The sequence below is a fragment of the Nonomuraea sp. K271 genome (assembly GCF_009908215.1).
Classification (GTDB): domain Bacteria; phylum Actinomycetota; class Actinomycetes; order Streptosporangiales; family Streptosporangiaceae; genus Nonomuraea; species Nonomuraea longispora.
Genome location: NZ_JAAAHR010000008.1, coordinates 1 through 104,212 on the forward strand (window position 1 = coordinate 1; position 104,212 = coordinate 104,212).

The window sequence follows — 104,212 nt, forward strand, 5'->3', positions numbered from 1 at the left end:
GGCCTGGGCGGGGGCCAGGTGAGGGTGGAGCAGGGAACCTGGTAAGAGCACGATCGCGGTCAGACCGGCGTTGTGCGATCGCAGCTCCACCCGTACGCCGTGCCGCTGCGCCAGCCGGGCGACCACGAACAGCCCCATGCGGCGGGAGACCGACACGTCCACCGTGGGCGCGTGGGCGAGCCGGGCGTTTGCCTGTTCGAGCTCGTCCTGGGTCATGCCGATGCCGGTGTCGTCGACGGTGAGCACGAGCCCGCCGCTCTCCATCGTCCCGGTGGCGACGGTGACGCGGGTCTCGTACGGCGAGAAGGCCAGCGCGTTCTCGATCAGCTCGGCCAGCAGGTGGACGATGTCGTTGACGGCCTGCCCGGAGACGGCGACGCCCTCCGCGAGCTTGGCCACGACGCGCTCGTACCCTTCGACCTCGGACAGGGCGGCGCGCACCACGTCGGCCAGGCCGACCGGCTCGTTGTACCGGCGGGGGGCGTCCTGGCCGGCCAGGACCAGCAGGTTCTCGTTGTTGCGCCGCATGCGCGTGGCCAGGTGATCGAGGCTGAACAGGCCGGCCAGCCGCCGCTCGTCCTGTTCGCCCTGCTCCAGCCCGTCGATGATCTGGATCTGGCGTTGGACCATGGTCTGGCTGCGCCTGGACAGGTTGACGAACATGGCGTTGACGTTCGCGCGCAGCCGGGACTCCTCGCCGGCCAGCCGGATGGCCTCGCGGTGCACCTCGTCGAACGCACGGGCGACCTCGCCGATCTCGTCGCGGGAGTCGACCCCGATGGGCGGCGGGACGAGCCCCGCCTCGTCGCCGCGCTCGCGCAGCAGGCGGACCGTCTCCGGGAGGCGGGCTCCGGCGATGTGCAGGGCCTCGGTACGGAGCCTGCGCAGCGGGCTGACGAGTGACCTGGCCATGATGGCCGTGATGATCAGTACCGCGAGCAGCAGCAGGAGGCTGTAGGCGGCGGCCAGGAGCGCCTCCTGGCGGGCGGCGTCCTTGAGCGTCCTGCTCTGGACGTTGATCGCCTCGCCGATCCGGCGCTGCATGGTCCAGATGCCGTTCACGGAGCCGCTGCTCGCCTCGAACCAGTGGTCGGCGTCGTCCTGGCGCTCCGGCTCGATGTCGATGCGGTCGCCCTCGGCGGCCTGGGCCAGCGCGCGCAGCCGGATCACCTCGGCCCGGTCCACCAGGGTGCCGGTGACGGTGTCGTCGTAGAGCTGGCGCTGCTCCGGCGTGGCCACCGCCCTGAACACGGTGACCTCGCTCTCCTGGCGTGCGCGGGCGGCGATGAACCGGTCGAGCTCGCCGCTCTGGAACCGCCCGGCGGCGGCCGCTGCGGCGAGCAGGCCGCGCTGCTCGGAGGCGGCGTCGTACGCCTTGGACAGGGCGGAGAGCGCGGCCACGTCGCCGGCGAGCTCCTCCTGGTCGCCTCCCTTGCCGATCTGGTCGTGGAACTGGGCAAGCACGGCGATGATCTGGGAGTACTTGGTGACGGTGGGCAGGGCGAGCAGTTCGGAACCGAGCACGGTGTTGCGGGTGGCGGCGATCTCCGGCAGGCGGCTGAGCAACTGCCGGGTGAGGGCGGACGCGCTCTCGCCGTACGCGGGCGTGATGGCGGCGGCCTTGTCGCGGAAGTCCTCCGCGGCGGCGTCCACGGGGCCGAACTGCGTGCGCAGCGGCTCCTCGCGTTCGGGGGTGCGGCCGGCGGCCACGTAGTGCACGGCGAGGTCGCGTTCGAGGGCCAGCTGGTGGGTCAGCTCGGTGACGGAGGCGCTGAGCTCGGATTTGTCCATGACGCGCTGGTACTGGCTCGCCAGATTCCACGACGTGATGACCTGCTGCGCGCCGACCACGATGCTGACCCCGGTGGGGATCACGATGAGGGCGATGAGCCGCGACCGTACCCGCCAATCCCGGAACCGGAATTTGCGCCGTCCTTTTTCCCCGTTGCGGCCATGCGGCATCGACGGTGAAGGCGGGTGGGGACGGTGAACGTCCGCAGGCGATCGATTGCTCACTGGCTCCACTCTCTGGCCTACGTACACGCCGGCATCGGCGCCTGATGCGCACCCCGAGATGAATGGCAATTTCAACACACGCCAGGCAGGTAGCGCCAACCTTACAAACCACCTGACTGCCTGGAAAGGATGACTAACGTCAAATCGACCCCAGCAGAGCAGAGACGTCATGAAAGCCGGACAGTAACCGACAATCGGCGATGTTTCACTGCGTTCCGCCCGAGAGACTATTCATGGCTTTCGCGCCACTCCTGCTGTACGATCACCGCCTGCCGCCCATGACCCCGGAGCACGAAAACGCCTCGGCCAAGGAGAGAACCATGCGACCCGGGCCAGCCTTCCGCGCGTGCGTGGCACTCGCCGCCACGATCGTCCTGACCGCATGCTCCGGCGCCGGCGAAGGACCGTCCACGGGCGGCCTGGAGAAGACCGCGCTGACGATCGGCGTCAGCCCGACGCCCTCGTCGGCTCCGGTGTTCATCGCCGACCGCAAGGGCTTCTTCAAGGAGGAGGGCCTGACCGTCAGGACGGAGGTCATCCAGGCTCCCCAGACCGTCATGCCGAAGATCCTCAACGGCTCCATGGACATCTTCAAGGGCAGCTACGTGTCTCTGATCAACATCCAGGACAGTGGCGCGGCGAAGATCAAGATCCTGCACGACAGCCTGGCGGCCGCGCCCGGCATCGCCGGGGTCGTGGTCATGAACGACTCACCGCTGCAGGGCCCGAAGGACCTCAAGGACAAAACGATCGCCGTCAACTCGCTCGACAACCTGGGCACGATGTCGATGAGCGCCCACCTGAAGGCCTACGACCTGCCTCCCGAGCAGGTGAAGTTCGTCGTGGTCAACTTCGAGGCACAGCTGACCGCGCTCAAGCAGTCGCAGGTGGACGCCGCGTGGATGGTGGAGCCGTTCCTGTCGGCCGCCCAGCAGGCGGGCGCGCGGCTGCTGCTCGACACCAACACGGGTCCGACCGACGCGCTGCCGATCGACGGCTGGGCCGCGACGGAGGAGTGGACGGCCCGGAACCCGAAAACCGTCGCCGCCTTCCAGCGCGCCGTGTCCAAGGCCCAGCGCCTGGCCGCGACCGACCGCACGGTGCTGGCCGAGGTCGTCCCGCTCTACACCCAGACCCCGAAGGAGGCGGTGATGACCATGGCGATGGGGACGTTCCCCACATCGTTGAACGCCACGCGCATCCAGCGGGTGGCGGACCTGATGCACGAGTTCGGCTACCTGAAGGCGAAGGTCGATGTGGCCTCGATGGTCGTGCCCATCCCTGAGCAGTGACGCGAGCCCGCCCGCTCGCGGAAGGAGGGCTCAGCCGCCCCAGCCCGGCACGGCCATCCTGACCGAGAGGGCGTGTTCGACGAGGTTGATCAGCGCGCTCTTGACGGAGTCCTTCGACCTGGCGTCGAGGCGCACCATCGGGATGTGCGGGGCCAGGGTCAGAGCGTCGCGCACTTCGGCGTCGCTGTGCGGATATTGTCCGTCCCAGCCGTTGACGCCCACCACGAACGGCAGTTGCGCCTCCTCGAAGTAGTCGATGGCGGGGAAGCTGTCGGCCAGACGGCGGGTGTCGACCAGCACCACGGCGCCGATGGCCCCGCGTACGAGGTCGTCCCACATGAACCAGAACCGGTGCTGCCCGGGCGTGCCGAACAGATAGAGGATCAGGTCACGATCGAGGGAGACCCGGCCGAAGTCCATCGCCACGGTCGTGGTCGACTTCAACGGCGTCATGCCCAGATCGTCGATGCCCTTGGAGGCGTCCGTCATGACGGCCTCCGTGGTCAACGGCATGATCTCCGACACCGCGCCGACGAACGTCGTCTTGCCCACCCCGAAACCTCCAGCCACCACGATCTTGGTGGAGGTGAGGCCGGGACTAGAGCCTGCGAAGTCCACTGAGCACCCTTTCGAGCAGATTGACGTCCGGCCTACCCTCATCCAGCTGTGGCTGGTGCACGCGGACCAGACCTTCGGCGGCCATGTCAGCGATCAGGACCCGTACCACGCCGAGCGGGATCCGCAGCAGGGCCGACACCTCCGCCACCGACCGAACCTGCCGGCACAGTTGGCTGATCGCCTGGTACTCCGGCGTGATGTGCGAGAACTCCCGCTGCTCGGCGGTCGCCGAGGACACGAGGGCCTCCATCGCCAGCTTGACCCGCGGCGCCGTCCGTCCGCCTGTCACCGCGTACGGGCGGACGGGCGACGCCGGGTCAGGGTTCAGCTGCGACTGGGACTGGGGCTGAGGCGGAGGCACCCAGTCGCCGCTGTTCCATCGGGGGTCTGTCACCTACATCACCTGGTCTGGCTGGCGCGCAACTCCGCACGCACAGCCGGAGTCAGCACCTGACCGGCGCGATCAACCATCAGCGTCATCTGGTACGCCACCAACCCCATGTCACAATCCGGAGCCGCCAGCACAGCCAGACACGAACCATCACTGACCGACATGATCAGCATCAACCCACGCTGCATCTCCACGATCGTCTGATTGACCGCACCCCCCTCGAACACCCGCGCCGCACCCTGCGTCAAACTCACCAGGCCCGACGCGATGGCCGCCAGCTGATCCGCCCGATCAGCGGGAAACCCCGACGACGCCGCCAGCGGTAATCCGTCGGACGAGACGACCACCGCGTGCGCGACCCCGGGGACGGTGCTGACGAAGTCGGTGATCAACCAGTCGACTCCGCGTGCCGCGTGACTCAGGTCCCTCATGCGTCCTCCTCCCTGTTGTTGTCCGCCGGGCCAGAGGGGAACGCCCTGCCCTCGGTGATGTCATCACGTGCCGCCCGGAACCCCTGCTGGAAGCTGGAGAGCCGGCTGCGGATCCGGTCAGGTGACACCGACGGCATCGGCGTCACCCCCTTCGGCGACGACGAGGTGTCCGCCGAGCCGGGCACCAGGTTGGCCTTGGGCACCCGCTTGGGCAGCCCTGCGGCCGTCGATCCGTTACGCACTGGCTCCACCACCGCTTCCGCCGCGCTCCAGCCCTCGTCCGCCTTGGACGGGCCCCAGCTTGCGCCGCTCCCGTCGCGGCCGAACCAGGCGGATTCGACAGCGGCGAAGATCGGCAGGTAGTCGTCACCGCCGGAGGCGGGCGGGGCCGCCGGGATGGAACCCGCCGTACCCGGGTCCGGATCCTGGTGGTCGAACCCCGGCCGCTGCGGCGGCATCGTGTCGTTGCTCCAGCCGCCCGGCGGGGGCTCGGGCACTGGCCGCCTGGGCAGACCGCGGTCGCCGTTCAGCGCCGGGCCGCGGTGCGAGTTCCACACGTCGGCCCCGTCGTAGCCGAGCGGCGCCTGCGGCCAGCCGCCGGGCTCGGGCTGCCAGGGAGCCGACGGGGGCCAGGAACCGCCCGGGTCCGGGTTCGACGGGAAGGACGGGTGGCCCGGCCCCAGCTGGTACGGCGCCTGCGGCCAGTCCGTGGCCGGCGGCGCGGGGTGCGGGCCGGAGTACGGCTCGTCCCTGGGCCCGCCGCTCGCCGCGCCCGCGAGGGCGGGAGGCTGGTTGCCGGAGAACGCGGGAGGCTGGTTGCCGGAGAAGGACGGTGTGCCGGTGAGGGGCGGCGCCTGCGTGCCCAGCATGTTCTCCGGGATCAGCACCATCGCGGTCAGCCCGCCGGAGCTGTGCGGGCGCAGTTGCACCCGGATGCCGTGGCGGTGCGCCAGGCGGGCGACCACGAACAGGCCCATGCGCCGCGACACCGACACGTCCACGGTCGGCGCGTCGGTCAGGCGCTCGTTGGCCTGGATCAGCTCCTCCTGCGTCATCCCGATGCCGGAGTCGGTGATCGACAACATCACGCCGCCGCCGTCGATCCTGCTGCCCGACACCGTCACCCGCGTCTCACGCGGCGAGAACGACAGCGCGTTCTCCACCAGCTCCGCGATCAGGTGAATGACGTCGTTGACCGCCTGACCGGCCACCGACACACCATCGGGAACCTGCAGCACGACCCGCTCGTAGTTCTCCACCTCGGACAACGACGCGCGCGCCACGTCGACCAGCTTGACCGGCTGGCTCCAGCGGCGCGGCGGGTCCTGACCCGCCAGCACCAGCAGGTTCTCACTGTTACGCCGCATACGCGTGGCCAGGTGGTCCAGCTTGAACAGGTTCCCGAGCCGCTGCTCGTCCTGCTCACCCTGCTCCAGACCGTCGATCAACGTGATCTGCCGCTCCACCAGCGTCTGACTACGCCGCGACAGGTTCACGAACATCGCGTTCACATTGCTGCGCAGCCGCGCCTCCTCACCCGCCAGCCGCACCGCCTCACGATGCACCTCGTCGAACGCCCGCGCCACCTCGCCGATCTCGTCGTGGGTGTCCACGCCGATCGGGTCGACCGGCGGGACCGTTCCGTCCCCACTTTCGCGCAGCTCGCGCACGGTACCGGGCAGGCGGTTGCCCGCGATGTCGAGCGCCTCGCCGCGCAGCTTGCGCAGCGGCCTGATGAGCGAGCGGGCGATGAGCGAGATGATCGCGAGCACCACGAGCAGCAGCACCAGGATGAAGCCGCCGGAGATCAGCGCCGAGCGGTTGGCGCTCTCCTCCAGGGTCCTCGCGCGCAGGATGACGGAGGAGGACAACCCCTTCTCCACGGCGCGCAGCGCGTCGATCTTGCCGGTGCTGACCTCGACCCACGTGGCCGCGTCCTGGGCGGGCCGGCCGCCGATGCTCAGCTCCTTGCCCTCGGCCGCCTGTGCCATGGCGCGGAGCCTGAACAGGTCGGTCTGGTCGACGTCCCGGCCCACGACCGTGTTGCGGTAGAGCTCCAGCTGTTCGAGGTTGGCCAGCGTGGCGAACAGCGTCGTCTCGCTCTCCTCGCGCGACTTGGCGTCGGTCAGCGCGTCGAGCTCACCGCTGTCGAAGCCCTTCCTGTCCAGCGCGCTGGCCAGGATGCCGCGCTGCTTGGACGCCTGCTCCTTGGCCCTCGCGATGGCGGCCCGCGAGCCGGCGCTGCGTGACACCTCGTCGTCCACCGCGACCTGGCCGACCTGGTCGTGGAACTGCAGCAGGGTCGCGATGATCTGCGAGTACTTCTGGATCATCGGCAGGGGCTGGATCTTTCCGTTGACCGCCGTGTCGCGTACCGTCCTGATCTCGTCGAGGCGGCGCAGCACCGGTCGTACGGCGTCGGCGTGGGTGTCCGTTATCGCCGCCGCCCGCTCCTTGGCCTCCTCGATGTGTCCGTCCACCGCGCTGTAGGTGGTGCGCAGCTGGGCCTCGCGGTTGTCCGGCCGGCCCTGGGCGATGTAGAGCGCGGTCTCGTCACGTTCGAAGGACAGCTCGTGGGTGACGGCGCCGAGTTGCTGGCTGAACTCGGCGACCTCTCTGAGGGTCTGATAGGTGTTGGCGTCACTGAGCGAGGTGATCACGTTCAGTCCGCCCAGACCCACGGCCACGGCCGTGGGAACGACGATCAGCGCGACGAGCCGTGACCGTACGTGCCAGTTGCCCAATCCAAACCTTTTGGAACTCGGCTGGGACAACCGTCGCTTCTCATGCCCGTGCGGCTCGCGGTCGGCGGAAGCTTCAGCGCTCTGCGTTCTCACTTGCCTTCGCAACCTCTCGCCTGGAGGGGGAATTCTCGGTGGCCGTGCAGGTTATTGCAGGTGGGGAAATATGAACGTCCAGATAAGCGCCATTTGAGCACAGGGGTCGCCAAGGGCCAACCACCATCAGTGCCCAGATGGGGTGTTTATCCCCTAGTGTCCAGAAAATTGCACAGAATCGGTACAGGGCCTCTCATCAGGCGAAATAGGCAATAGAGGCCCGCCCGCGGGCCACCTCTTGACTCGCAGAAAGAATCGAATAGCATGCACCATGCGCTACTGAGGTCTCGCCTTCACCTCCAGTCCCAAAACGGACATTCTTTCGGACGCGTATCGGTCGCCAGAATTTCACGATAGAGCCGGAAACAGACATTGCAACCACAAGTGTTGTTCTCGCGATAATGACCGCTAATTTGGTGCTACCGTCGATCTCTGTTGTGCGTCAGGCACGCAGCCATCCGGGAGCAGAAGCCCCCGGTTCCCCCCTGGCTCCATCTGAAGGGAGTCCCTGACATGAGGCTTGGCCGTCCCGCCAGGACCGCCATCATCGGGATCGCTCTGATACTCGGTGTCGTGGCGTGCAGCACAGGCGGCTCAACGACCGCCAGCGCGCCATCGTCCGCACCCGCCAACGGCGGCCTGGAGAAGACGGAGATCAAGGTCGCCACCCTGCCCGCCATCGACAGCGCAGCCCTCTATGTGGCCATCGACCAGGGACTCTTCGAGAAAGAGGGCCTTGAGGTCACCCCGCAGGTCGTCCAGGCCTCCCCCGAGGCCATCCCCATGATGCTGAACGGCGAGATCGACGCCATGTTCGGCAACTACGTGTCGATGTTCGCCGCCCACGACAAGGGCTCGCTCAAGCTGCGGATCCTGGCCGAGGGTTCGCGCGCCTCCCCCGACTCGCTGAGCATCATGGCGCTGCCCGACTCGCCCATCAAGGCGCCGAAAGACCTCGAAGGCAAGACGATCAACGTGAACGTCCTGCACAACTTCCAGGAACTGGCGCTCACGCAGGTGCTCAAGGCCAACAACGTCGATCCGGCCACGATCAAATACGTCCAGGTGACGTTCCAGAACATCATGCCGTCCTGGAAGGGCGGCCAGATCGACGCCGCCTACCTCGGCGAGCCGATGGTCACCGCCGCCACGGCGTCCATGGGCGCCCGCAAGATTCTCGACCCCGCGTCCGGGCCGGCCGCGGAGTTCCCGATCTCCGGCTACGTCAGCACGCAGGAGTGGTACGACAAGAACCCGAAGGCCGCCGCGGCGTTCCAGCGGGCCATCCACAACGCGGGCAAGCTGATGGAGAACAACCGCGAGGTCGTGGCCAAGGTGCTGCCGACCTTCACCCAGATCAACGCGGCCACGGCCGCCACGGTCACGTTCCCCTACTTCTCCAGCAACGACAATCCGGTCCGCCTCCAGCGGGTGGCCGACTGGATGCTGGAGGCCAAATGGCTGTCCAAGGCGATCGACGTGAAGTCCCTCATGTCGCCCACCACGTCGGGGTGAGCGCCCAGACCCTGTCCCGTGCCCGCCCGGCGTCCACGACCACCCGCTGGTCGCGCCGGGCGGCCGGGGCGCTCGCCTTCGCCGCCCTGATCGAGCTCACCAGCCGGACGGGCCTGGCCGATCCGGAGTTCCTGCCGCCGGCCACGGAGATCGTCGGGCGGGCGGTCACGCTGCCGGCCGATCCGGCCTTCGCCGGGCACGCCCTGACCAGCCTGCTCGCCTGGGCGATGGGCCTCGGCATCGCGGCGGCCATCGCGGTGCCGCTCGGCCTGCTGCTCGGGAGCGTACCGATCATCGACGCCGCGATGCGCTCGGTCGTCGAGTTCCTGCGGCCGATCCCGTCGGTGGCGCTCATCCCGCTGGTGGCCCTCGTCATCGGCACCGGGCTCCAACTGCGCGTCACGCTGGTGGTCTACGCCTCGCTCTGGCCCATCCTCTACAACACGATGTACGGCCTGCGCGGCGTCGACCCGCTCGCCAAGGAGTCGCTCAGGTCGTACGGCTTCGGCCCCCTGGCGGTGCTGCTGCGCGTGTCGCTGCCGTCGTCGGCGCCGTTCATCACCACCGGGGTCAGGCTGGCCGCCGGGGTGGCTCTCATCCTGACCGTCAGCACCGAGATCGTGGCCGGGCGGGGCGAGGGCGTCGGCGTGTTCATCTTCTTCGCCGGGATCTCCGTGCCCGCGCGGATGATCGACATCATGGCGGGCGTGTTCTGGGTCGGCCTGTTCGGGGTCGTGGTCAACGCGCTGCTGGTGGCCGCCGAGCGGCGGGCGTTCCGCTGGCACCACGCGCAGTTGGGAGAGCGGCCATGAGGCGCAGCGGAGCGCGCACGGCCAGGCGCAGAGACGTGGGCACGACCATGAGGCTCAGAGGAGTCCGCACGGCGGCGTTCCGCTGGGTGGTGCTGCTTGTGCTCGTGCTCGTCTGGGAGGCGGTCACGCGGCTGGCGGGCAGCACGTTCTTCCCGCCGCCGAGCGCGATCGTGCTTCGCATGCACACCATGTGGTTCTCGGGCCCGATCGGCACGTTGTTCCTGACCGACGCGGCCGTGGAGAACATCCTGCCGAGCCTGGGCAGGATGGCGGCGGGGTTCGCGGGTGGCGCGCTGGCCGGGGTCGTGATCGGGCTCGCGGTGGGGCTGTCGGCCAGGGCGTACGACTATCTCGACGGGGTGCTGCAGTTCCTGCGGGCGATCCCGCCGCCCGCGCTGGTCACCGTCTTCCTGGTGCTGTTCGGGTTCGGGCTGCGCATGCAGCTGGCGTTCATCATGTTCAGCATCGTGTGGCCGGTGCTGCTCAACACCGCCGACGGCGCGCGTTCGGTCGAGCCGTTGCACCTGCAGACCTGCCAGGCCTTCCGGCTGTCGCGGGCCGAGCTGCTGCTGCGGGTGGTGGTGCCGTCCACGCTGCCCAAGATGTTCGCCGGGCTGCGGCTGGCGCTGTCGCTCTCGCTGATCGTCATGGTCTTCTCCGAGCTGCTGCCCGGCACCACGAACGGCATCGGCTTCCAGATCACCGACGCCTACTCCACCTTCGACCTGCCCGGCATCTGGGCCGGCATCGTCCTGCTGGGGGTGCTGGGCTACGTGCTCAACGAGCTGTTCCTGGTCGTGGAGCGCCGGATGCTCGGCTGGCACCACACCGCGCAACAACTGGCGGCCCCGTGAGCGTGTCTCCCCATGACGGTGGCGCCCGTGAAAGACTGAGATCGCGTTCTCAATAGGTTACCTAACCGACATGTCCGGCAATTTACCCTTCGATAATGTTGTCGTCCCGGCTCCGCAAGAGCCTCCCTGCACTGCGCGGCCTCGCCCCCAAGGACATCCATTGCTCGAGATAGACAACCTCTCCCACGTTTACGGCGGCGGAAGCCCGAACGAGCACCACGCCATCGACGGGCTCAACCTGAGCGTCGCGGCGGGAGAGCTGCTGTGCATCGTCGGCCCCTCAGGATGCGGGAAGTCGACGCTGCTGCGCTCGATCGCCGGCCTGATCACCCCGACCGGAGGCGAGATCAGGGTCGAGGGCGACGTCGTGCGCCAGACCCCCGACAACCTGGCCGTCGTCTTCCAGGACTACAGCCGCTCGTTGTTCCCGTGGATGTCGGTGGCCGACAACGTGGCGCTGCCCCTGCGCCGCAAGAACATGGACAAACGCCGGCGCCGCGAGGCCGCCCAGGAAGCCCTGGAGTCCGTCGGGCTACAGGACGCCGGGCGCAAATACCCGTTCCAGCTCTCCGGCGGCATGCAGCAGCGGGTGGCGATCGCGCGGGCGCTGGCGTACCGGCCGACCCTGATGCTCATGGACGAGCCGTTCGGCTCCGTCGACGCGCAGACCCGCGAGGACCTGGAGGACCTCGTGCTCAAGGTGCGCGGCCACCACCAGATGACGATCGTGCTCATCACCCACGACATCGACGAGAGCGTCTACGTCGGCGACCGCGTGGTGGTGCTCTCGAAGGCCCCGGCGCACGTCGTCGGCGACCTCAAGGTGGAGCTGCCCGCGCCGCGCGACCAGATCTCCACCCGCGAGCACCCCGACTTCGTGCATCTGCGCGCGGAGGTCGGCCGCCTGGTCCGAGGCCACGCGACCGTGTGAGTCCGCCGGGTCTCGTGTCGCTCGCCGCTTTGGTTGTTCGCCGCTCGAAAAACCCCCATACTTTACGGCTGCGCCAAGGTCACGCCAGGCGCCGCACGGGGCTGAGGGCCTCCAGGGAGACGCCCGCTGACCCGCACGTGGCCGGCCGCCGTCACGGCGCTCTGTCGACCGGTTACGTGGTTGTACTCCAGCCCGTCAGCGAATGTCGGCCTATTCTGGACTTCGTGGCGGATGTGCTGGCAGGTCGGGGCTGCTCGTGGGAGTTCGAATCCGAATTTCTCCGTATCAAGCCTGAAAACGGAAAAGCGCCCAAACTTCTCTCAGAACTCGGTGAGCGGGTGGTGCCTTACGAGGCGATCGCCAAGGTCACCCTCACCCCCGGCAAGCGGGGCACGGTGGTGCTGCGGGCCGAACCCCGGCATGGCGCCGATCCGCTGATGGCCGCCGCGGCCGGGCAGCTCAAGGAGTCGGCCGACCCCTACAGGCTGGTGCTGTCCGCCGACAAGGAGTCACTCGCCGATTACTACGCGGAAGAACTGCGTTCGGCCCTCACCGGCCGCGGCCCCGCCGCCGGTTTCCTGGTCGCCGGCCCGTTGCCCCCACGCGCCTTCAAGGGCTGGGACGGCTCGGCCGCCTTCGACGGCGAGACCATCACCCTCACCTGGTTCTGGTCGGGAGCGACGTCGGCCAAGTACGCGGCGGGCGACCAGCGTTACGTCCCCGCGGACCTGGAGGGTGTCGAATGGCACGCACCGGAAGGCGCGAGCGGATGCCTGCGGCTGTTGGTGCGCGGCCGACGGCCGCCGCCCGAGCCCGACAAGGACCCTGCCTCCATCGTCTTCGGGCTGGGCTGGGGCTCCACTCACAAGTCGCTGCCCTTCGCCGCCGCCGTCCTCGCCTCGATCCCCACCGCCGTCCCGGCCCAGGAGGCGAAGGAGCTTCCCTCGGCCGTGTCCGACGTGGCCGGGCTGATCGCCAAGCTCGGCGAGCTTCGTGACGCGGGGCTGCTGACGGAGAGGGAGTTCCAGGTCAAGAAGGCGGAGCTGCTCTCCCGCCTATGACCCCCGCCGTCCCCGTAACCACCTCACCACCTCACCGTCACCCGAAACCGGCCACCGGAACTCGCCACCGGCGTCGCTCGAAACCGGCCATCGCAACTCGCCACCGGCCTCACCCAGAACCAGCCGCCACAACTCGCCACCGGCCTCACCCGAAACCGGCCACCGCCACCGGGTTGCCGACATCGCCCGACAACCGGCCACCGCAACCGGCGTTGCCGGCATGACTCGGCGGTCGGCCATCCAGCCTCACCGCGTGCCGCCGGTGCGCGCCTGATGCTCACGTGAGGCTCCGGGTCACACCAGTTCCAGGCCGCCGTCGACGGTGAGGACCTGGCCGGTGATCCAGGTGGCGGCTGGGTCGGCGAGGTGCACGATCCAGGCGGCGACCTCGTCCGGCTCGCCACGGCGGCCGAGCGGGATGCGGGCCGCCTCGTCCCGCTTGATCTGCTCGACCGTCTCCTGAGGCAGCCCGGAGGCGGCCAGCGCCTCGCTCTCGGTGGGGCCGGGAGCCAGGGCGTTGACGCGGATGCCGTCGGGCGCGAGTTCCAGGGCCCAGCTGCGGGTCAGCTGCTCCAGGGCGGCCTTGGAGGCGGCGTAGTGGGCGGCGCCTGGCAGCGGGCGGTGCCCGTACGTGCTGGAGACGTTGACGATCGCTCCGCGGGCGGCCTTCAGATGGGGCAGCGCGGCACGCGCGAGCAGGCTGGGCGCGGTGACGTTGAGCGCGAACAGGTCCCCGATGCGCTTGGCGTCGGTCTCGGCCAGCGGCATCATGGCCGTGGCGCCGGCGCTGTTGACGAGCACGTCGAGGCGGCCCCACCGCTCGGTCGCCGCGCCGACGACCGTGCCGGGCGCGTCCGCGCCGCAGACGTCGGCGGCGAGGACGGCGATGCCGGGATGCTGGTCCGAGGTCTCCCGCAGCACGTCGGCGCGGCGGCCCACCCCAAGCACGTACGCCCCTGCGCGGGCGAGGGCGAGCGCGGCGGCGCGGCCGATCCCCGTCCCGGCCCCGGTCACGATCACTGCTTTGCCCTCCAGCGGCCCGCCAGGTCGATCGGTCACGACGTCCCCCTATGTTCGATGTTCGTGAAACGTCGAACAAGCTAGCATGGACGTATGCAGAAGGCACATCATCCCGAGTTGGGCGAGATCGCACTGACCGAGGTGATGGCCGCGCTGAGCGACCCGATCCGGGTCGGGCTGGTGCGCGTGCTGGCCGACGGCCGCGAGCGCGGCTGGGGCCAGCTACGCGCTCCGGTGGCCAAGTCGACGCTCAGCCATCACCTGCGCGTGCTGCGCGACGCCGGGCTGACCCGCACCCGCCAGGAAGGCACCCGCTGCTACGTGACCCTGCGCAGAGACGACTTACAGGCCCGCTTCCCCGGCCTGCTCCAGGCGGTGCTCTCAGCGATGGAGATCGACGACGTGGGTTCCCAGGTGGGCCTGCGCGACGGGGCGGATCCCTGATTGCCCGGCATGGCCGCCGCCCGCTGGCCTCTCGCGCATGAAGCTCTCCTTCACGGTGGGCGAGGCGGAGCAGCACCGCGTCGACTTCTCGTTCAACCAGTTCTGGGGCAACCTGTCGATCGCGGTCGACGGCGTCTCGGTCAAACGCGACTTACGGCTCGCCTCGCTGCAACTGGTCAAGGGATGTGAGCTCACGGTCGGTCACCGCGAGCGCCACGCGGCCACCATCGAGAAGAGACGCGAGCGTCTCTCCGCCGGCTTCAGGCCGCAGCACCACCGCGTGTTGGTGGACGGCCGGGTGATTCTGGAGCGGGGGGTTCTGACCGGCCCCCGCTCACGGCCAGGCCTCCGGCGGCAACGAGCGCGCCGGGCGCGCGACCGGACGCACGACGGCCGAGCGCGGGCCGGGTGCACGATGGGTGCGATGGGCATCGTGGGCATGGTGGGAGCGGGCGCCCGGCAGGTCGCCGCCCCGCATGGACGGCGGTGAGTGCAGGGGGCGGCCCGCCGCCCCGGTCAGGCAAGGGTGGCGGGCCGTTGGGGTCGTCTAGACCGGGCTGTGCATGTGGCGCGTCAGGGCGTGCTCGACCAGTGTGATCAAGGTGCCCTTGACGGATTCGCGCTGCCGGGCGTCCAGCCGCACGATCGGGATGTGGCCGCCGATCGAGAGCGCCTCGCGGATTTCCTCGTCCGCGTGCGCGAACTGCCCGTCCCATCCGCTGACGCCGATCACGAACGGCAGCTTGGCCTCTTCGAAATAGTCGATGGCCGGGAAGCTGTCGGCAAGACGGCGGGTGTCGATCAGCACCACGGCGCCGATGGCACCGCGCACGAGGTCGTCCCACATGAACCAGAACCGGTGCTGCCCGGGCGTGCCGAACAGATAGAGGATCAGATCACGATCGAGGGAGACCCGGCCGAAGTCCATCGCCACGGTCGTCGTCGTCTTGTTCGGCGTGAGCGAGACGTCGTCGACGTGCGCCGAGGCGTCCGTCATGACCGCTTCGGTGGTGAGCGGGAGGATCTCCGACACCGCACCCACGAACGTCGTCTTCCCCACGCCGAAGCCCCCGGCCACGACGATCTTCGTCGAGGTTAGGCCGGGGCTAGAGCCTGCGAAGTCCACTGAGCACCCTTTCGAGCAAGTTGAGGTCCGGCTTTCCCGCGTCCAGCGCAGGCTGGTGCACGCGGATCAGGCCCTCCGACGCCATGTCGGCGATCAGCACCCGGACCACGCCGAGAGGCTGGCGTAAAAGGGCGGAGATCTCGGCAACCGACCGGACGTTCCGGGTCAGCTGAATGATCGCCTGATACTCCGGACTAAGTAGGGAAATATCTTGATATTCCGACGTCACGGAGGACACCAGGGCCTCCATGGCGAACTTCATCCGCGGCGCGGTGCGCCCCCCGGTCACGGCATAGGGCCGTACCAGGGAACTAGGTTTCTGCGGACGGGGAGCCGCCGGATGCGGCGGCGTACTCTCGCCAGCCCAACCCTGACCTGACACCATGTTCTCCTGTCACCGCCCCCTAGCGGGGACGGGCCGCTTGCAGCTCCGCGCGCACGGCCGGAGTCAGCACCTGGCCCGCCCGCTCGACCAGCAGAGTCATCTGGTATGCCACCAAACCCATGTCACAGTCCGGTGCGGCCAGAACAGCCAGGCAGGAGCCATCACTGATGGACATGATCATCAGGAGCCCTCGCTGCATCTCGATGACGGTCTGGGTCACCATACCGCCCTCGAAGACCCGTGCCGCTCCCTGGGTCAAACTGATCACACCTGACGCGACCGCGGCGAGCTGGTCGGCCCGGTCCTTGGGGAAGCCCTCGGAAAAGGCCAGCGGCAGCCCGTCGGACGAGACCACGACCGTGTGAGCGACGCCGGGCACGTTGTTCACGAAGTCCGTGATCAGCCAGCTGATGCCGCGCGCTCCCTGGCTCATTTCTCTCATTTGTCCTCCTCATTTTCTTCTCCGCGGGTGAATGCTCGGCCTTGCCGGACACCCTGCTGGAAGCTGGAGAGCCTGCTGCGCAATCGCTCAGGTGAGATCTGCGGCGCCGGTGACGTGGCCTGAGGCTCGGCCAGGCTGGCCGTACCGGGCACCAGGTTCGCTTTGGGGACGCGACGGGGCAGCCCCGAAGCCGTCGTGCCGGACTGCGCAGGCTGCGCGGCGGCCTGCGCTGCCTGGAAGCCGGAGTCCGCGGGTGAGGACCACGACGCGCCCGCGCCCGACTGCCCCGGCTTACGCTGCGGCAGCTTGCCCGGCGTCTGCGCGGGCGGGGCGGGCGGCGGCGGGTCGGCGGGCACCGCCGGGTGCACGGCGGTGATCTCGTGCTCCGGCTCCTGTTCCGGCTCGGAACGAGGCCGCAGCTGCTCTGGCTCCGGCCTGCGGAACCAGTCGGAGCCGACGGACGAGAAGATCGGCAGAAACTCCTCGCCCTGCTCCTCCATGGGCGAGTTGCGCACCGCGGGCAGCGGCCCGGTCATGTCCTGCGAGGAGTAGTCGCCGGGCCCGAACGGGTTGTAGTCGGGGGGCCGGTTCTGCTCGAACTGGTCGGCGGGCTTGGGCTCCTCCGAGAACGGCGAGCGGTAGCCCGGGTCGAACTGCGGCCGCGGCCGGTCCTCCGCCTCGAACAACGACCTGCGCGGCAGCGGGTCGGCGAACGAGGACCACTGAGGCTCCTCCGAGGGCTGCTGTTGCTGCGGCGGCTCCGTCGCGAACGACGGCCAGCGCGGCTCGTCGTTCTGCAACGGCGGCGGCTGCTCGGCGAACGACGGCCAGCGGTTCTCCGCGAACGGCTTCGGCTCGGAGGCCGGCGGGGGCTCGTCGGAGAACGAGGGCCACTGCTGCTCGGCGAACGGCGACGGCGTGGGCGGCGGCTCCTGGGCGAAGGACGGCCAGGCCGGCGCGGCCGGCTCCTCATGCCCCTGGGGCTGCCCCGCGAACGGCGGCGACTGCTCGCCGAAGGCCGGCGGCTGCTCACCGAACGCGGCCGGCTGCTGGTCGGCCGGCTCGCCGAAGGTGGCGGGCTGCTGCTCGCCGAACGACGGCCAGTTGCCGGTGCCCGGCGCGGGCAGCGACCCCGGCCACTGCGTGTCCACGACGCGCTCGGCGCCCTCACCGATGCGCGAGCCGGATCCGTTCGCCGACGGCTGCGACTGCCCGAACGTGCTCGGGTCGAACGTCGTGAAGGCTTCGTACTGGCCACTCTGCTGCGGCGCGCCCGTGCCGTCGCTGATGAGCATGTCGGGCATCATGACGAGCGCGCTCAGGCCGCCCGTTTCCCGCATGCTGAGCTGCACCCGGATGCCGTGGCGCAGGGCCAGGCGGCCGACCACGAACAGGCCCATGCGCCGCGAGACGGACACGTCCACGACGGGCGGGTTCGCCAGCCGCCAGTTGGCCTCGGCCAGTTCGTCCTGGCTCATGCCGATGCCCAGGTCGTTGATCGAGACGAGCACGCCGCCCTCGACCGGCGAGCTGGTCACCTGGACCTTGCTCTCGCGAGGGGAAAACGAGATGGCGTTCTCGATGAGCTCGGCCAGCAGGTGGACGGCGTCGGTGACGGCGGGGCCGACGATGAGGGTGCCGGACGCGATCTGGATCTGTACGCGTTCGTAGTTCTCGACCTCGGAGAGCGAGGCGCGGGCGATGTCGACCAGCGGCACCGGCTCGCTCCACTTGCGCGCGGCCTCCTGGCCGGCGAGGACCAGGAGGTTCTCACTGTTGCGGCGCATGCGGGTGGCCAGGTGGTCGAGGCGGAACAGGTTGGCGAGCCGCTGCTCGTCCTCCTCGCCCTGCTCCAGGCCCTCGATGAGCTGCAGCTGCCGCTCGACGAGCGTCTGGCTGCGCCGGGAGAGGTTGACGAACATGGAATTGACGTTCGCGCGCAGCTTGGCCTCGTCACCGGCCAGCCGGATGGCCTCGCGGTGGACCTCGTCGAACGCCCGCGCCACTTCACCGATCTCGTCACGGGTGTTGACGCCGACCGACGGCATCTCGGGCACGTTGGCGCCCTCGCCGGACTCGCGCAGCAGGCGCACGGTCTCCGGCAGCCGGGTCGTGGCGACCTGCAGCGCCTCGGCGCGCAGCCGGCGCAGCGGGCGGACCAGCGAGCCCGCCACGCGGGTGGTGATGATGAGGACGAGGAGCAGCAGCACGAGGATCATCGCACCGGACATGATCGCGTTGCGCTGCTCGGTGTTGCTGAGGTCGCGGGTGCCGGCCACGATCTTGGTGGCCAGGCCGTCCTCCACCTCGCGCATGGAGTTGCCGGTCGCGGTCGTGCTCTCGACCCAGCGGCTGAGGTCGGCCCGCGTGGTGACGTCGAGGTCCCTGATCCGGTTCCTGGCGCGCACCTGGGCGAGCGCCCGCTGCCGCATGGCGTCGGCCTGGTCGACCTCCAGGCCCGTGACGGCCTGGTGGTACGCCTCCAGCTCCACGGGGTCGGCCTCCTGCTCGAAGGTGAGCTGCTCGGCCTGCTGCTTGTTCCAGGAGCCCAGGAACTCGGCCCAGTCGTCGCTGTCGAGCCGGCGCTGGACGAGCGTCACGAGGAGGATGATCTGCTGCCGCGAGACCTCTTCCTTGGCCCGCTGGAGCGCGCCGAGCGCGGCCACGTCGCCGAGGAGGGCGTCGTCGGTGACGCCGTCGCCCATGCCGCCCTGGACCGACGAGAAGACGTCGATCATGGTGGTGTAGGTGCCGATGACGGCGCGCGGCGGCACTTTGCCGGTCATGGAGGCGCGCAGGCTGTCGAGGCCGTTCAACCAGCGGTTCATGTCGGCGACGCCCTCGCGCACACGGGTCGAGTGGGCCGCGTCGATGGCCGAGGCCGTGCTGAGGACCTCCTGCTTGGCCTTGTCGGTCGCCTGCCGCTGGGTCTTGACCTGGACGAAGCGCTGGGCCTTGCTGCGGTCGGCGACGTACCACGCGGTGAGCGTGCGTTCCTTGCCCAGCTCGTGGTTGAGCGCGCCGATGCGCTGCACGAGCTCGGCGACCTGGGTGAGCCGGCGGTATTCGGCGCTGGTGCCGATGGCGTCGGCCAGCTGGATGCCGGCGAGCAGCACACCCACGACCGTGGGGATGAGGATCAGCGCGACCAGCCTTGAGCGCACACGCCAGTTCCCAAGCCGGAACCGTCCGCCTGTGTACTCCCCTGACCTCGTATGTCTGGGGTTATCCGTCCTCACTGACTCTCGCAACCTCTCGCCGGTACGTGCTCGAAAAAATCAGACACGCGTGTGGCGCATGGGATTCTGTCCGGCTGGGTAATTGGAACACAACCCGTACCAGATCGGCCAACCGAACATATCCCATCGAACACGCCCAAAGCAGCACTTCGGGGCGTCTATCGCCGTACACGTTTTCAGGCGGGCCGGAACGAATCCCGCTCGGCCGGTGCCGCGTGCTTCACCATCAGGTGCCGCGTCACCGAGTAGTCCTGCACCGCCTCCTGGCTCATGTCCTTGCCGAACCCGCTGCCCTTCACCCCACCGTGCGGCGCCTCGCTGGCGATGGGCAGATGGTCGTTGACCCAGGTCACGCCCACGTCGAGCCGATGCGACACGCGCATCGCCCGCGACACGTCGCGCGACCACACCGACGAGGCCAGGCCGTATCGGGTGTCGTTGGCCAGCCTGACGGCCTCGTCCTCGCCCTCGAACGGCAGGGCTACCAGAACAGGACCGAAAAGCTCACCCTGGACGATCTCGTTGTCTTGAGCGACCTCGCTCACAAGCGTAGGCGAATAGTAAAACCCCGGCCGGTCGATCGGCGAGCCCCCGTGCAGAACCCGCCCGCCGGACCTGCGGACGAACCCGTGGACACGGTCACGGTGCGCCGCCGAGATCAGGGGGCCGATGTCGGTCGCCGGGTCCCACGGGTCGCCGACGGTGATGTTGGCAAGAGTTGCCCGAATCGCCTCGACCGCGTCCGCGTAGACCTCGCGGGCGACGTACACGCGGGTGGCCGCCGTGCAGTCCTGCCCGCTGTTGTACGTCGCCCCCATCGCCACGCCGTGGGCCATCTCGGCCAGATCGGCGTCCTCGAAGACCAGGGCCGGGGCCTTGCCGCCGAGCTCCAGATGAACCCGTTTGAGCGTGCCCGCCGCCCCGGACATCACGGCACGGCCGGTCTCCGTCGAGCCCGTGACGCTGACCATGTCGACCCCGGGGTCGGTGACGAGCGCCTGACCGACCTGCGCGCCTCCTGTGACGGCCTGGACGAGCCCTTCCGGAGCGCCCGCCTTGGCGAACAGCTCCGCCAGCCGCAACGTCGTACGGGGCGTCTGAGGCGCGGGCTTGATCACCACCGCGTTGCCGGCGGCCACCGCCGGGCCGAGCTTCCACACGGCCATCACGAACGGGAAGTTCCACGGCGCGATCGACCCCACCACCCCGACGGGGCGGCGCGACATGACCGAGGTGTAGCCGGGGCTGAACACGCCGGCGCCCGTCCCTTCGAGCGAGCGGGCGGCGCCGGCGAAGAAGCGCAGGTTGTCGACGGCGAACGGCAGCTCGCCGTCCCTGAACACGGCGGCGGGTTTGCCGGTCTCCTCCACCTCCAGCCTGGTCAGCTCGTCGGCGTCGGCCTCCACCAGGTCGGCCAGCCGCAGCAGCAGGCGCTGGCGTTCGGCGGGGGTGGTCTGCGACCACTGCTCGAACGCCGCACGCGCCGACCGTACGGCCGTCGCCACGCCCTCCACCGGCGTGTCCGGAATTTCAGCACACGGGAGCCCGGTGGCGGGGTTGATCAGTTCACGCATCGGATGACTTCATCTCTCAGAGGTCGTGCTATTTGCCGAGCTGCTCGATCAGGTCGGCGGCCTTGCGCAGCCCGTCGCGGCGCCGGATCTCCTCGCCCGCGGCGGCCAGCTTCGCGCGCAGCCCGGTGTCGCCGAGCAGCCGCGCGACCGCACCCTTCAGCTCGTCGTCCGTGAAGGTGTAGGTCGAAAGCCTGACACCATAGCCCAACTCATCCATTCTCTGGGCATTGTCGTACTGGTCCCAGAAGAGCGGCAGCACGATCATCGGCTTGCCGAAGTGCAGCGCCTCGGTGGTCGTGTTGTTACCGCCGTGGGTGATGACAAGGTCACACAGTGGGATGATCCTAGTCTGTGGAAGGAACTCCGCGCCCCACATGTTGTCGGGAAGGTCGATCTCCCCGTGCAGCGGCCCCTTGGAGACGATGTACTGGTGCGGGGTGTCGGCCAGCACGCCGATCACCCTCCGCATCAGCTCCACGTCGGACGAGCCGAGCGACCCGAGCGAGAAGTAGATCAGCGACCCCTCGTTGCGCTCGAAGGGCAGCTCGAACGTCTCCTCCGTCTCCCGCACCGACGAGTCGAGCCGGTGCCAGGTGTCGCCCAGCGGCCGGTCGGCGGCGTAGTCGGCGATCTCGGGGTAGACGTAGAGGTTGAGGTCGCCCTCGTGGACGAAGTCGAGCTCGGGCAGCGGTTCGGTGCCCTGCGCGACGCACCACTCGTTCCAGGCCGTCCAGAGCTCCCGGTGCGTACGGTCGTACTCCGCGCGGAAGTCGTCCCACTCCGAGCGGTCGGCCGCGGGCAGCCCGGAGAAGACCGGCGCGACGTTCTCACCGCGCACCTCGAGCGGGTTGCACGAGACGATGCGGACGAATTTCTTGCCCGCCGTGACCAGCGCCGGGAACGTGAGCACGTTGTCCTCGACGATGATGTCCGGCTGCACCCGCTCGATGATGGCCTTGAGCTGCGGCTCGCAGTATTTGGCGCCGTCGATCAGCTCGGCCCAGATGGGCTTGACGACGGTCTCGAGCTGCTCGCGGGTGCTCTTGCGGTATTCGGGCGCGGTCTCGCGGATGAAGTCCGTCCAGAACTGCCCGGGGTCCTGCTCCTCGTCGCCTTCGGGCGGAGGCGCGAGGTCGACGAGGTCCTCCTCGAAGCCGAGCGCTTCGAGCTTGCCCTTCCACGACGCCTCGGCGGCGAAGACGACGCGGTGGCCGCGGCGGCGCAGGATGTCGCCGATGCCGATGCTGTTGTTGGTCGGACCGTAGGCGCTTTCTGGCATGAACAGGATGGTGAGAGACATCGTGACTCCGGAAGAGCTGAGCAATTTGAAGGGGAATTCAAAAACGCATCTAGCGTGAAGGTCAACTTAAGGGCACTATGGTCACGGCCAACTGAACAGCAGCCGAACGGGTGAAGGTGGTGGGGGTGGCTCAGCGTAAAAGCCGGAGTGACCGGCGCATCGACTTGATCGAGGCCGCGCGCAGGGCCATCATCCGCCATGGCATCGACGGAGTACAACTCTCCCACGTGGCCGAGGAGGCCGGCCTGACCTCCGGAGCCGTGCTCTACCACTACCCCGACCTCAGCGAACTGCTGGTCGAGGCGCAGCACGCCGGCATGGAACGCTTCTACGAGCTGCGGCTGCGCCGGCTCGCCGACTTCACCGATCCGGTGGAGAAGCTGGTCGTGACCATCAGGTCGGGGCTGCCGACCGGGCCGCTCGACCAGGACGTCCGCCTGCTCAACGAGCTCGGCGGAGCCGCGGGCCGCAACAGGGTCTACGGCGTGTTGCTCACCTCGCTCTATGACCGCCAGGTGTCGATGTACCAGGCGATCCTCGACACGGGGGCGGCGCTGGGGGTGTTCCGGCTGAGCGCCGGCTCGCTGACGATCGCGCGCAACCTGGTCGCGCTGGAGGACGCGTACGGCTACCGCATCACGGCCAGGCACCCGGTGATCGGCCCGGCGGAGGCTGCCGAGCTGATCCTGTCCTACGCCCGTGCGGCCACGGGCAACGACCTGTCTCACTGATCGACCGCCATGATCACGGCGTCCTCGGCGTTCCAGCGCACCCGGACCTTGGCCCCTGCCTCCACCGCGCTGGCGCCCTGGACGGCGACCAGCACCGGCTGGATCCGGCCCGGCACGTCCACGGAGATGTGCGAGACGCCGCCGTAGAAGCTGACGTCGAGGACGCTGCCGCGCAGGCCTCCCGCCTCCCTCTCGCCGACCAGCTCCACCCGCTCCGGGCGTACCGCGAGCAGGGCCTTGCCGCCCGCCGCGAGCTCGGTCATGGGCCTGCCCGCCAGCACGCCGAACTCCTCGCTCTTGAGCCCGTCGGCGTCGCCGGCGACACCCTCGAACAGGTTGTTCGCGCCGACGAAGCCCGCCACGAACGGCGATCTCGGCCGCTCGTACAGCGGGACGGGCTCGTCCACCTGGCACACGGTGCCGCTGTCGAAGACCGCGATGCGGTCGGCCAGCGACATCGCCTCCTCCTGATCGTGCGTGACGACCACGAACGTGATGCCGACGTCGTGCTGCAGCCGCTTGAGCTCCAGCTGCATGTCGGCGCGGACCTTCTTGTCCAGGGCGGACAGCGGCTCGTCGAGCAGCAGCAGGCGCGGCCGCTTGACGATGGACCGGGCCAGCGCCACCCGCTGCCGCTGGCCGCCGGAGAGCTGGGCGGGCTTGCGCGAGGCGTGCGCGGTCAGCCCGACCGTCTCCAGCACCTCGCCGACGCGCTGCTTGATCTCCTGGCGCGGCAGGCGCTCCCGCTCCAGTCCGTAGGCGACGTTCTTGGCCACGGTCATGTGCGGGAACAGCGCGTACGACTGGAACATCAGGCTGATCGGTCTCCGGTTCGGCGGCAGGGCCAGCAGGTCTTCCCCGTCGAGGGTGACCGTGCCCTGGTCGGGCGTCTCGAACCCGGCGATGATGCGCAGCAACGTGGTCTTGCCGCACCCCGACGGCCCGAGCAAGGCGAAGAACTCGCCCTGCCTGATCTCCAACGAGACGTCGTCGAGCGCGGTGACGTCGCCGAACCTGCGGGTGATTCCCTCAACCTTCAGCACTTCGTCCCTCTCCGATTCTCGTCAGACGCTGACCGATGATCACCGCTGCGAAGCTCACGAGGAGCAGGATCGCCGCCAGCGCGTTGATCTTCGGGGTCACCCCGAAACGGATCATCGAGTAGATGACGATCGGCAGCGTCGGCTCGGCGTTCCCGATCGTGAAGAAGGCGATCACGAACTCGTCCAGCGACAACGTGAACGCCAGCAGGGCCCCCGCCACGATGCCCGGCGCCAGCTGAGGCAACGTGATCTTCATGAACGTCACCACGTGCCCCGCGCCCAGGTCGCGCGAGGCCTCCTCCAGCGAGGTGTCGGCCCCGGACAGCCGGGTGCGCACCACCGCGGCCACGAACGCCATGGAGAACAGGCCGTGCGCGAGGATCACCGAGTAGTGGCCCAGCGTCAGGGCGATCACGCCGTAGAAGAGCAGCAGCCCGATCGCCAGCACCAGGTCGGGCAGCACCGCGGGCATCAGCGCGAGCGCGTCCAGAGTCTTGGACCTGGAGTGGCGCGCCAGGCCGACGGCCAGCATCGTGCCGAGCACGGTCGCGATCGCGGTCGACCCCACGGCCACGACCAGCGTGTTGATCAGGCCGTTCCTGACCCGCTCGTCCGCGGCCAGCTCGCCGTACCACTTGAGGCTGAAACCCTCGTAGGTGTACGCCGACTCGCCCGCGTTGAACGACATGACGACGAGCACGACGATCGGCAGGTAGAGGAAGACGTACGTGACCCAGAGCGGGACGAACCGCAGCGTGGGCCTACGCACGGCGGGCCATCCATGCCTGGGCCATCAGCAGCACCAGGAGCACGGCGATGAGCGCCAGCGCCAGCGTCGAGCCGAACGGCCAGTCGCGCGCCTTCAGGAACTGGTCGCGGATCAGGTTGCCGACCATGATGGACTTGTTGCCGCCGAGGATCTCGGGGATCACGAAGTTGCCGAAGCTCGGCACGAACACGAACAGGCAGCCGCTCAGCACGCCCGGGATCGTGAGCGGCAGCGTGACCTTGCGGAACGTGGTGAACGGCGAGGCGCCGAGGTTGGCCGAGGCCTCCCTGAGCTGCGGGTCGAGCCGCTCGATCGCGGCGTACAGCGGCAGCACCATGAGCGGCAGATACGAGTAGAGCAGCCCGGTGACGATCGCGCCCCGGTTGTAGAGCAGCTCATAGGGCCCGAGCCCGATCGCCGCCAGCCCGCTGTTGACCAGTCCGGGGCCGCTGAGCAGGATGATCCACGCGTAGACGCGGATGATGAAGTTGGTCCAGAACGGCAGCACGATCGCGACCAGGGCGATCGTCTTCCACTTCGGCGAGAGCCGCGCGATCGCGTACGCCGTCGGATAGCCGAGCAGCAGCGCGATGGCCGTCGTCAGGGCGGCGATGCGCAGCGAGCCGCCGACGACGCCCAGGTAGAGCGGGTCCATCAGGCGGGCGAAGTTCTCGGTGGTGAACTCGTACACCACGCCGCCGAAGCGCCCGCGCTGGAAGACGGTGTTGCTCAGCACCAGGGCCAGCGGCACCAGCAGCAGCACGACCAGATAGGTCAGCCCCGGCGACAGGAACACGAACGCCCCCAGCCGGCGTCCGCGCGACGGGGACGCCGGCCGGGCCTTGAGCTCAGATCTCACCGCTGTTACGACTGCGCCGTGACTTCCGTCGAAAGACGGGTGTACTTCGTGGACGCCTGCCCCAGGTCGACGATCGACTCGCCGTCGAGCAGCTCGTCCGGCTTGATGCCGAGCAGCGAGCCCTTCGCGACCTTCACGCGCTCCATGGCGGCCTTGTTGGGCACCTTGTAGTTGATGTTCTCGGCCGCCCAGCTGTGGTTCTCGGGGGCGAGGATGTAGTTGATGAGCGCGTGCGCGGCCTCCTTGTTCTTGGAGGACTTCATGATCACCATGGTGTCCACCCAGAGGTCGCTGCCCTCCTTCGGCACCTCGAACGCGATGTTGCCCTTCGGGTCGGTGGTCGGGCACCAGCCGTCCCACGCCTCGACCATGAGGGCCTCGCCGGACTTCAGCTTGTCGCCGAACGTCGTGTCGTCGTAGCCGAGCAGATGCGGCTTCTGGGCGAGGAGGAGCTCCTTGGCCTGCGCGATCTCCTCGTCCTTGTCGGTGTTGACCGAGTAGCCGAGCGCCTTGAGCGCGGGCAGGGCCAGCCAGCGCTCGGTGGTCATCATGGTGACCTTCTTGTCGGCCCAGGCCGGCGGCTTGAGCAGATCGTTCCAGCTGGTCGGCTTCTTCTTCACCAGGTCGGTCCGGTAACAGATGCCGGTCGTGCCCCAGGTGTAGGGCACGGAGATCTTGTTGCCCTTGTCGTAGGAGAGCTGCGTGGCCTCGGGGTAGAGGTTGGCCAGGTTGGGGATCAGCTCGGGGTGGATCGGCTCCAGCAGGCCCTGCTCGTTGAGCGCCTGGGCGTACTGGCCGGACACGAACGCCACGTCGATGCCGCTGTCGCCGGAGGCGGTCAGCTTGGCCATCGCGTCCTCATTGGTGGCGTGGAGAGCGATCTTGAGGTCCTTGACCTTCAGTTGCTCCTTGGCCTTCTTGGTGAACTCCTCGGGCAGGTAGCCGTCCCAGACCGTCACCTGGATCGACTGCTTGGTCAGGTCCGCGTTCGGCTTGAGGTCGTCGGCCGCCGCCGCGTTCGTGTCTTCTGGGCTTGTCGACGACTCACCGCCGCACGCCGCGACGGCAAGCGCGAGGCCGGCCGCCGCGAAGGCGGCCGGGAGACGACGGGTGAACCGGATACGGGACACGGCCGCTACTCCTTCTTGATTTTGCGGGGGAAGAGGGGTCGCGCGACCTTACCGGACACAGCGGACCAGATCAGGAGTGTTGCAGCAGATATCAACATGGGCAAGACTTTTTATGACATTGCTACCTGGAAGTTTGGCTATCGTGTTGAATTGGGATTCAATAGGGCCCCGGTTGATCTCTCTCGGTGAGAAGCCCTTCACCGGCCGAGATCATGGGCTCTCCACCGCGGTCGTACGGCTGCTGGACGAGGATCCGCCGCCGCCTTTCGCGGTGCGCCGTTTCCGGCCGTTGCCCAGCCTCTCGTACGAGACTGTGGATCTCCACACCGGGGTCCCAGGTGAGCGGGGTTTCGGCCCGCACGTTGACCAGACTAACTACTCCGTCGTCGTGGCCGAAAAGGTGGTAGTCAAGTGGCTGGCCCCGCCGGCGCCCCTGCCGCACCCCGCCCCGGAGATCCTCGCGCACCTCGCCCAGGCCGGCTTCAACGACACCGCTCCTCCCTACGCGGCGCTGACCGCGGTGCTGGACGGCCGCGACCATCTCCTCGCCCTGGTCACGGGCTATCTGCCCGGGGCACGGGACGGCTGGGAGTGGTGCGTCGACCAGGCCGCCGCGCCGGGCAGGGCGGACGCCACCGCCTTCGCCACCTCTCTCGGCCGCCTCGCCGCCGACCTGCACCTCGCGCTCGCCACATTGCCCCCGCCCACCGGCGGTGGCGGCCCTGACCTCGCGGCGCGGGCAGCGGGCGCGCTCGCGCAGGCCCTGGAGCTGACCGGCGGTGACGACGGTGCGTGGCTGGGCTCAAGGTCCGAGGCCATCCGGCGCGACCTGGCCCCGCTGGGCGCCCTCGCGGCGGGTCCGCGCATCAGGATCCACGGCGACCTCCACGTCGGCCAGGTCCTGCGGTGGGAGGGCGGCTACGCCGTGATCGACTTCGACGGCAACCCCACGGTCGCCGGCGCGGACCCGTACCAGCCGGCGGCGAGGGACGTCGCCCAGCTCACCACGAGCCTGGACCACGTGGCGCAGGTGGCGATCAAGCGCCGGTCCACGCCGCCCGCCGAGGCCGCCGCGTGGGCGGCCGCCGCCCGCGCCGCCCTCTTGTCGGCCTACCGGGCCCGCCTGGCCGAACGGGGCAGGCCCGACCTGCTCGACGACCGGCTGATCCGGCCGTTCGAGGTGGAGCAGGAGTGCCGGGAGCTCATCTACGCCGCCCGGCACCTGCCCCGCTGGCGCTACGCCCCCATGGGCGTTCTGCACACCTGGTATCCCGAGGAGAATGACGCGTGAATCCCGAGCTCTATCTGTCCGACCTGCGGGCCAAGCCGGAGGCGCTGCGGCGCCTCGCCGCCGCCCTGGCCGAGGACGACCCGTTCCGCGCCCTGCCCGAGGGCATCACGAGGGTGCTCTTCCTCGGCATGGGCAGTTCCCGGTACGCCGCCGGAGTGGCGGCCCTGCGCCTGCGCGCGGCCGGCGTCGACGCGTACGCCGACTACGCCTCCGCCGCCGCCACCTATCCGGCCGGGCGGGACACCTTGGTCGTGCCGATCTCCGCCACCGGCGCCAGCGGGGAGACCCTCGACGCCACGGCCAGGTACGCGGGCGGCCCCTCCCCTGTCGCCGCGCTCACCAACGCCACGGCCTCGCCGCTCGCCGAGGCGGCCGACCTGGTGATCCCCATGCACGCGGGCGAGGAGCGCGGCGGCGTCGCGTGCCGGACGTTCCAGCACACCCTGGCACTGCTGCTGCTCATGGAGGCCACGCTCACGGGGCGCGACCGCGACGTGCCCGCCCTCGTACGGCGGGCCGCCGAAGCCACCTCCGACCTGCTGGAACGCGCGGACGCCTGGCTCCCGCAGGCGCTGGAGCTGCTCGACGGCCCGCATGGGGTCTACACCGTCGCCCCCGTCGAGCGCCTGTCGTCGGCGGAGCAGTCGGCGCTGATGTTCCGCGAGGGCCCGCGCCGCCCGGCCGACGCCTGCGAGACGGGTGACTGGTCCCACGTGGACGTCTACCTCACCAAGACCCTCGACTACCGGGCCCTGCTCTACCCGGGTTCCCGCTATGACGACCAGGCCATGGACTGGGTGCGCCGGCGGGGTTCGACGGCGCTCACCGTCGGCGCGGAGGTGAAGGACGCCACGGCCGCCGTACGGTACCGGCACGACGGCGACCCCGAGGTGGCCCTGCTGACCGAGACCCTGGTGGCCGAGCTGGTGGCCGCCCACTGGTGGAGCGGCCGGTAGGTCAGCCGGCGCGCACGGTCATCGCATGCTCGACAAGCGTGATGAGGGTGCGCTTCACCGCCGGGCGCGCCCGCGCGTCCGTGCGCACGATCGGCACGTGCGGCGAGAGGGTGAGCGCCTCGCGTACCTCGCTCTCGCGGTGCGGGAACTCGCCGTTCCAGCCATTCAGGCCGACCACGAACGGGATCCGCGACTCCTCGAAGTAGTCGACGGCGGGGAAACTGTCGGCCAGACGGCGCGAGTCGACCAGCACCACGGCGCCGATGGCCCCGCGCACGAGGTCGTCCCACATGAACCAGAAGCGGTACTGGCCGGGCGTGCCGAACAGGTAGAGGATCAGGTCACCGGCCAGGGAGAGCCGCCCGAAGTCCATGGCGACGGTGGTGGTGGTCTTGCCCGGCGTGTGGCCGAGGTCGTCGATGCCCGCCGACGCGTCCGTCATGACCGCCTCGGTGGTCAGCGGCAGGATTTCGGACACGGAGCCCACGAAGGTGGTCTTGCCCACGCCGAACCCGCCCGCTACGACGATCTTCGTCGAGGTGAGCCGGTCAGAGCCTGCGAAGTCCACTCAACACCCTTTCAAGCAGTTTCTGGTCGGGGAGGCCGGCGTTCAGCTGCGGCTGGTACACCCTGACGAGCCCGTCCGCCTCCATGTCGGCGACCAGCACCCGCGCCACCCCGAGCGGGACGCCCAGCAGCGCCGAGATCTCCGCCACGGACCTCACCTGCCGGCACAGCTCGCTGATCGCCCGGTATTCGCGGGTGTAGGTCATGCCGAGCTGGGCCGAGGTCGCCGACGACACCAGGGCCTCCATGGCCAGCTGGGTGCGCGGAGCGGTCCTGCCGCCGGTGACGGCGTACATGCGGACGAGCGAGCTGCGCTCGGGCTCACCGTTATCCCACGATGCCACGATTGACTCCCATCACCACGGACGTGCGGCGGACAGCTCCGCCCGTACGGCGGGCGTGAGCACCTGGCCCGCGCGCTCCACCAGGATCGTCATCTGGTAGGCGACCAGCCCCATGTCGCAGTCGGGGGCGGCCAGCACAGCCAGGCAGGAACCGTCGCTGATCGACATCACGAGCAGCAGCCCGCGCTCCATCTCGACGAGGGTCTGGGTGACGCCTCCGCCCTCGAACACCCGCGCCGACCCGTGCGTCAGGCTCACCAGGCCCGCCGCGATGGCGGCGAGCTGGTCGGCGCGGTCCTTGGGGAAGCCCCGCGAATAGGCCATCGGCAGCCCGTCGGCGGAGACGACCACGGCGTGCGCGACGCCGGGCACCTCTTCGACGAAGCCGGTGACCAGCCAGTTGATGTCCCTGGCGGCCTGGCTAAGCTCCTTCATGAGTCCTCCTCGAGCTCGGCACGGCCCTTGCGCACGCCCTGCTGGTAACTGGCCAGCCTGGAACGCAGCCGATCAGGGGACAGCGGTGGAGCGGGAGCTGGAGCGGGCGCCGGATTTGCGGCACCCGGTACCAGATTCGCCTTCGGCGTCCTTTTCGGCAAGCCCGAGTTCGTGGTGCCGCCCTGGGCAGGCTCCGAGGTCGCGCCCGCGGCCTGCCATCCCTGGTCGGCGGGTGAGCTCCAGGAGTCCTCGCGGTGGTCGGCGGTGGGCGCCGCCTTGCTGAACCAGCTGCTCCCCTCGACGGCGGTGTAGATGGGCAGGAACTCCTCCTGCGACGGCCCCGGCAGGTCGGGCGGCGTCCCGGCCGCACGGGTGCGCGGCGCGTCCAGGCCGGCCGGCGGGCCGAACCACGACGACGGCTCGGCCGCCATGGGAGCGTCGTCGAACGAGGGATGCCCCGGCGGAGGTCCGGTCAGGAAGGCGGGCGACGGGGTGTGAACGGGCGCCGCGTACGACTCGGCGGTCCCGAAGGACGACGTGTGCACCTGCGCCTGCCTGGGCACCTGGACCCGGCCCGGCGCGGGCACGGCGCTCGGCACCTCGGTGAGCAACATCGGCGGGATCAGCACCATGGCGGTCAGGCCGCCGATGTCCTGCGCCCGCAGCTGCACCCTGACGGTGTGCCGCAACGCCAGCCGGCCCACCACGAACAGGCCCATGCGGCGCGACACCGACACGTCCACGACCGGCGGGTTGGCCAGTCGCCAGTTGGCCTCGGCCAGCTCGTCGGCGTTCATGCCGATCCCCCGGTCGGTGACCGACAACATCAGGCTGCCCTCGTCGATGCGGCTGCTGGAGATGATGACCTTGGTGTCCCTGGAGGAGAAGGAGACGGCGTTCTCGACCAGCTCCGCGAGCAGGTGCACCACGTCGGTGACGGCCTGGCCCGCGATCGCGACGTCCGACTCGACCTGGACGCCGACCCGGTCGTAGCTCTCCACCTCGCCCAGCGCCGCCCGTACGATGTCCATCAGCTCGACCGGCTCGCTCCACTTGCGCGCGGCCTCCTGACCGGCCAGGACGAGCAGGTTCTCGCTGTTGCGGCGCATGCGGGTGGCCAGGTGGTCGAGCTTGAACAGGTCGCCGAGCCGGGCGTCGTCGCGCTCGCCGCGCTCCAGCCGCTCGATCAGCGTGAGCTGCCGCTCGACCAGTGTCTGGCTGCGCCTGGACAGGTTGACGAACATGGCGTTGACGTTGGAGCGCAGCCGCGCCTCGTCGCCCGCCAGCCGTACGGCCTCGCGGTGCACCTCGTCGAACGCGCGCGCGACCTCGCCCACCTCGTCCTTGGAGAAGATGCCGATGGGCGGTACCTCGGCGTTGACCGCTCCGTCGCGCGACTCGCGCAGGTGCTGCACGAAGTCGGGCAGCCGCCGGCCCGCGATCTCCAGCGCCTCGCCGCGGAGGCGGCGCAGGGGGCGTACGAGCGACCTGGCCACGCCGGTGGTGATCAGCAGCACGGCGACCAGCAGCGCGAGCACCGCGCCCGCGGTCACGAACGCCTTGCTCCGCTCGTCCGCGCTGAGCGCCTCGCTGCGTGCCACGATCCCCTGGGCCTGGCGCCGCTCGACCGTGCGCATGGAGTCGACGACCACGGCGGCGCCGTCGTGCCACTCCTTGGCGTCGTCGCGCCTGGCCTGGTCGAGCCCGCGCAGTGGCAGCTCGTTGGTGGCCCTGATCAGCACCAGCTCGCGCAGGAACAGCATGCGGTCGGCGGATCTGCCGTTGACGGTCTCGTCGAAGAAGCGGCGTTCCTCGGCGGTGGCCTCCTCGGCGAAGCCCTTGCGCTCGTTGGCCTCCTTGGACTGCTCACCGAGGAATCTCTTGAGCTGGTCAGGGTCGAACGCGCCCTCCACCAGCACGATCGTGACCAGCGCCTGCTGGTAGGAGACGCTCTCCTTGGCCCTGGCGAGACCGTCGAGCATGCGGGTCTGGCGGAACAACTCGTCGTCGACGCTGCCCTTGATCAGCTCGTTGTGCACGGACAGCAGGTCGGCGATCACCGTCGTGTAGAGCTCGACGGCAGGGCCGGGCAGCAGGTTGGCGTCGAGGGCCTGCGCGCGCAGGGCGTTCAGGTCGTTCAGGCGGGTGAGCAGGGTCTCGATCTGGTCCGCGGTGCGGCCGGTCGCGTCGCCCAGCACGGACTGCGCGAGGCCGCGTACCTCTTTGACGGACTGGTCGACCTGGCCCATCTGGGTGCGTACGGCGTTCAGCTCGTCCGCGGGCCGGTCGCGCGCGATGTACCACGCCGTTCTGGCCCGTTCGGCGGACACCTGGTGGGTGAGCTCGCCGAGCTCCGCCGACATCCGGGCGAACAGGTTCGTACGGGCGTAGTCGGTGGCGGCGGAGGTCGAGGCGAGCACCTGGACACCGCCCAGCAGTACGGCGGCGGCCGTCGGGATGAGGATGAGCGCGACCAGACGCGCACGCACGCGCCAGTTGCGCAGCCGCCAGCCGCTCTTGCCGGCCTGCCTCTCGCCCAGCTCTGTACTCACCGAACGCACCTCGCCCGAATCGGCGTATATGAGGGGGCATGCACCCCGGGGGATATCAGCAAGTGCGGGTAATTGGAACACATCCCATACAGGACGGCCAATCGAACTTAACGCGACAAAAGTCGAGTCGTGTGACACATGAGGATAGAACTTTGGATCCCACGCGGGAAGCACCCTGGGCGGGAAAGTAACCCACATCTAGATAGATGTCCGCCAATGAGTGGTTAGTACGTTTCAGCACATAACACGGAAGCCGCACCGTGATCTCTGGAGTGTCACAGCGTTGAGAATGGCGCTAATCACCACATATGTTGAGCGACGTCAATACGAGGAGGCGAGTGTGGGCGATTCTCACAGCGCGGCCATCACCGTCGAAGGCCTTTGGAAGATCTTCGGGCCCAAGGCGCAGAAAGTGCTGGACAGCGAGGACAGACATCTCGACCCCGCCGCGCTGCGAGAGAAGACCGGCTGCACCGCCGCCGTCAGGGACGTCGGTTTCGAAGTGCGCCCCGGCGAGGTCTTCGTGGTCATGGGGCTGTCCGGCAGCGGCAAGTCGACACTCGTACGCTGCCTCACGCGGCTCATCGAACCCAGCGCGGGCGAGATCAGGATCGGCGGCGAGGACATCGGCCGCGCCTCGCCCGCCCGGCTCCGCGAGATCCGGCGGCACCAGGTCAGCATGGTCTTCCAGCACTTCGGCCTGCTGCCGCACCGCAAGGTGATCGACAACGTCGCGTACGGGCTGGAGATCCAGGGCACCCCCAGGGCCGCCAGGCACGAGCGGGCCGCGGAGATCCTCACCTTGGTCGGCCTCGACGGCCACGCCGACGCCTACCCCGACCAGCTCTCCGGCGGCATGCAGCAGCGGGTCGGGCTGGCCCGCGCACTGGCCGTGGACCCGCAGGTGATGTTGTTCGACGAGCCGTTCAGTGCGCTCGACCCGCTGATCAGGCGCGACATGCAGGCCGAGGTCATCCGCCTGCACCGGGAGGTCGGCAAGACGATGGTGTTCATCACGCACGACCTGTCGGAGGCGCTCAAGCTGGGCGAGCGGATCGCGATCATGCGTGCGGGCTCGATCGTGCAGCTCGGCACCGCGGAGGAGCTGGTGGGCGCGCCCGCCGACGACTACGTGGCCGACTTCGTGCGCGACGTGCCGAGAAGCCACGTGCTGACGCTGCGCTGGCTCTGCCGGCCGCCCGAGCCCGGCGAGTCGCTGGACGGGCCGGAGCTGCCGGTCTCCACGGTCATCAAGGACGCCATCGCCGCCTCCTCCGCCTCCGCCCGGCCGATCAGGGTCGTGGACGGCGGCGAGCTGGCGGGCGTCGTGGACCGGGTCGACCTGCTGTCGTTCCTGTCGGGTCTGGAGCGCCCCGTGCGAGCGGGCGCATGAGCAGCGCCACGGCCGTCGGCACGCCCTCCCGTCTCGGCCTGCCGAGATGGGCGGCGCCGGCGGGGGCGGCGGTGGTGTTCGCGGCGGCGTACCTGGTCTTCCGCGACACGGCGACGCTGCCGCACAGCAGGGAGGCGGCGCCGTTCCTGGCCGTCACCGAGCTGCGCGAGTGGATCGACGACAACAGGAACGACAACCCGCTCTTCCTGTACTTCCTCAACTACATCAGGCTCTTCGTCGGCGGGCTCTTCGACGCCTTCCACACCGTCCTGTACGCGCTCGGCTGGCCCGGCATCACCGGCGCCATGGGCGCGCTCGGCTGGCTGGCCGGCGGCCGGTGGATCGCGGCGCTGGCGGTGGGCGGCGTGAGCGCGTTCGGCCTGCTCGGCCTCTGGGAGTCGAGCGTCGACACGCTGGCCCTGGTCGCGGTCGCGGTGCTGCTGTCGCTGGCCGTCGGCATCCCGCTGGGCGTGTGGGCGGGACTCTCCGGCCGGGTGCGCAGGGCACTGACGCCGGTTCTCGACGTCATGCAGATCATGCCGACGTTCGCGTATCTGGCGCCGCTCGCACTGTTCTTCCACATCGGCGCGCCCGCCGGCGCCATCGCGACGATGATCTACGCGATCCCGCCCGCCATCCGCATCACCGCCCTGGCCGTCTCGGGGGTCTCCCCCACGGCGGTCGAGGCGTCCGCCTCGCTGGGCGCCACGGGCCGGCAGACGTTGTTCAAGGTCTACCTGCCGCTGGCCAGGTCCACGATGGCGCTGGCGGTCAACCAGACGATCATGATGGCGCTGTCCATGGTCGTCATCGCGAACCTGATCTCGGCCCCTGGGCTGGGCGGCGACATCATCCGCGGCCTGTCGCGGGCGCAGGTCGGCATCATGCTCCCGGCGGGCGTGGCCGTGGTGATCATGGCGGTGATGCTCGACCGGATGACGATGGCGCTCGCCCGCCGGGACGCGCACGCCACCACCTCCCGGCTCGACCTCGCCGGGGCGGGGCTGCTGGCGGTGGCCGGGCTCGCGCTCATCCCCGTGCTGCCGCGCGTCTGGCCGGAGAACCTGACCGTCAACGTCGTGGCGCAGGTGAACGACGCCGTCCGCTGGGCCGAGACGAACTGGTACCCGGTGACGACGTTCATCAAGGACGCCACCACCCGGGTGCTGCTCAACCCGCTGGAGTCACTGCTCACCTCGGCCCCCTGGTGGCTGGTGGCGCTCGCCGTGCTGGCGGCCGCCTGGCGGGTGAGCGGGCTGCGTCCCGCGCTGACGGCTCTGGCCTGCCTGCTCGCCATCGCGCTGCTCGGCCTGTGGGAGCACAGCATGATGACGATGAGCACCGTGGCCGTCGCGGTGCTCGCCACGCTGGCCATCGGCCTGCTGCTCGGGGTGGCCGCGGCCCGCTCGCCGCGCTTCTCGGCCGTGCAGCGACCCGTGCTCGACGCCGCGCAGACCATGCCCGCGTTCGTCTACCTGCTGCCGGCGCTGGCGCTCTTCGGCACCACCAGGTTCACCGCGATCTTCGCCTCCGTCATCTTCGCCGTCCCGCCGGTCGTACGCCTGGTCGAGGACGGCATCAGGGCCGTGCCCGCCACGGTCGTCGAGGCCGCCGCCTCGGCCGGCTCGACCCCGCGCCAGCTGCTGTGGAAGGTGCAGTTGCCGATGGCCAGGAGGGCCATCCTGCTCGCGGCCAACCAGGGCATCGTGATGACGCTGGCCATGGTCGTCATCGGCGGCCTGGTCGGGGCGGGCGCGCTCGGCTACGACGTGGTCCTCGGCTTCTCCCAGCGGACCGACTTCGGCATGGGCTTCGTGGCGGGCATCGCCACGGTGCTCCTCGGAGTCATGCTCGACCGCATCACGCAGGGCGCCGACAGGCGCTCTTCCCCCCGAAAAAGGAAGTTCACATGAAGATTCGCCTGCTCGCAGGCCTTCTCGCCCTAGGGCTCACCGCGATGGGCTGCGGCGGAGCCACGGTCGACACCTCGACCGGCTCGGCCGCTCCCGACGCCGGCGCCAGTGCCTCCGGCACCACCGCCGGCACGGTGAAGATCGCCATCAACCCGTGGGTCGGGTACGAGGCCAGCGCCAACGTCGTGGCGTACCTGTTGAAGAACGAGCTCGGCTACGAGGTCGAGCTGCCCGAGATCAAGGAGCAACTGGCCTGGGAGGGCTTCGAGACCGGCGACGTCGACGTCATCATCGAGAACTGGGGGCACCCCGATCTGAAGAAACAGTTCATCGAGGAGAAGAAGGTCGCCGTCGAGGCGGGCTCCACCGGTAACAAGGGCGTCATCGGCTGGTACATCCCCAAGTGGATGGCCGACGAGCACCCCGGCATCACCGACTGGAAGAACCTCAACAAGTACGCCGAGCTGTTCGAGACCTCCGAGTCGGGCGACAAGGGCCAGCTGCTGTTCGGCGACCCGTCGTACGTCAGCAACGAGGCCGCGTTGATCAAGAACCTCAAGCTCGACTACAAGATCGTCACCGGCGGCAGCGAGGCGGCCCTGATCAAGGGCGCCCAGCAGGCGCAGGCGCAGAAGAAGCCGCTGCTGTTCTACTTCTGGGACCCGCACTGGCTGTTCAGCCAGACCGAGCTGGTCCGGGTCAACCTGCCTCCCTACACCGAGGGTTGCGACGCCGACCCGAAGAAGGTGGCCTGCGACTACCCGGAGATGGACCTCGACAAGATCGTCAGCAAGAGGTTCGCCGACACCGGCGGCAAGGCGTACGAGCTGATCAAGAACTTCACCTGGACCAACGAGGACCAGAACGCCGTCGCCGACGACATGACCAACAACGGCATGACCGGCGAGGAGGCCGCCAAGAAGTGGATCGAGGCCAATCCCGCCAAGTGGCAGGCGTGGATCCCCAAGTAGCCCCTCGATGACCCGGGCCCCCGCACGCGGGGCCCGGGCACGGAGACCTCTCATGCGAATGAAGACGCTCGTCGGGCCGCTGGTCGCGGCCCTGCTCCTGGCGGCCTGCTCCAGCGAGGAGCCCGACTCGGCCACCGTGTCCAAGGGCACGGTCAACATCGACGTCCACGCCTGGGTGGGGTACGAGGCCCAGGCGGCCGTGCTGGCGTACCTGCTCGAACACGAGCTGGGATACACGGTGAAGACGCGCAAGGCGGCGGAGGAGCAATCCTGGCGCGACTTCGCATCCGGCAAGGTGGACGTGATCGTCGAGAACTGGGGACACAACGATCTGAAGAAAGAGTTCATCGAGGAGAAGAAGGTCGCCCTGTCGGCCGGGCTCACGGGGAACAAGGGAGTGATCGGCTGGTACGTCCCCGAATGGATGGCCAAAAAATACCCCGACATTACGGACTACCGAAACCTCAATAAGTACGCGCGCCTCTTCCGAACGGAGAAGACGGGAAATGCCGGACAGATCCTGGACGGTGATCCCTCGTTCGTCACCAACGACGAAGCACTCGTCAAGAACCTCAACCTCGATTACAAGGTCGTCTACTCGGGCAGCGAAGAGGAACTGATCAAGGCGGCCCAGTCCGCGACGAGGAATCGGACGCCCTTGCTCATGTATTTCTACGAACCGCAATGGCTGTTCACCAAGGTGAAACTCGTCAAGGTCGCGCTGCCCGCGTACGCGGTGGGCTGCGACGAGGTCCCGGCCAAGGTCGCCTGCGACTATCCGCCCTATCTGCTCGACAAGATCGTCAGCCGGCGGTTCGCGGAGACCGGCGGGCGGGCGTACGAGCTGGTCCGCAACTTCAACTGGACCAACGACGACCAGAACACCGTGGCCAGTGACATGATCAACGAGAGGCTGACCGCCGAGCAGGCGGCCGAGCGGTGGGTCGCCGAGAACAAGATCGTGTGGAAGGACTGGATACCCCGTTGAGGTACGACTACGTCATCGTGGGAGGCGGCAGCGCGGGCTGCGCCCTGGCCAACCGGCTCAGCGCCGACCCCTCGACGTCCGTGCTGGTGCTGGAGGCCGGCAGGCCCGACTACCTGTGGGACGTGTTCATCCACATGCCCGCCGCGCTGATGTTCCCGATCGGCAGCCGCTTCTACGACTGGAAGTACGAGTCCGAGCCCGAGCCGCACATGAACGGCCGCCGTGTCTACCACGCCCGCGGCAAGGTGCTGGGCGGCTCCAGCAGCATCAACGGCATGATCTTCCAGCGCGGCAACCCGCTCGACTACGAACGATGGGCAGCCGATCCCGGCATGGAGCGTTGGGACCACGCGCACTGCCTGCCCTACTTCAAACGCATGGAGACCTGCCTGGCCGAGCCCGACACCGACTTCCGCGGCGGCGACGGCCCCCTCAAGCTCGAACGCGGCCCGGCCCGAGGACCCCTCTTCGAGGCCTTCTTCGAGGCCGTGCAGCAGGCCGGCCATCCGCTCACCGACGACGTGAACGGCTACCGCCAGGAGGGCTTCGCCGCCTTCGACCGCAACGTGCACCGCGGCCGCCGGCTCAGCGCCGCCCGCGCCTACCTGCACCCCGTACGCCGCCGGCGCAATCTCACGGTCAGGACCCGCGCCTTCGTGGCGCGGGTGCTCTTCGACGGCACCAGGGCCGTCGGCGTGCGCTGCGACGGCGAACGCATCGAGGCGGGCGAGGTCATCCTGAGCTCCGGCGCCGTCAACACCCCGCAACTCCTGCAACTGTCAGGCGTCGGCCCGCGCGCCCTTCTGGAGCCCCTGGGCGTGCCGATGGTGCACGACCTGCCCGGCGTGGGCGAGAACCTGCAGGACCACCTGGAGGTGTACGTCCAGCACGGCTGCAGGCAGCCGGTCTCGCAGCAGCCGTCGCTTGCCAGGTGGCGCAGGCCCCTCATCGGCGCCGACTGGCTCTTCCGCAGGAGCGGCCCGGGGGCCACCAACCACTTCGAGGCCGGCGGCTTCATCCGCTCCAACGACGACGTGGCCTACCCCAACCTGATGTTCCACTTCCTGCCGATCGCGGTGCGCTACGACGGCTCCGCCCCGGCCGGCGGCCACGGCTACCAGGTGCACATCGGCCCGATGTACTCCGACGCCAGGGGCTCGGTGCGGATCACGTCGGCCGACCCCCGAGCCAAGCCCGCGCTGCGCTTCAACTACCTCTCCACCGACCAGGACCGCCGCGAGTGGGTGGAGGCCGTCAGGCACACCAGGACCATCCTGTCCCAGCCCGCCTGGGCCGACCTCGACGCCGGCGAACTGTCCCCCGGCCCCGCCGTGCAGAGCGACGAGGACATCCTCGACTGGGTGGCCAGGGACGCCGAGACCGCGCTCCACCCCTCCTGCACCTGCAAGATGGGCACTGACGAGACGGCGGTGGTGGACCCGGAAACGATGCGCGTGCACGGCCTCGACGGGCTGCGCGTGGTGGACGCCTCGGCGATGCCGTACGTCACCAACGGCAACATCTACGCCCCGGTCATGATGCTCGCCGAGAAGGCGGCCGACCTCATCCTCGGCAACACCCCGTTACCTCCGGATCCCGTGGAGTTCTACCGCCACCCGCGGCCGCCGGATTAGGGCTATCTGCCCCACAACGCACTGATCGGCAGCGCCGTCAGCCGATCGCCGAAAGAGAGCGACCGTCTTCCCGTGTACAGCACGAACCCGTGGACGAACTGCTCCCCCAGCGAGTCTCTGAGCTGGAGCAAGCCCTTGACCGACAACGACTGCCGTACGGTGTACCGTACGATGGTGACCGTCGAGTACTCGGGCAAGGGCGACCCGGCGCGCAGCCTGGCGCTGCTCTGGCGCACCGGCGAGCGGGCCAGCCGCAAGGGCAAGCCGGAGCTGAGCGTCGACCGCATCGTGCGCGCCGCCATCGAGGTGGCCGACGCGGAGGGCCTGCAGGCGCTGTCCATGCGCCGCGTGGCCGAGCGGCTGGGCGTCGGGACGATGTCGCTCTACACGTACGTGCCCGGCAAACCGGAACTGTTCGACGTCATACTGGACACCGTCTACGGCGAGACCTCCAGGCCGGAGGACGTGCCCGGCGGCTGGCGGGGCCGGCTGGAGCAGATCGCCAGGGAGAACTGGGCCCTCTACCTGCGCCACCCGTGGCTGCTGCAGGTGGCGACGAGCCGCCCGGTGCTCGGCCCGAACGTCACCGCGAAGTACGACTACGAACTGCGCGCGATCGACGGGATCGGGCTGACGGACGTGGAGATGGACTCGGTGATCACCCTGATCACCGGTTTCGTGCACGGCACGGCCCGCGGGGCGGTGGAGGCGGCGCAGGCCGAGACCCGGACGGGCATGACCGACGAACAGTGGTGGGCCGCGCACTCGCCCTTCCTCGGCAGGATCGCCGACGTCGACCGCTATCCCACGGCGACCCGGGTGGGGCAGGCGGTGGGTGAGGAGCTCAACGCCGCCTACAGCGCCGAGCACGCCTTCGAGTTCGGCCTCCAGCGTGTGCTCGACGGCATCGAGGCGCTGGTGAACAGCCGGGCCGCCGAGGGCGGTCAGGCGCCGGACAACGCCCGCTCGTAGGCCGGCAGCGTGCCTGCAGCGGCTTGGCCCGTCCCACCATCCGGGGCAGCAGCAGCAACGTCATGATCCCCGCGGCCTGGTCGCCGAGCTGGTCGAGGACCTGAGGACGGCCTCCGGAGCCGCCGCGCTCGACCGCTTCGCCGGCGAGCTCAAGTCGCACTTCGCCTACGAGGAGGAGCAGCTCGTGCCGGTGCTCGAACTCGCTCGTCGACGTGCCGTGGAGCCCGCGGGAGCGCTAGCGCACGGGCGCGGAGCGCAGCCGTACGACGTGCTCGACCAGCGAGATCAGCGTCGACTTGACCGACTCGCGGTTGCGGGCGTCGGTGCGTACGATCGGCACCTGCGGCGACAGCGCCAGCGCCTCCCTGACCTCCTGGTCGGAGTGCGGAAACTGGCCCTCCCAGCCGTTGATGCCGATCACGAACGGCAGCTTGGCCTCTTCGAAGTAGTCGATGGCCGGGAAGCTGTCGGCCAGGCGGCGGGTGTCGAGCAGCACCACGGCGCCGATCGCGCCACGCACCAGGTCGTCCCACATGAACCAGAACCGATGCTGCCCCGGCGTGCCGAACAGGTAGAGGATCAGGTCACGGTCCAGCGACAGACGGCCGAAGTCCATCGCCACGGTCGTGGTCTGCTTGTTGGGCGTCATACCGAGGTCGTCGATGCCGGCGGACGCGTCGGTCATCACCGCTTCCGTGGTGAGCGGGAGGATCTCGGACACCGCCCCCACGAACGTCGTCTTGCCGACGCCGAAGCCTCCCGCGACGACGATCTTGGTCGACGTGAGGCCGGGGCTAGAGCCTGCGTAGTCCACTGAGCACCCTTTCGAGCATGTTGAGGTCTGGCTGTCCCTCGGTGAGGTGTGGCTGGTGCAGGCGGACAAGCCCTTCATCGGACATGTCCGCCACGAGCACCCTGGCGACACCCAGGGGGACGCGGAGCAGGGCCGAGATCTCGGCGACCGACCGGAACGTCCTGCACAACTGCATGATGGCCTCCTGCTCCGGGGTGAGCAGGGCCATCTCGTCGTCCGCGATCGACATGGACGAGATCAACGTCTCCATCGCGAGGTGATAGCGGGGCTCGGATCGTCCGCCGGTCACCGCGTAAGGGCGGAACAGGGGCTCGTCGTCCCCGGCCCCGTCAACGCCGTACACGACCCTCTCCCATCAGTTCGTCACCGCGTCCTGGCCGCCTGAAGCTCCGCGCGCAGGGCCGGCGTGAGCGCCTGTCCCGCCCGGTCCACCAGCAGCGTCATCTGGTACGCCACGAGCCCCATGTCGCAGTCGGGCGCGGCCAGCACCGTGAGCACGGAACCGTCGCTGATCGCCATGACCAGGAGCAGTCCACGCTGCATCTCGACGACGGTCTGCGTCACAGACCCGCCCTCGAAGACCCTGGACGCGCCCACCGTCAGGCTCAGCAGGCCGGCGGAGACCGCGGCGAGCTGGTCGGCCCTGTCGGGTGGAAAGCCCTCCGACGCCGCCAGGCACAGGCCGTCGGCCGAGACGACGACAGCGTGCGCCACACCTGGCGTGTTGCGGACGAAGTCGGTGATCAGCCAGTCGAAGCGATGTGCCTCATGGCTCAGGGTTGTCACGCACCCTCCCCAGCGGGACGCTTACTCACTCTTGTTCCTCCTGTCCACGAACTTCCTGGCGGGCCCGTCGCATCCCCTGCTGAAAACCGGCCATCCGGCTGCGCATCCGGTCTGCGGAGACCGGGGGCGCGGGCGCCTGCCGTCGCGGCTGCTGTTGCTGCGGTGCCGCCGGGCCGGCCGCCGTGCCGGGAACCAGATTCGCCTTGGGAGTGCGTTTCGGAAGCCCGGCGGCGGTGATGCCACCGAGACTCGGCTCGCTCGCGGCGGCCGCCGCCTGCCAGCCGGCATCGGCGGCGGTTCGCCACGCTTCCTCACCAGAGCGTACGGCCTGCGCCGGCGTGGCATCGCCGCCGCCCTCCGCCTGCGCCGCCTGATCCTCCGGCGGTCTGCGGAACCACGCCGACTCCACCGACGCGAAGATCGGCAGGAAGTCCTCCTGCTCCGCAGGCGACACCCCGGCCGAGGGGGCCGGGTCGGGCCTGCGCACGTCGTTCGTGGGGTACGACTGGGACGGCGGCGTCTGGAACGCGCCATTTCCTGATCGCGCGGAGCCCTGGCTCGGGTACGACGGGAAGGTCCCGGAGTCGAACGAGGCCGGGTGCCTGCGGTAGGAACCGCCGTCGGTGTCGGCGGTGAAGCCGTTGACGCCCGCCCTGCCGGGGTCGGAAGGGTGCGAACCGAACGCCGGCCCGGGCGTCCCCGGCGCGCTGTCGTACGTGCCCGGGCCGCCGTGCCTGGGCGCTCCACCGAGCCGGCCGGCGGTGCCGGGGCGGGGGGCGCCCGGGTCGAAGGAGTCGAAGCTGCCGAACGACCGGAACGTCCCGTTCGAGGCGGGCTGACCGGCCTGGCCGGGCACACTTACCTGGCCCGGCACACCCACCTGGCCCGGCACACCCACCTGGCCCGGCACGCCCGCCTGACCCGGCACGGTCCCGCCGCCGAACGCCGGGCGCTGCGGCAGCGGCTGCTGCGCGCCGTCGGCGATCAGCGCGGGCGGCAGCAGCACCATGGCGATCAGCCCCGACCCCTCGCCCTTCCTGAGCTGCACCCTGATGCCGTGGCGCAGCGCCAGCCGGCCGACCACGAACAAGCCCATGCGCCGGGACACCGACACGTCCACGACCGGGGGCTCGGCCAGGCGGCGGTTGGCCTCGGCCAGCTCGTCCTCGGTCATGCTGATGCCGGTGTCGGTCACCGACACCAGCGCGCCGCCGCCCTCGATGAGGCTGCTGGTGACCGTGACCTGGGAGTTGTTCGGGCTGAACTGGATGGCGTTCTCGACCAGCTCGGCGACCAGGTGGACCAGGTCGTTGGCGGCGCTGCCGACCACCGAGGTGGCCCGGTGCACCTTGACCTGGACACGCTCGTAGCCTTCGACCTCCGACAGCGCGGCGCGTACGACGTCGACCAGCTTGGCCGGCTGGCTGCGCCGGCGGGTGGCCTCGTGGCCGGCGAGGACCAGCAGGTTCTCGGAGTTGCGGCGCATGCGGGTGGCCAGGTGGTCGAGCTTGAACAGGTCGGCCAGCCGGGCGCCGTCCTGCTCGCCCTTCTCCAGGCCGTCGATCAGCGAGATCTGCCGCTCGACCAGCGTCTGGGTGCGGCGCGAGAGGTTGACGAACATCGAGCTGATGTTGCTGCGCAGCTCGGCCTCCTCGCCCGCCAGCCGCACGGCCTGCCGGTGCACCTGGTCGAAGGCCCTGGCCACCTCGCCGATCTCGTCGTTGCCCTCGACCTCGATGGGGCGTACCTCGCCGGCGGAGCCCTCGCCGCTGACGCGCAGCCGCCGGACCACGTCGGGCAGCCGGAAGCCGGCGATCTCCAGCGCCTCGGTGCGCAGACGGCGCAGCGGGCCGACCATGGAGCGGGCGATGGCCACGGTGAGGAGCAGGACGAGCAGCAGCAGCGCCACGATGAGCACTCCCGCGATGACCGCGTTGCGGATCTCCGCGCTGCGCAGTTCCTGGCTGCGCAGGCCTACCTTGCCGGCCAGGTCCTCCTCGATGCCGTGGAGCACGTCGATGGTGGTCGTGTTCTGCTTGAACCACTGCTCGCGGTCGCCCGTGGCGGAGATCAGGTTCTCGGTGATCCGCGCCCCCGGCGACCGGCCGCTGACCAGTGTGATCGCGCGCGCCTTGGTGAGCTGGACGTTGACGTACTCCTCGGTGCCGGTCAGCCGCCTGGACAACGTGAGCCCGACGTCGGGGCCGGCCTCCGCGCCGACGGCGGCGATGTCGCTCTGCTGGCGGGCGTTGGAGGCGATGAACGCCTCGACCTCGTCGGCGCCCACCCGCTGGGTGTTGTAGGACGCCTGGAGCAGCTGGACGCGCTGCCGGGAGACCTCCTCCTTGGCCGAGGCGAGGGCGCTGAGCGCGCGGAACTGCCCGATGATCTGCGAGTCGTCCGAGAGCAGGCTCAGCTCGTCGTGCAGCCTGAGGAGGGTGTCGGTGAGGAAGTCGTAGCGTACGGTGTCGGTCCGGCCCTCCTCCCGGATCTGGGCCAGCCGGCTCAGGTCGTATTTCGCCTGGTCGGCGGCCTTGACGATGCGAGGGCCGTAAGACGCGTCCATCGTGGCGAGGTCGGAGCGCACGGTCTTGACCAGGGTGTCGACGGCGGCCTTGCGCTGCTCCAGCGGGGCGGCGAGCTTCTTGCGCACGGCGCGGCTCGCGCCCGCCCAGCCGGCGGTGTCACGCTCCAGCCCGATCGCCTGCACGAGGTCGCGAAGGCGCCCGGCCTGCTCGGCGCCGATGGCCGTGCGGTCGTAGACGCCGATGCTCTGCACCGACTCGACCACCCGCGCTCCCCCGAGCACGACGCCGGCGATGGTGGGCACCAGGATGAGCGCGGTGAGCCGCCACCGCACGCGCCAGTTACGCAAGCCGAAGCGTGGCAGTGACCGCCGTTCGCGGTCCCGCTGCGCGGCTGGGCCGCCGCCGGAGTTCCCCGTAGTCACTGCTTCCGCTACCCCTCAATCGTCCCCTCAGTCAACGAGCCCTCAAGTCGTCCACAAGGTATCCACAGCATCCGACTTACCAGGCATTTCGGACACCATTGTTACAAAGGTGTCCGCCAGTCGTGTGCTGTTGGTTATCTCAGTGCGGCAAGCACCTGATCGCGGACTTGGACCCTCTGCGCGTCGTCGCGGAGGGGGCGACCGGCGCGATCCACAACGTAGAAAACGTCCACCGCCTCCGCGCCGAGAGTCTCCACGCGAGCGGCCCTCACGTCAAGACCGCACTCACCGAACGCCCGTCCGATGCGCCACAGCAGCCCCGGCCTGTCATGAGCCCTGACTTCCACCACGGTGGCGGTCGCCGAGGCGTCGTCCACCAACGTCACGCGGGGTGGAGCGACGGGCACACGAGGCGGCCTCATCGACCGCGTACGGCGGGCCAGCCGCTGCTCGATGTCAAGACGCCCAGCAAGGACGAGACGGAGATCCGCCTCCAGCGTCGCGGGGTCGGGCGGCGAGCCGTACTCGGGGATGACGGAGAACTCGATCACGGCCGTGGACCCCGCGGAGGCGGCCGAGGCGGAGCGTACGACGAGCCGGTGCGCCGCCAGCACGCCCGCGGCGCTCCACAGCAACCCCATCCGGTCGGGGGCGACGACCGTGACCGCTCCCCCGTGGACGCGGACGGCCCCGCCGCCGTGCCGGGCGAGCGACGCCTGCTCGGACGAGAGCACGGGCGGCCTCGGCGGAGGCGAACCGGCCAGCACCGACCTGACACGGCGTACGAGGTCGGCGACGAGCCCCGCCTTCCAGGCGTTCCACGCGGCCGGGCCGGTCGCGTGACCGTCGGCCACCGCCAGGGCGGCCAGCAGGTCGAGCACCTCCCGCGTGCCGACCGTCGCCGCGACCTTCTCGATCGTGACGGGATCGTCGAGGTCCCTGCGGGTGGCGGTCTCCGGCAGCAGCAGGTGGTGGCGGACGACGGTCGCGAGGATCTCCACGTCGGCCGGGGGCAGGCCGATGCGCGTGGCGATGTCGCGGACCACGACCTCGCCCGTCGCCGAGTGGTCGCCGGGCCAGCCCTTGCCGATGTCGTGCAGCAGCGCCCCGATCAGCAGCAGGTCGGGGCGGGCGACCTCGCGGGTGTGGCCGGCGGCGTTCGCGGCGGCTTCGATCAGGTGCCGGTCGACCGTGAACCGGTGGATCGGATTGCGCTGGGGACGGTGGCGTACGCGCTCCCAGTCAGGAAGCAGCTTGACAAGGATGCCCGCCTGGTCGAGCTCCTCCCACACGGGCACGGCGGCGCGGCCCGCGCCGAGGATCGACACCAGCGCGTCGCGCGCCTCCTCGGGCCACGGCACCGGCATCGGCGGCGACTGAGCAGCCAGAACGGAGACCGTGGCGGGCGCGAGGGGCAGCCCCGAGTCGGCCGCCGCGGCGGCGGCCCGCAGCACCAGCACGGGATCCCGGCGCGGGTCGACCCCCCTGGCGAGCACGACCTCGCCGCCGTGTTCGACCACGCCGTCCGCCAGCGGGCGGCGGCCCCGGGGAGCGGGGCCTGACAGGACCCTGTCAACGGTGCGCCAGGTGGTGTCGAACGCGTGGGAGACCGTACGGCCCGCCTCGGCGAGCCTGCGCATCAGCGCCTCGGCGTCGAGCAGCCCGAGCAGCCCCGCCACCGCGTCCTGCTCCTGCAGCACCAGCCGGTCGGTGCCGCGGCCGGTGACGACGTGCAGCGCGTGCCGCACGTCGAGGATGAGCTCGTACGCCTCCCGCGCCCTGGGGCCGGGCGCCGAGGCGACCCAGGCGGCGGCCACCGCCTGCATGGCCTGGACGTCGCGGAGCCCGCCGCGGCCGTCCCTCAGGTCGGGTTCGAGCAGGAAGGCCAGCTCGCCGCTGGCGCGGGCCCGCTGGTCCGCGGCGGCGCGCAACTCGCCGAGCCGGCGCCGGGAGTCGGCCCGCCACTCGGCGAGCACCGCCTCCCTGGCCTTGCGGGTCAGCTCGGGATCGCCCGCCACGTGCCTGGCCTGGATGAGGCCGAGCACGGCCTTCAGGTCCTGCCGCGCGACGGCCACCGCTTCCTCGACCGTGCGCACGGAATGGTCGAGGTTGACCGCCGAGTCCCAGATCGGATACCAGATCCGGTCGGCGATCCTGGCGACGTCGGCCCGCCCGTTGTGCAGCAGGACGAGGTCGAGGTCGCTGCCGGGGGCCAGCTCGCCCCTGCCCAGGCTCCCGACGGCGACCAGAGAGGCGTGCTCGCCGCCGCCGGCCGTACGGAAGAGATCCTTGAGCCAGCGGTCGGTGTCCGCGGCCCGCTCCTTGCGCGCCGCGGCGTACGAACGGGCCTCGCCCCTCACTCCTGTGCCCCCTTGCCGAGCTCCGCCCGGACCCCGTCGTCCGGGCGTCGCCTGGGTTCCATCACAGGGCCTCCGGGCCCCTCTCTCCCGTGCGGACGCGGACGACGGTGTCCACGGGCACGGACCAGACCTTGCCGTCGCCGATCTTGCCGGTGTGCGCGGCCTTGACGATGACGTCGATCACGTCCTCGGTGTCGTCCTCTTCGGCGAGGACCTCGATCCTGACCTTCGGCACCAGGTCGACCTGGTACTCGGCGCCGCGGTAGACCTCGGTGTGGCCGCGCTGCCGGCCGTAGCCGCTCGCCTCGCTGACCGTCATGCCCTTGATGCCGAACTGCTCGAGCGCCGCCTTGACGTCATCCAGCTTGAAGGGCTTGACGATCGCCGTGATGAGCCTCATGCGTCCACCTTCTTCGTGACAGGAGCGGTGACGGGGCCGTTGGACGAGCTCACGCCGGAGGCGTGAACGGTGCCGAGGTCGTAGCCCGTCTCGGCGTGGGTGGTGATGTCGACGCCGGTGACCTCGTCCTCGGAGGAGATGCGGAAGCCGAGGGTCTTGTGGATGATCGTGCCGATGATCCACGTGATGACGAAGGAGTAGGCGCCGACCGCGACCGGGCCGAGCACCTGCAGGCCGAGCTGCCCGAAGCCGCCTCCGTAGAACAGGCCCTCGCTCTGCTGGTCCGTGGCGGGGTAGGCGGCCAGGAAGCCGAGGGCGACGGCGCCGACCACGCCGCCCACCAGGTGCACGCCGACCACGTCGAGCGAGTCGTCGTAGCCGAGCCGGTACTTCAGGCCGACGGCGTAGGCGCAGGCCGCGCCGGCCAGCAGGCCGATCACCATCGCGGCCCAGGGGTCGACGAAACCACAGGCCGGGGTGATGGCGACCAGACCGGCGACCGCGCCGGAGGCGGCGCCCAGGCTGGTGGCGTGCCCGTCGCGCAGCTTCTCCACGAGGAGCCAGGCGCCTACGGCGACCGCGGTGGCGACCTGCGTGTTGATGAAGGCCAGACCGGTGATGCCGTCCACGGCGAGCTCGGAGCCGGCGTTGAAGCCGAACCAGCCGAACCACAGCAGGGCCGCGCCGAGCAGCACCAGCGTCAGGTTGTGCGGCCGCATCGGCTCCTTGCGCCAGCCCTGCCGCCTGCCGAGCACCAGGGCGAGCGCGAGCGCCGCCGCTCCTGCGTTGATGTGCACGACGGTGCCGCCGGCGAAGTCCTCGATGCCCATGGTGTTGAGCCAGCCGGTGCCCCACACCCAGTGCGCGACCGGGAAGTAGACGACCGTGGCCCAGATGACGGTGAAGAGCACCCACGCCCCGAACTTCGCCCGATCCGCGATCGCGCCGCTGATCAGCGCGACCGTGATGATCGCGAAGGTCATCTGGAACATGGAGAAGACGAGGCTCGGCATGCCGGTGCCGTCGTCCGCGGTGGCGGTGTCGACCAGACCCTGCAGGCCCAGGGCGTCGAAACCGCCGACGAAGGTGTTGAGGGCCGAGCTGGGGTTGTCGGTGAAGGCCAGCGAGTGCCCGAAGAGCATCCAGGTGATGGTGACGGTGACGATGGCGCCGAACGACATCATCATCATGTTCAGGACGCTCTTGGCCCTGGTCATGCCTCCGTAAAAGAACGCGAGGCCCGGAGTCATCAACAGCACCAGTGCGGCGGCCGTGAGCATCCAGGCAGTCGTGCCGCTATCGATCTCCACGACGCGACCCTCCTTACATGTGACGTGTGGCCACAGCGTGTTCGGCTGGGGTTTCGTGGCTCGACCAGGTGTGTTTCACATTCGTGAATCTCGCCGTACGGGTGTTTCGGGCGAGTTTCGGCCTTTTCACAGCAACGGTTACGGCACGGCACTAATGAGGCGTGGAATACTTAGGCTTGCCTTACCTAATCGATCAAGGAATGCCCATGCGTCTTCGCCTGGCCCTCGCCGCCACGCTCTCCTTCGCCCTCGTCGCCTGCGGTAGTTCCACCTCCTCCCAGGAGGCCGGTCCCACGCGGACCGTCAAGCACGCCATGGGCGAGACCGACGTGCCCATGAACCCCAAGCGGGTGGTGGTGCTCGACACCGACAAGCTCGACACCATGGTCTCGCTCGGCCTCACGCCCGTGGGGGCCGCGCAGGCCTCCCAGAACCAGACCTGGCCCGACTACCTCGGCCCCACGCTCAACACCACCAAGGCCGTGGGCACCCTCCAGGAGCTGAACCTCGAAGCCATCATGGCGCTCCGGCCCGACCTCATCCTCGGCTCCAAGTTCCGGCAGGCCCCCTTCTACGACAAGCTCAGCAAGATCGCACCCACCGTCTTCACCGAGCGCGTCGGCATCACCTGGAAGGACAACTTCCTGCTCGACGCCGAAGCGCTCGGCAAGAAGGAACAGGCCGCGCGACTGCTGTCGGACTACGAGAAGCGGGCCAAGGACGTCGGCGCCAAGTTCGCCAAGCTCGAGGTGAGCATCGTGCGCTTCATGCCCACCGAGATCCGCATGTACGGGCCCGAGTCCTTCAGCGGCATCGTGCTGGGCGACGCCGCCATCCCGCGGCCCGAGACGCAACTGCTGAAGGACCAGGACGACAAACGGTTCGGCAAGCTCAGCCAGGAGAACATCGCCAGGGCCGACGGCGACGCGATCTTCTACAGCGCGTACGGCGAGGCCGCCGCCAAGTCACAGGCCACGGTCACCGCCGGCCCTCTGTGGAATAACCTCAAGGCCGTCACCTCGGGCAACGCCCACAACGTGGACGACGAGATCTGGATGACCGGCATCGGCGTCACCGCCGCCGGCAAGATCCTCGACGACCTCGACGAACACCTCACCCCGCTGGTGTGACCCGATCGCCCTTCCTTGACCGGACCGGGCCGCAGCACCCGCGCGTCAACCCCGACCTCACGATCTGCTGGGTGCGCGGGTGTCTGCCGGCGTGCGGCGGTCCCTGAGAAAAGCCTTCCGGGAACCCCCTCGGGCTGAGCGCCGCACTGCGTGCCTACGGCCCGCTCGACCCGCCGTAGACCACGTGGCCTGTCCACGGTGGGGACATCAGGCGGCGGCGGTGGCCATCTTGCGGAGGCGGGCCAGGGCGTCGCGCTCGATGCGGCGGGCGCGGTCGCGGCCGATGCCGTAACGTTCGCCGACCTCCGTGAGCGTGTGCTCGCGCCCGTCGAGCAGACCGTAGCGCCAGCGCAGCATCTCGCTCGTGACGCCCTCCAGCCCGGTCAGCCATTCGTCCAGCCGCTCGCGCTCCAGGATGTCGATGGCCTGCTGCTCCGGGTCGGCCCAGGTCTCGTCGGCGATCATGTCACCCAGCTCGGTCTCGTCCTCGTCTCCCACCCCGAGCTGCAGCGAGACCGGGTCGGACGCCCACCGCCGCAGCTCACGCACCCGCTCGATCGGCAGGTCGAGAATCTCGGCCAGCTCGTCGTCGGTCGGCTCGGCGTCGAACTCCGCCAGGATGTCGCGCCGCACGCGCATCAACCGGGTCATCTGCTCGCCCGCGTGCGTGGGCAGCCGCACCGGCCGCGCCTGCTCGTGGATCGCCCGCCCCACCGACTGCCTGATCCACCACGTCGCGTAGGTGGAGAACTTGTAGCCCCGCCGGTAGTCGAACTTCTCCACGGCGCGGACCAGGCCGAGATTGCCCTCCTGCACCAGGTCGATGAGCGGCATCCCCCGGCCTGAGTATTTCCTGGCCACCGCCACCACCAGGCGCAGGTTGGCCTGGATGAACTCGTCTTTGGCCCGCTGGCCGGAAATGGCCAGGCGCTCCAGCTCCTCGTCCGCCGCGTCCCCGATGCGCGGCTCCGAGCCCCCGCTGTCGAGCAACTGCTCGGCGAAGAGACCCGCCTCTATCCGCTTGGCGAGCTCCACCTCTTCCTCCGCCGTGAGCAGGGGGACCCGGCCGATCTCGGCCAGATAGGTCCCCAGCAGGTCGCGATCGGCGACATGCTGCTCCTGCGTGCGACTCCCCGTAGGCCTTGCCATCCCCAGGCACCTCGTTCCCGCAGCTGCGTTCCCTACCGGGCCAACGTCCGGCCAGAAGCAAAGATTCCCTAAAGCACTACGTCGGAGGGAGGGTTCTGGATGTCCTCCTCAAGGAGGAGGCCACCGTGAAACACCTGGTGGACAAGGGGAACGCCAGGTCGGTAGGCCAGATGCACATAGGAGGGGGCGTCGAGGACGACGATGTCCGCGCGGGCTCCGCGCCGCAACCAACCTACGTCCGTACGCCGCAACGCGCGTGCCCCGCCGTACGTGGCCGCCCTGATGGCCTCCAGCGGCGTCATCCGCATCTCGCGTACGGCCAGCGCCACGCAGAACGCCATCGACGACGTGAACGACGACCCCGGGTTGCAGTCGGTCGCCAGCGCCACCGTCGCGCCCGCGTCGAGCAGCCGCCGCGCGTCCGGGTACGGCGAGCGCGTGGAGAACTCCGCCCCCGGCAGCAGCGTCGCCACGGTGCCCGAGGAGGCCAACGCGTCCACGTCGGCCGCCGTGAGGTGGGTGCAGTGGTCGGCGGAGGCGGCCCCGAGCTCGCAGGCGATCCGCACGCCCGGCCCCTCGGTCAGCTGGTTGGCGTGCACCCGCGCCCCGAGCCCCGCTTTCACCCCCGCCGTGAGGATCTCCCGGGTCTGGTCGCCGTCGAAGGCCCCGCGCTCGCAGAACACGTCCACCCACTTCGCGTAGGGGGCGCACGCCTCGAGCATCTCCCCGGCGACCAGCCGCACGTACGCGTCGGCGTCCACGCCGGAAGGCACCACGTGCGCCCCGAGGAAGGTGGTCTCGTCGGTCAGCACGGTGGCGATCTCCAGGCAGCGGCGCTCGTCCTCGACGGACAGCCCGTAGCCGCTCTTGATCTCCACGGTGGTCGTGCCCTGCGCGAGCATCTCGTTGACCAGGCCGAAGGCGTGGGTGGCCAGCTCGGCGTCCCCCGCGTCGCGCGTGGCGGCGACCGTGGTCCTGATGCCGCCTCCCGTGTAGGGCTCGCCGGACATGCGGGCCTGGAACTCCGCGGTCCTGTCACCGGCGAAGACCAGGTGGGCGTGGCTGTCGACGAAGCCGGGGATGACGGCCCTGCCCCCGGCGTCCACACGCGCGTCGGCGTCCTGCGCCCGGCTCGCGGGCCCGGCCCAGGCGACCAGGCCGTCCTCGATGACGAGCGCCGCGTCGGGAATCTCCTCGCGTTCCGGGTCGCCGGTGTACAGGAGCCCGATCCCGTCGATCAGCGTCGTGCCCGTCATGGGTTCCTCCTGAGTGTCGGTTGTCGCCGGCCCGAGCGGTCAGCGCAGGGCGGCGATCGCCTCGATGAGCATGGGACCGACGTCGCCGAGCACGTGGCGGCCCTCGGTGACCACGCGCCGGCCGCCGGAGACGACCGCGTGCACGTCGGCCGCCGTGGCCGCGTACACCACGGCCTCCAGCCCCCGCGCGCCCGCCGTGCGCACGGAGTCGAGGCGTACGGACACGAGGTCGGCCCACGCGCCCGGCACGAGCAGGCCCGCGCCGGGGAAGCCGAGCGAGGTGTGGCCCGTGACGGTGGCGGCGGTGAGCAGCTCGTCCGCGCGCCAGTGGCCGCGCGTGTGGGTGGCAAGCCGCTCGTCCAGCTCGACCGCCCTGGCCTCCTCGAACAGGTCGATCACGGCGTGGCTGTCCGAGCCGAGCGTGATCGAGGCTCCCCGGTCGGCCGCCGCCCTGGCCGGTCCGACGCCGTCGGCGAGGTCGCGTTCGGTGGTGGGGCACATGCAGACGTAGGAGCCCGACTGGCCGAGCAGCTCGATGTCCACGTCGGTCAGGTGGGTGGCGTGCACGGCGGTCGAGCGCGGCCCCAGCACGCCCCGCTCGTGCAGCACCTGGACGGGCGTGGCCGCGTACATCTCGATGCAGGCCGTGTTCTCCGCCTGCTGCTCGGAGACGTGCACGTGCAGCGGCGCCGCGTTGCGGTGGGAGAACTCCGCCACGACCGGCATCTGCTCGGGCGGCACCGCGCGCACCGAGTGGATGGCCGCGCCGATCTCCACGTCTGGCTGCCCGTCGTACGCCGCCACCAGCTCCTCCGCCCTGGTCTCCCAGCCTTCGGCGTCGCCGTCGGTGAAGCGCAGCTGCGTGTCCGTCAGCGGCGCGCCGATGCCTCCCGACAGGTAGCAGGTGTCGAGCAGCGCGATGCGCAGACCGGCGTCGCGGGCCGCCTGGATCAGGGCGTGGCCCATCGCGTTCGGGTCGTCGTAGGGCCGGCCGTCCTCGCCGTGGTGCAGGTAGTGGAACTCGCCCACGCACGTCACCCCGGCCAGCGCCATCTCCGCGTATACGGCCCTCGCCAGGCGCAGGTAGGAGCCGGGGTCCAGCTTGCCGGCCACCGCGTACATCCGCTCGCGCCAGGTCCAGAAGTCGCCCTGGCCCTCCTGGGCGCTGCCGCGCAGCGCGCGGTGGAAGGCGTGGGAGTGGGCGTTGGCCAGGCCGGGGACGGTGAGTCCTGCCAGCCGCTCCGCCGATCCCGGCGGGCCCTGGCTGATGCGCGCGATCCTCACACCCTCGATCTCGACGAGCACGCCGTCGGTGACGCCTTCGGGCAGCCAGGCCTGCTCACACCAGTACACGTGGGAGGCTCTGCCCCCCGCGACCCCCCTGAAAGCCTCCGCGGTCTCCCCGGAAGGCCCTCCGCTCCCCGCCCTCATCAGGACCTCGGCTTCGTCTCGGTCAGCGACACAGATCCTCCAGCACGTTCGCGAGTGCCTCGACTCCCGCCTCGCAGTCTGCCTGTTCGGCGTACTCGTCGGGCGAGTGGGACACGCCGGTGGGGTTCCTGACGAACACCATGGCGCTCGGGACGCCCGCCGTCGCGAGGATTCCCGCGTCGTGCCCGGCTCCTGTCGCCAGGATCGGCGCGGGCGTGTCGCCTCCGGCGGTCCTGGCCAGCCGGTCGCGCAGGGCCGCGTCGAAGTCGACGACCGGCGTCCACGACTCCTCCCGTACGCCGGCCGCCGCCTCGGCCGTCAGGTCCGCGACGAGGGCGCGTACGGCCCTCTCGTCGGCGCCGCGCGCGTCGAGCCAGGCCGAGACGAGACCGGGGATGGCATTGGCGTTGCCGGGCGAGACGCGGACCTTGCCCACCGTGGCCACCACGCCGTGCCGCGCCGCCAGCTCGCGCGCGGCCAGCACCATGCGGGCGAACGGCAGCATCGGATCGTCGCGGTCGGCCAGCCGGGTGGTGCCCGCGTGGTCGGCCCGGCCGCGGAAGTCGAAGCGCCAGCGGCCGTGCGGCCAGATCGCCCCGGCCACGCCCACGGAGCGGCCCTCGGTGACGAGAGCGCGGCCCTGCTCCACGTGGAGCTCGACGAACGTGCCGATCATGGCGAGCGTCTCGTCGTCACGCCCCGCGGCGTGGGGTTCGCGGCCGGCCCTGGTCATGACGTCGGCCAGCGTGTCGCCGTCGTCGTCCTTGAGCGAGAGCGCCCGCTCGGGGTCGAGCAGGCCGGTGAGCAGCCGCGACCCCATGCAGGGGACGCCGAACCTCGCGCCCTCCTCGTCGGTGAAGCAGGCGACCCCGACGGGCACGGCCGGGGTGAGGCCGCGCGCTCTCAGCAGGTCGAGCGCGGCGAAGGCCGAGACGACGCCGAGCGGCCCGTCGTACGCGCCGCCCTGGCGCACCGAGTCGAGGTGGCTGCCCGTGACCACGCCGGGCCGCCGCGGCGAGGGGTCGCCCCACCATCCCCACAGGTTGCCGTTGCGGTCCTCCCGCAGGGCGAGGCCCCTTCGCCGCGCCTCGCCCGCGAACCATTCGCGGAGTTCGAGGTCCGCGGACGACCACGCGTCCCTGACGTAGCCGCCGGTCGCCGGGTCGCGTCCTACGTGAGCGAGTGGTTCGAGCATGACCCCACTGTAGTGAATGGCTCCATTCAGTCCCGCGGGCGGATGGTCAGCTCGGTGAGGTGGGCGTCGGGACCAGCGGTGACGGCGGCCAGCACGGCCCGCGCCACGCTCTCCGGCGTCAGATATCGCTCCGGCTCGAACTCCCCGCCCTCGAACTCGCGCACGCCGCGCTGCATGTCGGTGGCCGTCCGGCCGGGATAGACCGTGGTGACCCGAAGCCCGGGCTCCTCCAGGCGCAGCGCGTCGGCGAGGGCCTTCAACGCGAACTTGCTGGCGGAGTAGGAGCCCCAGCTCGGGTTGACCCGCTGGCCGGAGCCCGAGTTGACACAGACGACGTGGCCGCCGGCCCGCCGGAGCGCGGGCAGGAGCAGCCTGGTCAGCTCGGCGACGGCGACGACGTTGACGTCCATCGTCCTGCGCCATACGTCGGCGGGCTGGTCGGCGATCCGGCCGAGCTCGCTGATCCCCGCGCTGTGCACGAGCACGTCGAGCCGCTCGACGTGCTCGACGTCGGCCTGCGTGACCCGGGTCAGCTCGACCGGCCACGGCCGCGCGCCGGGCAGCTCGGCCGCCATCGCGGCGAGCGCCGCCTCGTCACGGCCGCCCAGCATGACGTCGTGCGTCGGGGCCAGGGCTTCGGCGACGGCCGCGCCGACACCCCGGGAAGCGCCGGTGACCAGCGCCGTTGGTCGTTCACTCATGAGCCCAGCCTATTGACCTTGACGGATGCTCAAGTTTGTACTCAAACTTGAGTACATGTCCTCCACCCGCATCCTCATCCTCGGCGCGCTGCTCGACGAACCCATGAACGGTTACGGCGTGCGCCGGCGACTGGAAACCATGAACGTCGACCGCTGGGCCAACGTGGCCTTCGGCTCGATCTACCACGGGCTGGCCAAGATGGCCGACGAGGGCCTGCTGGAGGTCGTCGAGGCCGGCAAGGGCGGCAAGGGCGTCTACGCGATCACCGATGTCGGCCGCGCGGAGTTCCACCGCCTCTTGCTGCATGCCTGGCACGAGGTGCGACCGATCATCGACCCCTTCCAGGTCGCGCTGACATTCATGGACCGGCTGGAAAAGCAGGAGATTCTGGACGCCCTCTATGGCAGGATGCGTCAGCTCACAACGAGCGTGGAGACCTTCGGACACATCTTCGGCTCCAAACAGCGTTTCGGCACCCCCCGGCATGTGGACGAGAACCTCCGCCTGACCCAAGCCATGCTGCAGACCCAGCTCGACTGGGTGGAGCAGGCGATCGGGCGGGTTGAGGCGGACGAGTTGCCCTAGAAAGAGCGGGAATTCTTATGATCATCCAGGCAGACGGCCTGCGCAAAAGCTTCACCACCAAGAGCAGGAAGGGCACACAGACCGTCGAGGCCGTACGCGGCGTCGGTCTCGAGGTGAAGAAGGGCGAGATCTTCGGCGTGCTCGGCCCCAACGGCGCCGGCAAGACCACGACGATCCGCATGCTCTCCACGTTGATCGCCCCCGACGCGGGCACGGCCGTCATCGCGGGCCACGACCTGCTCAAGCACCCCGCCGCCGTACGCCGCAACCTCGGCTACGTGAGCCAGGCCGGCGGCGTGGAGGACACCACGAGCGCCAGGGCCCAGGTCGTGATGGCCGCCAGGATCCACGACGTGGCCGACCCGAAGCAGGCGGCCGCCGAGGTGCTGGAACGTTTCGACCTGACCGAGATGGCCGACCGCCCGGGCCGTACGCTCTCCGGCGGGCAGAAGCGGCGGGTGGCCATCGCGATCGGGCTGGTGCACAGCCCGCCGCTGCTCTTTCTCGACGAGCCCACCACCGGCCTCGACCCGCAGAACCGCGCCAACCTGTGGGAGCGCATCAGGCAACTGCGCGAGGCGGGCACGAGCGTGCTGCTCAGCACCCACTACCTCGACGAGGCCGACGCGCTGTGCGACCGGCTGATGATCGTCGACCACGGCGAGGTCGTGGCGGAGGGAACCCCCGGCGACCTCAAGCGGCAGGTGTCCGGCGACGTGATCACGCTCAGGGCCGACGACCTGGAGAAGGCCGCCGGCACACTCAAGCCGATGGCCCGCGAGATCCGTGTCGACGAGGACGTGCTGCGCGTCTACGTCGACGACGGCGAGCACACGCTGCCCGCGCTGCTGCGGGCGCTGGAGGGGCAGGGCGTCGGGCTGAGCTCGATCGCGCTCGACAGATCCACCCTCGACGACGTGTTCCTGGCCAAGACCGGCCGCACCCTTCGTGACGCCGGAGCCGAATCATGATCCGCCACACCGTCCTGTTCACCGGCTACGAGTTGAAGAAGTCGTTCAGCAACCCCATCTGGCCGCTGTTCGGCATGATCCAGCCGGTGCTCTACCTCCTGATGTTCGCGCCGCTGCTCAAAACCATGACGCCGGGCGGCACGACCACCGACGCGCTGCGCATGTTCACCCCGGCGGCGATGATGATGATCGCGGTGTTCGGGTCGTTGTTCTCCGGGTTCGGCCTGATCGCCGAACTGCGCAACGGCTCGCTCGAACGTTACGCCGTCAGCCCCGCGTGGCGGCCGGCCATCGTGCTCGGCCGGGTGGCCAAGGACATGGTCGTGCTGGTGTGCCAGGCGATCCTGGTGCTGGTCGTGGCGATGGCGATGGGCGTGCGCATCGGGGTCGTCGAGCTGGTGCTGGTGTTGCTGCTCATGGCGGCCACGGGGTTGTTCGCCTCGGGGTTGTCGCAGGGGCTGGCGCTGACCGTTCGCGACGAGAACGGCATGTCGCAGACGCTCAATCTGTTCATGTTGCCGATCATGCTGCTGGCCGGGTTGTTCGTGCCGATCTCTTTCGCGCCCGACTGGATGAAGACGCTGGCCCCGGTCAACCCGCTCTATCACGCGGTCGAGGCGGGGCGTGCGTTGTTCGCGGGCCGGCTGTCCGACTCGTCGATCCCGGTCGCGTTCGGGCTGTTCCTCGTGCTGGCGGTGCTCACCACGATCTGGTCGATGCGCTCGCTACGCAGGATCGCCGGTTAGGAACGTGCCGGTCTGGTCGGTCATCCGCTCATACTCCTCCAGCCGCGCCTGGGTGCGCAGCGGCGCCGCGTCGGCGATGGCCTCCACCAGGGCCATCGCCAGGGCGAGCGGCGCCGCGTGGGAGTCGAACACGAGGCGGTCGCCGACAGGGGCGTCCAGCACGACCTCCGCCGGGAAGGTGGCCCTGTCGGTGATGGCGGCAACCCGCAGGCCCAGCTTCTCGGCGTACTCCAGCGCCTGGACCGCTTCGACGGGATATCTCGGCAGCACCACGGCCACCACCCACTCGGCCCCCGCCCGGCGGGCCGCGTGCAGCCCGTCGGCCAGCTCCGACCCGCCGTGCGTGAGCAGCCGCACGTCGGGGTGGATGCGGCGGGCGTAGTAGGCGAAAGTGGTGGCCAGCCCGCAGGAGACCCGCAGCCCCACCACCGGCAGCGGCTCGGTGGCGGCCAGCTGCTCGCCCAGCTCCTTCAGAGGGAAGGCCGGCAGCCGTTCCCTGACGAGCGCGAGGTTGCGGATCTCGGCGTCGATGGCGCCGCGCAGCAGGCTCTCCTGAGGCGCGTGCGGCCCGCCGCCCAGCACCAGCGGCCGCAGCGCCTGCCGCAGCTCGGGATATCCGGCGAACCCCAGCACCATCGCGAACCTCGTCACCGAGGGCTGGCTCACCCCGGCCCGCTCGGCCAGCTCGACGCTGGACAGGAAGATCGCCTCGTCGAGGTGCTCACTGAGGTAGTGGGCGATCCTGCGCTGCACGGGCGACAACCGCCGGCCGTCCAGCAGCACGCTCAGCCCACCGTGATATCCGTCCGCCACGCCACCTCCAACGTCACCGGCCCCGCGTTCTCATCCCTCACCCTGGTCACAGAGGGGTCAGGACTCCCGCATCGGGACGCGCACGCCGCGGTCGGCGGCCACCTGGGCGGCCTCCTCGTAGCCGGCGTCCACGTGCCGCATGACGCCGGTGCCCGGGTCGTTGGTCAGCACGCGGTCGAGCTTCTCCGCCGCCAGCGCGGTGCCGTCGGCCACCGTGACCTGGCCGGCGTGGATCGAACGCCCGATGCCGACCCCGCCGCCGTGGTGGATGGACACCCAGGCGGCCCCCGAGGCGGTGTTGAGCATGGCGTTGAGCAGCGGCCAGTCGGCGATCGCGTCGGACCCGTCGGCCATGGCCTCCGTCTCGCGGTAGGGGGAGGCCACCGACCCGCTGTCCAGGTGGTCACGCCCGATCACGACGGGCGCCTTGAGCTCGCCCGAGGCCACCATGTCGTTGAACCGCTCGCCCGCGACGTTGCGCTCGCCGTAGCCCAGCCAGCAGATGCGCGCGGGCAGGCCCTGGAAGTGCACCTTCTCGCCGGCCTTGCTGATCCACCTGGCCAGCGCCTCGTTCTCGGGGAAGAGCTCCAGGATCGCCCGGTCGGTCGCGGCGATGTCGGCCGGATCGCCGCTCAGCGCCGCCCACCGGAACGGGCCCTTGCCCGCGCAGAACAGCGGCCGGATGTACGCCGGCACGAACCCGGGGAAGTCGAACGCCCGCTCGTAGCCGGCCAGCCTGGCCTCGCCGCGGATCGAGTTGCCGTAGTCGAACACCTCCGCGCCGGCGTCCTTGAAGCCCACCATGGCGGTGACGTGCCGGGCCATCGAGGCCCGCGCCCGCTCGGTGAACCCGGCCGGGTCCTTGTCACGCTCGGCCGCCATGTCCTCGAAGGCGACCCCCTCCGGGAGGTACATCAGCGGGTCGTGGGCCGAGGTCTGGTCCGTGACGATGTCGATCTCCGCGCCACGCGCCAGCAGGTCGGGCACCGCCTCCGCGGCGTTGGCCACCACCCCGATCGACAGCGGCCCGCGGGCGTCGCGCGCCTCGTAGGCCAGCCGCAGCGCCTCGTCCAGCGACTCCGCGGCCACGTCGAGGTAGCGGTGCTCGATGCGGCGGGTGACCGAGCGCGGGTCGCAGTCGACGCAGATGGCGACGCCGCCGTTCATGGTGACGGCGAGCGGCTGGGCGCCGCCCATCCCGCCGAGCCCGGCCGTCAGCGTGATCGTCCCGGCCAGCGAGCCGCCGAAGCGCTTGTCGGCGACCGCCGCGAACGTCTCGTACGTGCCCTGGAGAATGCCCTGCGTGCCGATGTAGATCCACGAGCCGGCGGTCATCTGCCCGTACATGGTGAGCCCGGCCGCCTCCAGCCGCCGGAACTCCTCCCAGTTCGCCCAGTCGGGCACCAGGTTGGAGTTGGCGATGAGCACGCGGGGCGCCCACTCGTGGGTGCGGAACACGCCCACGGGGCGCCCCGACTGCACCAGCAGGGTCTCGTCGCCCTCGAGCGTCGTCAGCGTCCTGACCAGCGCGTCGAACGACGGCCAGTCACGTGCGGCGCGGCCCGAGCCGCCGTAGACGACCAGTTGCTCGGGGTGCTCGGCGACCTCCGGGTCCAGGTTGTTCTGGAGCATGCGGAGCGCCGCCTCCTGCGGCCACCCCTTGGCGGTGATCGTCGTGCCTCGCGGCGCGCGCACGCTGCGGCTCATGGTGACCCTCCTGAATGAGAGCATTCATCTATGTCACCCGCAGACTACATCGCTCAACTCACCAGGAACTGGGTGGCGGCCAGCTCGCGATAGAGGTCGTCCAGGCCGACCAGCTCGTCGTGCGTGCCGACCGCGCGCACGCCCCCGCTCTCCATGACCACGATCCGGTCGGCGTTGGTCACCGTGGACAGGCGGTGCGCGATGACCAGCACCGTGGTCTCCGCGGCCACCTCGGCGATGACCTCGCGCAGCCGCAGCTCGTTGACCGCGTCGAGTTGGGAGGTGGCCTCGTCGAGCAGCAGCAGCCTGGGCTTGCGCAGCAGCGCCCTGGCGATGGCGACGCGCTGCCGCTCGCCGCCCGACAGCAGCACGCCGCGGTGCCCGACCGCCGTCTCCAGCCCTTCGGGCAGCCTGGCCACCAGGTCGTCGAGCCGGGTGCGGGCGAGCGCGCGGCGCAGTTCCTCGTCGGTGGCGTCCACGGCGGCGAACAGCAGGTTCTCCCGCAGCGTGCCGGCCAGTACGGGGGCGTCCTGCTCGACGTAGCCGAGCACGGCGCGCAGCTCGCCGAGCGGCCAGTCGCGGATGTCGCGCCCGCCGATCCTGATGGTCCCGCCCTGGTGGTCGTAGAAGCGTTCGAGCAGGGCGAACACCGTCGACTTCCCCGCTCCCGACGGCCCCACCAGCGCGGTCAGGCCGCCGGGCGGCACCTCGAAGGTGACGCCGTCGTGCACGATCGGCCGGTCGTCGCCGTAGCGGAAGACCACGTCCTCGAACGTCACCCCGACCGGCTCCACGCTGCCCCGGGCGACGCGGACCGGCTCGGTCGGCTCCGCCGGCAGCCCCTCGATCTCCTTGATCCGCTTGAGCGCGGCGAGCCCCTGCTGGAGCTGCACCCCGCCCTGGACGAGCTGCCCGATCGGCGGCACGAGGTAGAACAGGTACAGCAGGAACGCGATCAGCGACGACACCTCCAGCGCACCGGAGGCCACCCGCGAGCCGCCGACGCCCAGCACGCACAGGAACGCGATCTGCACCGCCATCCACGTCGCGACTCCCGCGAGCGAGGTCCACCCGGCGACCTGCAGCCCCCTGTCGCGGGCGCGCACCGCCGCCTCGCCGACCTCGGCGATCTCGCGCTCCTCTGCGCCGCTGGCCTTCACCGTCCGGTACGCCTGCAACGCCCGGTCCAGCACGGCCCCCATTTCGCCCACGGCCTCCTGGGCGTGCGTCTGGGCCCGCCGGATCTTCGGCATGATCAACGCGACCAGCGCGCCGATCACGACCACCACGAGCAGCGTGATCAGCAGCAGCACGCCGTCCATGGCCGCCATCATGACGATGGCCCCGACCAGCATGAAAGCCGCGCTCACCGACTCGACGATGCCGTTGGTCAGCACGGCGCGCAGCAGCGTCGTGTCGCTGGTCACCCGTGACATCAGGTCGCCGGGCTTGAGCCGGTCGACGTCGGCGACCTTGAGCCGCAACATCCGGTCCACGAGGCCGCGCCTGGCGCCGAGCACGATGCCCTCGCCCGTGCGTTCCATCAGGTAAGTGCCTCCGGCCGACACCACCGCGCCCACCAGCACCGCGACGGTGAGCCCTAACAGCGGTCCGGCCATCGACGTGTTCTCGCCGAAGGCGTCGACGACGTACTTGGCCAGCAACGGCATCGCCAGGCCCGCGGCCGAGCCGATCAGCCCCAGCAGGCCGCCCACGATCAGGATCTTCCTGTGCGGGCGTACGTAGGCGAGCAACTCCTTGATCACCGCAACCCCTTTCACGACATTTCTCGACTTTGCTCCAACGAACGGAAGCCCCCGTTCGGCACCGATCCGCCAGGGTCAACCTAAATTGACGACCTTAGTATGTCAACTTTGGTTGACTTGTCCTTCTTGAGGAGGAGAGGACATCCAGGAACGGCCCCCGTACGAATAGGGCGTGGAGGAACCCGGCCGGACCATCGGCACGTCGCGAGCACCGACCCTCATGACCGGCGGCTCACACCCGGAGCCGTCCGGTCCGTCCGGCGGCAGGCCGGCCGTCTCCACCGCCTGCCGCCACGCCGGCCGGCCGTGCCCCCCGTCACGACCGGCCGGCCACCTCTTCCGCCGCCCGACCCGTCCGTCCCGGGGACGGCCGACACGCCGGCCGCCCCCGACCCGTCTCCGGCCGGTGGCCGCCCCGTCAATCCCGAGAATCAGTCGATGTCCGGAAACCCCTCGTTGTGCGCCCCCCGGCCTTTCTGCTCACGCAAGGCGTAGAGGTGCCCCACCGAGGCGACGTCGAAGATCTCGCGCGCGTGGCCCCTGTCGTGCAGGGCCCGCATCGTGAGCCGGATCGTGTCCTCCACACTCGGCACCGGCCGGGGGGAAACTCGGCGGCCGTGGCGGGGTCGAGGTCGCCGCTCGGCCGATCGGTGAACCCATGGGCCTTCCTCGCATGGCCGCCCCCGAGGACGAGGCCGTACCGGTCGAAGACGGGCGGCACCGCGTGCAGCAGCCGTTGGCACAAGGGGGTGAGACGCACCGCCGGCGACCTCACGTGTGCCGGCGCTGGCGGCGCGTGGACGGCAGGTCGTGCCGCCCTGAGAGGAACTCCTGGAAGGCGATCTTGACCCGGATCACCGGCCGCCGCCACCGTTCCTCGCGGTGGATCGCCTTGGCCATCTTGCGCGGCGACTGCTTGGTGAAGAACCAATGGGCCCAGGGCGAGCCGGGCCGCGCCAGGCGGATCGCGCCCACCAGCAGCATGGGCGGGACGAACAGCCCCGCCATCCCCGTCCAGATCTTGCCCTTGAGCAGGGTGACGACGGCCAGCGCCAGGTTGGCGATGATGAGCACGGCGGGGTTGACGGGGGTGCCGTAGTCCCAGGTGAGCGGGCGCAGCCCCATGAGGAGCAGACCGGTGACGGCGACCGCGATGAAGACGGCGTCGACCGAGGTGCGCCCCTCCTCCTCCCAGTAGACGTCGTGCAGGTGCAGGATCAGCGCGAACTCGTCCAGCACGAGCGCCGACCCGATGCCGAACACGCACGCGGCGGCCGCCGTGCCCACCTGCGAGCCGGGAGAGACGATGAGGCCGGCGACCCCGCCGACCATCATCAGCACGACGCCGAACACGACGTGGTGGATGTGCATCTCCCCCACGCTGACGTTGCGGAACCAGCCGATCTTCGCCCTGATCAGGCGTACGTTGATGCGCGTGGCGATGAAGGCGACGATGAGCGCGACGAAGTAGCAGAACAGCGGCAGCCGTCCTGTGGCGATGATGGTGTGCTGGAACCAGTTCCCCATGATGCTGGAACTGATGCTACGAGCCGATGAGCCCTTTATGCGCGCAACCGGGTGACTCTCAGGCCAGGAACGCGCGCAGGAGGGCCGCCGTGCCCTCCAGGTGCTCGGCCACCGCCCCGCGGGCCGCGTCGGGGTCGCCGGCCAGGATGGCGTCCACGATGGCCTGGTGCTGCACGGCGGCGTGGTCGAGGTTGACCTGGAGCATGGGGATGGCGTTGAGCAGGTCGCTGACCCGCGAGCGCGCGTCCGCGCAGGTCGTGGCGAGCAGCGGCGAGCCCGTCAGCTCGGCGATCGACAGGTGGAAGGCGGTGTCGAGCCGGCGGTAGTCCTCCAGGCCGGCCTCGTTCACGTCGGCGAGCCTGCGGACGAGCACCGCCCGCTGCTCCTGCCCGGGCCGGGACATCGCCAGCACCTGGGCGGCGCCGCACTCCACCGCCAGGCGGAACGTGAGGGCGTCGGACAGGTCGGCCATGCCCATCTCGTTGACTGCCTCGCGCAGGTGGCCGGCGTCCGGCTCGGGCGGCGCGTACGTGACGAAAGCGCCGCCGTAACGGCCCCTGCGCACGTCGAGGTAGCCCGCGTCGGACAACGCGCGGATGGCCTCGCGCAGCGTCACCCTGCTGATGCGGAGCCTGACGGCCAGCTCGCGCTCGGGAGGAAGCTTCTCGCCCTGCGCCACCAGGCCGAGCTTGATCGCCTGGAGCAGGCGTTCCACGGTCTCCTCGAAGGCGTTGCCGGCTCTGACCGGGCGCAGCACCGTCATCAAACGCGCCGACTCGTCCAAGGTGTCCTCAGGTCTTGACAAGCGATCCCGCCATACACATCAATGGTCTAAGACTAGCCCAATCAATGGGGAAGCGTGTCAGCGCAGATCGGAGCGGCGCAGCGTGAGCGATGGAGCGAACACCGGATACCTTTCCGTCAGCGAGCTACGCGACGAGGTGGCGTCCGGGCGGATCGACACCGTGCTCCTCGCGATCGCCGACATGCAGGGCAGACTGCAGGGCAAGAGACTGTCCGCGCGCTATTTTCTCGACGAGGTGCTGCACCACGGCTCCGAGGGGTGCAACTACCTGCTCGCGGTCGACGTGGACATGAACACCGTGGCCGGCTACGCGATGTCGTCGTGGGAGCGCGGCTACGGCGATTTCGTGATGAAACCCGACCTGACGACGTTGCGCCGGGTGCCGTGGCAGGAGGGCACGGCCCTGCTGATGGCCGACCTGGCCTGGGAGAACGGCGGCGACGTGCCTCCCTCCCCTCGCCAGATCCTGCGCAGGCAGCTCGCCCGGCTCTCGGAGCGGGGGCTGACCGCGTACGTCGGCACCGAGCTGGAGTTCTGCGTCTACGAGGACACCTACGAGCAGGCGTGGCAGCGCGGCTACCGCGACATGTCGCCCGCCAACCTCTACAACGTCGACTACTCGCTGCTGGGCACCGCCCGCATCGAGCCCCTCCTGCGGCGGATCAGGCGCGACATGGAGGGCGCGGGGCTCTACGTCGAGTCCGCCAAGGGCGAGTGCAACCTGGGCCAGCACGAGATCGCCTTCCGCTATGCCGAGGCGCTGCGGACCTGTGACAACCACGCCATCTACAAGAACGGCGCCAAGGAGATCGCCGCCCAGGAGGGCAAGTCGATCACCTTCATGGCCAAGCCGAACGAGCGTGAGGGCAACTCCTGCCACATCCACATCTCGCTCAGGAGCGTTGACGGGGACCCCGTGATGGCCGGGCCGGGGCCGTACGGGCTCTCGCAGCTCGGCGCCCACTTCATCGCCGGTCAGCAGGCCTGCCTGCGCGAGCTCACCCTTCTGTACGCCCCCAACATCAACTCCTACAAGCGCTACATGCCCGGCAGCTTCGCCCCCACGGCGATCAAGTGGGGCGTCGACAATCGCACCTGCGCGCTCAGGCTCGTCGGTCACGGGCTGTCGCTGCGGATCGAGAACCGCGTGCCGGGCGGCGACGTCAACCCCTACCTCGCGGTGGCGGGGCTGGTGGCGGCCGGGCTGCACGGCATCGACAACGAGCTGCCGCTGGAGGACGCGTTCGAGGGCAACGCCTACGACTCGGGCGCGGAGACCGTGCCGCACACGCTGCGTGACGCGCTGCCCCTGTTCGAGGGGTCGAAGCTGGCACGCGAGGCGTTCGGCGAGGACGTCGTCGAGCACTACGTGAACAACGCGCGCGTGGAGCTGGCGGCGTTCGACGCGGCGGTGACGGACTGGGAGATGTTCCGTGGTTTCGAGCGAATGTGACGGGTGACCGATGAAGATCGTCAATCCGGCGACGGAGGACGTCATCGCCGACGTCGAACTCGCCGACGCGGCCGAGGTGGACCGGGCGGTGGAGCGTGCCAGGACGGCGTACGCCGCCTGGCGGCAGGTCGCGCCGGGCGACCGGGCGCGGCTGCTGCGCAGGTTCGCCGATCTGGTGGACGAGCACGGAGAGGAGCTGGCGCGGCTGGAGCTCGCCAACGCCGGGCATCCGATCGGCAACGCCCGCTGGGAGGCGGGCGCCGTACGCGACGTGCTGCACTTCTACGCCGGGGCGCCCGAGCGCGACCACGGCAAGCAGATCCCGGTGCCCGGCGGCGTGGACGTCACCTTCCAGGAGCCGCTGGGCGTGGTGGGCGTCATCGTGCCGTGGAACTTCCCGATGTTGATCATGTCGTGGGGGGTGGCCCCCGCGCTGGCGGCCGGTAACACGGTGATCGTCAAACCGGCCGAGTGGACCCCGCTGACCGCGCTGAGGCTGGCCGAGCTGGCCCTGGCGGCGGGCCTCCCCGAGGGGGTGCTCCAGGCGCTGCCCGGAGCGGGGGAGGTCGCGGGCGCCCGGCTGGTGGAGCACCCGGGCGTGGCCAAGATCGTGTTCACCGGCTCGACCGAGGTGGGCAAGGAGATCGCAGCCAAGGCGGCGGCCCAGGTCAAGCGGGTCACGCTGGAACTAGGCGGCAAATCCGCAAATATCATTTTTGCGGATGCCGATCTCGACAAAGCCGCGCAAGCCGCCCCCTACGCGGTGTTCGACAACGCCGGACAGGACTGCTGCGCCAGGTCCCGGCTGCTCGTCCAGGCCGGCGTGTACGACGCCTTCATGGAGCGCCTCACCGAGGCCGTACGCGGCGTCGTCGTCGGCGACCCCCTCGACGAACGCACCGAGATGGGCCCGCTGATCAGCGCCGAGCAGCTCGACCGCGTACGCGGCTTCGTCCAGGGCGCCCCCTACCTCCAGGGGTCCTGTCCGGCCGGCAAGGGCTACTGGTTCCCGCCGACCGTGCTCACCCCGGACGTCACCGACCGCGCGTTCACCGAAGAGATCTTCGGGCCGGTCGTGTCGGTGGCGCCCTTCGAGGAAGAGGCGGACGCCGTACGCATCGCCAACGACACCCCGTACGGGCTGAGCGGCTCCGTCTGGACCCGCGACGTGGGGCGCGCGCTCCGCGTGTCCAGGGCGGTCGAGGCGGGCGCGTTGTCGGTGAACTCCAACGCGGCGGTCCGCTACTGGACCCCGTTCGGCGGTTTCAAGCAGTCAGGGCTGGGCCGGGAGCTCGGGCCGGACGCCCTGGCGGCGTTCACGGAGACCAAGAACGTCTTCATCTCCTGGGAGTGAGGTAGAAAGCGACGTGCACATGAAGCGGCTGCAGGACCGGGTGGCGATGATCACGGGCGCGGGCGGCGGCATCGGGCTGGCCACCGCGCGCAGGTTCGCCGACGAGGGCGCGAAGGTGGTCTGCGCCGACCTGGACGAGGAGGCGGGCGTCAAGGCCGCGAACGAGGTAGGAGGCCTGTTCGTACGGGTCGACGTGGCCGACGAGGACGACGTCGTCCGGATGTTCCGTACGGCGTTCGACACCTACGGCAGCGTGGACATCGCCTTCAACAACGCCGGCATCTCGCCGCCCGACGACGACTCGATCCTGGAGACCGGCATCGACGCCTGGCGCCGCGTCCAGGACGTCAACCTGACCAGCGTCTACCTGTGCTGCAAGCACGCCATCCCCTACATGCGGCGCCAGGGCAAGGGCTCGATCGTCAACACCGCGTCGTTCGTGGCGGTCATGGGCTCGGCGACCTCGCAGATCTCCTACACGGCGTCCAAGGGCGGGGTGCTGGCGATGTCGCGCGAGCTGGGCGTGCAGTTCGCAAGGGAGGGCATCCGGGTGAACGCGCTGTGTCCCGGCCCCGTGAACACGCCGCTGCTGCGGGAGTTGTTCGCGAAGGATCCCGAGCGGGCGCAGCGGCGGCTGGTGCACGTCCCGCTCGGGCGCTTCGCGGAGGCGTCGGAGATCGCGGCGGCGGTGGCGTTCCTGGCCAGCGACGACGCGTCGTTCATCACGGGCAGCGAGTTCCTGGTGGACGGCGGCATCTCCGGCGCCTATGTCACGCCGCTCTAGGGGGGTTCATCGTGCGACGTCCCGTCATCGGGGTCACGTGTTACGTGGAGCCGGCGACGTTCACGGTCTGGCAGGACATGCCGGTCGCGCTGCTGCCGTACATGTACGTGGAGCAGGTCGTCCGCGCCGGCGGGCAGCCGGTCGTGCTGCCGCCGGCCGGGGAGGCCGCGCGGGTGGTGGACCGGCTGGACGGGCTCGTGCTGGCCGGGGGCGGCGACATCGATCCGGCGAGGTACGGGGAGACGCCGGAGGAACGTACCGGCTATATCCGCAAATTTCGTGACCAGGCCGAGTTCGCCCTGTTGGCCACGGCCCTCGACGCCGAGCTGCCCTTCCTCGGCATCTGCCGGGGCCTCCAGGTGCTCAACGTCGCCCTAGGCGGCAGCCTCCACCAGCACCTGCCCGACGTGGTCGGCCACACGGAGCACTCCCCCGCGCCCGGCCGATTCGGCCACCTGCCCGTCACCGCCGTCCCCGGCACCCGCCTGGCCAAGGCGCTGGGCACGGCGCCCGTGACGGTGCCGCACTACCACCACCAGGCCGTCGACCGCCTGGCCCCGGGCCTCACCGTGACCGCGACGGCCGCCGACGGCACCGTCGAGGGCGTGGAACTGGACTCGGGGCCGTTCACCGTGGCGGCGCAGTGGCATCCGGAGGCGGCCGAGGACCACGCCCTCTTCGAAGCCCTGGTCGCGGCCTGCTGAGGGGCGAACGCGACAAGACCCCCAAATCACTACTAGGCTGGCGGGACACACCAGCAAACCGTGCGGGAGAGCATCCTGACAGCCGGTCAGGGTCCCTGAAGGAGCAAGCCCTCCCCGCAAACCTCTCAAGGCAAAGGACCGCACGGCTGACCGGGAGCACGTCTCCTCGGAAGGTGACCTCTGGAAAGCAGGCCCACGTGGCCTCGCCGAAGGTGAAAGTCCGGCAAAACTCGGACGAAGCTCTCAGGCATCGATGACAGAGGGGGAGGATGCTGGCATCCAATCCTGTCCTGAGGTGCGATAAATGTCCCGACCTACTCCGCTACGAGACGTGCACGAAAGCCTCGGCGCGACGCTGACCGACTTCGCAGGGTGGCTCATGCCACTCCGGTACGGAAGCGAGTCCGCGGAGCACAGGGCCGTCCGTGAGGCCGCCGGACTGTTCGACCTCTCGCACATGGGCGAGATCTTCGTGACCGGGCCGCAGGCCGCACAGGCGCTGGACTACGCGCTGGTCGGTCACCTGTCGGCCGTGACGCCGGGACGAGCCCGCTACACCATGATCGTCAACGAGCGGGGCGGGGTGCTGGACGACCTCATCGTCTACCGGCTCGCCGACGAGGAGTTCATGGTCGTCGCGAACGCCTCGAACGCCGAGAAGGTCGCCGGCGAGCTGGAGAGCCGTTGCAAGGCGTTCGACGCCGTGGTGGACGACCGTTCGCCGCAGTACGCGCTGATCGCCGTCCAGGGGCCCCGCGCCCAGGAGATCCTCGCCACGCGCACCGACGCCGACCTTGCCGGGCTCAAGTACTACGCGGGCCTGCCGGGGCAGGTCGACGGGCGGCAGGCGCTCATCGCCCGTACCGGCTACACCGGCGAGGACGGGTTCGAGCTGTTCGTGGCCAACCAGGACGCGGTGCCGCTCTGGCACGCGCTCATGGCCGCGGGCGAGCCGTACGGGCTCAAGCCCGCCGGCCTGTCCAGCCGCGACACCCTCAGGCTCGAAGCCGGCATGCCCCTGTACGGCAACGAACTGAGTGCCGAGCTGACCCCGTTCGACGCGGGGCTGGGCAGGGTGGTGAAATTCGACAAGCCGGGAGACTTCGTCGGCCGGTCGGCGCTGGAGGCGGTCAAGGACGACCCGCGGCGCCGGCTCGTCGGTCTGGTCGCCCGGGGCCGCCGGGTGCCGCGCCACGGCTACCCGGTCACCAAGGACGGCGCCGTCGTCGGCGAGGTCACCAGCGGTGCTCCCTCCCAGACCCTGGGCAAGCCCATCGCGCTGGCCTACGTGGACACCGGCGCCGTCTCAGGCCTGGCTGTGGACATCCGGGGCAGCCATGAACCCATGGACCTGGTCGAGCTGCCCTTTTACAGGAGGAACAAGTGAGCAACATCCCTGACGACCTGAGCTACACCAAGGAACACGAGTGGGTTTCCGGGGTCGAGGACGGCCTCACCGTGACCGTCGGCATCACGGCCTACGCCGCCGACGCCCTTGGTGACGTCGTCTTCGTGCAGCTCCCCGAGGTCGGTTCGATCGCCGAGCCGGGCGACTCCGTCGGCGAGGTCGAGTCGACCAAGTCGGTCAGCGAGATCTACACGCCCGTCGGCGGCGAGATCGTCGAGGTCAACCAGGCCATCGTGGACGACCCGAGCCTGGCCAACAGCGACCCGTACGGCGAGGGCTGGATGTTCCGGGTGCGCATGGAGGGCGACCCCGAGGATCTGCTGTCCGCCGAGGAGTACGCCGCGCTCACCTCGGGCGAGTCCTGACCCTGCCAGGCCTCATCGGCCGACGCCGGGGCTCGCGGCCGGGCCCCGGCACTCATGAAGGGCGCATCATCAATGGCGATCAGCGTCTTCGACCTATTCAAGATCGGCATCGGCCCGTCGAGCTCCCACACGGGAGGCCCGATGGCCGCCGCACACAAGTTCGCCCGCGGGCTGCACCAGGACGGCCTGCTGCCGCGCGTGGCCCGCGTCGAGGCCATCCTGTACGGCTCGCTCGGCCTGACCGGCAAGGGCCACGGCAGCGACAAGGCGGTCCTGCTCGGCCTGTCCGGGGAGAAGCCCGAACTGGTCGACGTCGACACCATCGACGACCGTCTGGCCGAGATGCGCGAGTCGGGCACCGTCCGGCTGTACGGCAGCCACGAGATCCCGTTCGTCGTCGGCCAGGACCTCGTCTTCGAACGCAAGATCACGCTGCCCGAGCACCCGAACGGCATGCGCTTCACCGCCTACGACGCGGCGGGCGAGGGGCTCAGGGAGAAGGTCTACTTCTCGGTCGGCGGCGGCTTCGTCGTGGACGAGAAGGCCACCGGCGCCGACCGCATCAAGCCGGACGACACCGTCGTGCCCTATCCCTTCACGACCGGCGAGGAGCTGCTCAAACACTGCACGAACACCGGCCTGTCGATGTCCGGGATCATGCTGGAGAACGAGAAGGCGTTCGGGCGCACCGAGGAGGAGGTCCGCGCGGAGCTGCTGCGCCTCTGGCAGGTCATGTCGGAGTGCGTGCGCCGCGGCATCTCCAAGGAGGGCGTCCTGCCCGGCGGGCTCAAGGTCAAGCGCCGCGCCAACCAGCTGCACCGCCGCCTGCAGTCGGAGCCGGCCGAGAAGGACCCGCTGCAGGCCATGGACTGGGTGACGTTGTTCGCGCTGGCGGTCAACGAGGAGAACGCCGCGGGCGGCCGCATCGTCACCGCCCCCACCAACGGCGCCGCCGGCATCATCCCGGCGGTCCTGACGTACTACACCCGCTTCGTCCCCCACGCGGACGAGGACGGCGTGGTGCGTTTCCTGCTCACGGCCGGCGCGATCGGTGTGCTGTTCAAGGAGAACGCCTCGATCTCGGGCGCCGAGGTGGGCTGTCAGGGCGAGGTCGGCTCCGCCTGCTCCATGGCCTCGGCGGGCCTCACGGAGGCGCTCGGCGGCACGCCGGAGCAGGTCGAGAACGCCGCCGAGATCGGCATCGAGCACAACCTGGGGCTGACCTGCGACCCGATCGGCGGGCTCGTGCAGATCCCGTGCATCGAGCGGAACGCGGTCGCCTCGAACAAGGCCATCACCGCGGCCAGGATCGCCCTGCGCGGCGACGGCCGCCATTTCGTGGCCCTGGACAAGGCGATCAAGACCATGCGCGACACCGGCCGCGACATGCTCGACAAGTACAAGGAGACCTCACGCGGCGGCCTGGCCGTCAACGTGATCGAATGCTGACGTGGTGCCGAGTCAGTCGAAAATGCCCGGCCTATGACAAAGGCCGGGCGCTCAATTGTGCGGGCGGGGGGATTCGAACCCCCACGGTGTCACCACCAACAAGACCTAAACCTGCCGCGTATGCCATTTCGCCACGCCCGCGCGGTCCCCGCCTTAAGCGGGCTCGTGACAGTTTAGCGCTCTGGGCGGGGGCGGGGCGCATCCGTTGATGACCCCGGCATTGAAGGGCACGGGCCATTTCGCCGGGGCCCGCGAACCGGCTCAGGCCAGGCCCAGCTTCTTCTTCAGCGAGGCCACGTGTCCCGTCGCCTTCACGTTGTAGAGGGCCTGCTCAACCTTGCCGTCACCGTCGATGACGAACGTCGAGCGGATGACTCCCACGATCTCCCTGCCGTACGACTTCTTCGGCCCATAGGCGGCGTACGCCTTGTGGACCACGAGGTCGGGGTCGGACAGCAACGGGAACGTCAGGGCGTCACGCTCGACAAACTTGGCCAGCTTTTCCGGTTTGTCCTTCGACACGCCGAGGACCGCGAAACCTTCGGCGGTCAACTGGCTGAGGTTGTCACGGAAATCGCAGGCCTGCTTGGTGCAGCCGGGCGTCATCGCGGCGGGGTAGAAATAGAGGATCACCTGCTTGCCGCGCTGGTCGCCGAGGGAAACGGGGGTTCCGTCGGCGGCGGGTAGCGTGAACTCGGGCGCGGCGTCGCCTGGCGCCAGCTTGGTCTCTGTCATGGGCCCTCCTCAGTGCTTCCCGCAAACCTACCGGCCCGGCCGCCGTGCCGTACGGCCTGCCGACCTGACAGACTGATCACGACCACAACGGACGGAGCTCGCACGGCACACGAAGCGGGCGCGGCCACGCGTACGGTCGAGAGGAGACGCCATGGCTGACACCGATCCCGACGAGTTGGAGCGGCGGATCGCGCGGACACGCGCCGAGTTGGCGCAGACGGTCGACGCCATTGCCGACCGGGTGAGCCCCAAGCGGGTCGCCGAGCGCACGGTGACCGACGTCAAGAGCAGGGCGGGGCAGTTCGTGGCGTCCGTGGGCGACGCGCTCGGGGTGGCGCCGCGGCCGGTCGCCTACGACGACGATCCCGAGCGGTTGTGGGAGGACGAGCGGCCCGACCTGGGTCCCGTCCTGATCGGGGCCGGGGCGCTGCTGATCGTGGGGGCGGCCATCGTGCTCTGGCGCCGCCGCAGGCGCGGCTGACGCCTCCGCGCGGCCTCCGGCGCTGATCAGAGGAAGGTCCTCCCCTCGCCTCTGTACGTCGGCGCCGACCCGGCCAGGGTGTCGCCGTCCACGAGGTGGAGCGTGTCGAAGCGCTCGCACAACTCGCCCGCCTTGGCGTGCCTGAACCACACGCGGTCGCCGATCCGCAGGTCCTCGGCGGCCTGGCCGAGCAGCGGCGTCTGCACCTCGCCCGCGCCCTCGTCCGGGGAGTAGCGCAGCCCGGCCGGCAGGTACGGCTGCGGCAGGCGGCTGCTGCCGGGCTCGCCCGAGGCAGGATAGCCGCCCCCGAGCACGGTCGCGATGTCCGGTGCCGGGCGGCGTACGACCGGCAGGGCGAAGAGCGCGGCCGGACGGCCGGTGAAGCCGCGGTAGAAGTCGAACAACCTCGGGTGGAAGAGGCCGGATCCGGCCGCCACCTCCGTGACGGCCTTCTCGCGTACGGTGCGCTCGACGCAGCCGGTGCCGCCGCCGTTGACGAACTCGAGGTCGGCGACCCGGCGGACGGCGTTCACGACGCGGCCGCGCCGCACGATGAGCTCGCGGGCGGAGCGGGCCTGCATGAGCCTGATGGCGCGGGTGAGGAGGGCGTTGCCGGGAGGGTCGTCGCCGACTCCGGCGATCTGGGCCTCGTACGCCAGCAGCCCGGTCAGGCGCAGCCCGGGGCGTTTGGCGACGGCGGCGGCGAGGTCGGCGGCGTCCTCGGGCTCGCGGATCGGAGAACGGAGAGCTCCCGCCCGAAATTTCCCGCCGAAAGCGACATATCCGGCGTCGATGTCGATGCAGATCCGCAGCTCGGCCCGCGGATGCACACCTGCCACGGCCGCCTCGATGAAGTCGAGGTGCGCGAGCGAGTCGACGGTCACGGTGACGCGCCCGGCCGCGACCGCGTCTCCGGCCAGCTCGGCCAGCGCGTGCCGGTCGGCCGTCGGATAGGCGACCAGGACGTCCTCGAAGCCGTGCCCCGCCAGCCACAGCGCCTCGGGCAGCGTGAACGCCATCACGCCCTGGAAACCGTCCATGGCCAGGATGTGTTCGAGCAGCGGCCGGCTGCGCACCGACTTGCTCGCCACCCGGATCGGCTTGCCCGCCGCCCGGCGTACGAGCTCGGCCGCGTTGGCCCGCATGGCCGCCAGGTCGAGGATCGCGAACGGAGGCTCGATCGCCGCGGTGGCGCGATCATAGCGCTGGCGGGCATCCATACCAGCAGCGTAACGGCTGGTCGGCGCCGAACCCAGGGGCCGGACGCGCGGACCAGGCACAGCGGCCCGCACCGGCACGGACGGTGGGAGCGGTGACCGGGCTTCCCCCGGCGAGCCCTGGTCCCCGTAATGATCGGGCAAATCGGCGGCGAGGGTGCGGTACAGAGCAGGCGGCCCCCCTGTACGTGTGTCCCTGTGATGACCACGCTTCAGCAGATACTGCCCGGCGCCGCCGCCACCCCACGGCTCACCGGACTGCGCAGGGCGAACAAGGCGCTCAGACCGGCACGGACGGTCCCGGGGGCCGTCGTGGCGACCGTGCTGACCGCCGGGATGGGCCTGACCGCGGCGGAGCTGGTGTCGGGGCTGCTCGGCACGCCGCTCGGCTGGGTGCCGGTGAACGAGGTGGTCGAGCTGGCGGGCAGGACCGCGTGGCTGAAGGTGTCCACCGCCGCCCTCGTCGTGGCGGGCATCGGCGTGCTGATGGTGCTGCTGGCCGTCGTGCCGGGCAGGTCCAGGCTGGTCGCGGTGGAGACGTCGGACCCGCTGATCGTCATCGGCATCACCCGCTCGGGCCTGCGCCGTACGCTCGCCGCCGCGGCCCAGCAGGTGGCGGGCGTGGACAAGGCCCGGGTACGCCTGCGCCTGCGCACCATCGAGGTCACCGTCGTGACGGACGCGGAGAGCACCGGCGCGATGCTCAGGCAGGTCGGCACCGCGGTGGGCGACCGGCTGGCGGGCGTGGGCACGCTCGGCACGGGCGAGGTCGTCGTCCGGCTGCGCAGGAAGGCGCTGTGATGCGGCAGTACGCCGGCAACCGGATCGGGCTGGCCGTCGTGGGCGCCGTGCTGGCGGCGCTGGGGACGTACGCGTGGTTGCGCGGCGAGGACCGCCTGTCCGGCCTGCCCGCCAAGGGCAGGGTGGCGCCGGCGCAGTTGCACCGGACGCTCGCGGAGGAGCCGTGGAGCCTGTGGCTGCTGGCCTTCGCCCTGGTGCTCCTGTCACTGGTCTCACTGCGCTGGCTGCTGCTCTGCCTGGGCTGGGGCCGGCGCGGCACGCCCAACGGCACGGGCACCGCCATGTTGTTCGTGGGGCTGAAGAACGTGGAGGGCCTGGGGAAGGCGAGGGTGCGAGTCGGCGACGACGGGCTGCGGATCAGCGTGACCTGCCCGTCGGAGGCGGACATGGGCGCGGTGGTGGGCAAGCTCGACCAGGACATCGTGGGGCGCATCCGGCGCGAGATCCGCGACGACGAGATGAGCACCGTGGTCAGTCTGCACGTCCGACGTTAGGCGCGGGACGGCCTACTGGGTCGCGCGGCGCTTCGTCATCGCCGCGCGACCCGGGCGTCATGATCATGATCCACCATCACGATCTCCCTTTACTCACCCACGAGGGGCGCTCCCGAGCACCCAGCATGCCCGATCGCGCGTAAGCCGAGCGTAAGCGCCCGTGACGTCAGACCTGGGTCGTACTCGCACTTCACCCTTCAGGCTGACCAAGACCCCACTGTAGGTACATATCGTGAGGACGTGTTCGGTAGCGTACAGGCGTGGTCGAGGCGCCACGAGAAGGTGGCCGCCGTCCTGCGGGTGGCGCCGCTAGGCGCGCTCTGTCTGCTGACGACGGTGCTGTACGCGGGCAGCGGCGCACCCGGCGGCGGCGTCCACCCCGGCGTGATCTGGTACGTGGGGGTCTCCGCGGTGCTGGTCGTACCGCTCGTGTGGCGCGAAAGGCCACGCCTCTCCTTCGCCGTCATCGCCCTCGTCAGCTTCGTCCAGTGGCTGGCGGACGTCGGCCCGGTGCCCGCCAACGTGGCGGTGCTGATCGCCCTGTGGGGCGTGGCCTACCGGTGCGCGTTCCGCTGGGCGCTGGCGGCCCTCCTCGTGACCGAGGTCGGGGTGTTGCTGCTGCTGATCGACCGGCTGGTGCCCACGTTCGGCATGTTCTCCACCGGCTCGATCCTCGTGGTGACGATCTGGCTGACCGGCCTGTACGCCAGGACGCGCAGGCACTATCTCGAAGGGCTGGAGGAGCGGGCCGAACGGGCCGAGCGTGAGCGCGACCAGCAGGCCAGGATGGCGGCCGCCGCCGAACGCGCGAGGATCGCCAGGGAGTTGCACGACGTCGTGGCCCACAACGTCAGCGTGATGGTGGTGCAGGCCGACGGCGCCGGCTACGCCCTCGACCACGATCCCGAGCAGGCCCGCCAGGCCGTCACGACCATCTCCAGGACCGGCAGGGCCGCGCTCGCCGAGATGCGCAGGCTCGTCGGGGTCCTGCGTGAGAACGAGAACGCGGACCCCGACTACACCCCCCAGCCCGGCCTGGACCAGGTGGAGAAGATGGTGCGGGAATCGGCGGTGCCCGCCCGGTTCCGCATCGGCGGGACGCCCACCGACCTGCCCGAGGGCCAGCAGCTCGCGGTCTACCGCATCGTGCAGGAGGCGCTGACGAACGCCCTCAAGCACGGCGGCCCCGGCGTTCGGGCGGACGTGGAGATCGACTTCACCGGCCCCGACGTGCTCGTACGGGTGAGCGACGACGGCCGGGGCGCGGCGGCGCCCCGGAGCGCCGACGGGCACGGCCTGATCGGCATGCGCGAGCGCGTCGGCATGTACGGCGGCGACGTCTCGGCCGGCCCTCTGCGGGGCGGCGGCTTCGAGGTGCTGGCCCGGTTGCCCATGGCGGAAGCGGCGTAGAGGAGGCGGCCGGGTGATACGCGTGATGCTCGTCGACGACCAGGAGTTGTTGCGGGCCGGGTTCAGGATGGTGCTGGACGCTCAGCCCGACATCGAGGTCGTGGCCGAGGCGGGCGACGGGGTCACCGCGCTGGAGGTCCTCAAGGACACCGAGGTCGACGTCGTGCTCATGGACGTGCGCATGCCCCGCATGGACGGCGTCGAGGCCACCCGCCTCATCGAAGGGGCGAAGGTGCTGATCCTCACCACGTTCGACCTCGACGAGTACGTGTTCGCGGCGGTCAAGGCGGGCGCGGCCGGGTTCCTGCTGAAGGACGTGCCCCCGGCCGACCTGGTCAACGCCATCAGGCTCGTGCACGCGGGCGACGCCGCGATGTCGCCGCGCACGTTGCGGCGGATGCTGGAGACGTTCGCCGCGCAGCTCCCGAACGAGGAGCCGACGGCGGCGGACGACCTGACGCCGCGCGAGCGCGAGGTGCTGCTCATGGTGGCGCGCGGCCTGTCCAACGGGGAGATCGCGGCCCGGCTGGCGGTCGCGGAGGCGACGGTGAAAACCCACCTGGGCCGGGTGCTGGCCAAGCTGGGCCTGCGAGACCGGGTGCAGGTGGTGGTGTACGCGTACGAGGCCGGTCTGGTCGTGCCGTCCCATCGGCCGAAAGGCTGACCGGGGTCGTCTGCGGGCGCACCCGAAGTCCCTCCTCAGGGCCCATGGATCGCCGAACCTCCACACCTAGCGTGGGTCGGGTCGAAACCCGCCCCCGCAGGGAGAAGGAGTGATGGTGACCCTCACCGAACGCCGAACCGCGCCCGCTGTCGTGGCCACGGATCTGACCAAGGTGTACGGCCAGGGCGACGCCCGGGTGCACGCCCTGCGCGCGGTGAACGTGGCCTTCGCCACCGGCGCCTTCACCGCCATCATGGGCCCGTCCGGCTCCGGCAAGTCCACGCTGATGCACTGCCTGGCCGGCCTCGACACGGCCACGTCGGGCACCGTGCACCTTGGCGACGTGGAGCTGACCGGACTGTCCGACCGGCAGCTCACCCTGCTGCGCCGCGAGCGGATCGGGTTCGTCTTCCAGGCGTTCAACCTGCTGCCCACGCTGACCGCCGAGCAGAACATCCGCCTGCCCCTGGAGATCGCCGCCCGCCAGGCCGACCAGGCGCTGTTCGACCGCGTCATCTCGACCGTCGGGCTGACGGACCGGCTCTCGCACCGGCCGACCGAGCTGTCCGGCGGCCAGCAGCAGCGCGTGGCCGTGGCCAGGGCGCTCATCAGCAAGCCGCAGGTGATCTTCGCCGACGAGCCGACCGGCAACCTGGACTCCCGCAGCGGCGCCGAGGTCCTGTCGTTCCTGCGCGTGTCGGTGCGCGAGCTGGGCCAGACCATCGTCATGGTCACGCACGACCCGGTCGCGGCGTCGTACGCCGACCGCGTGGTGTTCCTGCGCGACGGCGAGCTGGTCACCGAGCTCGCCACGCCGACGCCGCAGAGCGTGCTGGACACGCTCGTGAAGCTGGAGGCGTGAGGTGCTGAAGACGGCTCTGGCCGGGCTGCGCGCCCACACGTTCCGGCTGCTGCTGACCTCGCTGGCGATCATGCTGGGCGTGGGGTTCATCGCGGGCACGTTCGTGCTGAACGACACCGTACAGGCTGGTTTCGACCAGCGGGTCAGCGCCGACGCGGGCAAGGTGGACGTCGCCGTCCTGCCCAAGGGCTCCGGTGCCGTGCTGTCCGAGCGGGTGCTGGAGCGCATCCGCGGCCTGGACGGCGTGACGGAGGCGCAGGGTCTCGTACGCGGCGCCGCGCCGCTGATCGGCAAGGACGGCAAGACCGTCGGAAACCTTCCCACCACGGCCGTCTCGATCGTCACCGGCCCGCTCGACCGCGCCGACATCGTCGCCGGCACCGGACCGGGCACCGACGACCGGGCCGCCGTGCTCGACGACAACACCGCCAAGGCCCAGGGCTTCCGGCTCGGCGACACCATCACCGTGCTCGACGCCGGCAAGGCCGAGCACCGGTTCAAGCTCGTCGGTCTTCTCGACACCGGCGTCGACCAGGAACTCTCGTTCACCGGCGCGGTCGGCTTCACCACGGCCACCGGGAAGCGCATGACGGACTTCAAGGGGTACCACGAGATCGACGTCGCCGGCACCGCCCCGGGCCTGAAGCAGGCCGTCGCGGCGGCCGTCGGCGACGCGTACACCGTCAAGACCGGCCACGAGCTGGCCTCCGACCTGGCGAGAGCGGCGGGGGTCGAGACGCAGATGTTCACGCTCGGCCTGCTGCTGTTCGGCGTCGTGGCCATGATGGTGGCCGCCCTGGTCATCTACAACACCTTCAACATCCTCGTCGCCCAGCGCACCAGGGAGATGGCGCTGCTGCGGTGCATCGGCGCCACCCGAGGGCAGGTGTTCGGCTCGATCCTGCTGGAGTCGGCCGTCGTGGGCGTGCTAGCCTCCGCGCTCGGCCTGCTGCTCGGGTACGGCCTGGCCACGCTCACGCTGACGGTGCTCGGCGCGGTCGACGCCCCGCTGCCCACCGACGCCGGCGCCGCGCTCTCACCCGTCACGATCGCGACCGGGATGGCCGTGGGCCTGGTGGTCACGGTGTGCGCGGCCCTGCTGCCCGCCAGGTCCGCCACCCGCGTCCTGCCGGTCGCGGCGCTGCGTACCCACGCCGAGGAGCAGACGTTCCGCGCGGGCCTGCTGCGCGGGCTGTTCGCCGCCCTCTTCCTGGTGGCCGGATCCGGCGTCACCGCCGTCGGCGTGTTCGTGCTCGAACCCGGCCGGGACGAGTCGCTGCTCGCCGTGATGGCCGGGGGCTCGCTGACGTTCCTGGCCGTGCTGATCCTCGGGCCGGTGCTCGTCAGGCCGCTGAGCGTGCTGGTCGGCTGGATCCCCGGCAGGGTGTTCGGGGTGCCGGGCCGCCTGGCCGTCGGCAACTCCGGGCGCAACCCCAAGCGGGCCGCGACCACCACGGTCGCGCTGACAATCGGGGTGACGCTCATGACGCTGATCTCGGTGGTCACCGCGTCCACCCGGCTGACGATGACGGCCAAGCTCGACGAGCAGTACCCCGTCGACTACGCCGTGATGGACCAGGAGCGCGGCTCCGTCATCCCGAGATCCGTCGCCGAGCGCCTCCGGCGCGCGCCGGAGCTGGCCTCGGTGGTGCAGATCCGGCAGGCGGACGCCACGATCGACGGCCGGCACGTGTTCGCCGGCACGTTCCGGGGGCCCGTCGAGCCGTACGTGACCGCCGGCTCCATGGCGGGCTTCGGTCCCGGCCAGGTCGCGCTGCGGGACAACGACGCCGAGAGACTGGGCGTCCAGGTCGGCGACTCGGTGCGGCTGCGGACCGAGAGGGCCGGGACGGTGCCGCTCAAGGTGGTCGCCCTGGTCGACGGGAACCAGGGGACGCTGCCGTCGGTCACCGTGCCGGAGGCGGCCTTCGAGACGTACTTCGGCGCGGTGCCCGACGCGCGGTTGATGATCCGCATCGCGGACGGCGTGCCGCGAGAACGGGCGCGCGAGGTCGTCGACGCGGCCGCGGCGCCCTATCCGAACGTGAAGGTGTCGAGCGCGGCGGAGACCCGCGGTCAGTTCGACGAGACGCTGGACATGCTCCTCATGATCATCACAGGGCTGCTGGGGCTGGCCATCCTGATCTCGCTGCTGGGCATCGCCAACACGCTCTCGCTGTCGGTGCACGAGCGCACCAGGGAGTCGGCGCTGTTGCGGGCGCTGGGCCTGACGCGGCGGCAACTGCGCGCGATGTTGTCGGTCGAGGCTCTGGTGCTCGGTCTGATCGGAGCGCTGGTGGGGGCCGTGCTCGGCGGCGTCTTCGGCTGGGCCGCGATCATGGCCATGCTGGACGGCGCCCTGCTCTCGCTGCCGGTGGGACAGATCGCGTTGTTCGTGGCGCTCTCCGGCGTGGCCGGGGTGCTGGCCGCCGTGCTGCCGGCCCGCCGCGCCGCACGGGCGTCGATCACCGGAGCCCTCGCCGCCGGCTGACCCCGGGGCTTTCGACGCCTCGGGCGGAACCCCTGGTCCTCGCGCAGGTGGTAGTGCTGGGTCCACCTCTCAGGTGGCGATTTCCTACCACGCGGGGTGGGCCGGCTTCCATGGAGGCCGGCCCTCCGGACCGCGAAGCTGGGCAGGTCCGATCGGAACTTGCCGATCGTTGCCCGGCAAGCCAAGGAGAGCGCGACGTGATCGAAGTGAGGGGACTGAGCATGCGGTACGGCCGCACGCTCGCCGTCGACGACCTGACCTGCACGGTGAAACCGGGGCTGGTGACCGGGTTCTTGGGACCGAACGGCGCCGGCAAGTCCACCACCATGCGGGCCGTACTCGGACTGGAGGTCCCCGCTTCGGGTGAGGCGCTGGTGGACGGGCGACCGTACGCGTCGCTGCGCCGGCCCATGCGCACGATGGGGGCGCTGCTGGACGCCGGGGCCGTGCACGGCGGCCGGTCGGCCCGCGACCATCTCGGCTGCCTGGCGCGCAGCAACGGCATCGACCGGGCCCGCGTGACCGCCGTCCTCGATCAGGTCGGCCTGACGGACGTCGCCGGCAAGAGGATCGGCGGATTCTCCCTCGGCATGAAGCAGCGGCTGGGCATGGCGGCTGCGCTGCTCGGAGACCCGGCAGTGCTGATGTTCGACGAGCCGCTGAACGGACTGGACCCTGAGGGCATCCGCTGGCTCCGCGGCCTGCTGCGTTCGCTGGCGGACGAGGGCCGTACCGTGCTGTTGTCCAGCCACCTGATGAACGAGACGGCGCTCACCGCCGACCACGTCATCGTCATCGGACGTGGCCGGCTGATCGCTGACGCCGCCATGAACGCCCTGGCCGCGCACTTCCAGGGCGACGTGCTGGTCCGCACGCGTCACCCGGAGCGGCTCACCGCCATCATGCGCGCCCACGGCGGGACGGTGGTGGCCGAGGACGACGGCGTCCAGCCCGTTGCCCGGTCCGCTGCCCTGTCCGTCCATGGGCTGGACGCGTCCGAGATCGGCGTACTGGCGCTGTCCCAGGGAATCGCCCTGGTGGAGCTGACTCCGCGCGCCGCGTCCCTGGAGGAGGCGTTCATGCGGCTCACGGAGGACAGCACCGAGTACAGAAGCGAGAGCGGGACCACTCCGAAGGAGACCGTGCGATGATCGACGTCATCGCTTCCGAGTGGATGAAGCTCCGCACACTCCGCTCGAATCTCCACGTGCTGGCCTGCTCGGTGACGGCCGTTCTCGCCTGCGCCGGGATCGCGTTCATGATCGGCCGCGGGTTCGACGGCAAGACGTTGGACGAGAAGATGGCCTTCCCCGGCAACGGGGACGGCCTCGGCAACGGGATCGCGGTCGCCTACTTCGTGTTCGCCGTGCTGGGCGCGCTGGCGATCACCTCGGAACACGGCACCGGCATGATCCAGACGAGCCTGGTGGCCGTGCCCCGCAGGCGGGTGCTCCTGCTGGCCAAGATTCCCGGCCTGGCCGCGGTCGCTCTGGTGGCCGGTCAGGTTCTGGCGTTCATCATGCACGCGGCCTCCATGGCGGCGCTCGGCGACCGGGCCGGGCAACTTCTCCGCGAAGGGGTGACGCTGGGCACGCCGCTGTCAGAGCCGGGCGTGCTCGCCTCGGTGATCGTCGCCGGGCTGTCGATGGCCGCGGTCGCGCTGATCGGCCTCGGCGTCGGGGCGGCCGTCCGCTCCACCCCGGGCGCGCTGGTCGTGCTGACCGTGCTCATCGTGGTGCTGCCGGTGGTGGCCAAGACGCTGCCCATGCCGCTGCGCGCGCAGGCCGGCTCCTTCATGATCGAAAACCTGCCGCTCCAGATCGCGGGGGTCGGGGGCGGGATCCTGCCCCCCGCCGCGGCTGCGGGGCTGCTGGTCGCGTACGTGCTCGCCGCGTTGACCGCGGGCGCCACGATGATCACGCCGGCCGGGCGCCGGATCAAGGTGCTGGCGATCGGCGCTGCCGCGGCCGTCCTGGTCTCGGCTGTGCCTGCCGCCGCGGCAGGTTCGCCGGGCCCCTCATCGACGCCGGCCTGGGCGGGCTGCGCGGACAAGACCCTCGTCAAGGAGATGCGGTGCGCCACGATCAAGGTGCCCGTGAACTGGGCCGAGCGGTCCGGACGGAAGATCGATCTGGCCGTCGGCCTGCTCCCGGCCACCGGCGCCCAACGCAGGATGGGCACGGTGTTCGCGATCCCCGGCGGGCCGGGCGGCTCGGGCGTGGAGGACCTGAGCAAGAACGCGGGCAGCTTCACCGAACTGCGCGATCGTTTCGACGTGGTCAGCGTCGAGCCCCGCAACACCGTCGACAAGGGCGTGCTGTCGTTCGACTGTCTGTTCTCCGGCCCGTGGATCAGCTTGCCCGAAACCCGCGCCGAGTACGCCGAGCTGGGCAGACGCAACCGGGCGGCGGCTCAGCGATGCCGCAGCGCCGACCCCGAGTTCTTCGACCACATGGATTCCGCCTCCGTGGCGCGGGACATGGAGGCGATCCGCGTCGCTCTGGGGGAGGAGAAGCTGAGTTTCATCGCCAACTCCTACGGCGGCAGACCCGGGATCGAATACTCCCGGCTGTTCCCCGGCCGGGTGCGCGCGATGGTGTTCGACGGCTCGGTCAACCCGTACCTGCACGGTGCGCACAACAGGCTCACCCACGAGAAGTCCTTCACCCGCTTCGCCGCCTGGTGCGCGGCGACCACCACCTGCGCGCTGCACGACCAGGACGTCGGCGAGGTCTGGCGGGCGCTGGTGGCGCGGGCCGACCGTGTCCCGGTGCCGGTCAGAGGCGAATCGCCGGCGGCCGCCTACAGTGGGTTCGACATCAAGGAGGCCGCCGCCCCCAGCATCATCTCGCCGGGTGAGGAGCCCGACCTCCCCCAATGGACGGAGCTTGCGGAGGCGATCAAGCGGGCCGCCGACGGCGACGCCTCAGGGTTCGCCGACTACGTCCGGCGGGCCACGAAAAGCCCGAAGGTGCCCTCGTCCACGGGGATGAACATGACCCACTGCCTCGACGGCCTCGTATTCCGCGACTACGAGGAATACCGGAGGAGGCGCCGCGAAGGTGAGCGCCTGCTGCCCAACATCGCCGGGACCGAGCTCTGGCACCCGCTCGGCTGTGTCGGCTGGCCGACCTCCGTCACCAATCCGCCCGGACCACTGCCGGCCAAAGGGCTGCCGCCCTACCTGGGCGTCGGCTCCTGGACGGACTTCGACAGGAGCGCGGACATCGTACGGCGGGTACCCGGCTCTGCCGCGGTCCAGTACCAGGGATACGGCCACGGCCTCTACAACGCCGGGAACTCCTGCGTCATCGGCCACGTCAACCGCTACCTGATCAGTCTGCGCCTCCCCGCACCCGGCACCGTGTGCCCCAAGACCGGCACCTGACGGCCGACCGGGTCTCAGCGAGGTGTGCGGCCGGGCCACAACTCGGCCACCGTCTCGGGGTCGAGAAGCGGCCGGGCCACCACCTCGCCCGTGGCCCGGTCGATCACGATGCACCCGCCGCCCACGACGTCCGGCAGCCTGGCGGGATCGTCGGGGTCCAGCTCCCGCACCCAGGCGACATAACCCGCGTCGAACCCGTACACCCCCACCGGCAGTGCCTCGTCGGGCAGGCGCACCCCGTTGAAGTACTCCTCGGCCACGGCCCTGGCCTGATCCAGGTTCATCGCGGCCGTCCCCGCCGGTCGAGCATCAGGCAGAACACCCCGGTCACCGTCGTGTACGGCGGCTCGACGGACATGTGCCCCCGTTGCGCGTCGATCCAGATCACCTCGCCGTCCGCGTTGACCGCGTTCCAGGCGTGGGAGCCGCCGCCGGGCCAGCGCACCACGATGACGGCGCTCGCCCCGTGCCCGGCGTCGATCAGCCGCCGCGCGATCAGGGGGTAGGCGTGCCGCCCCTGCCCCGCGTACTGCAGGCGGTGGCCCGCCCACCGCTCGATCCTGGCCAGGCTGCCCCGCTCGCCGGTCAGCACCGGCCGGCCCATCCTGTCGTACTCGGGCAGCCGGGGCGCGGCCGTCGCGGGCTCGCCGTGCCAGGTGGACAGCACGGCCAGCGCGCAGTCGGCGGCGTTGGAGGCCCTGAACGGGTCGTCGGCGGGCCCGCCGCCGTTGATCAGCCGCACCCAGGTGCCGCGCGGGTCTGGAAAGCGGGTGCCTGGCGTCATCGACTCCGCCAGGTCCCGCTCGACCTGCGGGTCCGGCCGGGCCAGCCCGCCGGGCACGACGTACGGACGGGAGTCGGCGAGCCTGGGCGGCCGCCGCGGCCCGTCGAACCAGTCATGTTCCACCGGCTCGGGAAGCTCCACCGGCTCGGCGACCTCCGCCTCCCCCGCCCATTGCTCAGGCTCCCCGGACTTCCCGAGCTCGGTGTGTTCCTCGCAGGCCGGCCACTCCCAGGGCTCAGCACGTCCGGTGCGCTCGGCGGGGTCGGCGGCGGGGTGCTCGCGCACCGAGGCGGCGGCCTGGTTCGCCGGGGTGGAGCCGCTGTCAGGGGGCACCTCGGCGGCCCGCTCATAGTCGAGCCATCGCACCCCTTCGGCCACGACAGGGTCGTAACGCTCATCTTGAAGGACCCACCGGACACTCGGCTTGCGCTCGCGGAACACGGCCTGCCTCCTGTCATGCTCGACGACCGATCGTAGAGGCGTCACAGTGCCGGGGAGGTGAAGTCAGGCAGATTGACCGCCAGAGCTCCCCTCCCTACCTGGGCAAACAGAGCAAACCATGACAGAGATCAGACGACGTTCACCGTGATCGTGTGCCGGCCCGTCGCACCGTCAGGCGCGGACGGCGCGAGCCGGTCGGTCTGGGTGTAGCCGGACGCGTCCGTCGCGCGCACCTCGATGCGGTGCTCGCCCGGCCTGGCGTCCCAGTCGATAGACCACTGCCGCCAGGTGTCGGGCCCGGGCACCTCGGCCAGCTTCGCCTGCGTCCACTCGCCGCCGTCGAAGCGCACCTCCACGGCGTCCACCCCCTTGTGCTGCGCCCACGCCACCCCGGCGACCGTGTTGCGCCCCGGCTTCAGCGTGTCCGCGGCCTTCGGGACGTCGATGCGCGACTGCGTCTTGATCGGGCCTTTGGCCGACCAGCCCCGAGGCGTCCAGTACGCCTGGTCCCTGTCGAACCGGGTCGCCTTGATGTCCACGACCCATTTGGTGGCCGAGACGTACCCGTACAGGCCCGGCACCACCTGGCGCACGGGGAAGCCGTGGTCGACGGGGAGCACCTCGCCGTTCATCGCGACCGCGAACAGCGCGTCGCGCCCGTCCATCACCACGTCCACCGGGGTGCCGCAGGTGAAGCCGTCGGCGGAGGTGGACAGCAGCATGTCGGCGCCGGACTGCAGCCCGGCCTGGCGCAGCACCTCGGCCATGCGCACGCCCAGCCACCGGGCGTTGCCGGCCAGCGGACCGCCGACCTCGTTGGAGACGCAGGTGAGCGTGACGTCCGCCTCGGTGAGCGGCATCCTCAGCAGGTCGGCGTACGTGATCTCGACGGGCCGGTCGACCATGCCGTGGATGCGCAACGTCCAGTCGTCCGGGTTGACCTGGGGGACGATGAGCGCGGTGTCGACCCGGTAGAAGTCCTTGTTGGGCGTGACGAACGGCGACAGCCCGCCGATGCGCAGGTCCGCGCCGGCCGGAATCGGCTTCGCGGGGGTCGCGGGTTTGGGCAGCGCCACCCCGGCCCGCGCGACGCCGACGCTCTGCCTGCCGCCGAGTGTCTGCCCGAGCAGGTAGACGGCCCCGGCTGCGGCCACGCCGCCGGCCGCGCCGGTCAGCAACCGCCTCCGGCCGAACACCCGCGGCTCCCCCGCCACCCACATCACGGCGGGCCGCTCCACGACACCCCCGCCGCCACCACTTGCGGCCCCGCTCCCGGCGCTGCTCACCGAGGCGCCCTCCTCACCGCTGCGCGCACCGCTCGTGGAGGAGCTCGTCGGCGCGCCGGCTTCGGCGGCGTGCAGGGGCGGCCGGGCCTCGATCCCGTGGGCGGGGTCGCCGTCGCCGGTCGCCCGCCGTACGAGCCAGGCCAGCACCCAGGCGCCCACGCCCACGCCGGCCAGGGTCGGGAGCGCGTCCAGCAGCCCCGCCTCCGGCCGGGTCAGCACCGCCAGCAGGCCCACCACGCCGAAGGCGGCCAGCCCCGCGAAGCCGTGGGTGAGCCGGCGCAGGGCCAGCATCCCGATGAGCGGCGCGATCCCGAACAGCACGACCACCAGCACGCCACCGACGAGGACGGCCTTGTCGCTCTCACCGAACGTCCTGATCGCGAAGTCCTTGACCGGCGCGGGCGTCAGGTCGACCGTCGCATCGCCCACGGCGAGCACGGGAAACGTCTCAGGCCCGACGAACGCGGACACGAACTGCGCCGTCCCGAGAGCCGCGCACCCGGCGACCAGTCCCGGCAAAGCCCTGGCCCAGGCGGGCACCACCGATTTACTCTGCACGTCTCGACGGTACGCCGGCCCGTGCCCAGCGGTTCTTACGCGGTGGTTACGAGCCGAGCAGCTCGCGCACGATCGGCGTCAGCGCGCGGAAGGCCCGCCCACGGTGGCTGATCGCGTCTTTCTCGTCGGGCGACATCTCAGCCGTCGTGCGGTCGTAGCCGTCGGGCACCAGGATCGGGTCGTAACCGAACCCGTTGGTGCCGCGCGGGGTCTTGACGAGCCTGCCCGGCAGGACGCCCTCGACCACCCGCGACTCCCCCGACGGCACGGCCAGCGCGGCGGTGCAGGCGAAGTGGGCGCTCAGCCGGTCGGCGGGCACGTCGGACAGCTGGGCCAGCAGCAGGTCGAGGTTGGCCTGGTCGTCGCCGTGCCTGCCCGACCAGCGGGCGGAGAAGACGCCGGGCATGCCGTTGAGCACGTCGACGCAGAGCCCCGAGTCGTCGGCGACCGCGGGCAGCCCGGAGCCCTGGGCGACGGCGTGCGCCTTGAGCAGGGCGTTCTCCTCGAACGTGACGCCGGTCTCGGCGACCTCGCCGATCTCGGGGAACTCCTCCAGCCCGACGATCTCGAACCCGGCCAGGATGCGGCGCAGCTCCGCGATCTTTCCCGCGTTGCGGGTGGCCAGCACGATCTTCATGACCCCAAAGCCTCCTGTTGAACGAGCGTGAGCTCCTCGCACCCCTGCACGGCGAGGTCGAGCAGCCGGTCAAGCGCCGAGCGGTCGAACGGCGCACCCTCGGCGGTGCCCTGCACCTCGACGAAGCTGCCCTCGCCGGTCATCACGACGTTCATGTCGGTCTCGGCGGCGACGTCCTCGGTGTAGCAGAGGTCGAGCATCGGCACCGAGCCGACCACGCCGACGGACACGGCCGCGACGGAGCCGATCAGCGGGTCGCCCGGGCACATCTTGCGCCCGCGCATCCACGCGACCGCGTCCGCCAGCGCGACGTAGGCGCCGGTGATGGCGGCGGTGCGGGTGCCGCCGTCGGCCTGCAGGACGTCACAGTCGAGCAGAATGGAGTTTTCCCCCAACGCTTTGTAATCGACGCAGGCGCGCAGGGAACGGCCGATCAACCGCGATATCTCATGGGTCCTGCCACCGATTTTTCCCCGAACCGATTCACGATCGTTACGAGTATTGGTCGCGCGGGGCAACATGGCATATTCGGCGGTAACCCATCCCTGGCCGCTGCCGCGGCGCCACCGGGGCACGCTGTCCTGGACCGAGGCCGCGCACAACACCCTGGTGCCGCCGAATTCGACGAGCACGGATCCTTCGGCATGGGTGAGCCATTGCCTCGTGATGGTTATGGGACGAAGCTGGTCAGGGCTGCGGCCATCCTGTCGCGACATGCAGATCACCCTATCTCCGCGCCACAACACCCTTGACCAAATGTGTCCGACACATGGATCCTTACGCAATGACAACGGGGGTGTTGCGAAACCCTGACTTCCTACGGTTCCTCAGTTCTCACGTCGCCAACGAACTCGGCGCGAATATCTCGCGAGTGGCGCTGCCGCTGGTGGCCGTGCTGGTATTACACGCCGGCCCCACAGAGGTCGGCCTGCTGTCGGCGCTGCAGACGACGGCGCTGCTGCTGATCGGCCTGCCCGCGGGGGTGTGGGTCGACCGGATGCGCAGGCGCCGCGTGCTCATGGTCTCCGACCTGGCCAGGTTCCTGCTGCTGGGCAGCATTCCCGTCGCGGCCGAGCTGGGCGTGCTGACCATCGAGATGATGTTCCTCGTGGCGCTGCTGGTGGGCGCGGCGCAGGTCTTCAACGACGTGGCCGACCGCACCTACCTGCCCGATCTGATCACCACGGGGCAGCTCGCCGACGCCAACTCCAAGCTGGAGGTCGTACGTTCCAGCGGGTCGTTGTCGGGGCCCGCCATCGGCGGCGCGCTCGTGCAACTGCTGGGGGCCTCGCGCACGCTCGTCGCAACGGCGCTCGGCGCGCTCGCCTCGGTGCTCGTCCTGAGCAGGATCAAGGCGCCGGACAAACCGCCGGCCGCCGTCGAGCCCACGCCGCTGATACGCGGCATCCGCGAAGGGCTCGCATACGTCTGGCAGGACAGCCTGATGCGCACGTTCGTGATCACGTCGGCGGCGATGAACCTCTTCGTGAGCGCCGTACTCGGACAGTCGGTGTTGTTCCTGGCCGACGAGGTCATGCTCACGCCCGGCCTCATCGGCGTGCTGCTCATGTCGGGCGGCATCGGCGGCCTGATGGGCGGCCTGACCGGCGGCTGGCTGTCCAGGAAGTACGGCACCGCGCGGATGACCTGGCTGGCCGTCACCATCGGCTCGCCCTTCGGCCTGCTGCTGCCGATGACGGAGCCCGACTGGCGGGCGGTGTTCTTCGCGATCACCTCGATCGGCCTGTCGTGGAGTTCGGTCCTGCTGAACGTGGGGCAGGTCACCTACCGGCAGACCGTGACCCCCGAGCACGTGCTCGGCCGGGTCAACGCGTCGGTGCGGTTCATGACCTGGGGCATGATGCCGCTGGGCGCGCTGCTCGGCGGTCTGGTGGCCCAGCAGATCGGCGTACGGCAGGCCTTGTGGGTGTTCATGGGGGGCAGGCTGCTGGCGTTCCTGCCGCTGTTGTTCTCGCCGCTGCCCCGCATGCGCGACTTCGGCGAGGTTCAGGCCAGGTCGTAGACGGCGCCACTGCGGGCCAGTTCGATCGGGCCGCCGTAGCCGCCTTCCGAGGCCTCCCTGAGCACCGTCGCCTCGTCGTTCCAGGGGACGAGGTGGGTGAGCACGAGCCGGCCCACGTCGGCCATGGCGGCGTGCTCGGCGGCCTGGCGGCCGGTCAGGTGCAGGCCGGACGGCAGGTCAGGGCGGTCGACGAAAGACGCCTCGCACAGCAGCAGGTCGGCGCCCGCGGCCAGCTTCACCAGCTCGTTGGACTCGCCGGTGTCGCCGCTGTAGGCCACGGACCTACCGCCGCCGCCCACCCGGAAGCCGTACGCCTCCACCGGGTGGTTGACCAGGCCGGCGGTGACCGTGAACGGCCCGATCTCGTACGAGCCGGGCTCCAGCGGCACGAAGTCGAACGCCGTCTCCAGGCCGGGCTCGTCCGGCATGCCGTACGCGGCCGCCAGCCGGCGCGGCGCGTCCACGGGCGCGTAGACGGGCACCAGCGGGTACGGCGCCGCCGGCCCGTACGTGCGGGCGACGTGATAGCCGCAGATGTCGAGGCAGTGGTCGGCGTGCAGGTGCGTCAGGCAGATGGCGTCCACGTCGTAAAGGCCGATGTGGCGCTGGAGCGCGCCGAGCGAGCCGCTGCCGAGGTCGAGCACCATCCTGAACCCGTCCGCCTCGATGAGGTAGCAGGACGCGGGGCTGTCGGGGCCGGGGTAGCTCCCCGAGCATCCGACGATGGTCACCTTCAACGGTTTCTCCTTCGCTGGGGACCCCGGGCTTCGACCCTGGGGAGGAGAGCGAACACGCCGCGGAGCGGCGCCGTGCACGTCGGTTCGCCGTCCGGGCGGAACGACGTCGAGCAGGACCGGTGTCGGTGCCACCGGCCAGGGACCCGAATCAAGTGGGCTCCTTCCCGGTACGACGCTCCGCGTCGCTGGGCCCCTCGATCCCGGTGTGCTCCCTTGTCGCGCCGCCGTTCCAAGCCCCGGAAACGGGTGCGGCCGAGTGCCCGTTCCAGGTGGTGCCCCCCAGCGGTGCGACCTCGACCGCGTCGATCTCCGGCCCCAGGAAGCGCCGCCCGAGCCGGGCGAACAGCAGGGAGTCGCCGGTGGCGCGGAAGCGGTGCCGGGGGGCGGCCTCGCCGCCTGCCGCCAGACCGCGGTCGTGCAGGATGCGGTAGACGTCCTTGGCCGTCTCCTCCGCGCTGGAGACCAGCGTCACGCCGTCGCCGGCGACGTAGGAGATGGCGCCGGTGAGCAGCGGGTAGTGGGTGCAGCCGAGGATGAGCGTGTCGCACCCGGCGGCCCTGATGGGCTCCAGGTAGTCGCGGACGACCTCGATGAGCTCGTCGCTCATCGTCTCCCCTCGTTCGACGTACTCCACCAGGCGTGGGGCGGCCACGCCGGTGAGCCGCACGTCGGGCGCCGCGGTGAAGGCGTCGTGGTAGGCCATCGAGTCGATGGTGGCCCTGGTGGCGATCACGCCCACCCTGCCGGTGCGGGTGGCGCGCACCGCCCGCCTGGTGGCGGGCTGGATCACTTCGACGACCGGCACGTCATAGCGCTCGCGGGCGTCGCGCAGCACGGCGGCGCTCGCGCTGTTGCACGCGATCACGAGCATCTTGACGTCGTGCTCGACGAGGTGGTCCATCACCTCCAGGGCGTAGGCGCGGACCTGCGCGATGCTCTTCGGCCCGTACGGCTGGCGGGCCGTGTCGGCCACGTACGTGATCGACTCGCAGGGCAGCTGGTCGATGATCGCGCGGGCGACCGTCAGGCCGCCGACCCCGCTGTCGAAGATCCCAATACTCGCGTCCGGCACGCCTTCGAGGGTAGGCGACCTGCCCGATCAACTCTGCGTAAGAATGCTCACAGTCGCGCGCCGCGCTCGCTCATTTGTGAAACATGGTGGTGATGTGGTGGCGCCTTGGCCGCCACCACACTTTCATCCCCTGCCGACGCGGGCCAGCTGGCGCGACTGGGCCACGAGCCTGCCGGTCGAGTCGCGTACCTCCGCCTCCTCGTCGAACCAGCCGTCCGAGACGAGCCGGCCGCCGCAGAGCACGGTGAGCCAGCCGGGTGCGGGCAGGGCTCGCAGGTGCAGGGTGAGGTCCACGGTCGGCGCCCAGCCGCGCGCGCCCGCGGAGAACACCACGGGCGGCAGCGCGTCCACGGCCAGGGCCAGCACGTACGGGTCGGGGTCCTGCGGCTCCGCCATCCTGAAGTAGGCGCGCGACTCCGGCCTGCCGCTGGGCTCGCCCTTCAGCCAGCCGATCGTGGGCGGGTCGAACAGCACCTCCATCTGGGCGTTCAGCATCATGCCCGACTCGGGCTTGGGGTCGGGCAGCGGGACGCAGTCGTCCATGCCGGGCATGGCGAAGGGCGCTTCGGCGGCGTAGACCGGCTCGGCCCCGTGCAGGGTGGCGGTCGTGACCGAGCTCGCGATCTGCGCCACGCCGTCCTGCACGAGCGTGGCCCTGGCGAACGCGGCCGTCCTGCCCGCCTTGAGCGGCTCGATGACGACCTGGGCGGGGCCGGGGACCGGCGCCTTCAGGAACTGCGCGCTCGTGGTCACGGGATGGTCGAACGGCGAGGCCTGCGCGGCCGCACGCATGATCACGGCCAGCAGGTAGCCGCCGTTGAGCGGTCCGCCGATGCCGTATCCCGGGTCGAGGCACACATCATAAGTGTTGTCGTCGACCCTGATCACCTGTGTCGCCTCGTCGAACTTCGTCATCCGCACCCACCTCGTCTGGAACTTAGTTCTAGTGCCCCCTTACTGTAGCCGCGTGACGGCAGGCGTACCGCCACGAGTGGGACTCCTGGTGGGAAGTCGTACTTCAGCGCATTGCAAGCGGTGGTCTACCAACATCAGCTACCTTCACTGTGGCCATAAGTCCACATTGTGAGTTGAGTGATGTCTGTGAATAATCCCCCGTCCGGTCAGGACCCTGACCGGACCACGGCATACAACTGGAACCAGGGGCAGCAGCCGGAGAACCCCCCGACGATGCCGATGTCATCGGGTGGCCCGTACCCGCCGCAGCAGCCTTACGGCCAGCAGGCCCAGGGGGGCTATGGCCAGCAGCCGCCGCCACAGCAGCCGTACGGCCAGCAGCCTCCCTACGGGCAGCAGCCGCAGCAGCCGCAGCAGCAGTGGCAGCAGGGCGGCTGGCAACAGCAGCAGCCCCAGCAGGGCTGGCAGCAGGAGCAGGGCTGGCAGCAGCAGGCCCAGTACGCGCAGGGCGGCGGCTGGCAGCAGCAGGGCCCTGACGGCGCCGGCCCGCCGCAGCCGCCCAGGAAGGGCCCCAAGACGTGGATCATCGCCGTGGCGGCCGCGCTGGCCGTGGTGCTGCTCGGCGGCGGCGCCGTGTGGGCCGTGGGCGCCATCGGCGGCGGCGGCGCGCAGCCGCACGAGGTGCTCCCCGCCGACAGCCTCGCCTACGCCCGGCTCGACCTCGACCCGGCCGCCAACCAGAAGGTGGCGCTGTTCCAGCTGGCCAGGAAGTTCACGGCCACCAAGGACACCTTCTCCGGCGAGGACCCGCGCAAGGCGCTGTTCGACACCATCACCCAGGGCGACGACTCGAAGGTCGACTTCGCTCAGGACGTCGACCCGTGGCTGGGCAGCAGGATCGGCTTCGCCGCCGTCCCCTCCGGCAAGGACGAGCCCGACTTCGCCGTGGCCGTGCAGGTCACGGACGAGGAGCTGGCCAAGGCCGGCATCGCCAAGCTCATGGACGGCGACAGGTACGGCATCGCCTTCCGCGATGACTACGCGCTCCTCGCCGCCTCGCAGGAACTCGCCGACAAGTACGCGCAGGCAGAAGGCAGCCTGGGCGACAACGCCGACTTCAATGACGACATCGCCGCGCTCGGTGAGCAGGGCGTGTTGTCGTTCTGGGCCCACGTCGGCAGCATCGCCGAGGCGACCAAGAAGGCGATGACACCCGAGCAGGCCGCGGGCCTCCAGCAGGTCAAGGACGCCAGGTTCGCCGGCGCGCTCCGCTTCGACAGCGCCTACGTCGAGCTGGCCGGCGTCGTCAACGGCGCCAAGGGCATGACGCCCCAGGGCGACCTGCCTCCGGCCAACCTGGGTGTCCTGCCCGCGAGCACGGCCGGCGCCCTGTCGATCTCCGGCCTCGACCAGGTCCTCACCAAGAACTGGGCCAACATCGAGAAGCAGGCCACGGCCACCGGCTCCGCCGACGTCCAGCAGATGCTCGCGCAGATCAAGACCCGCTACGGGCTGGAGCTGCCGGGCGACCTCGCGACGCTCTTCGGCAAGAACTTCACGTTCGCGGTCGACAGCGAGGGCCTGAGCGACAACCAGTTCAGGGCCGGCGCGCGCATCGCCACCGACCCGGCCAGGGCACAGGCCGTCCTGGACAAGATCCAGCAGGCGATGGCCAACGGCGGGCAGGGCGCTCCGCAGATCGCCAAGGTCGCCGGTGACGGCGTCTTCACCGTGGCGACGACGGACGACTACGCCAAGAAGCTTGCCGAAACGGGCACGCTGGCCGACTCGGAGACGTTCAAGACGGCGATCGCCGACCCGGACGAGGCCAACATGGCGCTCTTCGTCGACCTCGACAAGATCGAGAGCCTGTACCTGAACTCCATGCAGGGCGACGAGAAGGCCAACGCGCAGGTGCTCAAGGCCGTCGGCATGAGCACGTCAATGACCGACAGCTCCGCGACGTTCTCGCTGAGGGTGCTGGTCAACTAGACGGGGCCCGAGACAGCCGTACACGCGACGAGGGCGGCCGGTTCAGCGAACCGGCCGCCCTCGTGCCGTCCTTGGTCCGGGAGCCGTCAGGCCCAGAGCTGGCCTTCGAGGCGGTCCTCCGCCTCCGCGAGCGTGCCTTCGTACGCGCCCGTGGACAGGTATTTCCAGCCGCCGTCGGCCACCACGAAGGCGATGTCGGCGCGCTCGCCCGCCTTGACCGCCTTCCTGGCCACGCCCAGGGCCGCGTGCAGCGCCGCTCCGGTCGACACCCCGGCGAAGATGCCCTCGGCGGCCAGCAGCTCGCGGGTGCGCCGCAGCGCGTCGGCCGAGCCGACCGAGAAGCGCGTGGTCAGCACGGACTCGTCGTAGAGCTCGGGGATGAAGCCCTCGTCCACGTTGCGCAGCCCGTAGACCAGCTCGCCGTAGCGCGGCTCGGCGGCGACGATCTGCACGTCCGGCACCCGCTCGCGCAGGAACCGCCCGACCCCCATCAGCGTGCCCGTCGTGCCGAGCCCGGCCACGAAGTGCGTGACGGTGGGCAGATCCTCCAGGATCTCCGGGCCCGTTGAGTCGTAGTGGGAGCGCCAGTTGGCGGGATTGCCGTACTGGTAGAGCATCACCCACGACGGGTTCTTCTCGGCCAGCTCCTTGGCCACGCGCACGGCCTCGTTGGAGCCGCCCGCGGCCGGCGAGGAGATGATCTCGGCGCCCCACATGCGCAGCAGCTGGCGGCGCTCCTCCGACGTGTTCTCCGGCATCACGCAGATCAGGTTGTAGCCCTTGAGCTTGGCCGACATGGCCAGCGAGATGCCGGTGTTGCCGCTGGTGGGCTCGAGGATGGTGCAACCGGGAGTGAGCCGCCCGTTCTTCTCGGCCTCCTGGATCATCCAGAGCGCCGGACGGTCCTTGACCGACCCGGTCGGGTTGCGGTCTTCGAGCTTGGCCCAGATCCGCACCTCCGCGGAAGGGGACAACCTCGGCAGCCCCACCAGAGGCGTGCGCCCGACCGAGTCGATCAACGAGTCGAAACGCATGTCAGCCACCGGCGACGGCGGGAAGCACGGTCACCGTGTCGCCGTCGGACAGCGGCGTGCCAAGCCCGCCCAGGAAACGCACGTCCTCGTCGTTGAGGTAGACGTTGACGAATCGGCGCAGATTGCCCTGGTCGACCAGGCGGTCCTTGATGCCGGGGTGGCGCGACTCGAGATTGCTGATCAGCTCGTCGAGGGTGGCGCCCTCGGCGTTGACGGCCTTCGCGCCGTCAGTGTAGTTGCGCAGAATGGTCGGAATGCGAACCTCGATGGCCATCGCGGTCAGTCTCCTCAGGTCAGTCGTCGTCCCATCGGCAGCAACGCCGACGGCAGGATGCGGATTCCGGGGAAGTTTCACCAGGGATCTGCTCGCCGGGCGCCGCGCCCTCACGGGCGTGACGGCAGCCCGCGCAGCGGCTCTCTCACGGACAGTCGTAGACGACGACAGCCGGGGTGTGCGCGAAAAGGAAGCTCTGCACCTGCCGGACCATCATGGGATGAACCTTACCTCTTCCTCCGTGATGACGCCTTCGAGGATGCGGTAGGAGCGGAACTCCACCTCGGTGTCGTCCTTGGTGGAGACCAGGACGTAGTGGGCGTCCGGCTCGGAGGCGTAGGACACGTCGGTGCGCGACGGGTAGGCCTCGGTGGCAGTGTGGGAGTGATAGATGACGACGGGCTCCTCGTCGCGCTCGTCCATCTCCTTCCAGACCCTGAACTGCTCCATCGAGTCGAAGCGGTAGAAGGTCGGCGAGCGCTCGGCGTTCTCCATCGGGATGAACCGCTCGGGCACGCCGTCCCGGCCCGCGATGATGCCACACGCCTCGTCGGGGTGATCGGCACGGGCGTGTGCGACGATCCTGTCGGCGAGTTCCTGCGAGATCGACAGCATGACCCGGAAGCTACCAGAGTGCCCGCACCAGGCTGTCCTGCAGGTAGGTCAGCCAGTCGTAGGTGACGTAGGCCGGGTAGCGGGGGTCGTCCTCCGACATCATCGCGATCTCGTCGTGGACCTCCTCCGTCACCTCGAGCTTGACTCCGAGCGTCAGGCGCACGTCGTTGAGCGAGCGCAGCCAGGCCTGGGCCTGCTCGGGCGTGAGCTCCGCATGGCCGGGAGCGGCGGTGTCGAAGACGGTCTGCGCGTCGGCCCGCTTGCCGTCGCGCAGCGTAGCCTCGGTGTAGCGGCGGAACTCGGCGGAGTCCTTCTCGTCCTCGTACGCCGAGGGGAACAACCTGGCCAGCACCGGATCGGACGGCACCGCCGTGTCACCGATCCCGAGCGCCCGCTCCAGCGGGTCGTCGCTCGTCTGGCCCGGAGAGACGATGCCGAGCATCATCGACACGAGCGAGCGCAGCAGCGAGACCTCCGCGGCCTCGAAGACCGCGATGACGCCGCCGTTCCTGCCCGGCTTGAACCCCGAACTCACCCGTGCCGCCTCACTTGACCGAATCCGGCTGGACCGTCGCCCACAGGCCGTAGGAGTGGAGAATCTGCACATCGCGTTCCATCTCTTCACGCGTGCCACTGGACACGACAGCCTTGCCCTTGTGGTGGACGTCCAGCATGAGTTTCTCGGCCTTCTCCCTGGTGTAGCCGAAGACCGTTTGGAAGACATAGGTCACGTAGGACATGAGGTTGACCGGGTCGTTCCAGACGATGGTCACCCAAGGCAGATCGGGTCGGACGTCCGATGACGGACGCTCAACGGCGATTGGAGCGGTGCTACCCACATCCCCGAGTCTGCCCTATCTGGGCCGTAGTCTTCGACTCGTGACAATGACCATAAGCACTGCGTTGCTCACAGATCACTATGAGCTGACGATGCTGCAGGCGGCCCTGCGGAGCGGCGCGGCGCACAGGCGCGCCGTCTTCGAGGTGTTCGCCAGGCACCTGCCGGGCGGGCGGCGTTACGGGGTTGTCGCCGGGACGGGACGTGTCCTGGACGAGCTTGAACGCTTCCGATTCGGTGACGAAGAACTCACCTACCTGCGCGAGCACCGGGTCGTCGATGAGTCCACTCTGGCGTTTCTGGCCGATTACCGATTCTCGGGCGACATCTACGGCTATCGCGAGGGCGAGCTCTACTTCCCCGCCTCCCCCATCATGATCGTGGAGGGCACCTTCGCCGAGGCCGTGCTCCTGGAGACGATCACGCTGTCGATCCTCAACCACGACTGCGCCATCGCCTCCGCCGCCTCCCGCATGGCCAACGCCGCCGGCAAGCGCCCCCTCATCGAGATGGGCTCGCGCCGTACGCACGAGAGAGCCGCGGTGGCCTCCGCACGGGCCGCGTACATCGCGGGGTTCGCCTCGACCTCCAACCTGATGGCCGGACGCGTGTACGGGGTCCCCACGGCCGGCACGGCCGCCCACGCGTTCACCCTGCTGCACGACTCGGAACGTGACGCGTTCGAGGCCCAGATCGCTTCCCTGGGGCCGGAGACGACGCTGCTGGTGGACACGTACGACGTGGCCGAGGCGGTCCGCACGGCCGTCGAGCTGGCCGGACCCAAGCTGGGGGCCGTCCGCATCGACTCGGGCGACCTCGCGGCGGCCGCGCAGGAGGTGCGTGAGCAGTTGGACGCGCTCGGGGCGTTCAACACCCGTGTCCTCGTCACCTCCGACCTCGACGAGTACGCCATCGCCGCGCTGGCGGCCGCCCCCGTGGACGGCTACGGCGTGGGCACCTCCCTGGTGACCGGGTCGGGCGTGCCCACGGCGGCGCTGGTGTACAAGCTGGTGGCGCGGGAGACGGCCACGGGCGAGCTGGAGGCCGTGGCCAAACGCTCGGTCGGCAAACCGTCGCGCGGGGGGCGCAAGGAGGCCTACCGGCTGTACGACGAGAGCGGCCACTGCGACACCGAGCTGATCACGACCGGCGGGCTCGCCCCGGAGGGCGGCATCCCCCTGCTGCACGAGCTCGTACGCGACGGCGAGGTCGTCGGCAGGGAGCCCCTGTCCGACGCCCGCGAACGTCACGCCAAGGCCGTCACCAAGCTCCCCCAGGACGCCCTCCACCTCGGCCGGGGCTATGCGGCGATCCCCACCGAGTTCGCCTGACGTATCGTGGCACCATGGGCAGCGCGCTGATCATCGTCGACGTGCAGAACGACTTCTGCGAGGGCGGCAGCCTCGCCGTCGCCGGCGGCTCGCAGGTGGCGGAGGCGATCACCCGTCACGTGGCCGACCACGACTACGACCACGTGGTGGCCACCCGCGACCACCACATCTCGCCGGGCGAGCACTTCTCCGAGACCCCCGACTACGCCTCCACCTGGCCCGCCCACTGCGTCGCCGGCACGCCCGGCGCCGACTTCCACCGCGCCTTCGACCTGTCGGCGGTGCAGGAGGTGTTCAGCAAGGGCGCCTACGACGCGGCGTACAGCGGGTTCGAGGGCACCTCGCGCGAGGGGGAGCCGCTGCAGGAGTGGCTGAAGGAACGCGGGGTGAGCCAGGTCGACGTGGCCGGCATCGCCACCGACCACTGCGTGCGCGCCACCGCCCTCGACGCGCTCAAGCACGGGTTCGAGGTGCGGGTGCTGCTCGACCTTACGGCGGGCGTGGCACCGGCGACCACGGAGGCGGCGCTGGCGGAGCTCAAGGCCGCCGGCGCCGCCCTGCGCGGCACGCCCGTGCTGGGCTGATCAGTTGGCATCGGAGGGAAGCGCCGTGAAGGCGTCGCCCCAGAGCGGCTTCATCGCCCCGAAGAGCCGCTGATCGCGCGTCAGCACCCTGGTCGTGGCATGCCGTCCGGCCACGAGCGCGACCGAGGCGTCCGTCAACCCGACGCACATGCCCCGATAGCGTTCGACGATGTGCACCGCCCGTCGGACGTCGGCGGCCGCCACGGAGACCATCTCGTAGCTCCCGTCGCTGACGTCGTGCAGGAACCGAAGCTCCCTGCGCTCCCCGGCGCGTTTGGGGAACATGTAGTCCACCTCGGCGAGCACGTAGGGGGACAGCAGGAGCGGCCCTGGGTCGGACAAGGGGACGTTCGCCGACGACCTCTTCGGCGAGAGCGCGTGTGACCGCTTCGCGGATGTAGTCCCCTTCGGACATCTCGTGGCAACCCTGCGGTCATGAGGAGGTCAACATCGGCGCGCGGCAACCTCATGCGAAGAGTGGAAGATCTTCACCCGGGCGACAGGACCTTCAGCCCTGGGCCAGCCGCAGGGCGTCGTCGGCCTGGTCGAAGACCTCGAAGGCGTGCCGGAGCCCGGTGATCGACAACACGCGCTTCATCACCCCCTGGACCCCCCCGAGCAGCAGCCTGGTGTCCCTGGTCTCACAGCGCTGCAGAATCTCGACGAGTTCGTTCACGCCCATCGAGTCGCAGAACCAGACGGCGCTCAGGTCGATGACGAGGAACGGCGTCGGCGGCACGTCCCACACGCGTTGCAGGTGCTCCCTCAGCACCGGCAGCCCGTTGACGTCGAGTTCGCCTTCGAGCCGGATGATGACGGCGTTCTGAGAGAGGCCGGAAGTGACGATCAGCGTCGACCTACCGGTGGCCTCAGACGACATGGGTGGAGTCCTTCTGCATATCTCGAGACAGCCAATCGTGGTTGTTGCCGCTTGGGTCGAGCTTCTAACAGAAGGTCACTGCTCTGTGTCCAAACACACATAGTCACTCAGCGCGACCGCGCCCGCGGCGGCGCGGTCGGTAGGCGCGCGGCGCAGGGGGCGGTGCGCCGCGCGCGGTGACGGCCTCAGATCGCCCCGAAGGATCGTGGGAGTGGAGCCACCAGACCGAGATCCCGCCCTTGCACCGCCTCGAGAAGTACGCCGCGTTCTTCGCCACCAGGTGATCGCTGGCCAACGGGCACGCCCGCGTGCTGCCGCTGTCGGACATGACGGCCGACGAGCTGGCGGAGCACCGCGCTGCTCGACGAGCTGACCCGCTGCGCAGGAACGCGCTGCGCCACCAGGCCTCCGCCGAGAGGCCGCCACCACAGAGGTCGTCTACCGCCCCGACGGCAGGCACGAACGCCGGCCCGAACGATGCCTCATCATGGTCAGGCACCTCGCCCCCACCCGCGAACCCTCACCAGCCCAGGGCGCTAGCGTCGCTGGGTGGCCCAGCGGCGGATGGTGGCGATGCGTTCCTGGATCTGCTCGGCGGTCGCCTGCGCGATCGGCGGCCCGCCGCAGGCGCGGCGTAGCTCGGAGTGGATGACCCCGTGCGGCTGGCCCGTGCGGTGGTTCCAGGCGCCGACCAGGCCGTTGAGCTCGCGCCGCAGCTCGGCGATCTGCTCGTGCGGCGCCAGGGTCTGCCGCGGCTCGGCGTCCGGCTGCTTGCGCTTCGCTGCCTGCTGGTCGGACTGGCGTTTGCGCAGGAGCGTGGCCACCTGGTCGGGCTCCAGCAGGCCGGGCAGGCCGATGAAGTCCTCTTCCTCGGCCGAGCCGAGCTCGGCCCCCGTGCCGAACTCACCCCCGTCGAACAGCACGCGGTCGAACGTGGCCGACGTCTCCATCGTCTCGAACGGCAGCTCGTCGCCCAGGACGTCGGGGTTGTCCTTCTCGCGGTTGGCCTGTTCGAGCAGGGTGTCGTCGAGGCCGTCCTCCGGGGGCCGCTTGTTGAGGACGTGGTCGCGCTCGGCCTCCATCTCGTTGGCCAGGCCCATGAGCGTGGGGACCGAGGGCAGGAAGACGGACGCGGTCTCGCCGCGCTTGCGGGCGCGGACGAACCGGCCCACGGCCTGGGCGAAGAAGAGCGGGGTCGAGGTCGAGGTGGCGTAGACGCCCACGCACAGCCGGGGGATGTCGACGCCCTCGGACACCATGCGCACGGCCACCAGCCAGCGGTCCTCGGACGCCGCGAACTGCTTGATCTTCTTCGAGGCGCCGGGGTCGTCGGAGAGCACCACGGTTGCGCCCTCGCCGCTGATGTTGCGCAGGTGGCGGGCGTAGGCGCGGGCGGTCTCGTGATCGGTGGCGATGACCAGGCCTCCGGCGTCGGGGACGCCCCTGCGCACCTCGGTGAGCCGGCGGTCGGCGGCCTGCATGACCTGGCGGATCCAGTCGCCCTTCGGGTCGAGCGCGGCCCGCCAGGCCTGGGAGAGCTGGTCCTTGGTGAGCGGGGTGCCCAGGGTCGCGGCGATCTCGTCGCCGGCCCGCGTGCGCCACTTCATCTCGCCGGAGTAGGCCAGGAAGATGACCGGGCGCACGACCCCGTCGTCGAGGGCGGGGCCGTAGCCGTAGGAGTAGTCGGCGACGCTGCGTTTGAAGCCCTCGGCGTCCTCCTCGTAACCGACGAACGGGATGGGGTTGTCGTCGGACCTGAACGGGGTGCCGGTGAGCTGGAGCCGCCGCGTGGCGGGCTCGAACGCCTCGCGCACGCCGTCGCCCCACGACTTGGCGTCGCCGGCGTGGTGGATCTCGTCGAAGACGACCAGGGTCTTGCGCGCCTCGGTGCGCGCCCGGTGCAGCGCCGGGTGCATGGCGACCTGCGCGTAGGTCACCGCGACCCCGGTGTAGTCGCGGGACGTGGCGCCCTGGCTGTTCTTGAACTCGGGGTCGATGTTGATGCCCACCCGCCCGGCCGCGTCGGCCCACTGGCGCTTGAGGTGCTCGGTGGGCGTCACGATGGTGACCGCCCTGATCACTCCCTTGGCGAGCAGCTCGCTGGCGATGCGCAGGGCGTAGGTGGTCTTGCCCGCGCCCGGGGTCGCCACGGTGAGGAAGTCGCGCGGCTCGCGCCTGAAGTAGAGGTCGAACGCCTCCTGCTGCCACGCGCGCAGCTTCTGGGCGGTGCCCCAGGCTGCTCGGTCGGGATAGGAAGGCGAAAGGTGGGACGCGGCGAAGGTGCTCACCGCATCACCTCTGGGGTTGGTGTGCTTCGCTTTCTCACAGTGACCCTAGAGTAATCGGGCCCACCGACAAGACGTGCCGTGAGCCGAGGATTCTGGCCAAGGTGATCCTCACGTGTTAGGGGGCGGGGGCTTCTCATCCCGGCCGGATGCTCGTCATGACCATGTCGAGCTCCTGCCTGCGATCGGTGTCGGCGGGCTGGAGCAGCCCGACGAGCAGCACGGTCCTGGCGCCGCGAGTGAGCAGCATCACGCGCAGGAACGCCGGCCGGTTGACCACGTCCCGATATTCCGCGCGCAGTGCCCGCGTGTGACCGTCCGGGAGCTTCTTGTCCTCGACGACGGTCACGCGGTCCCCTTTGAGCAGGAGCCTGGAGTAGAGCTCCGCCGCCTCCTTGGCGGCCTTGCCCGCGTCCTTCGCCGGCGGCATCGGCCTGGCCATGACGAGCGCTCCCGCGTCGTCCCTGATGACCGAGGTGAACCCGGTCACCGGCGGCACCGGCCCCTCGCGCCACCCCTGCGGCAGGGCCACCGACACTCCCGCCGGCGAGTCGCTCGACCGGCCGTTGTCCGCCGGCGGCGCGGTGGACCGCAGCACCACGGCGGCCACCACGATCAGCCCCGCCC

At 70.2% G+C, this 104,212-nt stretch carries 98 protein-coding genes, 1 tRNA gene and 2 riboswitches; of the genes, 41 read left to right on the forward strand and 58 right to left on the reverse strand.

Features of this window, described 5'->3' with window-relative positions:
* On the reverse strand, positions 1-1,875 hold a 1,875-nt coding region (locus tag GUY59_RS04170), incomplete at its 3' end, for a sensor histidine kinase (RefSeq protein ID WP_161714392.1).
* Between the two features lie 461 nt (positions 1,876-2,336).
* Between GUY59_RS04170 and GUY59_RS04175 the strand changes: the two genes are divergently transcribed.
* Positions 2,337-3,308 carry an ABC transporter substrate-binding protein gene (locus GUY59_RS04175; RefSeq protein ID WP_161714393.1) on the forward strand — a complete coding sequence of 324 codons (972 nt, stop codon included), beginning with the start codon at positions 2,337-2,339 and terminating at the stop codon, positions 3,306-3,308.
* 30 nt (positions 3,309-3,338) lie between these two features.
* Here GUY59_RS04175 and GUY59_RS04180 read toward each other — a convergent pair whose 3' ends face one another.
* The 4 genes from GUY59_RS04180 to GUY59_RS04195 are packed head-to-tail and all read right to left on the reverse strand — an operon-like array spanning position 3,339 to position 7,492.
* Positions 3,339-3,926, reverse strand: coding sequence for a GTP-binding protein (locus GUY59_RS04180; RefSeq protein WP_132339571.1), 588 nt, complete (start codon positions 3,924-3,926; stop codon positions 3,339-3,341).
* Entirely contained in the window at positions 3,907-4,287 is a 381-nt protein-coding gene (locus tag GUY59_RS04185; RefSeq protein WP_132339593.1) for a DUF742 domain-containing protein, read from the reverse strand. Before GUY59_RS04185 ends, GUY59_RS04180 begins: the two co-directional genes overlap by 20 nt.
* Positions 4,288-4,325: 38 nt before the next feature.
* Positions 4,326-4,748 carry a roadblock/LC7 domain-containing protein gene (locus GUY59_RS04190; protein ID WP_132339573.1) on the reverse strand — a complete coding sequence of 141 codons (423 nt, stop codon included), beginning with the start codon at positions 4,746-4,748 and terminating at the stop codon, positions 4,326-4,328.
* Positions 4,745-7,492, reverse strand: a complete 2,748-nt coding sequence (locus GUY59_RS04195) for a sensor histidine kinase (protein ID WP_138199059.1) — start codon at positions 7,490-7,492, stop codon at positions 4,745-4,747. Before GUY59_RS04195 ends, GUY59_RS04190 begins: the two co-directional genes overlap by 4 nt.
* Before the next feature lie 606 nt (positions 7,493-8,098).
* Here GUY59_RS04195 and GUY59_RS04200 point away from each other — a divergent pair.
* The 5 genes from GUY59_RS04200 to GUY59_RS04220 all read left to right on the forward strand — a co-directional run bounded on the left by GUY59_RS04200 (position 8,099) and on the right by GUY59_RS04220 (position 12,758).
* Positions 8,099-9,100, forward strand: coding sequence for an ABC transporter substrate-binding protein (locus GUY59_RS04200; protein ID WP_138199058.1), 1,002 nt, complete (start codon positions 8,099-8,101; stop codon positions 9,098-9,100).
* Positions 9,097-9,912: an ABC transporter permease gene (locus GUY59_RS04205; RefSeq protein ID WP_252374820.1), complete on the forward strand. Its 816-nt coding sequence runs from the start codon at positions 9,097-9,099 to the stop codon at positions 9,910-9,912. Before GUY59_RS04200 ends, GUY59_RS04205 begins: the two co-directional genes overlap by 4 nt.
* On the forward strand, positions 9,909-10,766 hold the full coding sequence (locus GUY59_RS04210) for an ABC transporter permease (protein WP_138199056.1): 858 nt from the start codon (positions 9,909-9,911) through the stop codon (positions 10,764-10,766). Before GUY59_RS04205 ends, GUY59_RS04210 begins: the two co-directional genes overlap by 4 nt.
* A 160-nt stretch (positions 10,767-10,926) precedes the next feature.
* The gene (locus GUY59_RS04215; protein ID WP_132339583.1) at positions 10,927-11,697 is read left to right on the forward strand and encodes an ABC transporter ATP-binding protein; all 771 of its coding nucleotides are present in this window, start codon (positions 10,927-10,929) and stop codon (positions 11,695-11,697) included.
* A gap of 233 nt (positions 11,698-11,930) precedes the next feature.
* Positions 11,931-12,758 (forward strand): DUF4429 domain-containing protein, encoded by an 828-nt coding sequence (locus tag GUY59_RS04220; protein ID WP_330849133.1) that lies wholly within the window; start codon positions 11,931-11,933, stop codon positions 12,756-12,758.
* A gap of 294 nt (positions 12,759-13,052) precedes the next feature.
* On the opposite strand, the gene GUY59_RS04225 is transcribed toward GUY59_RS04220, so the two are convergent.
* Positions 13,053-13,817, reverse strand: a complete 765-nt coding sequence (locus GUY59_RS04225) for an SDR family NAD(P)-dependent oxidoreductase (protein ID WP_138199054.1) — start codon at positions 13,815-13,817, stop codon at positions 13,053-13,055.
* 54 nt (positions 13,818-13,871) lie between these two features.
* On the opposite strand from GUY59_RS04225, the gene GUY59_RS04230 reads away from it, so the two are divergent.
* Positions 13,872-14,222 carry an ArsR/SmtB family transcription factor gene (locus GUY59_RS04230; protein ID WP_138199053.1) on the forward strand — a complete coding sequence of 117 codons (351 nt, stop codon included), beginning with the start codon at positions 13,872-13,874 and terminating at the stop codon, positions 14,220-14,222.
* Between the two features lie 37 nt (positions 14,223-14,259).
* The gene (locus tag GUY59_RS04235) at positions 14,260-14,712 is read left to right on the forward strand and encodes a hypothetical protein (protein WP_138199052.1); all 453 of its coding nucleotides are present in this window, start codon (positions 14,260-14,262) and stop codon (positions 14,710-14,712) included.
* 57 nt (positions 14,713-14,769) lie between these two features.
* Here the strand turns inward: GUY59_RS04235 and GUY59_RS04240 are convergent, their stop codons facing one another.
* The 6 genes from GUY59_RS04240 to GUY59_RS04265 all read right to left on the reverse strand — a co-directional run bounded on the left by GUY59_RS04240 (position 14,770) and on the right by GUY59_RS04265 (position 22,288).
* On the reverse strand, positions 14,770-15,348 hold the full coding sequence (locus GUY59_RS04240) for a GTP-binding protein (RefSeq protein ID WP_161714394.1): 579 nt from the start codon (positions 15,346-15,348) through the stop codon (positions 14,770-14,772).
* Entirely contained in the window at positions 15,329-15,730 is a 402-nt protein-coding gene (locus GUY59_RS04245; RefSeq protein WP_425465119.1) for a DUF742 domain-containing protein, read from the reverse strand. Before GUY59_RS04245 ends, GUY59_RS04240 begins: the two co-directional genes overlap by 20 nt.
* 22 nt (positions 15,731-15,752) lie before the next feature.
* Positions 15,753-16,175: a roadblock/LC7 domain-containing protein gene (locus GUY59_RS04250; RefSeq protein WP_090935862.1), complete on the reverse strand. Its 423-nt coding sequence runs from the start codon at positions 16,173-16,175 to the stop codon at positions 15,753-15,755.
* Positions 16,172-19,339, reverse strand: coding sequence for a nitrate- and nitrite sensing domain-containing protein (locus tag GUY59_RS04255; RefSeq protein ID WP_161714395.1), 3,168 nt, complete (start codon positions 19,337-19,339; stop codon positions 16,172-16,174). Before GUY59_RS04255 ends, GUY59_RS04250 begins: the two co-directional genes overlap by 4 nt.
* A 251-nt stretch (positions 19,340-19,590) precedes the next feature.
* Entirely contained in the window at positions 19,591-20,988 is a 1,398-nt protein-coding gene (locus GUY59_RS04260; protein ID WP_138199050.1) for an aminobutyraldehyde dehydrogenase, read from the reverse strand.
* A gap of 28 nt (positions 20,989-21,016) precedes the next feature.
* Positions 21,017-22,288, reverse strand: a complete 1,272-nt coding sequence (locus GUY59_RS04265) for a glycosyltransferase (RefSeq protein WP_138199049.1) — start codon at positions 22,286-22,288, stop codon at positions 21,017-21,019.
* Positions 22,289-22,413: 125 nt separating this feature from the next.
* Between GUY59_RS04265 and GUY59_RS04270 the strand changes: the two genes are divergently transcribed.
* Positions 22,414-23,019 carry a TetR/AcrR family transcriptional regulator gene (locus tag GUY59_RS04270; RefSeq protein WP_252374818.1) on the forward strand — a complete coding sequence of 202 codons (606 nt, stop codon included), beginning with the start codon at positions 22,414-22,416 and terminating at the stop codon, positions 23,017-23,019.
* On the opposite strand, the gene GUY59_RS04275 is transcribed toward GUY59_RS04270, so the two are convergent.
* Genes GUY59_RS04275 through GUY59_RS04290 form a run of 4 tightly spaced genes read right to left on the reverse strand, consistent with a single transcriptional unit; the run spans position 23,013 to position 26,820 of the window.
* Positions 23,013-24,062, reverse strand: coding sequence for an ABC transporter ATP-binding protein (locus tag GUY59_RS04275; RefSeq protein WP_138199048.1), 1,050 nt, complete (start codon positions 24,060-24,062; stop codon positions 23,013-23,015). The two genes, GUY59_RS04270 and GUY59_RS04275, sit on opposite strands and share 7 nt — an antisense overlap.
* Positions 24,049-24,831, reverse strand: coding sequence for an ABC transporter permease (locus GUY59_RS04280; RefSeq protein WP_138199047.1), 783 nt, complete (start codon positions 24,829-24,831; stop codon positions 24,049-24,051). The genes GUY59_RS04275 and GUY59_RS04280 overlap by 14 nt, the downstream gene beginning before the upstream one ends.
* Positions 24,824-25,690, reverse strand: coding sequence for an ABC transporter permease (locus GUY59_RS04285; protein WP_252374817.1), 867 nt, complete (start codon positions 25,688-25,690; stop codon positions 24,824-24,826). The genes GUY59_RS04280 and GUY59_RS04285 overlap by 8 nt, the downstream gene beginning before the upstream one ends.
* A 5-nt stretch (positions 25,691-25,695) precedes the next feature.
* Positions 25,696-26,820 (reverse strand): polyamine ABC transporter substrate-binding protein, encoded by a 1,125-nt coding sequence (locus tag GUY59_RS04290; protein ID WP_138199046.1) that lies wholly within the window; start codon positions 26,818-26,820, stop codon positions 25,696-25,698.
* A gap of 388 nt (positions 26,821-27,208) precedes the next feature.
* Here GUY59_RS04290 and GUY59_RS04295 point away from each other — a divergent pair, with 388 nt between their 5' ends.
* Complete coding sequence (locus GUY59_RS04295) at positions 27,209-28,111, forward strand: aminoglycoside phosphotransferase (RefSeq protein WP_138199045.1); 903 nt, start codon at positions 27,209-27,211, stop codon at positions 28,109-28,111.
* Positions 28,108-29,067 carry an SIS domain-containing protein gene (locus GUY59_RS04300; protein WP_138199044.1) on the forward strand — a complete coding sequence of 320 codons (960 nt, stop codon included), beginning with the start codon at positions 28,108-28,110 and terminating at the stop codon, positions 29,065-29,067. The genes GUY59_RS04295 and GUY59_RS04300 overlap by 4 nt, the downstream gene beginning before the upstream one ends.
* A 1-nt stretch (position 29,068) precedes the next feature.
* Here GUY59_RS04300 and GUY59_RS04305 read toward each other — a convergent pair whose 3' ends face one another.
* Genes GUY59_RS04305 through GUY59_RS04320 form a run of 4 tightly spaced genes read right to left on the reverse strand, consistent with a single transcriptional unit; the run spans position 29,069 to position 32,965 of the window.
* Positions 29,069-29,635 carry a GTP-binding protein gene (locus GUY59_RS04305; RefSeq protein ID WP_132330762.1) on the reverse strand — a complete coding sequence of 189 codons (567 nt, stop codon included), beginning with the start codon at positions 29,633-29,635 and terminating at the stop codon, positions 29,069-29,071.
* A complete protein-coding gene (locus GUY59_RS04310) occupies positions 29,616-29,930 on the reverse strand; it encodes a DUF742 domain-containing protein (protein ID WP_201760498.1) in 315 nt (104 codons plus the stop codon). The genes GUY59_RS04305 and GUY59_RS04310 overlap by 20 nt, the downstream gene beginning before the upstream one ends.
* A gap of 60 nt (positions 29,931-29,990) precedes the next feature.
* The gene (locus tag GUY59_RS04315) at positions 29,991-30,413 is read right to left on the reverse strand and encodes a roadblock/LC7 domain-containing protein (protein ID WP_132330759.1); all 423 of its coding nucleotides are present in this window, start codon (positions 30,411-30,413) and stop codon (positions 29,991-29,993) included.
* Positions 30,410-32,965: a sensor histidine kinase gene (locus tag GUY59_RS04320; protein WP_138199043.1), complete on the reverse strand. Its 2,556-nt coding sequence runs from the start codon at positions 32,963-32,965 to the stop codon at positions 30,410-30,412. Before GUY59_RS04320 ends, GUY59_RS04315 begins: the two co-directional genes overlap by 4 nt.
* Before the next feature lie 289 nt (positions 32,966-33,254).
* Here GUY59_RS04320 and GUY59_RS04325 point away from each other — a divergent pair, with 289 nt between their 5' ends.
* From GUY59_RS04325 to GUY59_RS04350, 6 genes are all read left to right on the forward strand, one after another.
* Complete coding sequence (locus tag GUY59_RS04325) at positions 33,255-34,358, forward strand: quaternary amine ABC transporter ATP-binding protein (protein ID WP_138199042.1); 1,104 nt, start codon at positions 33,255-33,257, stop codon at positions 34,356-34,358.
* Entirely contained in the window at positions 34,355-36,271 is a 1,917-nt protein-coding gene (locus tag GUY59_RS04330; RefSeq protein WP_138199041.1) for an ABC transporter permease, read from the forward strand. The genes GUY59_RS04325 and GUY59_RS04330 overlap by 4 nt, the downstream gene beginning before the upstream one ends.
* Entirely contained in the window at positions 36,268-37,242 is a 975-nt protein-coding gene (locus GUY59_RS04335; RefSeq protein ID WP_138199040.1) for an ABC transporter substrate-binding protein, read from the forward strand. Before GUY59_RS04330 ends, GUY59_RS04335 begins: the two co-directional genes overlap by 4 nt.
* 52 nt (positions 37,243-37,294) lie before the next feature.
* Entirely contained in the window at positions 37,295-38,230 is a 936-nt protein-coding gene (locus tag GUY59_RS04340; RefSeq protein ID WP_138199039.1) for an ABC transporter substrate-binding protein, read from the forward strand.
* The gene (betA, locus tag GUY59_RS04345; RefSeq protein WP_252374815.1) at positions 38,206-39,864 is read left to right on the forward strand and encodes a choline dehydrogenase; all 1,659 of its coding nucleotides are present in this window, start codon (positions 38,206-38,208) and stop codon (positions 39,862-39,864) included. Before GUY59_RS04340 ends, betA begins: the two co-directional genes overlap by 25 nt.
* 174 nt (positions 39,865-40,038) lie before the next feature.
* On the forward strand, positions 40,039-40,836 hold the full coding sequence (locus tag GUY59_RS04350) for a TetR/AcrR family transcriptional regulator (protein ID WP_212746133.1): 798 nt from the start codon (positions 40,039-40,041) through the stop codon (positions 40,834-40,836).
* 235 nt (positions 40,837-41,071) lie between these two features.
* Here GUY59_RS04350 and GUY59_RS04355 read toward each other — a convergent pair whose 3' ends face one another.
* The 7 genes from GUY59_RS04355 to GUY59_RS04385 form a co-directional block, all read right to left on the reverse strand.
* The gene (locus tag GUY59_RS04355; protein WP_132330747.1) at positions 41,072-41,650 is read right to left on the reverse strand and encodes a GTP-binding protein; all 579 of its coding nucleotides are present in this window, start codon (positions 41,648-41,650) and stop codon (positions 41,072-41,074) included.
* Positions 41,631-41,993 carry a DUF742 domain-containing protein gene (locus GUY59_RS04360; protein ID WP_132330745.1) on the reverse strand — a complete coding sequence of 121 codons (363 nt, stop codon included), beginning with the start codon at positions 41,991-41,993 and terminating at the stop codon, positions 41,631-41,633. The genes GUY59_RS04355 and GUY59_RS04360 overlap by 20 nt, the downstream gene beginning before the upstream one ends.
* Before the next feature lie 20 nt (positions 41,994-42,013).
* Positions 42,014-42,436 (reverse strand): roadblock/LC7 domain-containing protein, encoded by a 423-nt coding sequence (locus GUY59_RS04365; RefSeq protein ID WP_132330743.1) that lies wholly within the window; start codon positions 42,434-42,436, stop codon positions 42,014-42,016.
* Positions 42,437-42,461: 25 nt separating this feature from the next.
* Positions 42,462-45,311, reverse strand: coding sequence for a sensor histidine kinase (locus tag GUY59_RS04370; RefSeq protein WP_161714396.1), 2,850 nt, complete (start codon positions 45,309-45,311; stop codon positions 42,462-42,464).
* A 209-nt stretch (positions 45,312-45,520) separates the two neighbouring features.
* On the reverse strand, positions 45,521-47,746 hold the full coding sequence (locus GUY59_RS04375) for a [protein-PII] uridylyltransferase (RefSeq protein WP_138199037.1): 2,226 nt from the start codon (positions 47,744-47,746) through the stop codon (positions 45,521-45,523).
* A 61-nt stretch (positions 47,747-47,807) separates the two neighbouring features.
* Positions 47,808-48,146: a P-II family nitrogen regulator gene (locus tag GUY59_RS04380; protein WP_132330737.1), complete on the reverse strand. Its 339-nt coding sequence runs from the start codon at positions 48,144-48,146 to the stop codon at positions 47,808-47,810.
* On the reverse strand, positions 48,143-49,456 hold the full coding sequence (locus GUY59_RS04385; protein ID WP_252374814.1) for an ammonium transporter: 1,314 nt from the start codon (positions 49,454-49,456) through the stop codon (positions 48,143-48,145). Before GUY59_RS04385 ends, GUY59_RS04380 begins: the two co-directional genes overlap by 4 nt.
* Positions 49,457-49,662: 206 nt before the next feature.
* Between GUY59_RS04385 and GUY59_RS04390 the strand changes: the two genes are divergently transcribed.
* Positions 49,663-50,586 (forward strand): ABC transporter substrate-binding protein, encoded by a 924-nt coding sequence (locus GUY59_RS04390; protein WP_236666827.1) that lies wholly within the window; start codon positions 49,663-49,665, stop codon positions 50,584-50,586.
* A gap of 207 nt (positions 50,587-50,793) precedes the next feature.
* On the opposite strand, the gene GUY59_RS04395 is transcribed toward GUY59_RS04390, so the two are convergent.
* From GUY59_RS04395 to GUY59_RS04415, 5 genes are all read right to left on the reverse strand, one after another.
* Positions 50,794-51,735 (reverse strand): sigma-70 family RNA polymerase sigma factor, encoded by a 942-nt coding sequence (locus GUY59_RS04395; protein ID WP_138199035.1) that lies wholly within the window; start codon positions 51,733-51,735, stop codon positions 50,794-50,796.
* A gap of 68 nt (positions 51,736-51,803) precedes the next feature.
* Positions 51,804-52,991 (reverse strand): imidazolonepropionase, encoded by a 1,188-nt coding sequence (gene hutI / locus GUY59_RS04400; protein ID WP_138199034.1) that lies wholly within the window; start codon positions 52,989-52,991, stop codon positions 51,804-51,806.
* Positions 52,992-53,030: 39 nt separating this feature from the next.
* Complete coding sequence (locus tag GUY59_RS04405) at positions 53,031-54,344, reverse strand: formimidoylglutamate deiminase (protein WP_252374813.1); 1,314 nt, start codon at positions 54,342-54,344, stop codon at positions 53,031-53,033.
* A 100-nt stretch (positions 54,345-54,444) separates the two neighbouring features.
* Positions 54,445-55,617 (reverse strand): allantoate amidohydrolase, encoded by a 1,173-nt coding sequence (locus GUY59_RS04410; protein WP_138199032.1) that lies wholly within the window; start codon positions 55,615-55,617, stop codon positions 54,445-54,447.
* A 26-nt stretch (positions 55,618-55,643) separates the two neighbouring features.
* The gene (locus tag GUY59_RS04415; protein ID WP_138199031.1) at positions 55,644-56,318 is read right to left on the reverse strand and encodes an SDR family oxidoreductase; all 675 of its coding nucleotides are present in this window, start codon (positions 56,316-56,318) and stop codon (positions 55,644-55,646) included.
* A 55-nt stretch (positions 56,319-56,373) separates the two neighbouring features.
* On the opposite strand from GUY59_RS04415, the gene GUY59_RS04420 reads away from it, so the two are divergent.
* Genes GUY59_RS04420 through GUY59_RS04430 form a run of 3 tightly spaced genes read left to right on the forward strand, consistent with a single transcriptional unit; the run spans position 56,374 to position 58,621 of the window.
* On the forward strand, positions 56,374-56,904 hold the full coding sequence (locus GUY59_RS04420; RefSeq protein WP_161714397.1) for a PadR family transcriptional regulator: 531 nt from the start codon (positions 56,374-56,376) through the stop codon (positions 56,902-56,904).
* A gap of 17 nt (positions 56,905-56,921) precedes the next feature.
* A complete protein-coding gene (locus tag GUY59_RS04425) occupies positions 56,922-57,875 on the forward strand; it encodes an ATP-binding cassette domain-containing protein (protein WP_138199029.1) in 954 nt (317 codons plus the stop codon).
* Positions 57,872-58,621 carry an ABC transporter permease gene (locus GUY59_RS04430; RefSeq protein WP_138199028.1) on the forward strand — a complete coding sequence of 250 codons (750 nt, stop codon included), beginning with the start codon at positions 57,872-57,874 and terminating at the stop codon, positions 58,619-58,621. Before GUY59_RS04425 ends, GUY59_RS04430 begins: the two co-directional genes overlap by 4 nt.
* On the opposite strand, the gene GUY59_RS04435 is transcribed toward GUY59_RS04430, so the two are convergent.
* The 6 genes from GUY59_RS04435 to GUY59_RS04460 all read right to left on the reverse strand — a co-directional run bounded on the left by GUY59_RS04435 (position 58,601) and on the right by GUY59_RS04460 (position 65,197).
* Positions 58,601-59,434, reverse strand: a complete 834-nt coding sequence (locus GUY59_RS04435) for a MurR/RpiR family transcriptional regulator (protein WP_138199027.1) — start codon at positions 59,432-59,434, stop codon at positions 58,601-58,603. The two genes, GUY59_RS04430 and GUY59_RS04435, sit on opposite strands and share 21 nt — an antisense overlap.
* 57 nt (positions 59,435-59,491) lie before the next feature.
* The gene (gene hutU / locus GUY59_RS04440; RefSeq protein ID WP_201760488.1) at positions 59,492-61,141 is read right to left on the reverse strand and encodes a urocanate hydratase; all 1,650 of its coding nucleotides are present in this window, start codon (positions 61,139-61,141) and stop codon (positions 59,492-59,494) included.
* Between the two features lie 53 nt (positions 61,142-61,194).
* Positions 61,195-62,907, reverse strand: a complete 1,713-nt coding sequence (locus GUY59_RS04445) for an ABC transporter ATP-binding protein (RefSeq protein ID WP_252374812.1) — start codon at positions 62,905-62,907, stop codon at positions 61,195-61,197.
* A 431-nt stretch (positions 62,908-63,338) separates the two neighbouring features.
* Positions 63,339-63,491, reverse strand: a complete 153-nt coding sequence (locus GUY59_RS04450) for a hypothetical protein (RefSeq protein WP_161714398.1) — start codon at positions 63,489-63,491, stop codon at positions 63,339-63,341.
* A gap of 187 nt (positions 63,492-63,678) precedes the next feature.
* On the reverse strand, positions 63,679-64,434 hold the full coding sequence (locus tag GUY59_RS04455; RefSeq protein WP_138199024.1) for a hypothetical protein: 756 nt from the start codon (positions 64,432-64,434) through the stop codon (positions 63,679-63,681).
* A 58-nt stretch (positions 64,435-64,492) separates the two neighbouring features.
* Entirely contained in the window at positions 64,493-65,197 is a 705-nt protein-coding gene (locus GUY59_RS04460) for a FadR/GntR family transcriptional regulator (protein ID WP_138199064.1), read from the reverse strand.
* Positions 65,198-65,321: 124 nt separating this feature from the next.
* Between GUY59_RS04460 and GUY59_RS04465 the strand changes: the two genes are divergently transcribed.
* From GUY59_RS04465 to GUY59_RS04495, 7 genes are all read left to right on the forward strand, one after another.
* Positions 65,322-66,692: a glutamine synthetase family protein gene (locus GUY59_RS04465; RefSeq protein WP_138199023.1), complete on the forward strand. Its 1,371-nt coding sequence runs from the start codon at positions 65,322-65,324 to the stop codon at positions 66,690-66,692.
* A gap of 10 nt (positions 66,693-66,702) precedes the next feature.
* A complete protein-coding gene (locus tag GUY59_RS04470) occupies positions 66,703-68,046 on the forward strand; it encodes an aldehyde dehydrogenase family protein (protein ID WP_138199022.1) in 1,344 nt (447 codons plus the stop codon).
* 19 nt (positions 68,047-68,065) lie between these two features.
* Complete coding sequence (locus GUY59_RS04475) at positions 68,066-68,830, forward strand: 3-oxoacyl-ACP reductase (RefSeq protein WP_138199021.1); 765 nt, start codon at positions 68,066-68,068, stop codon at positions 68,828-68,830.
* Positions 68,831-68,841: 11 nt separating this feature from the next.
* Positions 68,842-69,534 carry a gamma-glutamyl-gamma-aminobutyrate hydrolase family protein gene (locus tag GUY59_RS04480; RefSeq protein ID WP_138199020.1) on the forward strand — a complete coding sequence of 231 codons (693 nt, stop codon included), beginning with the start codon at positions 68,842-68,844 and terminating at the stop codon, positions 69,532-69,534.
* 53 nt (positions 69,535-69,587) lie between these two features.
* A riboswitch (glycine riboswitch) is annotated at positions 69,588-69,685 on the forward strand.
* A 19-nt stretch (positions 69,686-69,704) separates the two neighbouring features.
* Positions 69,705-69,804, forward strand: a riboswitch (glycine riboswitch).
* A 34-nt stretch (positions 69,805-69,838) separates the two neighbouring features.
* Positions 69,839-70,921 carry a glycine cleavage system aminomethyltransferase GcvT gene (gene gcvT, locus GUY59_RS04485; RefSeq protein WP_138199019.1) on the forward strand — a complete coding sequence of 361 codons (1,083 nt, stop codon included), beginning with the start codon at positions 69,839-69,841 and terminating at the stop codon, positions 70,919-70,921.
* Complete coding sequence (gcvH, locus tag GUY59_RS04490; protein ID WP_132330700.1) at positions 70,918-71,307, forward strand: glycine cleavage system protein GcvH; 390 nt, start codon at positions 70,918-70,920, stop codon at positions 71,305-71,307. Before gcvT ends, gcvH begins: the two co-directional genes overlap by 4 nt.
* Positions 71,308-71,379: 72 nt before the next feature.
* Positions 71,380-72,756 (forward strand): L-serine ammonia-lyase, encoded by a 1,377-nt coding sequence (locus tag GUY59_RS04495; protein WP_138199018.1) that lies wholly within the window; start codon positions 71,380-71,382, stop codon positions 72,754-72,756.
* A 58-nt stretch (positions 72,757-72,814) separates the two neighbouring features.
* On the opposite strand, the gene GUY59_RS04500 is transcribed toward GUY59_RS04495, so the two are convergent.
* Together GUY59_RS04500 and bcp are read right to left on the reverse strand one after the other, a co-directional pair.
* Positions 72,815-72,897: transfer RNA gene (locus GUY59_RS04500), tRNA-Leu, on the reverse strand.
* 120 nt (positions 72,898-73,017) lie between these two features.
* Positions 73,018-73,491 (reverse strand): thioredoxin-dependent thiol peroxidase, encoded by a 474-nt coding sequence (bcp, locus tag GUY59_RS04505; RefSeq protein WP_138199017.1) that lies wholly within the window; start codon positions 73,489-73,491, stop codon positions 73,018-73,020.
* A 151-nt stretch (positions 73,492-73,642) separates the two neighbouring features.
* On the opposite strand from bcp, the gene GUY59_RS04510 reads away from it, so the two are divergent.
* Positions 73,643-73,972, forward strand: a complete 330-nt coding sequence (locus GUY59_RS04510; RefSeq protein ID WP_132330694.1) for a DUF3618 domain-containing protein — start codon at positions 73,643-73,645, stop codon at positions 73,970-73,972.
* Positions 73,973-73,998: 26 nt separating this feature from the next.
* Here the strand turns inward: GUY59_RS04510 and GUY59_RS04515 are convergent, their stop codons facing one another.
* A complete protein-coding gene (locus GUY59_RS04515; protein ID WP_138199016.1) occupies positions 73,999-75,192 on the reverse strand; it encodes an amino acid deaminase/aldolase in 1,194 nt (397 codons plus the stop codon).
* Positions 75,193-75,390: 198 nt separating this feature from the next.
* Between GUY59_RS04515 and GUY59_RS04520 the strand changes: the two genes are divergently transcribed.
* The 8 genes from GUY59_RS04520 (at position 75,391) to GUY59_RS04555 (ending at position 85,299) form a co-directional block, all read left to right on the forward strand.
* A complete protein-coding gene (locus GUY59_RS04520) occupies positions 75,391-75,990 on the forward strand; it encodes a DUF6286 domain-containing protein (protein WP_138199015.1) in 600 nt (199 codons plus the stop codon).
* The gene (locus GUY59_RS04525) at positions 75,990-76,484 is read left to right on the forward strand and encodes a hypothetical protein (protein ID WP_138199014.1); all 495 of its coding nucleotides are present in this window, start codon (positions 75,990-75,992) and stop codon (positions 76,482-76,484) included. Before GUY59_RS04520 ends, GUY59_RS04525 begins: the two co-directional genes overlap by 1 nt.
* A 240-nt stretch (positions 76,485-76,724) precedes the next feature.
* Positions 76,725-77,894 carry a sensor histidine kinase gene (locus GUY59_RS04530; protein WP_138199013.1) on the forward strand — a complete coding sequence of 390 codons (1,170 nt, stop codon included), beginning with the start codon at positions 76,725-76,727 and terminating at the stop codon, positions 77,892-77,894.
* A gap of 13 nt (positions 77,895-77,907) precedes the next feature.
* Positions 77,908-78,558 (forward strand): response regulator, encoded by a 651-nt coding sequence (locus GUY59_RS04535; protein WP_212746131.1) that lies wholly within the window; start codon positions 77,908-77,910, stop codon positions 78,556-78,558.
* 112 nt (positions 78,559-78,670) lie between these two features.
* Positions 78,671-79,420 (forward strand): ABC transporter ATP-binding protein, encoded by a 750-nt coding sequence (locus GUY59_RS04540; RefSeq protein ID WP_132330684.1) that lies wholly within the window; start codon positions 78,671-78,673, stop codon positions 79,418-79,420.
* Position 79,421: 1 nt separating this feature from the next.
* Positions 79,422-81,911, forward strand: a complete 2,490-nt coding sequence (locus tag GUY59_RS04545; RefSeq protein WP_138199012.1) for an ABC transporter permease — start codon at positions 79,422-79,424, stop codon at positions 81,909-81,911.
* Positions 81,912-82,108: 197 nt separating this feature from the next.
* Complete coding sequence (locus GUY59_RS04550; protein ID WP_138199011.1) at positions 82,109-83,062, forward strand: ATP-binding cassette domain-containing protein; 954 nt, start codon at positions 82,109-82,111, stop codon at positions 83,060-83,062.
* Positions 83,059-85,299 carry an alpha/beta fold hydrolase gene (locus tag GUY59_RS04555; RefSeq protein WP_138199010.1) on the forward strand — a complete coding sequence of 747 codons (2,241 nt, stop codon included), beginning with the start codon at positions 83,059-83,061 and terminating at the stop codon, positions 85,297-85,299. Before GUY59_RS04550 ends, GUY59_RS04555 begins: the two co-directional genes overlap by 4 nt.
* 14 nt (positions 85,300-85,313) lie before the next feature.
* Here GUY59_RS04555 and GUY59_RS04560 read toward each other — a convergent pair whose 3' ends face one another.
* From GUY59_RS04560 to rph, 5 genes are all read right to left on the reverse strand, one after another.
* Entirely contained in the window at positions 85,314-85,583 is a 270-nt protein-coding gene (locus GUY59_RS04560; protein WP_132330676.1) for a hypothetical protein, read from the reverse strand.
* On the reverse strand, positions 85,580-86,524 hold the full coding sequence (locus GUY59_RS50535) for a toxin glutamine deamidase domain-containing protein (RefSeq protein WP_138199009.1): 945 nt from the start codon (positions 86,522-86,524) through the stop codon (positions 85,580-85,582). The genes GUY59_RS04560 and GUY59_RS50535 overlap by 4 nt, the downstream gene beginning before the upstream one ends.
* A 128-nt stretch (positions 86,525-86,652) precedes the next feature.
* Entirely contained in the window at positions 86,653-88,368 is a 1,716-nt protein-coding gene (locus GUY59_RS04570; protein ID WP_252374811.1) for a molybdopterin-dependent oxidoreductase, read from the reverse strand.
* A 46-nt stretch (positions 88,369-88,414) separates the two neighbouring features.
* Positions 88,415-89,005 (reverse strand): RdgB/HAM1 family non-canonical purine NTP pyrophosphatase, encoded by a 591-nt coding sequence (gene rdgB / locus GUY59_RS04575; protein ID WP_138199008.1) that lies wholly within the window; start codon positions 89,003-89,005, stop codon positions 88,415-88,417.
* A complete protein-coding gene (gene rph, locus GUY59_RS04580) occupies positions 89,002-89,721 on the reverse strand; it encodes a ribonuclease PH (RefSeq protein ID WP_138199007.1) in 720 nt (239 codons plus the stop codon). Before rph ends, rdgB begins: the two co-directional genes overlap by 4 nt.
* A gap of 68 nt (positions 89,722-89,789) precedes the next feature.
* On the opposite strand from rph, the gene GUY59_RS04585 reads away from it, so the two are divergent.
* Complete coding sequence (locus GUY59_RS04585; protein WP_161714399.1) at positions 89,790-91,028, forward strand: MFS transporter; 1,239 nt, start codon at positions 89,790-89,792, stop codon at positions 91,026-91,028.
* Here GUY59_RS04585 and GUY59_RS04590 read toward each other — a convergent pair.
* From GUY59_RS04590 to GUY59_RS04600, 3 genes are all read right to left on the reverse strand, one after another.
* Complete coding sequence (locus tag GUY59_RS04590; protein ID WP_138199005.1) at positions 91,013-91,765, reverse strand: MBL fold metallo-hydrolase; 753 nt, start codon at positions 91,763-91,765, stop codon at positions 91,013-91,015. The genes GUY59_RS04585 and GUY59_RS04590 overlap by 16 nt on opposite strands.
* Positions 91,766-91,913: 148 nt before the next feature.
* Positions 91,914-92,837, reverse strand: a complete 924-nt coding sequence (gene murI / locus GUY59_RS04595) for a glutamate racemase (RefSeq protein ID WP_132330666.1) — start codon at positions 92,835-92,837, stop codon at positions 91,914-91,916.
* A gap of 123 nt (positions 92,838-92,960) precedes the next feature.
* Positions 92,961-93,752 (reverse strand): thioesterase family protein, encoded by a 792-nt coding sequence (locus GUY59_RS04600; protein ID WP_138199004.1) that lies wholly within the window; start codon positions 93,750-93,752, stop codon positions 92,961-92,963.
* Positions 93,753-94,025: 273 nt separating this feature from the next.
* On the opposite strand from GUY59_RS04600, the gene GUY59_RS04605 reads away from it, so the two are divergent.
* The gene (locus GUY59_RS04605; RefSeq protein WP_236666828.1) at positions 94,026-95,744 is read left to right on the forward strand and encodes a DUF3352 domain-containing protein; all 1,719 of its coding nucleotides are present in this window, start codon (positions 94,026-94,028) and stop codon (positions 95,742-95,744) included.
* An 86-nt stretch (positions 95,745-95,830) separates the two neighbouring features.
* On the opposite strand, the gene GUY59_RS04610 is transcribed toward GUY59_RS04605, so the two are convergent.
* The 5 genes from GUY59_RS04610 to clpS all read right to left on the reverse strand — a co-directional run bounded on the left by GUY59_RS04610 (position 95,831) and on the right by clpS (position 98,506).
* Positions 95,831-96,778, reverse strand: coding sequence for a PLP-dependent cysteine synthase family protein (locus GUY59_RS04610; protein ID WP_138199003.1), 948 nt, complete (start codon positions 96,776-96,778; stop codon positions 95,831-95,833).
* A gap of 1 nt (position 96,779) precedes the next feature.
* Positions 96,780-97,052: a MoaD/ThiS family protein gene (locus GUY59_RS04615; protein ID WP_132629100.1), complete on the reverse strand. Its 273-nt coding sequence runs from the start codon at positions 97,050-97,052 to the stop codon at positions 96,780-96,782.
* A 213-nt stretch (positions 97,053-97,265) separates the two neighbouring features.
* Entirely contained in the window at positions 97,266-97,667 is a 402-nt protein-coding gene (locus GUY59_RS04620) for a Mov34/MPN/PAD-1 family protein (RefSeq protein ID WP_138199002.1), read from the reverse strand.
* A 10-nt stretch (positions 97,668-97,677) separates the two neighbouring features.
* Positions 97,678-98,202, reverse strand: a complete 525-nt coding sequence (locus GUY59_RS04625; protein ID WP_138199001.1) for a DUF2017 domain-containing protein — start codon at positions 98,200-98,202, stop codon at positions 97,678-97,680.
* Positions 98,203-98,212: 10 nt separating this feature from the next.
* On the reverse strand, positions 98,213-98,506 hold the full coding sequence (clpS, locus tag GUY59_RS04630; RefSeq protein ID WP_132330654.1) for an ATP-dependent Clp protease adapter ClpS: 294 nt from the start codon (positions 98,504-98,506) through the stop codon (positions 98,213-98,215).
* 46 nt (positions 98,507-98,552) lie between these two features.
* Here clpS and GUY59_RS04635 point away from each other — a divergent pair, with 46 nt between their 5' ends.
* The gene (locus GUY59_RS04635) at positions 98,553-99,836 is read left to right on the forward strand and encodes a nicotinate phosphoribosyltransferase (protein WP_171055286.1); all 1,284 of its coding nucleotides are present in this window, start codon (positions 98,553-98,555) and stop codon (positions 99,834-99,836) included.
* A 14-nt stretch (positions 99,837-99,850) separates the two neighbouring features.
* The gene (locus tag GUY59_RS04640; RefSeq protein WP_138198999.1) at positions 99,851-100,420 is read left to right on the forward strand and encodes an isochorismatase family protein; all 570 of its coding nucleotides are present in this window, start codon (positions 99,851-99,853) and stop codon (positions 100,418-100,420) included.
* On the opposite strand, the gene GUY59_RS04645 is transcribed toward GUY59_RS04640, so the two are convergent.
* The 4 genes from GUY59_RS04645 to GUY59_RS04660 all read right to left on the reverse strand — a co-directional run.
* Positions 100,421-100,762, reverse strand: coding sequence for a PIN domain-containing protein (locus GUY59_RS04645; protein WP_138198998.1), 342 nt, complete (start codon positions 100,760-100,762; stop codon positions 100,421-100,423). It abuts the gene before it with no gap.
* 166 nt (positions 100,763-100,928) lie between these two features.
* Positions 100,929-101,300 carry an STAS domain-containing protein gene (locus tag GUY59_RS04650; protein WP_138198997.1) on the reverse strand — a complete coding sequence of 124 codons (372 nt, stop codon included), beginning with the start codon at positions 101,298-101,300 and terminating at the stop codon, positions 100,929-100,931.
* Between the two features lie 536 nt (positions 101,301-101,836).
* Positions 101,837-103,588 carry a DEAD/DEAH box helicase gene (locus GUY59_RS04655; RefSeq protein ID WP_171055285.1) on the reverse strand — a complete coding sequence of 584 codons (1,752 nt, stop codon included), beginning with the start codon at positions 103,586-103,588 and terminating at the stop codon, positions 101,837-101,839.
* Positions 103,589-103,721: 133 nt separating this feature from the next.
* Positions 103,722-104,212, reverse strand: a 491-nt coding sequence (locus GUY59_RS04660; protein WP_161714400.1) for a hypothetical protein, incomplete at its 5' end; no start/stop codon positions are given.

Coding starts and splice junctions, on each gene's coding strand:
- GUY59_RS04175 (WP_161714393.1), top strand. CDS start 2,337: ATGCGACCCGGGCCAGCCTTCCGCGCGTGCGTGGCACTCGCCGCCACG.
- GUY59_RS04190 (WP_132339573.1), bottom strand. CDS start 4,748: ATGAGGGACCTGAGTCACGCGGCACGCGGAGTCGACTGGTTGATCACC.
- GUY59_RS04200 (WP_138199058.1), top strand. CDS start 8,099: ATGAGGCTTGGCCGTCCCGCCAGGACCGCCATCATCGGGATCGCTCTG.
- GUY59_RS04210 (WP_138199056.1), top strand. CDS start 9,909: ATGAGGCGCAGCGGAGCGCGCACGGCCAGGCGCAGAGACGTGGGCACG.
- GUY59_RS04230 (WP_138199053.1), top strand. CDS start 13,872: ATGCAGAAGGCACATCATCCCGAGTTGGGCGAGATCGCACTGACCGAG.
- GUY59_RS04235 (WP_138199052.1), top strand. CDS start 14,260: ATGAAGCTCTCCTTCACGGTGGGCGAGGCGGAGCAGCACCGCGTCGAC.
- GUY59_RS04250 (WP_090935862.1), bottom strand. CDS start 16,175: ATGAGAGAAATGAGCCAGGGAGCGCGCGGCATCAGCTGGCTGATCACG.
- GUY59_RS04260 (WP_138199050.1), bottom strand. CDS start 20,988: ATGCGTGAACTGATCAACCCCGCCACCGGGCTCCCGTGTGCTGAAATT.
- GUY59_RS04265 (WP_138199049.1), bottom strand. CDS start 22,288: ATGTCTCTCACCATCCTGTTCATGCCAGAAAGCGCCTACGGTCCGACC.
- GUY59_RS04310 (WP_201760498.1), bottom strand. CDS start 29,930: ATGTACGCCGTCACCGGCGGCAGGACCGCTCCGCGCACCCAGCTGGCC.
- GUY59_RS04315 (WP_132330759.1), bottom strand. CDS start 30,413: ATGAAGGAGCTTAGCCAGGCCGCCAGGGACATCAACTGGCTGGTCACC.
- GUY59_RS04325 (WP_138199042.1), top strand. CDS start 33,255: ATGGCGCTAATCACCACATATGTTGAGCGACGTCAATACGAGGAGGCG.
- GUY59_RS04330 (WP_138199041.1), top strand. CDS start 34,355: ATGAGCAGCGCCACGGCCGTCGGCACGCCCTCCCGTCTCGGCCTGCCG.
- GUY59_RS04335 (WP_138199040.1), top strand. CDS start 36,268: ATGAAGATTCGCCTGCTCGCAGGCCTTCTCGCCCTAGGGCTCACCGCG.
- GUY59_RS04340 (WP_138199039.1), top strand. CDS start 37,295: ATGCGAATGAAGACGCTCGTCGGGCCGCTGGTCGCGGCCCTGCTCCTG.
- GUY59_RS04380 (WP_132330737.1), bottom strand. CDS start 48,146: ATGAGGCTCATCACGGCGATCGTCAAGCCCTTCAAGCTGGATGACGTC.
- GUY59_RS04390 (WP_236666827.1), top strand. CDS start 49,663: ATGCGTCTTCGCCTGGCCCTCGCCGCCACGCTCTCCTTCGCCCTCGTC.
- GUY59_RS04395 (WP_138199035.1), bottom strand. CDS start 51,735: ATGGCAAGGCCTACGGGGAGTCGCACGCAGGAGCAGCATGTCGCCGAT.
- hutI (WP_138199034.1), bottom strand. CDS start 52,991: ATGACGGGCACGACGCTGATCGACGGGATCGGGCTCCTGTACACCGGC.
- GUY59_RS04410 (WP_138199032.1), bottom strand. CDS start 55,617: ATGCTCGAACCACTCGCTCACGTAGGACGCGACCCGGCGACCGGCGGC.
- GUY59_RS04415 (WP_138199031.1), bottom strand. CDS start 56,318: ATGAGTGAACGACCAACGGCGCTGGTCACCGGCGCTTCCCGGGGTGTC.
- GUY59_RS04420 (WP_161714397.1), top strand. CDS start 56,374: ATGTCCTCCACCCGCATCCTCATCCTCGGCGCGCTGCTCGACGAACCC.
- GUY59_RS04425 (WP_138199029.1), top strand. CDS start 56,922: ATGATCATCCAGGCAGACGGCCTGCGCAAAAGCTTCACCACCAAGAGC.
- GUY59_RS04430 (WP_138199028.1), top strand. CDS start 57,872: ATGATCCGCCACACCGTCCTGTTCACCGGCTACGAGTTGAAGAAGTCG.
- hutU (WP_201760488.1), bottom strand. CDS start 61,141: ATGAGCCGCAGCGTGCGCGCGCCGCGAGGCACGACGATCACCGCCAAG.
- GUY59_RS04455 (WP_138199024.1), bottom strand. CDS start 64,434: ATGGGGAACTGGTTCCAGCACACCATCATCGCCACAGGACGGCTGCCG.
- GUY59_RS04460 (WP_138199064.1), bottom strand. CDS start 65,197: ATGACGGTGCTGCGCCCGGTCAGAGCCGGCAACGCCTTCGAGGAGACC.
- GUY59_RS04470 (WP_138199022.1), top strand. CDS start 66,703: ATGAAGATCGTCAATCCGGCGACGGAGGACGTCATCGCCGACGTCGAA.
- GUY59_RS04475 (WP_138199021.1), top strand. CDS start 68,066: ATGAAGCGGCTGCAGGACCGGGTGGCGATGATCACGGGCGCGGGCGGC.
- gcvT (WP_138199019.1), top strand. CDS start 69,839: ATGTCCCGACCTACTCCGCTACGAGACGTGCACGAAAGCCTCGGCGCG.
- GUY59_RS04495 (WP_138199018.1), top strand. CDS start 71,380: ATGGCGATCAGCGTCTTCGACCTATTCAAGATCGGCATCGGCCCGTCG.
- bcp (WP_138199017.1), bottom strand. CDS start 73,491: ATGACAGAGACCAAGCTGGCGCCAGGCGACGCCGCGCCCGAGTTCACG.
- GUY59_RS04510 (WP_132330694.1), top strand. CDS start 73,643: ATGGCTGACACCGATCCCGACGAGTTGGAGCGGCGGATCGCGCGGACA.
- GUY59_RS04515 (WP_138199016.1), bottom strand. CDS start 75,192: ATGGATGCCCGCCAGCGCTATGATCGCGCCACCGCGGCGATCGAGCCT.
- GUY59_RS04520 (WP_138199015.1), top strand. CDS start 75,391: ATGACCACGCTTCAGCAGATACTGCCCGGCGCCGCCGCCACCCCACGG.
- GUY59_RS04525 (WP_138199014.1), top strand. CDS start 75,990: ATGCGGCAGTACGCCGGCAACCGGATCGGGCTGGCCGTCGTGGGCGCC.
- GUY59_RS04540 (WP_132330684.1), top strand. CDS start 78,671: ATGGTGACCCTCACCGAACGCCGAACCGCGCCCGCTGTCGTGGCCACG.
- GUY59_RS04555 (WP_138199010.1), top strand. CDS start 83,059: ATGATCGACGTCATCGCTTCCGAGTGGATGAAGCTCCGCACACTCCGC.
- GUY59_RS04560 (WP_132330676.1), bottom strand. CDS start 85,583: ATGAACCTGGATCAGGCCAGGGCCGTGGCCGAGGAGTACTTCAACGGG.
- rdgB (WP_138199008.1), bottom strand. CDS start 89,005: ATGAAGATCGTGCTGGCCACCCGCAACGCGGGAAAGATCGCGGAGCTG.
- rph (WP_138199007.1), bottom strand. CDS start 89,721: ATGTCGCGACAGGATGGCCGCAGCCCTGACCAGCTTCGTCCCATAACC.
- GUY59_RS04585 (WP_161714399.1), top strand. CDS start 89,790: ATGACAACGGGGGTGTTGCGAAACCCTGACTTCCTACGGTTCCTCAGT.
- GUY59_RS04600 (WP_138199004.1), bottom strand. CDS start 93,752: ATGACGAAGTTCGACGAGGCGACACAGGTGATCAGGGTCGACGACAAC.
- GUY59_RS04605 (WP_236666828.1), top strand. CDS start 94,026: ATGCCGATGTCATCGGGTGGCCCGTACCCGCCGCAGCAGCCTTACGGC.
- GUY59_RS04610 (WP_138199003.1), bottom strand. CDS start 96,778: ATGCGTTTCGACTCGTTGATCGACTCGGTCGGGCGCACGCCTCTGGTG.
- GUY59_RS04615 (WP_132629100.1), bottom strand. CDS start 97,052: ATGGCCATCGAGGTTCGCATTCCGACCATTCTGCGCAACTACACTGAC.
- GUY59_RS04620 (WP_138199002.1), bottom strand. CDS start 97,667: ATGCTGTCGATCTCGCAGGAACTCGCCGACAGGATCGTCGCACACGCC.
- GUY59_RS04635 (WP_171055286.1), top strand. CDS start 98,553: ATGACCATAAGCACTGCGTTGCTCACAGATCACTATGAGCTGACGATG.
- GUY59_RS04640 (WP_138198999.1), top strand. CDS start 99,851: ATGGGCAGCGCGCTGATCATCGTCGACGTGCAGAACGACTTCTGCGAG.
- GUY59_RS04650 (WP_138198997.1), bottom strand. CDS start 101,300: ATGTCGTCTGAGGCCACCGGTAGGTCGACGCTGATCGTCACTTCCGGC.